The 106,881-nt window shown below is 42.7% G+C and carries 103 protein-coding genes, 1 tRNA gene, 1 other RNA gene and 1 pseudogene; 4 read left to right on the top strand and 102 right to left on the bottom strand.

Translation table 11 applies throughout. The features are described 5' to 3' along the window. Positions 1 to 101 precede the first annotated feature (101 nt). From ssrA to MUF05_06150, 3 genes are all read right to left on the bottom strand, one after another. Positions 102 to 506: a transfer-messenger RNA gene (gene ssrA / locus MUF05_06160) on the bottom strand. Between the two features lie 110 nt (positions 507 to 616). Continuing rightward, positions 617 to 1,072: an SsrA-binding protein SmpB gene (smpB, locus tag MUF05_06155; protein MCU0666657.1), complete on the bottom strand. Its 456-nt coding sequence runs from the start codon at positions 1,070 to 1,072 to the stop codon at positions 617 to 619. Further along, complete coding sequence (locus MUF05_06150; GenBank protein MCU0666656.1) at positions 1,069 to 2,022, bottom strand: AEC family transporter; 954 nt, start codon at positions 2,020 to 2,022, stop codon at positions 1,069 to 1,071. The genes smpB and MUF05_06150 overlap by 4 nt, the downstream gene beginning before the upstream one ends. 307 nt (positions 2,023 to 2,329) lie before the next feature. Here MUF05_06150 and MUF05_06145 point away from each other — a divergent pair. After that, positions 2,330 to 2,410: transfer RNA gene (locus MUF05_06145), tRNA-Leu, on the top strand. Positions 2,411 to 2,556: 146 nt separating this feature from the next. After that, on the top strand, positions 2,557 to 3,096 hold the full coding sequence (locus MUF05_06140; GenBank protein MCU0666655.1) for an ORF6N domain-containing protein: 540 nt from the start codon (positions 2,557 to 2,559) through the stop codon (positions 3,094 to 3,096). Here MUF05_06140 and thiM read toward each other — a convergent pair. From thiM to MUF05_06120, 4 genes are all read right to left on the bottom strand, one after another. Next, a complete protein-coding gene (gene thiM, locus MUF05_06135) occupies positions 3,087 to 3,896 on the bottom strand; it encodes a hydroxyethylthiazole kinase (protein MCU0666654.1) in 810 nt (269 codons plus the stop codon). The genes MUF05_06140 and thiM overlap by 10 nt on opposite strands. A 15-nt stretch (positions 3,897 to 3,911) precedes the next feature. Then, the gene (locus MUF05_06130) at positions 3,912 to 4,334 is read right to left on the bottom strand and encodes an EamA family transporter (protein ID MCU0666653.1); all 423 of its coding nucleotides are present in this window, start codon (positions 4,332 to 4,334) and stop codon (positions 3,912 to 3,914) included. A gap of 15 nt (positions 4,335 to 4,349) precedes the next feature. Then, positions 4,350 to 5,297 carry a PKD domain-containing protein gene (locus MUF05_06125; protein ID MCU0666652.1) on the bottom strand — a complete coding sequence of 316 codons (948 nt, stop codon included), beginning with the start codon at positions 5,295 to 5,297 and terminating at the stop codon, positions 4,350 to 4,352. Between the two features lie 82 nt (positions 5,298 to 5,379). Then, entirely contained in the window at positions 5,380 to 8,289 is a 2,910-nt protein-coding gene (locus tag MUF05_06120; protein ID MCU0666651.1) for an exodeoxyribonuclease V subunit gamma, read from the bottom strand. Between the two features lie 105 nt (positions 8,290 to 8,394). Here MUF05_06120 and rpmB point away from each other — a divergent pair, with 105 nt between their 5' ends. Next, the gene (gene rpmB, locus MUF05_06115; protein ID MCU0666650.1) at positions 8,395 to 8,622 is read left to right on the top strand and encodes a 50S ribosomal protein L28; all 228 of its coding nucleotides are present in this window, start codon (positions 8,395 to 8,397) and stop codon (positions 8,620 to 8,622) included. On the opposite strand, the gene recJ is transcribed toward rpmB, so the two are convergent. The 84 genes from recJ to MUF05_05695 form a co-directional block, all read right to left on the bottom strand. Continuing rightward, a complete protein-coding gene (recJ, locus tag MUF05_06110) occupies positions 8,612 to 10,303 on the bottom strand; it encodes a single-stranded-DNA-specific exonuclease RecJ (GenBank protein MCU0666649.1) in 1,692 nt (563 codons plus the stop codon). The genes rpmB and recJ overlap by 11 nt on opposite strands. A 5-nt stretch (positions 10,304 to 10,308) precedes the next feature. Continuing rightward, positions 10,309 to 11,940, bottom strand: a complete 1,632-nt coding sequence (argS, locus tag MUF05_06105) for an arginine--tRNA ligase (GenBank protein ID MCU0666648.1) — start codon at positions 11,938 to 11,940, stop codon at positions 10,309 to 10,311. Between the two features lie 36 nt (positions 11,941 to 11,976). Further along, positions 11,977 to 12,252 carry a ribosome silencing factor gene (gene rsfS / locus MUF05_06100; GenBank protein ID MCU0666647.1) on the bottom strand — a complete coding sequence of 92 codons (276 nt, stop codon included), beginning with the start codon at positions 12,250 to 12,252 and terminating at the stop codon, positions 11,977 to 11,979. Between the two features lie 103 nt (positions 12,253 to 12,355). Further along, positions 12,356 to 12,505 carry a DUF5679 domain-containing protein gene (locus tag MUF05_06095; GenBank protein MCU0666646.1) on the bottom strand — a complete coding sequence of 50 codons (150 nt, stop codon included), beginning with the start codon at positions 12,503 to 12,505 and terminating at the stop codon, positions 12,356 to 12,358. An 85-nt stretch (positions 12,506 to 12,590) separates the two neighbouring features. Further along, positions 12,591 to 13,634, bottom strand: a complete 1,044-nt coding sequence (locus MUF05_06090) for a CNNM domain-containing protein (protein MCU0666645.1) — start codon at positions 13,632 to 13,634, stop codon at positions 12,591 to 12,593. Then, entirely contained in the window at positions 13,631 to 14,896 is a 1,266-nt protein-coding gene (locus tag MUF05_06085) for an insulinase family protein (protein ID MCU0666644.1), read from the bottom strand. The genes MUF05_06090 and MUF05_06085 overlap by 4 nt, the downstream gene beginning before the upstream one ends. After that, positions 14,897 to 15,685 carry a tryptophan synthase subunit alpha gene (gene trpA, locus MUF05_06080; GenBank protein ID MCU0666643.1) on the bottom strand — a complete coding sequence of 263 codons (789 nt, stop codon included), beginning with the start codon at positions 15,683 to 15,685 and terminating at the stop codon, positions 14,897 to 14,899. Positions 15,686 to 15,760: 75 nt separating this feature from the next. Beyond that, positions 15,761 to 16,951 (bottom strand): tryptophan synthase subunit beta, encoded by a 1,191-nt coding sequence (gene trpB / locus MUF05_06075; GenBank protein ID MCU0666642.1) that lies wholly within the window; start codon positions 16,949 to 16,951, stop codon positions 15,761 to 15,763. Positions 16,952 to 16,953: 2 nt separating this feature from the next. Further along, on the bottom strand, positions 16,954 to 17,589 hold the full coding sequence (locus MUF05_06070; protein MCU0666641.1) for a phosphoribosylanthranilate isomerase: 636 nt from the start codon (positions 17,587 to 17,589) through the stop codon (positions 16,954 to 16,956). Position 17,590: 1 nt separating this feature from the next. Further along, positions 17,591 to 18,430 (bottom strand): indole-3-glycerol phosphate synthase TrpC, encoded by an 840-nt coding sequence (gene trpC / locus MUF05_06065; protein ID MCU0666640.1) that lies wholly within the window; start codon positions 18,428 to 18,430, stop codon positions 17,591 to 17,593. Between the two features lie 3 nt (positions 18,431 to 18,433). Next, positions 18,434 to 19,438 (bottom strand): anthranilate phosphoribosyltransferase, encoded by a 1,005-nt coding sequence (gene trpD, locus MUF05_06060; GenBank protein ID MCU0666639.1) that lies wholly within the window; start codon positions 19,436 to 19,438, stop codon positions 18,434 to 18,436. Then, entirely contained in the window at positions 19,435 to 19,998 is a 564-nt protein-coding gene (locus MUF05_06055) for an aminodeoxychorismate/anthranilate synthase component II (GenBank protein MCU0666638.1), read from the bottom strand. The genes trpD and MUF05_06055 overlap by 4 nt, the downstream gene beginning before the upstream one ends. 4 nt (positions 19,999 to 20,002) lie before the next feature. After that, positions 20,003 to 21,265, bottom strand: a complete 1,263-nt coding sequence (gene murA, locus MUF05_06050; GenBank protein MCU0666637.1) for a UDP-N-acetylglucosamine 1-carboxyvinyltransferase — start codon at positions 21,263 to 21,265, stop codon at positions 20,003 to 20,005. Positions 21,266 to 21,270: 5 nt separating this feature from the next. Then, positions 21,271 to 22,041, bottom strand: a complete 771-nt coding sequence (prmC, locus tag MUF05_06045) for a peptide chain release factor N(5)-glutamine methyltransferase (GenBank protein ID MCU0666636.1) — start codon at positions 22,039 to 22,041, stop codon at positions 21,271 to 21,273. After that, entirely contained in the window at positions 22,034 to 23,104 is a 1,071-nt protein-coding gene (gene prfA / locus MUF05_06040; protein MCU0666635.1) for a peptide chain release factor 1, read from the bottom strand. Before prfA ends, prmC begins: the two co-directional genes overlap by 8 nt. A 154-nt stretch (positions 23,105 to 23,258) precedes the next feature. Then, positions 23,259 to 23,459, bottom strand: a complete 201-nt coding sequence (gene rpmE, locus MUF05_06035; protein ID MCU0666634.1) for a 50S ribosomal protein L31 — start codon at positions 23,457 to 23,459, stop codon at positions 23,259 to 23,261. Positions 23,460 to 23,586: 127 nt separating this feature from the next. After that, entirely contained in the window at positions 23,587 to 24,810 is a 1,224-nt protein-coding gene (rho, locus tag MUF05_06030; protein ID MCU0666633.1) for a transcription termination factor Rho, read from the bottom strand. 20 nt (positions 24,811 to 24,830) lie between these two features. Next, on the bottom strand, positions 24,831 to 25,406 hold the full coding sequence (gene coaE, locus MUF05_06025; GenBank protein ID MCU0666632.1) for a dephospho-CoA kinase: 576 nt from the start codon (positions 25,404 to 25,406) through the stop codon (positions 24,831 to 24,833). Beyond that, positions 25,407 to 26,798: a glycogen synthase GlgA gene (gene glgA, locus MUF05_06020; GenBank protein MCU0666631.1), complete on the bottom strand. Its 1,392-nt coding sequence runs from the start codon at positions 26,796 to 26,798 to the stop codon at positions 25,407 to 25,409. It abuts the gene before it with no gap. Continuing rightward, positions 26,795 to 29,320 (bottom strand): DNA polymerase I, encoded by a 2,526-nt coding sequence (locus tag MUF05_06015; GenBank protein MCU0666630.1) that lies wholly within the window; start codon positions 29,318 to 29,320, stop codon positions 26,795 to 26,797. Before MUF05_06015 ends, glgA begins: the two co-directional genes overlap by 4 nt. Positions 29,321 to 29,437: 117 nt before the next feature. Next, complete coding sequence (acsB, locus tag MUF05_06010) at positions 29,438 to 31,618, bottom strand: acetyl-CoA decarbonylase/synthase complex subunit alpha/beta (GenBank protein ID MCU0666629.1); 2,181 nt, start codon at positions 31,616 to 31,618, stop codon at positions 29,438 to 29,440. Beyond that, positions 31,603 to 32,388, bottom strand: coding sequence for a hypothetical protein (locus MUF05_06005; protein MCU0666628.1), 786 nt, complete (start codon positions 32,386 to 32,388; stop codon positions 31,603 to 31,605). Before MUF05_06005 ends, acsB begins: the two co-directional genes overlap by 16 nt. 143 nt (positions 32,389 to 32,531) lie before the next feature. Then, on the bottom strand, positions 32,532 to 33,401 hold the full coding sequence (locus MUF05_06000) for a methylenetetrahydrofolate reductase (GenBank protein MCU0666627.1): 870 nt from the start codon (positions 33,399 to 33,401) through the stop codon (positions 32,532 to 32,534). Positions 33,402 to 33,934: 533 nt separating this feature from the next. After that, entirely contained in the window at positions 33,935 to 34,264 is a 330-nt protein-coding gene (locus MUF05_05995) for a DMT family protein (GenBank protein MCU0666626.1), read from the bottom strand. Positions 34,265 to 34,345: 81 nt separating this feature from the next. Next, positions 34,346 to 35,176, bottom strand: coding sequence for a bifunctional 5,10-methylenetetrahydrofolate dehydrogenase/5,10-methenyltetrahydrofolate cyclohydrolase (locus MUF05_05990; protein MCU0666625.1), 831 nt, complete (start codon positions 35,174 to 35,176; stop codon positions 34,346 to 34,348). Continuing rightward, positions 35,154 to 35,714 carry a cyclodeaminase/cyclohydrolase family protein gene (locus MUF05_05985; protein MCU0666624.1) on the bottom strand — a complete coding sequence of 187 codons (561 nt, stop codon included), beginning with the start codon at positions 35,712 to 35,714 and terminating at the stop codon, positions 35,154 to 35,156. Before MUF05_05985 ends, MUF05_05990 begins: the two co-directional genes overlap by 23 nt. Positions 35,715 to 35,726: 12 nt before the next feature. Further along, complete coding sequence (locus MUF05_05980; GenBank protein ID MCU0666623.1) at positions 35,727 to 36,107, bottom strand: YraN family protein; 381 nt, start codon at positions 36,105 to 36,107, stop codon at positions 35,727 to 35,729. Then, on the bottom strand, positions 36,094 to 36,720 hold the full coding sequence (locus MUF05_05975; GenBank protein MCU0666622.1) for a ribonuclease HII: 627 nt from the start codon (positions 36,718 to 36,720) through the stop codon (positions 36,094 to 36,096). Before MUF05_05975 ends, MUF05_05980 begins: the two co-directional genes overlap by 14 nt. 7 nt (positions 36,721 to 36,727) lie before the next feature. After that, entirely contained in the window at positions 36,728 to 37,072 is a 345-nt protein-coding gene (rplS, locus tag MUF05_05970) for a 50S ribosomal protein L19 (protein ID MCU0666621.1), read from the bottom strand. Further along, a complete protein-coding gene (trmD, locus tag MUF05_05965) occupies positions 37,065 to 37,808 on the bottom strand; it encodes a tRNA (guanosine(37)-N1)-methyltransferase TrmD (GenBank protein ID MCU0666620.1) in 744 nt (247 codons plus the stop codon). Before trmD ends, rplS begins: the two co-directional genes overlap by 8 nt. Then, positions 37,805 to 38,914 (bottom strand): tRNA guanosine(34) transglycosylase Tgt, encoded by a 1,110-nt coding sequence (gene tgt, locus MUF05_05960; GenBank protein MCU0666619.1) that lies wholly within the window; start codon positions 38,912 to 38,914, stop codon positions 37,805 to 37,807. The genes trmD and tgt overlap by 4 nt, the downstream gene beginning before the upstream one ends. A 47-nt stretch (positions 38,915 to 38,961) precedes the next feature. Continuing rightward, on the bottom strand, positions 38,962 to 39,954 hold the full coding sequence (queA, locus tag MUF05_05955) for a tRNA preQ1(34) S-adenosylmethionine ribosyltransferase-isomerase QueA (GenBank protein MCU0666618.1): 993 nt from the start codon (positions 39,952 to 39,954) through the stop codon (positions 38,962 to 38,964). Positions 39,955 to 40,031: 77 nt separating this feature from the next. Further along, the gene (locus tag MUF05_05950) at positions 40,032 to 41,159 is read right to left on the bottom strand and encodes a SpoIID/LytB domain-containing protein (protein MCU0666617.1); all 1,128 of its coding nucleotides are present in this window, start codon (positions 41,157 to 41,159) and stop codon (positions 40,032 to 40,034) included. After that, positions 41,144 to 41,677, bottom strand: a complete 534-nt coding sequence (locus tag MUF05_05945) for an epoxyqueuosine reductase QueH (protein ID MCU0666616.1) — start codon at positions 41,675 to 41,677, stop codon at positions 41,144 to 41,146. The genes MUF05_05950 and MUF05_05945 overlap by 16 nt, the downstream gene beginning before the upstream one ends. Before the next feature lie 2 nt (positions 41,678 to 41,679). Beyond that, the gene (locus MUF05_05940; GenBank protein MCU0666615.1) at positions 41,680 to 42,279 is read right to left on the bottom strand and encodes a hypothetical protein; all 600 of its coding nucleotides are present in this window, start codon (positions 42,277 to 42,279) and stop codon (positions 41,680 to 41,682) included. A gap of 320 nt (positions 42,280 to 42,599) precedes the next feature. Then, positions 42,600 to 43,676, bottom strand: a complete 1,077-nt coding sequence (ruvB, locus tag MUF05_05935) for a Holliday junction branch migration DNA helicase RuvB (protein ID MCU0666614.1) — start codon at positions 43,674 to 43,676, stop codon at positions 42,600 to 42,602. Beyond that, the gene (locus MUF05_05930) at positions 43,673 to 44,464 is read right to left on the bottom strand and encodes a segregation/condensation protein A (GenBank protein ID MCU0666613.1); all 792 of its coding nucleotides are present in this window, start codon (positions 44,462 to 44,464) and stop codon (positions 43,673 to 43,675) included. The genes ruvB and MUF05_05930 overlap by 4 nt, the downstream gene beginning before the upstream one ends. A gap of 1 nt (position 44,465) precedes the next feature. Beyond that, the gene (trpS, locus tag MUF05_05925) at positions 44,466 to 45,449 is read right to left on the bottom strand and encodes a tryptophan--tRNA ligase (protein ID MCU0666612.1); all 984 of its coding nucleotides are present in this window, start codon (positions 45,447 to 45,449) and stop codon (positions 44,466 to 44,468) included. A 136-nt stretch (positions 45,450 to 45,585) separates the two neighbouring features. Continuing rightward, positions 45,586 to 47,727, bottom strand: a complete 2,142-nt coding sequence (infB, locus tag MUF05_05920) for a translation initiation factor IF-2 (GenBank protein ID MCU0666611.1) — start codon at positions 47,725 to 47,727, stop codon at positions 45,586 to 45,588. Positions 47,728 to 47,738: 11 nt separating this feature from the next. Next, positions 47,739 to 48,935 (bottom strand): transcription termination factor NusA, encoded by a 1,197-nt coding sequence (gene nusA, locus MUF05_05915; GenBank protein MCU0666610.1) that lies wholly within the window; start codon positions 48,933 to 48,935, stop codon positions 47,739 to 47,741. A gap of 183 nt (positions 48,936 to 49,118) precedes the next feature. Then, complete coding sequence (locus tag MUF05_05910; GenBank protein ID MCU0666609.1) at positions 49,119 to 49,580, bottom strand: hypothetical protein; 462 nt, start codon at positions 49,578 to 49,580, stop codon at positions 49,119 to 49,121. Then, a complete protein-coding gene (proS, locus tag MUF05_05905; GenBank protein MCU0666608.1) occupies positions 49,573 to 50,826 on the bottom strand; it encodes a proline--tRNA ligase in 1,254 nt (417 codons plus the stop codon). Before proS ends, MUF05_05910 begins: the two co-directional genes overlap by 8 nt. Before the next feature lie 13 nt (positions 50,827 to 50,839). Continuing rightward, positions 50,840 to 52,096 carry a CpaF family protein gene (locus tag MUF05_05900; protein ID MCU0666607.1) on the bottom strand — a complete coding sequence of 419 codons (1,257 nt, stop codon included), beginning with the start codon at positions 52,094 to 52,096 and terminating at the stop codon, positions 50,840 to 50,842. After that, positions 52,081 to 53,151 carry a flavodoxin-dependent (E)-4-hydroxy-3-methylbut-2-enyl-diphosphate synthase gene (ispG, locus tag MUF05_05895; GenBank protein ID MCU0666606.1) on the bottom strand — a complete coding sequence of 357 codons (1,071 nt, stop codon included), beginning with the start codon at positions 53,149 to 53,151 and terminating at the stop codon, positions 52,081 to 52,083. The genes MUF05_05900 and ispG overlap by 16 nt, the downstream gene beginning before the upstream one ends. A gap of 2 nt (positions 53,152 to 53,153) precedes the next feature. Beyond that, positions 53,154 to 54,230 carry an RIP metalloprotease RseP gene (gene rseP, locus MUF05_05890; protein ID MCU0666605.1) on the bottom strand — a complete coding sequence of 359 codons (1,077 nt, stop codon included), beginning with the start codon at positions 54,228 to 54,230 and terminating at the stop codon, positions 53,154 to 53,156. Then, the gene (gene dxr / locus MUF05_05885; GenBank protein MCU0666604.1) at positions 54,230 to 55,387 is read right to left on the bottom strand and encodes a 1-deoxy-D-xylulose-5-phosphate reductoisomerase; all 1,158 of its coding nucleotides are present in this window, start codon (positions 55,385 to 55,387) and stop codon (positions 54,230 to 54,232) included. The genes rseP and dxr overlap by 1 nt, the downstream gene beginning before the upstream one ends. After that, positions 55,384 to 56,175 (bottom strand): phosphatidate cytidylyltransferase, encoded by a 792-nt coding sequence (locus MUF05_05880; GenBank protein MCU0666603.1) that lies wholly within the window; start codon positions 56,173 to 56,175, stop codon positions 55,384 to 55,386. Before MUF05_05880 ends, dxr begins: the two co-directional genes overlap by 4 nt. Further along, positions 56,165 to 56,884: an isoprenyl transferase gene (locus MUF05_05875; protein MCU0666602.1), complete on the bottom strand. Its 720-nt coding sequence runs from the start codon at positions 56,882 to 56,884 to the stop codon at positions 56,165 to 56,167. The genes MUF05_05880 and MUF05_05875 overlap by 11 nt, the downstream gene beginning before the upstream one ends. Before the next feature lie 12 nt (positions 56,885 to 56,896). Beyond that, complete coding sequence (locus tag MUF05_05870) at positions 56,897 to 58,477, bottom strand: DUF1957 domain-containing protein (protein MCU0666601.1); 1,581 nt, start codon at positions 58,475 to 58,477, stop codon at positions 56,897 to 56,899. Continuing rightward, positions 58,477 to 59,529 carry a DUF4912 domain-containing protein gene (locus MUF05_05865; protein MCU0666600.1) on the bottom strand — a complete coding sequence of 351 codons (1,053 nt, stop codon included), beginning with the start codon at positions 59,527 to 59,529 and terminating at the stop codon, positions 58,477 to 58,479. The genes MUF05_05870 and MUF05_05865 overlap by 1 nt, the downstream gene beginning before the upstream one ends. A gap of 77 nt (positions 59,530 to 59,606) precedes the next feature. Then, positions 59,607 to 60,017 (bottom strand): hypothetical protein, encoded by a 411-nt coding sequence (locus MUF05_05860; protein ID MCU0666599.1) that lies wholly within the window; start codon positions 60,015 to 60,017, stop codon positions 59,607 to 59,609. A gap of 8 nt (positions 60,018 to 60,025) precedes the next feature. Next, a complete protein-coding gene (locus MUF05_05855; protein MCU0666598.1) occupies positions 60,026 to 60,676 on the bottom strand; it encodes an OmpA family protein in 651 nt (216 codons plus the stop codon). A gap of 110 nt (positions 60,677 to 60,786) precedes the next feature. Beyond that, a complete protein-coding gene (locus tag MUF05_05850; protein MCU0666597.1) occupies positions 60,787 to 62,055 on the bottom strand; it encodes an adenylosuccinate synthase in 1,269 nt (422 codons plus the stop codon). Positions 62,056 to 62,071: 16 nt separating this feature from the next. After that, on the bottom strand, positions 62,072 to 63,307 hold the full coding sequence (locus MUF05_05845) for a homocitrate synthase (protein ID MCU0666596.1): 1,236 nt from the start codon (positions 63,305 to 63,307) through the stop codon (positions 62,072 to 62,074). Positions 63,308 to 63,331: 24 nt separating this feature from the next. Further along, positions 63,332 to 65,131 (bottom strand): hypothetical protein, encoded by a 1,800-nt coding sequence (locus MUF05_05840; GenBank protein ID MCU0666595.1) that lies wholly within the window; start codon positions 65,129 to 65,131, stop codon positions 63,332 to 63,334. Next, positions 65,128 to 66,714 carry a phosphoglycerate dehydrogenase gene (gene serA / locus MUF05_05835; GenBank protein MCU0666594.1) on the bottom strand — a complete coding sequence of 529 codons (1,587 nt, stop codon included), beginning with the start codon at positions 66,712 to 66,714 and terminating at the stop codon, positions 65,128 to 65,130. The genes MUF05_05840 and serA overlap by 4 nt, the downstream gene beginning before the upstream one ends. A gap of 72 nt (positions 66,715 to 66,786) precedes the next feature. Next, positions 66,787 to 67,923 (bottom strand): alanine--glyoxylate aminotransferase family protein, encoded by a 1,137-nt coding sequence (locus tag MUF05_05830; protein ID MCU0666593.1) that lies wholly within the window; start codon positions 67,921 to 67,923, stop codon positions 66,787 to 66,789. A gap of 138 nt (positions 67,924 to 68,061) precedes the next feature. After that, positions 68,062 to 68,637: an ATP-dependent Clp endopeptidase proteolytic subunit ClpP gene (gene clpP / locus MUF05_05825; GenBank protein ID MCU0666592.1), complete on the bottom strand. Its 576-nt coding sequence runs from the start codon at positions 68,635 to 68,637 to the stop codon at positions 68,062 to 68,064. A 41-nt stretch (positions 68,638 to 68,678) separates the two neighbouring features. Further along, a complete protein-coding gene (locus MUF05_05820; GenBank protein MCU0666591.1) occupies positions 68,679 to 69,551 on the bottom strand; it encodes a hypothetical protein in 873 nt (290 codons plus the stop codon). 38 nt (positions 69,552 to 69,589) lie between these two features. Further along, positions 69,590 to 70,312: an LPS export ABC transporter ATP-binding protein gene (gene lptB / locus MUF05_05815; GenBank protein MCU0666590.1), complete on the bottom strand. Its 723-nt coding sequence runs from the start codon at positions 70,310 to 70,312 to the stop codon at positions 69,590 to 69,592. Positions 70,313 to 70,323: 11 nt separating this feature from the next. Then, positions 70,324 to 71,250: an LPS export ABC transporter periplasmic protein LptC gene (gene lptC / locus MUF05_05810; protein ID MCU0666589.1), complete on the bottom strand. Its 927-nt coding sequence runs from the start codon at positions 71,248 to 71,250 to the stop codon at positions 70,324 to 70,326. Continuing rightward, positions 71,240 to 71,767, bottom strand: a complete 528-nt coding sequence (locus MUF05_05805; GenBank protein MCU0666588.1) for an HAD-IIIA family hydrolase — start codon at positions 71,765 to 71,767, stop codon at positions 71,240 to 71,242. Before MUF05_05805 ends, lptC begins: the two co-directional genes overlap by 11 nt. A gap of 58 nt (positions 71,768 to 71,825) precedes the next feature. After that, positions 71,826 to 72,794, bottom strand: coding sequence for a KpsF/GutQ family sugar-phosphate isomerase (locus MUF05_05800; GenBank protein MCU0666587.1), 969 nt, complete (start codon positions 72,792 to 72,794; stop codon positions 71,826 to 71,828). Beyond that, entirely contained in the window at positions 72,794 to 73,606 is an 813-nt protein-coding gene (gene kdsA, locus MUF05_05795; protein ID MCU0666586.1) for a 3-deoxy-8-phosphooctulonate synthase, read from the bottom strand. The genes MUF05_05800 and kdsA overlap by 1 nt, the downstream gene beginning before the upstream one ends. 100 nt (positions 73,607 to 73,706) lie before the next feature. Further along, positions 73,707 to 74,447, bottom strand: a complete 741-nt coding sequence (gene kdsB / locus MUF05_05790) for a 3-deoxy-manno-octulosonate cytidylyltransferase (protein ID MCU0666585.1) — start codon at positions 74,445 to 74,447, stop codon at positions 73,707 to 73,709. Positions 74,448 to 74,612: 165 nt separating this feature from the next. Then, positions 74,613 to 75,641 carry a D-glycero-beta-D-manno-heptose-7-phosphate kinase gene (gene rfaE1 / locus MUF05_05785; protein MCU0666584.1) on the bottom strand — a complete coding sequence of 343 codons (1,029 nt, stop codon included), beginning with the start codon at positions 75,639 to 75,641 and terminating at the stop codon, positions 74,613 to 74,615. 76 nt (positions 75,642 to 75,717) lie between these two features. Next, positions 75,718 to 77,733 (bottom strand): lipopolysaccharide heptosyltransferase II, encoded by a 2,016-nt coding sequence (gene waaF, locus MUF05_05780; GenBank protein ID MCU0666583.1) that lies wholly within the window; start codon positions 77,731 to 77,733, stop codon positions 75,718 to 75,720. Next, the gene (gene waaF, locus MUF05_05775; GenBank protein ID MCU0666582.1) at positions 77,715 to 78,728 is read right to left on the bottom strand and encodes a lipopolysaccharide heptosyltransferase II; all 1,014 of its coding nucleotides are present in this window, start codon (positions 78,726 to 78,728) and stop codon (positions 77,715 to 77,717) included. Before waaF (MUF05_05775) ends, waaF (MUF05_05780) begins: the two co-directional genes overlap by 19 nt. Then, positions 78,718 to 79,530, bottom strand: a complete 813-nt coding sequence (locus MUF05_05770) for a polysaccharide deacetylase family protein (GenBank protein ID MCU0666581.1) — start codon at positions 79,528 to 79,530, stop codon at positions 78,718 to 78,720. Before MUF05_05770 ends, waaF (MUF05_05775) begins: the two co-directional genes overlap by 11 nt. Next, positions 79,515 to 80,612 carry a glycosyltransferase family 4 protein gene (locus MUF05_05765; GenBank protein ID MCU0666580.1) on the bottom strand — a complete coding sequence of 366 codons (1,098 nt, stop codon included), beginning with the start codon at positions 80,610 to 80,612 and terminating at the stop codon, positions 79,515 to 79,517. Before MUF05_05765 ends, MUF05_05770 begins: the two co-directional genes overlap by 16 nt. Before the next feature lie 195 nt (positions 80,613 to 80,807). After that, positions 80,808 to 82,895 carry a lipopolysaccharide heptosyltransferase II gene (gene waaF / locus MUF05_05760; GenBank protein ID MCU0666579.1) on the bottom strand — a complete coding sequence of 696 codons (2,088 nt, stop codon included), beginning with the start codon at positions 82,893 to 82,895 and terminating at the stop codon, positions 80,808 to 80,810. After that, complete coding sequence (locus MUF05_05755) at positions 82,892 to 84,832, bottom strand: mitochondrial fission ELM1 family protein (protein MCU0666578.1); 1,941 nt, start codon at positions 84,830 to 84,832, stop codon at positions 82,892 to 82,894. Before MUF05_05755 ends, waaF (MUF05_05760) begins: the two co-directional genes overlap by 4 nt. A 2-nt stretch (positions 84,833 to 84,834) precedes the next feature. Further along, positions 84,835 to 85,860 carry a tetraacyldisaccharide 4'-kinase gene (gene lpxK, locus MUF05_05750; protein ID MCU0666577.1) on the bottom strand — a complete coding sequence of 342 codons (1,026 nt, stop codon included), beginning with the start codon at positions 85,858 to 85,860 and terminating at the stop codon, positions 84,835 to 84,837. A gap of 4 nt (positions 85,861 to 85,864) precedes the next feature. Beyond that, entirely contained in the window at positions 85,865 to 86,278 is a 414-nt protein-coding gene (locus MUF05_05745; protein ID MCU0666576.1) for a hypothetical protein, read from the bottom strand. A gap of 11 nt (positions 86,279 to 86,289) precedes the next feature. Beyond that, entirely contained in the window at positions 86,290 to 87,540 is a 1,251-nt protein-coding gene (locus MUF05_05740; GenBank protein ID MCU0666575.1) for a 3-deoxy-D-manno-octulosonic acid transferase, read from the bottom strand. Positions 87,541 to 87,752: 212 nt separating this feature from the next. Next, positions 87,753 to 88,622, bottom strand: a complete 870-nt coding sequence (xerC, locus tag MUF05_05735; GenBank protein MCU0666574.1) for a tyrosine recombinase XerC — start codon at positions 88,620 to 88,622, stop codon at positions 87,753 to 87,755. Continuing rightward, positions 88,622 to 90,598, bottom strand: coding sequence for a type I DNA topoisomerase (gene topA / locus MUF05_05730; GenBank protein MCU0666573.1), 1,977 nt, complete (start codon positions 90,596 to 90,598; stop codon positions 88,622 to 88,624). Before topA ends, xerC begins: the two co-directional genes overlap by 1 nt. Before the next feature lie 92 nt (positions 90,599 to 90,690). Further along, on the bottom strand, positions 90,691 to 91,056 hold the full coding sequence (locus MUF05_05725; GenBank protein ID MCU0666572.1) for a four helix bundle protein: 366 nt from the start codon (positions 91,054 to 91,056) through the stop codon (positions 90,691 to 90,693). A gap of 28 nt (positions 91,057 to 91,084) precedes the next feature. Further along, positions 91,085 to 92,185, bottom strand: a complete 1,101-nt coding sequence (dprA, locus tag MUF05_05720) for a DNA-processing protein DprA (GenBank protein ID MCU0666571.1) — start codon at positions 92,183 to 92,185, stop codon at positions 91,085 to 91,087. A gap of 88 nt (positions 92,186 to 92,273) precedes the next feature. Further along, positions 92,274 to 92,831: a shikimate kinase gene (locus tag MUF05_05715; protein ID MCU0666570.1), complete on the bottom strand. Its 558-nt coding sequence runs from the start codon at positions 92,829 to 92,831 to the stop codon at positions 92,274 to 92,276. 65 nt (positions 92,832 to 92,896) lie between these two features. Then, on the bottom strand, positions 92,897 to 93,151 hold the full coding sequence (locus MUF05_05710) for a SpoVG family protein (protein ID MCU0666569.1): 255 nt from the start codon (positions 93,149 to 93,151) through the stop codon (positions 92,897 to 92,899). A 45-nt stretch (positions 93,152 to 93,196) separates the two neighbouring features. Beyond that, positions 93,197 to 94,237 (bottom strand): chorismate synthase, encoded by a 1,041-nt coding sequence (locus tag MUF05_05705; protein MCU0666568.1) that lies wholly within the window; start codon positions 94,235 to 94,237, stop codon positions 93,197 to 93,199. Positions 94,238 to 94,369: 132 nt separating this feature from the next. Then, complete coding sequence (locus MUF05_05700) at positions 94,370 to 94,897, bottom strand: thermonuclease family protein (protein MCU0666567.1); 528 nt, start codon at positions 94,895 to 94,897, stop codon at positions 94,370 to 94,372. Positions 94,898 to 94,904: 7 nt separating this feature from the next. Then, on the bottom strand, positions 94,905 to 95,456 hold the full coding sequence (locus tag MUF05_05695; GenBank protein MCU0666566.1) for a DUF3786 domain-containing protein: 552 nt from the start codon (positions 95,454 to 95,456) through the stop codon (positions 94,905 to 94,907). Between the two features lie 144 nt (positions 95,457 to 95,600). Here MUF05_05695 and MUF05_05690 point away from each other — a divergent pair, with 144 nt between their 5' ends. Beyond that, positions 95,601 to 97,481 (top strand): DEAD/DEAH box helicase, encoded by a 1,881-nt coding sequence (locus tag MUF05_05690; GenBank protein MCU0666565.1) that lies wholly within the window; start codon positions 95,601 to 95,603, stop codon positions 97,479 to 97,481. Here the strand turns inward: MUF05_05690 and MUF05_05685 are convergent. The 11 genes and pseudogenes from MUF05_05685 to MUF05_05635 all read right to left on the bottom strand — a co-directional run. Then, positions 97,478 to 97,753: a DUF192 domain-containing protein gene (locus MUF05_05685; protein MCU0666564.1), complete on the bottom strand. Its 276-nt coding sequence runs from the start codon at positions 97,751 to 97,753 to the stop codon at positions 97,478 to 97,480. The two genes, MUF05_05690 and MUF05_05685, sit on opposite strands and share 4 nt — an antisense overlap. Before the next feature lie 145 nt (positions 97,754 to 97,898). Then, entirely contained in the window at positions 97,899 to 98,339 is a 441-nt protein-coding gene (locus MUF05_05680) for an NUDIX hydrolase (GenBank protein ID MCU0666563.1), read from the bottom strand. 165 nt (positions 98,340 to 98,504) lie between these two features. Continuing rightward, positions 98,505 to 98,750: pseudogene (locus MUF05_05675) on the bottom strand (macro domain-containing protein). 92 nt (positions 98,751 to 98,842) lie between these two features. Further along, the gene (locus tag MUF05_05670) at positions 98,843 to 99,589 is read right to left on the bottom strand and encodes a TIGR02281 family clan AA aspartic protease (protein ID MCU0666562.1); all 747 of its coding nucleotides are present in this window, start codon (positions 99,587 to 99,589) and stop codon (positions 98,843 to 98,845) included. Further along, positions 99,586 to 100,356, bottom strand: a complete 771-nt coding sequence (locus tag MUF05_05665) for a fumarylacetoacetate hydrolase family protein (GenBank protein ID MCU0666561.1) — start codon at positions 100,354 to 100,356, stop codon at positions 99,586 to 99,588. Before MUF05_05665 ends, MUF05_05670 begins: the two co-directional genes overlap by 4 nt. Positions 100,357 to 100,365: 9 nt before the next feature. After that, positions 100,366 to 102,342, bottom strand: coding sequence for an ATP-dependent helicase (locus tag MUF05_05660; GenBank protein ID MCU0666560.1), 1,977 nt, complete (start codon positions 102,340 to 102,342; stop codon positions 100,366 to 100,368). Between the two features lie 27 nt (positions 102,343 to 102,369). Further along, positions 102,370 to 102,771 (bottom strand): PilZ domain-containing protein, encoded by a 402-nt coding sequence (locus MUF05_05655; GenBank protein ID MCU0666559.1) that lies wholly within the window; start codon positions 102,769 to 102,771, stop codon positions 102,370 to 102,372. A 204-nt stretch (positions 102,772 to 102,975) separates the two neighbouring features. Further along, on the bottom strand, positions 102,976 to 103,140 hold the full coding sequence (locus MUF05_05650) for a hypothetical protein (protein MCU0666558.1): 165 nt from the start codon (positions 103,138 to 103,140) through the stop codon (positions 102,976 to 102,978). Between the two features lie 29 nt (positions 103,141 to 103,169). Further along, on the bottom strand, positions 103,170 to 103,619 hold the full coding sequence (locus tag MUF05_05645) for a glycine zipper domain-containing protein (protein MCU0666557.1): 450 nt from the start codon (positions 103,617 to 103,619) through the stop codon (positions 103,170 to 103,172). Between the two features lie 89 nt (positions 103,620 to 103,708). After that, a complete protein-coding gene (locus MUF05_05640; protein MCU0666556.1) occupies positions 103,709 to 104,872 on the bottom strand; it encodes an AAA family ATPase in 1,164 nt (387 codons plus the stop codon). A gap of 175 nt (positions 104,873 to 105,047) precedes the next feature. Further along, positions 105,048 to 106,881: dockerin type I repeat-containing protein (locus tag MUF05_05635; GenBank protein ID MCU0666555.1), on the bottom strand; the 1,834-nt coding region annotated here is incomplete at its 5' end.

Genomic DNA, 106,881 nt, shown 5'->3' with positions numbered 1-106,881 from the left:
CGCAAAAAATAATTAGGTGGTGGCGCCGCACTCACTATGCCGCTTGTCGCGGCATCACGTTCGTTGCGGCATCCACCAAATTTTTGCTTGTCGCAAAAATTTGGTGGAGGTGGGCGGAATCGCACCGCCGTCCTTACGCACTCCAATAAAAGCCGCTACATGCTTAGTTTGTCCTTTAATCTTAACCCTTAAAACTTAGGCAAACATAATTTTTAAAGGCGCAGCCTTTGAAAATCTCATTCCGGCACAAAAGGCATACACCGGAACCAGCCTAATTAGTCTCAAATCCGCCCCTTAGGCAAAAACGGTTTGAGGCCTCCCTGTTAGTGAGGGAGGACTGCGTACGCCGGTACGCCGGCTGGGACCATTGCTGGGCTCAGACGATTTACCGAACCAGACGTTAGTCTGTTTGCGTTTAGTTTTTGCAAGGATTGTTGACGCGGCCTTCCTTGCATCCGCGGCATGCTGCTTTTATCCGACTACATAAGTCGAACCTATTCACCCCCTGATTTCCCTACTATTGACTGTCTAAAAATCATCCCGCAGCCTGCGCAGTAAATTTATGGCTTTTTTGCCAGAAATTTACAAGCGTATAGGCAAGGGACAAAGAAACAACTTACCTATTTCTACTCTTCATCACCCGGCGCATCTGACGGTTAATCTCTTTATCCTTAATATCCGCTCTTTTATCGTAGAGCTTCTTTCCTTTACAAAGAGCTATTTCTAACTTGGCAATCCCCCGGGAATTGAAATATATCTTTAAGGGCACCAAGGTCAAACCTTTTTGCGATAAAGCCTGACCCAGACGGATAATTTCTTTCTTGTGCAATAAAAGCCTGCGCGAGCGCACAGGATCCGCATTTAAGTAACTGGCTTGGGCATAAGGAAGAATGTTAATATTATATACTGAAACCTGCCCCTTTTCAACCCGGGCAAAACTATCTTCAAGATGGATGCTTCCCGCGCGCACAGACTTTACCTCGCCGCCTTTTAATTCTATACCTGCCTCCATGGACTCAATAATTTCATAGTCCCGAAAGGCCTTGCGGTTTGTGGCTATGGGCTTAGTCATCTTGGCACCAAAACAAAATAAAGGCTGGTAAATAACGGTATGGTAATAATGCTTATAATGTGAGCGTAAAATATTCCCTGGCTTACCAAAAGGTCATCCTTACCGTAACGACGCACTAAAAGCGACAAGGTCGTTGCCGGCGGCATTGTAAGCTGTAATATTATCAATAACCCGACTAACGGCGTAAGATTAAGCCTCAAAACAAAAGCCATCCCCAATGCCGGCATTAAAACTAGTTTTATAAAAGACATTAACGCGATTTCTTTTATATTTGTATTCTTTAATTTTATCTGGGCGATATTGCCCCCGACTACAAGTAAAGCTAGCGGCAGGGTGCAATCCCCCATCATCTCAATAGGCTTCAAGACAAACCCGGGAATCGCCTTGCCCCAGCCTAAAGCAATTAGGGCCAGGCTAACTAAAGTCGCGATTACCGGGGGATTAAAAAGGCTTTTGGCTTCAAATTTTTTGTTGTGCGCTGTGGAAATGATATAAATTCCCAGAGAAAACATCGCCAGATTAAATCCCAAAAGAAACAAAAATATATAAATGAACATTTCCCCTGCTTTAGCCGGGGACAACATCGCAGCCACAAGCGACAAAGGCAGATATCCGGAATTCTGAAAACCCACCAAACTTAAGAACTGCTGTTTGGCCTGCGGGTCTTTTACCCAGCCTAAACAACCCTTAGCGCAAAAAAGCCCAAAACCGGTGATGGCTATACTGAAAAGCGGAAATACCCACCAATGTGGATAGGCGCTAAAACTAAACTGGCTCAAGAGTTTAGTGAAAATCATAAGTGGTAAAGTAACATCAATCACTAAACCGCTTATGGTATTTAAACAAGCATCCCCCAGAAGGTTGCGCCTGACCAAAAAATAACCTATTGCGGCAAGTAAGAATGTCTGCGCCACCGCAGTACCGGTAATCTTAAAAGCCTCAAAAAACATGATCCTACTCCTTGAGCCCTTTAGGGCGAAATCCCGACCCCCGACACGCTTACTTTACTTACATTTTGGGCGTCGGGATAATAATAATATTGTTATACTGTGCGGGGGATTATATTATAGCAGAAAAGCCACCTCTGACAACCTTTTTCCGGGATTGACAGCTACTTGCGGATAGGTTATACTATCTTACTTTTCGCGGAAGCCCTACTTCGCCCGAATATGTGTAAATAATCTGGTAGGGCTTCGTAGCGGCAACAAAGCTGCTGCGAAGTTCTACCATCTAATAGATATCTTAGAACGAAGTAGAGCGGAGGTGGCGGAATGGCAGACGCGCTGGTCTCAGAAGCCAGTGTCGCAAGACATGAGGGTTCAACTCCCTCCCTCCGCACTAAATTATAGAGTTCCCCGCCACAAAACGTGGCGGGCAGGCCTCCCTCCGCACTTAAAAATAAGGGGACGGTTTAACAACCGTCCCTTATTTTTTGTAAGATTTCCTCTCCTCCTACGTCTAATAAGCCAAAAGGAGGTAGTAAAATGCCTAAAACACAAGTGGTAGAGCTTATTACAACAAAGATATTGGAATTAAGAGATAAAAAAGTAATGCTGGATAAGGATTTAGCTAAACTTTACGGGGTCTCGGCCAAGGTTTTGAATCAATCTGTAAAAAGAAACATTAAACGCTTCCCAGATGATTTTATGTTCCAATTATCATGGGAAGAGGCAGAATCTTTAAGGTCACAAATTGTGACCTTAAACGATACAAAACCACAAGCTTCCAGAAGAGGGAAACACATTAAATACCTACCCTATGCTTTTACCGAACAAGGTGTGGCTATGTTATCAAGCGTATTGAACAGCGAAAGAGCCATACAAGTTAATATTCTTATTATGCGCGCATTTACCAAATTAAGGGAAATTCTCTTAACTCACAAAGAATTGTCTGCAAAGGTTGAAGCGCTGGAAAGAAAATATTCCGCGCATGATGAAACTATAAAAGCTATATTTGAGGCAATCAAACAATTATTGGAGCCGGCGGCGGTTAAACCCAAGCCAACGATCGGGTTTCATCCATGAAGAGAGATTTTTTGCAGCCTCTTGACTGTCTTCTTATCTAAAGCATAAATACAGTCATAAAGCTTTTCTTTGAATGAGCCTGGAAGCTTGGTTTTCTTGGCAGCACACTCGGCGGCAATCCCAAAACAGGCTAAGGCGCAACTTGCTGCGCAAACTAAATCCTTTTCAACAGCGGCGAATGCGCCGATAAGCGATGCCGCCATGCAACCAGTGCCAACGATATTTGCCATCATGGCATGGCCGTTTTTCACAACCACTGCTTCTTTGGAATTAGCAATAATATCTTCTTTTCCGGTAATAACTACCGCGCAATTAAAACGACGAGCCAGGTTCTTAGCAATCACCTTTAAATCTTTATTTACTGCTACCGCGTCAACGCCTTTGGTGCGCACATTTTCCCCGGCAATTCGCGCAATCTCCGAAGAATTACCCTTTATAATATCCACGCGGAACTTATTAATCAAAATATTGCAGCACTCATCTCTGAAAAAACTTGCCCCTGCTCCACAGCAATCCAGAATTACTGGGATGCCACGCTTGTTGGCAAAAGCACATGCTGAACGCATCTGTAAGAAAGTTTCCGCGGTAATAGTACCGATATTTAAGACCAGGCTCGAAGCAATCGCGGTCATTTGCTCTAATTCTTCTTGGGCATAGGCCATGATCGGTGAACCGCCGATAGCCTTAACAATAGCGGCGCAATCATAAATAGTTACCCAATTAGTCAAATGATGCACCACCGGCTTCTGAATTCTTAACTTCTCAAGCAAAGCGTAAGCGTCAAATTTTTGTTTTTTCAAAATCTTATATCCTTTTTAGAAAGCTTTTAGCACCCAGATGCCCAAAGTAATAAGAACTACGCCGGTAAACTTTGCCGGGGTGAATGATTCGCCTAAAATAAAAATCCCCAAAAGAAAACTAATAAGCGGATAACTTCCTGAAATAGGCACCACGCGGGACATCTCGCCAATTTTTAAGCTGTGATAAAATGTAAACTGCGCGGCGAAGCTGGCAATAAATCCTCCGGCTGTCAAAAGAAGCGCCGAGCGCCAATCTACGGATTTTATCTGCTCAGGCTTTAGCATAAAACAACTCAAAATAACAAAACCAATAACCACTCCCAAACAACGATAAAATAATCCCGCCACAGGCTGGGTCTTAGTTAGCCCCACCTTTTCCATTAAGGGGACAACCCCCCAAAGACAAGCAGTTAATATCGCCCAAGATATCCAGTTCATCTTAATATTTTTAGGTTATTTGTTTATTGCGGTAATTTTAACGCTGGCGGTAGCGGTATTGCCTTTATCGTCATAAACTTTAAGCACTGCGGTAAAATCTTTTTCGCCGTATGTGCCGCTATAATAGGTATTAAGCGCGTCTCTTTTAGTTGAGGTGTCGCCATCGCCAAAATCCCATTCATATCCGGTAATCCTGCCGGAAGAACTGCGCGAGCCGGCGGCAGAGAATTTTACGGTAAGAGGCGCTGTGCCTTTTTGCGGACGGGCAGTAATAACCGCGGTCAGCTGTCCAGAAGTTACAACTTGCCTTTTTACCGGCTCTATTTTTACCGGGGCCTTAACTTCTTTTACAGCCTCCTGCGCTGGCAAAGAAACTTTTTCTGTTACAGGCCCTGTCTTAACAACAACTTCCTCTTTTACCGGCTCTGCCGCTTTTTGCGCAGCCTCTTCTGCCTTAGGCGCCTCTTGTTGCTGAAGCTGATCTTTTTCATTACTTAAATCTTCGGTTAGATAAGAGGCCAATTTATCTTTTAGCTCCTTGAGCCGAGCCTCCTCAAAAGAATCCTGCTGCTGTTCTTTCTTATCTATTCTTTCACGATACACAGGGTCATGCTCGTATTTATAATGCGAATAGGCGGCAAAAGGAAGACAAAACGGACTTGCCACCAACTGCAAAAGCAACTTAGGATAATTTATGAAAAACTGCTTTTGGCGGCTATTAATATAGCCCATTTTCTTATAATAATCCTCTACCATCTTATGCCGGCGAGCAAACCTTTCTTTTGCCAGGGCCATATCATCCGGAACGCTATTTTTCTTGCCCAGGGTATATTCTGCTATACCGAATCCGTCGCGATAAACTACAAAACCCTTGTCATAAGGGTCTTTCCCGCGGCGGAATTCATATTTTACGCAACCAGCCAAAAACACAACCAAAAGCAAAAACAAAATTCTTATTTTCATAGGATACCCTCTTTTTTTATGAATGTTACTATTCTAACACTACGCCTTATTATTGCAACACAAAATCTTTTGCCTGCCGGATTCAGTTTTTCATCCGGGCAAACGGGCAGATTTGGTTGTAAGCGCAATAAGAACAGTCAAGAAAGCTGGCCTTTGCCGGAAACTTCTGGTTTCTGATGCCCTGTGAAACTTCCGCTATCTTTTCTTTAACCTCATCTAAGTCGCCATCCGCGATGCCGGATGAGCCGATTAGCCCGGATTCAATAAAATGCAACTCAACTGTCTTGGGCAAAACCCCGAATATAGCCTGATATGCTAACGCGTAAAGCTTAAGCTGCAGGTTATTTTTAACCCTTTTATCCGCGTCTTTCTGGGTTTTTATCCGGGAGGTCTTAAAATCAATAATCACCACGCCTGTGTCCTCTTCGTCCACGCGGTCAAATCTTCCGCTGATTTTAGCATCACCAGAGATAAAGGAAAAACTTTCTTCAAGAAATTTTATCTTTACCTGCTTGCCCTGATGATCATAATAGAATTTCGTCAAAGCCTCTAACCCGCAATTAAGCCTTTGCTGCTGATGCTTCTCTTCCAAAAATCCTTCAGGCATAAAGCTCTTACGAAATACCTCCAACAAATCGCCAAGCGGAATATTTTGTTTTTCCATGCGCGCCTTAAAATAAAAACTTAAAGCATCATGCATGGCCCTTCCATAAATAACCGTATGATGTTCCATGATCGGCACGCGCAGGATATTCACATATTTATATTTTAAGGGACAAGTCAGATAATCATCTATATGGTAATAACTTAAGCCTATATACGGCTTATCTATGGGCAGAGGCTTACGGATAGGGCCTTTTTGAGGGGCAAAACGCTTGATCGTTTCCAGGGAATCGCTTTTTTGCTTTTTATTTACCTTGGATTCTTCCCCTAACGCCTCCGGAATAAACTGGCTTATCTTTCTCATCCGGCTTCCCCCATAATCTGCCGCGCTTGTTAAATACAATTCTTCTTTGGCGCGGGTCAGGCCCACATAAAACAAGCGCCTCTCTTCTTGTATATGCGAATCCCCGCTGGGCAAGGGCTCTTTGATCAGCTCATCCGGAAGATCCGGCTGGCGGCTTCTTCTTGGCCAGGGGAATCTGCCCTGAACTAAGCCCACTAAGAATACTACCCTGAATTCCAAACCCTTTGCTTTATGCACAGTCAGCACATTTACCGCGTCCGTGTCAAAATCCGCCTCTACAGTTGAGGGGTCATCCCCTGCTTCAATTAAAAGATTAAGGTAATTGACAAATCCGACCACGCGGTCTATTTTCGCGGCTGTCTCAAACTCGCGCACAATATTAAAAAACTTAGCCAGATTTTGGATATTTGTTTCATTCTCCAGGCTTTGATTCTGCACAAGCTGTTTTAAATATCCTGAATCGGTTAAGAAAGAATACAAAAGCCTGCCTGTAGATTCATTGCGCGAAAGCAAAAGAAATTTCTCCAGGCTTAGGAGAAAATCTTTTGCCTTCTGGATAAATTCAGCATCTAACTGATCCGGCAATTCGGGGATAGCCTGGATATTCTTTAGGATCCAATACAAGGATCTATTCTTGCGCTTAGCCAAAGAATTGCAAATAGTCAAACCAGCTACGTCCAGAAGATAAATTGAAGAGCTGGCCAAATAATACAGATTAAGCGAATCATTAAGATTGGCAATCACCCTTAAGAAATTGATACACAGCCTTATCTCCTCTCGGGAATACAGCCCCTGATTACCGCTAAACTGCCAGGGGATCCCAAGCATATTCAGTGATTTCAAAAAGCTGTCAGCATCGGAATTAGAGCGCACCAGAATAGCAAAATCACGGTATTTATAACTGCCGGAACAAGCTTTTTCATGGATCATCCGGGCAACCGCGTCAGCTTCACTTGACAATGTATCAAAATGTAAATGCGCAGGCGCCTGCCCTGGATTATTCACGGAAATAAGCTGTTTGTTGATGCCGGCTTTTACTTCAAACCTGTCAGGGTTGTTATTTTGGATTAGGCCGTAAGCGCTGTCTAAGATTTTCTGCCCGGAGCGGTAATTCTTAATCAGGCTTACTTTGGAGGCTTGCGGATATTGTTGCACAAAATTAAGCACATTGCTGTAGGCAGCGCCGCGCCAACGGTAAATGCACTGATCGTCATCCGCAACTACGGTAATATTGCTGTTTTCTCCTCCCAAAAGTTTAATAATTTCAAGCTGGGAAAAGTTTGTATCCTGAAACTCATCCACTAAAATATATTTAAATTGTTCCTGGTATCTTTTTAATACCGAAGGCCTTTCTCTTAACAGGCAAAGCGCAAGATAAAATTGGCTGCTAAAATCCAGAAATCCTTCTTTTAGGAGAAGTTCCTGATATTTCGCGTAACAAGAAGCTATTTCCATTTGCGCCAAGGCCTCTTCTTCCTGCGCGGGGTCAGAAGAAGCTTTTGCCTTTAAAAGAAAATCTTGCGCAAACTTTAAATATTCTCTGGGTGAGATATCTTCGTCTCTGGCGCGGCTAAAAAGAGAGATCAAGGCCTCAATAAAACGCGTGGGGTCAGAAAGCGGGCGGAAAAAAGATAAATTAAATTCAAAAAGATGTTCCCGGAAGAATACCGCTGACTCCGGAAGGGTCATAACCTTAAAATCCGGGCGAAGCCCTGCCAAAAGCGCGTTTTCGCGCAGTAATCTGTCGCCAAAGGCGTGAAATGTAGAAATCCAAATATCAGTATAACCATAGGGCAAGAGAACATCTAAACGTTCCTGCATGCCCTGGGCTGCCTTATCCGTGAAGGTAAGCGCCAAGATCTGGTCCATCTTGGCTAAACCTTGGGCAATAATCCAGGAAATCCTGCGGGTAATAACTGTGGTTTTGCCGGTTCCGGCTCCGGCAATAATCAAAAGCGGCCCCTTTTCATGCTTAACCGCTTGAATCTGCTCTTGATTTAAACCTTCTAAAATGTTATTTTCCATATCACAATTCTACCTTGACAACGCCTGATTTTCAAGTATACTTAATTCCACGCTTGCTACTGGCAAACGCCAACTTACAATCTTTTATTTAAAAGGAGCTCTTCAATGTTCAAAGTCTGTTTATTATGCGGTAAAGGCCCAATGGCCGGAAAAAGATTAGTGCGTAAAGGCTTGGCAAAGAAAAAGGGCGGAACCGGAAGTAAGGTAAGCCGCAGAAATGCCCGAACCTTCATGCCTAACCTGCAGAAACTGCGTATCGTCGTTGATGGCCATCCGCGCAAGGCCTATGTCTGCACCAGATGCATCAAAAAAGGCAAAGTAGTTAAGGCTTAAAGAAAATCTCTTTTACTTCTAAAAGAAGCGAATCTTCTCCCTGCCAACTATCTATCCCAAGACTATAGACTAAATCAATCTGTTGGGAATTTACCAAACTTTCCAAGGAAGAACCCATGCCAAAGGCAATAGCGGTTATGGTGTTCTTCCCGTCTGTAACCCAGAATTTTAGGGTATCGCGGGCTAGAACCTGCGGGGCCCCTTTTAATTTAAGGCCGGTACTGTAAAAAAGCGGCTGCGGGTTACCGCTGCCAAACGGCTCAAGTTTTCTTATTTCCCATGCTAAATCCCGGCTTAAATCTGCCAGAGACAACCGCATGTCAACTTCAATACTTGGCAAAAGATCTTCTATGGATAACCTCTGGTGCGCCAGCTTATTAATTTGGCTGCGGAAATCCTGAATATTGTCTTTATCTACTGATAAGCCTACAGCATGCTCGTGTCCGCCAAAGTTATGCAGAAATTCTTTACAATCCGCCAAGGCGTCAAACAAATGAAAATTCTTAATGGAACGGCCGGACCCCTTGCAAAACTTTTCCCCCAATGAAATAACAATTGTGGGGCGGTAAAACTGATCCGCAAGCTTTGAAGCCACTATCCCTAAGACCCCTTCATGCCACCCATGCTTGGCCACCACAATAACTTTATGCTCTTTAAAATTAACTTCCCGATTAATAATTTCTCTGGCCTCTTCAATGATCTGGGATTCTACTTTCTGACGCGAGCGGTTGGCAGATTCTATTTGGCTGGCTAAAACTTGCGCATTTTCCGGGTTATTGCTTAACAACAAATCCAGAGACAAGTGCGCGCTGTCCATTCTGCCGCTGGCGTTAATGCGGGGGCCCAAAATAAAACTTACATAATGTGAGCTCAAACGTTTGTTATTGAGACGGCTTGACTGCATTAATGCTTTTATTCCAACCCGGCTTGCGGAAAAAAGATTGTTCAAGCCTTCTTTGGCAATAATCCTGTTTTCCCCTGTCAAAGGCACCACATCAGCAATTGTGCCTAAACAAACCAAATCCAATAATTCGGCAAGATTCTCCCCGGTTAATGCCTGGCATAGTTTATAGGCTACCCCCACGCCGGCTAATTCCGGATAGGGATAACCGCTGCCTTCAATTTTAGGGTTGATCATGGCCTGGCACTGAGGCAACATATCTAAAGAGGGCTTATGATGGTCGGTAACCACAACCTCTATGCCATGTTGATTTAAGGCGTTTATCTCTTCATGGCTTGAAGTTCCGCAGTCTGCGGTAACAACAAGAGAAACATTCTTTGCTTTTGCAAGCGTTAAGATATCTTTATTAACCCCGTATCCGTGTTTAACCCGGTGAGGGATAAAAGAGAATGTATTTATCCCTAATTTATCAAAGGTTATCTTAAGCACCGCCAGTGACGTCACCCCGTCGGTATCATAATCACCGTGCAAAAGAACATTCTGCTTCTTGCTTTGGGCTTTTTTAATAAGATCCACGGCCTTATGCATATCCTTAAAAAGAAACGGGTCGTGCATTGATTTTAATTGGGGATTCAGGAAATTAACTGCTTCCTGAGAGGCTGTAATGCCGCGGTTTATCAGCACTTGCGCTAAAACAGAAGAAACGCCAATTTGGCTTTTCAGGGTTTTTTGCAAAAGTGCATCTTCAGGCGGGATATTCAAAATCTTGTGGCTTGGCATAAACCTTACATCTTCTCTGGCACAGACACTCCAGCTAATTCTAATCCTGCGGCAAGCACCACTCGCACTGCTTTTATTAAAGCTAATCTGGCGCAAGATAGTTTTTCATCTTCACAAAGCACGCGATGGCGGTCATAGAATTTATGAAAAGATTCGGCTAATTCCTGCAAATAAACAGTGATTAAATACGGATCCTGCGAATAACAGCAAATATCTAAAATACATAAAAACTGCCACAGCTTTGCCATTAACAAAAGCTCTTCCGGCTCTTTTAAAAGGCTTAAAATATCTGGGCTTATTTCTTGTTTCTCTGCGGCAGAACGCAAGATGCTGGATATGCGCGCGCAGGCATATTGGACATAATACACCGGATTTTCCGGGGTCTGCTTCTTGGCAATTTCAAGGTCAAAATCAAGGTGGCTTGAGACGCGGCGCATGATAAAGAAGAAACGGCTGGCGTCAATTCCCACCTCGTCTAATACCTCGCGCAAAGTAATATATTGCCCCTTACGGGTAGACATCTGCACAGGTTTTCCCGCGCGGAAGATCGTAGCAAGCTGCACGATTATAATAGAAAGAGTTTTAGGGTCATTGCCTAATGCCGCAACTGATGCCTTTAAACGGTTGATATAGCCGTGATGATCCGGCCCCCACAAATTGATCAACAATTTAAAACCCCTGCGGTATTTATCCAGGTGATAGGCGATATCCGGGGCAAGATAGGTCATGCTTTTATCGCTTTTTACTACTACCCTATCCTTATCATCTCCGAAATTTGTGGAAGAAAACCAAAGCGCCCCTTCCTTTTCATAAAGAGAGCCTTTTTCCTTAAGAAGCGCGAAGGCCTCTTCAATCTTGCCGCTTAGGCGCAAAGATTTTTGGCTATACCAGACATCAAACTTAACTCCAAAATCATCCAGTTCTTTTTTGATGATATCAAGGATATAATTCCCGGCGAAATCACCCAGGCCGGCTGTATTGATATTATTTTCTTTAACCTGGCGCGCAATATCAACAATATAATCTCCCTGATAATAATCCTCTGGAAAATCTATTTTCTCGCCGTTTAATTCCTTAAGCCTTAAACCCACTGACGCGCCTAATATATTTATCTGGTTACCTTCGTCATTTAGATAATATTCGCGGGTAACATCAAAACCCGTAAATTCAAGGATATTCGCCAGAACATCCCCCACCACCGCCTGACGCGCGTGCGCCACCGATAAACAGCCTGTGGGATTGGCGCTTACAAATTCAATAAGGACCTTTTGCTTATGCGCGCGATCACGCCTCAAAAAAGCCTTCCCTTGAGAAACTGCACCATAAACAAAAGAAGATAAGAATCCAACGCTAAAATAAAAATTCAAGAACCCCGGAGGGGCAACCTGCACTTTCTCAATTAAGCCGGACAACTCTGAAGAAGGCAATTTTTCCTGGATCTTCCGGGCAAGGCTTGAAGCAATCTCAAGCGGGGATTTCTTAAGCTGTTTGGCCAGCCTTAAACCGACGTTAGAAGACAACTGCCCAAAACGTTCGTCTTGCGGAATATCCAAAATAATCTCAAAGCCTTCGGGACAGATATCTTTTAGGCAATCTTTAATAAGATTACGGATTAAATCTTGTATATCTTTTTTCATAAATATTTAAGAAAGGAATATTTTTCTGCGATGTGTTTAAATTTTCCGCGGGACGCGCAATTTCTTGGCATTTGCCCATAGGCGCTCCAGGGCGTAAAACTCGCGCACAGGCTCATAGAAAACATGCACCACTATACTTGAATAATCAAGCACCAGCCACCCGGATTGGTCGCTTGACAAAACCGGCGCTAAAGGCCTGAGGCCATCTTTCTTTAAGTCTGAAAAGATGGCCTCAGCAATCGCATGCGCCTGGCGCATAGAAGTGGTGCTTGTGATAATAAAATAATCGCCGATACCGCTTGAAGCAGGCATCTGAAGGATGGCTAATTTACGCCCCTTCTTATCCTTAATAATAGACGCGATCCTAAATGCCAGTTTTTTGGTATCTATAATTACTTCCCCTTGAAAAGGAAAATTATTTCTTTCCTAAGATCTTATACATCCCCGTGCCGCAGTCAGGGCATTTGCCTTTCATTGCCAAGCGCTTATTCTTCATAGTAACCTTCTGCTCGTCTTTCATTTCTTTGCTGGCCTTACATTTAACGCAATAACCTTTTTCCGCCATGAAATCCTCCTTTTTGGTAAGAAATATGTATTAACAATAATAGCACAGCTTATCTAACCTGTCAATATCATCAAAACCATCACGCTTAAAGCATCTTCCCCTTAAGGGGCCTTAAGGTCTGCTTCTCTTCTATCTCCCCTACAATCTCCTCGATCAGGTCTTCTAAGGTGACCAAACCTTTAGTGCGCTTCTGATCATCCACAATAACCGCCATCTGGACCTTATCAGACTGAAACTTCTTTAATATTTCGCTTACCCGGGCGCGTTCATTCACAAAATAGGCATCGTGGATAAGGTCATTTATCAGGAACAATCCTCTGTCTCTTAAAATATAGAGCAGGTCCCTGGCATAAATAATCCCCACCACATTATCTAAAGAATCCTTAAACACCGGAAGCCGCGCGTGCCCCTGCTCCACAAAGATATTCAGAAGCTCATCAGGCTTGGCATTAATATTGATCCCGACCATCTTATCTTTGGGGACCATTACGTCGCTGACTTTAGTATCCCCAAACTCAAATATCCTTAAAAGCATCTTACGCTCTTCTTCAGTGACAAATCCTTCTTCGTTAGCCACATGGATCATGAAACGCAGCTCCTCTTCAGTGATAAGAGGCGAACGCTTGCCGGTTTTAAGCCCCAGCATCCTGATAATCAGGTTGCTGGAAAAACTGAAAATAGATATCAAGGGCTTAAAAGCCTTAAGTATGAATTCCCAAATCGGGGCGGTGATCAAAGCGATGCGCTCGCTGAATTTAATAGCGATTACTTTAGGGGTAATTTCACAAACAATAACTATGAATAAAGCGGTGCTGACGGTGGCGATTATTATCCCCCACTTATACCCGAACAAAGATACGCATAAAGCTGTAACCAGCGCCGAGATAGCAATATTCACAAAGTTATTAAATACTAATATCGCTGCCAAAAACCTATCCATTTTCTGGATCAGCCGCTGGACGCTTTCGCTGTTTCTTACCTTCTGGGAGATCATATGGCGCAGGCGGATCTTGCTTAAACTGATAATTGCTGTTTCGGTGGCGGAAATAAGAAAAGACAGGCAGGCAAAAACAAACAAGATTGCCGTTAAAGAGGGAATGGATAGAAATTTCTCTACACCAGATGTCACAATGACAACCTTTCTTTGATTTTAGCTTCTTTCCCTTTAAGGTCTCCAATCAAAGCTAAGTTTATATATTTTTCCTGAAATACGATCCTGGCAACTTCATTAATTTGCCCTAGGCTGACCTTTTTAACCTTGTCTATAACCTGATTAAGCTTATATATCTTGCCGCAGACCGCGCTTGATTCGCCTATCCAAAGCATGCTATCCATGGTTTCTTCAAAGGCCAAAGACAACTGCCCCAGATAAAAATCTTTAGAACGGCGTAATTCATCTTGGGAGACGTAATTATTTTTTATCTTTTTTAGCTCTTTAAAAATAAGCTCTAATGCCGGAAAAAGTTTGTTATTGTCCACTCCGGCATGCACCACAAAGGCGCCGGTATCCTGAAAACGCTTTGCGGTACTTGCGATCTCATAGGCTAAGCCTCTTTTTTCGCGCACCTGCTCAAAAAGGCGGCTTGACATATTGCCGCCCAAAATAATATTTAACAAACCCAGCGCGTATCTTAAGGGGTGTTCCCGCTCTAAACTGTGAAAACCCAAAGCTAAATGCACCTGCGCGGTATCTTTATTTAATATGTTCAACGCCGGCTCTTTTTGAGCGGGCTTAAAAACAATATAACCATTCGGCTCTGATCTTTTAAGCCCGGAGAAAATAGTTTTAAATTTTCGCGCTAATTTCTCATGCCCTACTTTCCCGCAGGCGCTAATTACAATATTTGAGGCGTTGTAATGCGTTTTCTTGAAATCTAGAATATCACTTCTTTTCATCGCGGAAATAGTTTCAACAGAGCCTAAGATACTTTCGCCTAAAGGATGACGCGGCCACAAAATATTATCCAACAACTCATGCACATAACTTTGCGGCAGGTCCTGATACATCTTTATTTCTTCTAAGATAACCGTTCTTTCTTTCTCAATTTCAGAAGCCAAGAAAAGCGGGTTTAAGACCATATCCGAAAGAACATCCAAAGAAGTATCCAAGTGTTCCGCAGGGGTCTTGACCAGATAACAGGTAACCTCCTCGGAAGTAAAGCCGTTTAACGTTCCTCCCACGCCTTCAATGGCTTCTTTAAGCCTGCGGCAGGAATATTTTTTACTGCCCTTAAAAAGCAGATGCTCTATAAAATGCGCTGCCCCTTTAATCTTACCCTCTTCATTGCGGCCGCCGACTTTTATAAATATCCCCAATGATGCCGAGCGCATTCTAGGCATCGCAGCTGTTACAAGCCTTAGGCCATTATCAAAAGTTGTTTTTTGATACATCTATTTTCCTTTCAGTTCCCTTACAAACAAAGACACTTTTTTAACAAGAGAAGTATGTCCTGAATTCTCCTTTATCTTCTTAACAATAGCGCTTCCGATAATTACTCCGTCGGAGAAACTGGATACCTGCTTGACCTGTTTTGGAGTAGATATGCCAAACCCCACGCACACAGGCAAAGACACAAGCCTTTTTAGCCTTAAGGCGTCTTTCTTTAAACTGCCGGAAATATCCTTTCTTGCTCCAGTAACTCCGGTTGTGGAAACATAATAAATAAAACCTCTTGAAGAAGAGGATATCTTTTGAATCCGCGCTTCTTTGGTTGTGGGAGAAGCAAAGAATATAGTATCGATTGCGTATTTGCGGCAGGCTTTAATAAGGCTGCCTGCTTCCTCGCAAGGCAAATCCGGCACGATCAACCCATCAACGCCAACCGCATGAGCGTTTCTAACAAATCTTTCTTCTTGATAAGAAAATACGGGATTATAATAAGTCATCAAGCAAATAGGGACCTGGCTTTTAGCGCGCACTTTCTTTACAAGGGCAAAGATATCATCTAAATTAACCCTTCCCTCTAAAGCCTTTTGCGACGCCTCTTGTATTACTGGACCGTCGGCAATCGGGTCAGAGAAAGGAACCCCGATCTCAATAATATCAACACCGGATTTTTCAAACGCCAGAATCAAATCACCTGTTATTTTTAAATCCGGATATCCCGCGGTCAAAAACGCGATAAACGCTTTTTTACCTTCCTTGCGCAATTGTTTAAATTTTCTATCAATCCTATTCATGTTTAATCCTTAAAATCAGCTGTAAGCTGTAAGCTGTAAGCTGTAAGTTATAAGCTAAAAACAATAAAATAAATACTAACTGCTATACTGTTTCAACTCTTCAGTAACAATGCCCATATCCTTGTCGCCTCGGCCAGACAGACAAACAATTACCGAGGCGCCGCGGAATTTACGCGCGTGTTTTTGTAAATAGGCTATTGCATGGCTTGATTCTAAAGCCGGGATAATTCCTTCAGTCTGGGAAAGAAGCTGAAAACCTGATAAGGCCTCTTTATCAGTAACCGCGTAATATTGGGCTCTTTTAATATCCTTATAATAGGAGTGCTCTGGCCCGACACCGGGATAATCTAACCCTGCGGAAACAGAGTGCGTTAAGCTTACCTGGCCATCTTTATCCTGTAAAAGATAGGATTTAGAGCCATGCAGTACCCCTGGTTTAGCGCTTACTAAAGTAGCCGCGTGTTTTCCAGTAGACAAACCATAACCGGCCGCTTCAACCCCGATAAACTTTACTTTTCTATCATTGAAAAATGGATAAAACAAGCCCATGGCGTTACTGCCGCCTCCCACACAAGCTACTAAATAATCGGGAAGAGATTTTTCTTTGAGCAGAAACTGCGCGCGCGCCTCCCTGCCGATCACTGCCTGAAAATCCCTGACCATCTCAGGATACGGATGCGGGCCGGCAACAGTGCCGATAACATAATGGGTATCGCGCACATTAGTCACCCAATCACGAAGCGCTTCGGTCATGGCGTCTTTTAAAGTTTTAGAACCGCTTGCAACAGGAACAACCCTGGAGCCCAACAGGCGCATGCGAAAAACATTTAATTTCTGCCGCTCCATGTCCTCTTCGCCCATATAAACCGCGCATTGCAAACCAAATAATGCCGCAACTGTCGCGGTTGCCACCCCATGCTGCCCGGCGCCAGTTTCCGCAATTATGCGCTTCTTTTTCATCCCTACCGCGATAAGCCCCTGGCCTAAGGTATTATTTATTTTATGCGCTCCCGTATGCAAGAGGTCTTCTCTTTTAAGATAAATTCTCTTTATCCCTAATGCACGGCTTAAGTTGCCTGCCAAATATAAAGGCGTAGGCCTGCCAGCGTATTCTTTAAGATAATATTTAAGCTTATCTTTAAATTGCTTATCTTTTTTTATTTTACGGTAGAATTCATCAAGTTCATCCAGGGCATAAACAAGCGTCTCCGGGACGAACCTGCCGCCGAATAAACCAAAATGCCCTTTTTTATCTGGTAAAGCCATTTTTACCTGTTCCTATTTATAATTTTCATCTGACGCATGAATTTTGTTATCTTAACGCGGTCTTTTTCTCCGGCAGACTTCTCTAAACTTGTTGAAACATCAACCCAATCTGGCTTGACCTTCTTAAAGGCCTTAGTAAGATTGCCCGCGTTAATCCCGCCAGAAAGAAAAACTTTCTTGCCCGGAAATTTCTTTTCTTTTAAAAGCTCCCAGTTAAAAACCTTCCCTGTGCCGCCGTATTTACCAGACAATTTATCGAATAAACATCCCCACACCGGATATTTATTCACCAGACCAAAATTAAAATCTCTGCCTACGCGAAATGCCTTAATTATTTTATAGCCTTTGAATTTCTTGCAAAATTCTAAAGATTCATTGCCGTGAAACTGCAATATGCCTAATCCGCAGAGCTTCGCGGCCTTTTTAACCTGTTCTTCTTTCGCGTTTACAAATACCCCGACGGCCTTAACCTTTTTAGGCAGACTGGAAATAATGAAAGCCGCCCTTTCGGCTGTTATATAGCGCGGGCTTTTTTTGTAGAATATAAAGCCTACTGCGTCTGCTCCGGAAGATACAGCAGAAAGCGCGTCTTTTAAATTAGTAATCCCGCAGATCTTGGCTTTTAATCGTGGGCTCATATTACCAGCTCATCAACTCTTCAATCTGTGCCCTAATATTAGGCGCGCGCATAATAGCTTCCCCGATTAAAACCGCTTGAGCCCCTAATATCTTCAAAAACATGATATCCTGCCTGGATTTTATCCCGCTTTCTACTACCACAACTCTGTCTTTAGGGATAAGGGGGAAAAGTTTTTCTGTAGTCTTAAAATCAACTTCCAGGCTATGCAGATTGCGGTTATTTATTCCGATAGCAAAATTAACTAATTTTGGGGCATTTTTTACCTTAATAGCTTGCTGCGGATAAGGGACTTTTAAGTTCAATATTTTCTTAAGCTCTTTTTCATCGTGCACCTCAACCAAACAAGACATTCCTAATTGACAAGCAACCTGCACAAGTTGGATTAAGATATCTTTAGTTAATAGATCCGCGATTAAAAGCACTGCGTCAGCCCCCCAGGCGCGCGACTCATATACTTGGTAGGGATCAAAAATAAAATCTTTGCGCAACACCGCCACCTGCACGGTATTTTTTACTTCTTCCAGATACACTAGGCTTCCCTGAAAGAAATCCTCTTCAGTTAAAACAGAGACCGCCTGGACGCCTGTTTCCTGATAAACGCGCGCGATATCCAGATGATTAAAATCTTCGCGGATAACCCCTGCTGAAGGAGAGGCTTTTTTAATCTCAGCGATCAAAGAAATCTGCTTAGGTTTATTGATTGCTTCTAAGAAATTACGCGCTGGGGGGATTTGCGCGATTTTTTCATTAAGCGCTTCAAGGGTAACCTGTTGTTTTGATAACTCCAGGCGCTGTTTCTTTTGCGCGACAATATTCTTTAAAGTATCCGGCTTGGCCATATATTAATGAAACCTCTTAAGAGCGTTAAATTTATCCATTGCCTGGCCGCTATCTATTGAGCTTTTAGCCAACTCTACGCCATCTTTTATAGAAGATACTTTATTAGCAGCATAAAGCCCGCAGGCAGCGTTTAATACCACAATATCCCTCTTAGGCGAATGCTTTCCCTGTAATATCTCTAAAATAATAACCGCGTTGTCCAGCGCATCGCGGCCTAAGATATCTTCTCTCTTAGCCGCAGGCATCCCAAAATCTTGCGCGCAGACCTGGTATGTCTTTATTTGACCATCTATTAATTCCGCGATAAAAGTCTTACCGCAAATGCTTGCTTCATCAAGCCCGTCTTCGCTATACATAACCAGGGCATGAACGCTTCCTAGCTTCTTCAAGACATCTGCCACTGGGATAAGCCACTTTTTATCATAGACCCCGATTATCTGATGCCGGGCAAACGCGGGGTTACTTAAAGGCCCCATCAGGTTAAAGATCGTCTTTGTGCCGATAGCTTTTCTTGCCGGCATAGCGTGTTTCATTGCCGGATGGAAATTAGGGGCAAAAAGAAAAACAATGCCTATCTGTTCCAAACAACGGCAGGCATCAATGGCAGAAATATTGATATTTATCCCCAGCGCCTCTAAGACATCGGCGCTTCCGGATTTGCTGGATACCGAACGGTTGCCATGTTTAGCCACTTTTACTCCACAGGCGCTTACCACAATAGATGCCGCGGTAGAAATATTAAAAGTCCCAGAGGCATCGCCTCCGGTGCCGCAGGTATCTAAAATAATATCATCGCCGGTCTTAACCCGGCACACATAAGAACGCATCACATCTACCGCGGCAGAGAGCTCTTCCACAGTTTCTCCCTTATCGCGCAAACTTGATAGAAACAAAACAATATCTTCTGTCTTAACTTGCCCCGACATAATCTGGCGCATCGCTTCAAGCATTTGCTTGAAATCCAAATCTTTCTTGCTTTTAAGCAATTCAATCGCCTGATCAATCATATCTTTAAAAAATTCTCCAAAAGTTTCTTGCCCTGCTTGGTTAAAATAGACTCGGGATGGAATTGCACCCCAAAAACCGGATATTTATTATGCGCCAAACCCATGATCTCTTTATCTTTAGTCCAAGCTGTGATACTTAAGCATTCGGGCATCGTATCTTTACAGGCAACAAGGGAATGATAACGGGTTGCCTCAAACGGATTAGAAAGTTTCTTAAAAATATCCTTGCCATTATGATAAATCATGGAAGTTTTTCCGTGCATAAGATTCTTGGCGGCTGTTATTTTAGCGCCATAAGAATAAGCGATTGCCTGATGCCCTAAACAAACCCCTAAAATAGGGATCTTCCCGGCGAGATTGCGGATAACTTCAACAGAAATTCCGGCATTTTCCGGCCTTCCGGGCCCGGGAGAGATAACAATCTTCGCGGGCTTTAGTTTATTTATCTCTTCAAGAGTTATTTTATCATTGCGGTAAACCAAAACATTGGCCCCCAACTCTGCTAAATACTGCACTAAGTTATAGGTAAAAGAATCATAATTATCGATCATTAAGATCATACCGCTATTCCCTCTCCCGGCTTATTCTGGCCCCTAAACTCTGCAACTTAGCCTCCATTTTTTCATAACCGCGCTCCAGGTGATAGATACGCGATACAGAAGTTTTTCCTGATGCCACCAGCCCCGCTAAAACCAAACAGGCGCTAGCTCGCAAATCCGATGCCATAACCGGAGCCCCGGAAAGTTTTTTCACTCCGGAGATTATCGCGTAGGGGCCCTCTCTCTGGATCTGCGCACCCATACGGTTAAGTTCGGCAACATGCATAAATCGGTCAGGGTATATTTTCTCAGTAACTACGCTTATCCCCGGAATAACCGACATCAAGCTCATCATCTGCGCCTGCATGTCCGTCGGAAAACCCGGATGAGGCAAGGTAGTAATATTCATCGGTTTTAGTTTCTTGCGGCAAGAAACGCGCAGGCTATTGTTGTGCGCCGAAATACCGGCTCCTGATTCCTGCAATTTGTCGATCAACGCTCCCAAATGAGACGGGATCACATTATGAATTTTAATATCGCCGCGCGTAATTAACGAGGCCAATATGAATGTCCCGGCTTCAATCCTGTCGGGAATAACTTTATGTTCAGCCCCATGCAAATGCTTTACCCCTTCTATTTCAATTGTTGGAGTGCCGTGGCCCTTGATCTTAGCTCCCATCTTGATCAAAAACTCTGCCAGATCCGATACTTCCGGCTCGCAGGCAGCGCATTCAATAATGGTCTTTCCTTGCGCCAGGCAGGCGGCCATCATCACATTATCTGTGGCAAGTACCGACGATCCATAAACTCCGCCCAGATAGACATGGGCGCCCTTAAGCCTGGGGGCATTAGCTATAACATAACCGGATTCAATGGTTATTTCCGCGTTTAGGCTCTTTAAACCTTTAATATGCAGGTCTACGGGCCTGACCCCAATAATACATCCCCCGGGAAGCGATACTTTGGCTTTTTTTAATTTACCGACCAAAGGCCCCAAAACACAAAAAGACGCGCGCATGGTTGAAACAAGTTTGTAATCGGCAATGTAGCTGGTGGATTTGGCCTGGGAAATAATCGCTGTCCCTTTTTCATACTCCACGTTCTTGCCTAAAGCGCGCAAGATCTTAAACATGGTATTTGTGTCACGCAGGTCCGGAACGCTTCTTATGATACAGGCATCGTCAGTTAATAGTGTGGCAGCTAATATCGGCAGGCTTGAATTCTTGGCCCCCGATACAGTAACTTCTCCGGTTAATCTAACTCCGCCCTCAATTGTTACTTTATCCATAACTTTTATCCTTGCGCTATGACGAAGCGGTTATACTGCTGGTAATCCTTGACTTTTTTTACTATTTTAAGTTTATTTTGCTTCTTAAAAATATCCTCTATTTGGGATAACTGATCAAACCCGATCTCCAAGACAAGAAAACCTCCGCTTTCTAAGAATTCGCCGGCAGAAGGAATAATCTTCTTATAGAAATAAAGCCCGTCTTCACAGCCGTCTAAAGCTAATCTCGGCTGGCATTTTACTTCCGGCTCTAAACGCTTAATATCGCCTGTTCTTATATACGGGGGATTACTCACAATTATATCATATTTACCAGATTCGCAAGATAAACAGGAAAAAATATCGCTTTCTATAAAATCAATTTCTACATTATGCATCTTAGCGTTTTCACTTGCTTGTTTCAAGCAGACAGGCGAAATATCTACCGCGGAAATCTTAGCCAACGGCAACATTTTCGCTAAAGATACTGCGATACATCCGGAGCCGGTGCCAATATCAAGGATCTTTGGATTCTTTGAGGCAAGCTTCAAAGTTTCTTCAACTAAAATTTCGGTTTCTGGACGCGGGATCAAAACATCGGGTGAAACCTTAAATTCTAAGCCCATAAATTCGGTTTTCCCTAAAATATATTCTATAGGCTGGCCGTTTATCCTGCGTTTAATGACAGAAGAAAGATACTCTGCCTGCTGGGCAGTGATCGGCTTGTCCCAATTAAGATATAATTTTTCCCTGGAAAGATTGGTTATTTCAGAAAATAAAACTTCTGCCTCATTCATTTTTAGCTTCTCTTTGCTTTTCCTGCGATGCCTTGATTATTGCGTCGGATAATTCTTCAAGGTCCCCATTTAAGATCGCCTCAAGCCGGTAAAGAGTCAAATTAATCCTATGATCTGTGACCCGGCGGTCCGGATAATTATAGGTGCGGATTTTCTCGCTTCTGTCGCCTGTGCCTACTTGCGAACGCCTCTCGTCAGCTACTTTCTTGCTATCCGCCTGCTGTTTCATATCCAGAATTTTTGCCCCTAACACGCGCATAGCTTTAGCTTTGTTCTTGATTTGCGAGCGCTCGTCCTGACAAGCCACGACCACGCCCGTAGGAATATGGGTAATGCGCACAGCAGAATCGGTTTTTTGCATATGCTGTCCGCCCGGTCCAGAAGAACGATAGGTGTCAATTTTTAGATCCTTAGGCTCAATCACCAGATCCACTTCTTCGGGTTCAACTAAAACCGCCACCGTCGCGGTTGAAGTATGCACTCTTCCCTGGGATTCAGTCTCCGGAACCCGCTGCACTCGGTGCACCCCGCTTTCAAAACGAAGCCGCTTATAACAATGGTCTCCCTGCACGCTAAAAACAACTTCTTTAAAACCTCCCAATTCCGTGGGATGCGAAGACAATAGCTCAACCACCCATCCTTTTTGAGCAGCGTATTGAGAATACATGCGGTAAAGGTCAGCGGCAAAAAGCGCCGCTTCCATGCCTCCTGTGCCCTGACGGATTTCCATGATAATGCCGCGGTTTAAGTCTTTATCTTCTTCAACAAGCTGTTTCTCAAGCTGCTGAACAATCATATTCTTTTTCTCAACAAGAACAGGTAGCTCCTTCTTCACCAGGTCAATAAAATCCTTGTCGTGCTGTTTGGCAAGTTCGCTTTCCAAATCACGGATTTCCTGATCTGCCTGTTTATATTGACGGAACAGTTCTACCTGCGGCCTTATAGAAGCAAGCTCCTTGGCAAGCTTCTGGTATTGAGACTGATTATTGGCAACATCATTCTGCCCCAGAAGCGCTTCTATTTCCTGATAGCGTTTATCCGCTTTTTCCAGCTGTTTAAACATAGTAAAGTAAATGTAAAATTAAGAATTAAAAATGAAAAATTAAAACAAAAACTAAAAATATTAAATATCTAACAAAAACTTGTTTATGGACTAAAAACTGCATTGTTTTGGCCTTTGTTTTGATCTTAAATTTTTAACTTTGAATTTTTAATTTTTATTTTTTACTGTATTTCTTCAAAAACTTATCCACTCTTCCTGCGGAATCCACAAATTTCTGCTTGCCGGTAAAAAATGGATGGCAGCTTGAGCAAACCTCTACTCTGATATTGGGCTTAGTGGAACGGGTGTGGATAGTATTCCCGCAAGCACAAATAATAACCGCGTCTTGATATTTGGGATGAATTTTGTCTTTCATGGTAAAACCTCCTTGTTGTTTAGCGCAAAACTAAAAGCGCAAAGCGTAAAATTAAAGTGTAAAATTCAAAACGTTTTTAATTTTTAATTATGGTTTTACGTTTTTCGTTTTACTTTTTACGCTTTTATTATTGGTTCATACTGTTTAGAAACTCTTCGTTGTTCTTTGTTTTAGACAGCTTCCCGATCAAAAGCTCCATTGCCTCAACATTGTTTAATTCATTTAAAACTTTGCGCAAGATCCACGCCCTCTGCAAAACCTCCGGCTTTAATAAAAGCTCCTCGTGCCGGGTATTTGAACGCTTAATATCAATCGCCGGATAGATGCGCCGCTGGAACAAATTACGGTCAAGCTGGATTTCCATGTTACCGGTGCCTTTGAATTCTTCAAAGATGACTTCATCCATGCGGCTGCCGGTATCTACGAGGGCGGTTGCGATAATCGTCAATGATCCGCCTTCTTCAATTGCGCGCGCGGCTCCAAAGAAGCGTTTCGGTTTCTGCAAGGCATTAGAATCAATCCCGCCTGATAAAACCTTGCCGCTGTGCGGGACAACCGAGTTGTAGGCGCGGGCCAAACGGGTAATACTGTCCAAAAGGATCACTACGTCTTTTTTATGCTCCACCAGCCTCTTGGCCTTTTCCAAAACAATTTCCGCTACCTGCACGTGCCTTTCCGGCGGCTCATCAAAGGTAGAAGAAATTACTTCTCCTTTTACATGCCGCTGCATATCGGTGACTTCTTCCGGGCGTTCGTCAATCAAAAGGACAATCAGCGCCACATCGGGATTATTTCCGGTAATAGCATTAGCGATTTTCTGCAGTAACACTGTTTTCCCGCTGTATGGCTGGGCGACAATTAAGCCGCGCTGCCCCTTGCCAATAGGAGTCAACAGGTCCATAATGCGCATGGATACTTCAGAGGGGGCAGTTTCCAGATTAAAACGTTCTTGCGGGTATACAGGAGTTAAGTTATCAAAAAGCGTCTTGTCTTTTGCCACCTCTGGATTCTCAAAATTCACCGCCTCTACTTTAAGAAGGGCAAAATATTTCTCGCCCTCTTTGGGCGGGCGGATTTCACCACTTACCGTATCTCCGGTCCTTAAATCAAATTTCCTTATCTGCGAGGGAGATATATAAATATCGTCGGGACAGGGCAGATAATTATAGTTAGACGATCTTAAGAAACCAAAACCTTCGGGCAGTATTTCCAAGGTGCCTTCCCCGAACATCAAGCCCTCTTTTTCCGCCTGGCCCTGCAGGATCTTAAAGATCAATTCCTGTTTTCTTAAACTGCCGAAACCGTTAACATTAAGCTCTTTGGCTAATTTGTTAAGCTCCGGTATTTTCATTTCCTTTAACTTCCTTATATCTAACTTCTCCACAAACTCCTCCTTATTTGCATAACTTGTTGCTTTGTTTTCTTTAATGTCGCGTTATTATCTATAATCAAATCAGCAAAGCGCATTTTTGTTTTCGGCGCAAGCTGCATTTTATTCCTTGATCCTATCTGGGCCTTATTTAATCCATCTCTTTTCTTAAGCCGCAGAAATATTTTATCCTTGGAGGCTTTGACAAAGATTATTTTATCTGCCAATCTTGATAATCCCGCCTCAATAAGTAGCGGCGCGTCTAAAATAACCGTCTTGGATCTTGCCTTTTTGATTTTTTTCTTTACCGCGCCAATTATCCAAGGATGGGTGATGCGGTTTAAGGCCTCTGTTCTTTTCTTATTTGTAAAAACAATCTCGGACAATTCTTTACGGGCAAATGTGCCAAATTCTTTTAACAAGAGCTTCTTTATAACCGGATCTTTTAAGGCCTGGTGCGCGATTTTATCCGCGTTAACTAATTCCAGCGGCCTTCCAGCCAAAAGCTTGGCTACGGTGGTCTTTCCGCTTCCAAAACACCCCACCACTGCTATTATTTTCTTATCCCCAAAACCCATCTAATTTTTCTTCTTGGCGGTTTTATATAATTTAATATATTCCCCGGCTGACTGCTCCCAGGAAAAATCTTCACTCATCGCCTTTTTAACCAAAGCGCTCCATGATTTCTTATTGTTAAACGCTTTTATAGCGCAAGACACAGTTGAAAGAAGCGCGTCTTTTGAATAAATATCAAAAACAAAACCATTCTTGCTGTTTACGGTATCGGCCAAACCGCCGGTCTTAAAAACTACCGGGATAGTGCCGTATTTTAAACTAATCAACTGCCCTAAGCCGCATGGCTCATAACGCGAAGGCATCAAAAATAGATCCGAGCCGGCATAAATCTTATGGGCTAAGACATCATCAAATTTAAGGTTCAAAGAAATTACCTTTGGGTATTTCTTTGCCATGTCCAAAAGTAACTTATGATATTTTTCCTCTCCGGTGCCCAGGATCACAAGCTGCAGGCCCATCTTGCAGATATTCTCAATGCCTTGGGCTAAAATATCAAAACCTTTTTGCCCGGCTAAGCGCGAAACAATGCCAAAAAGCGGCGTATCTTTATTAACCGGGAAACCGCAGGCCTTTTGCAGATCATTTTTACAATCCGCTTTCCCTGTTAGATTAGCAATACTGAATTTCTTTGCCAAGGCTTTATCTTTTGCCGGATCCCAAATCTGATAATCCAAGCCATTGACTATCCCGAAAAGCGAATCCTTTCTTTTCGTCAAAACTCCTTCTAATCCAAAACCAAATTCCTTGGTCTGTATTTCCTGGCTGTAGGTGCGGCTTACGGTATTGACCTTATCGGCGAATTCTATCCCGCCTTTTAAAAGGTTTATTTTATCGTAGTATTCCAGCTGCTCAATATTAAAATACCCCCAGTCCAGTCCTAACTTTGGATATTCATCTTTGGCGAAAAGGCCCTGGTATCCGATATTATGAATGGTTAAAACACTTGATGTGGATTTATAAAACGGATCATCACGGTAAATCGTCTTTAGGTAAACAGCTGCCAGACATGCCTGCCAATCATGCACATGGATTATATCAGGGCGAAAATCAATTTCTTTCAATAGCTCAAGCGCTTTCTTGGAATAAAAACTAAAACGTTCAAGATTATCTTTGTAATCGCCAGTTTTATCCATATATAAGGCGTCGCGGTTAAAATAAAGGTCGTTTTCCAGGAAATAAACCTTAACATTCTTGCCGATTACCGAACACCAGAGGCCGTCTTTTATTTTCTTTAAATTAAACTTGCCCTCGCGGGTGATCTTATAAAAAGGCGTAATAATTACAACTTCCTGCTGGGCTTCTTCAAGGGCAATTGGCAATGCTCCGGCAACATCCGCTAACCCGCCTGTTTTAGCAAAAGGCACAACTTCTGAAGCGCATACAGCTATCTTCATTTTGCCGCCTCCATTTCTAACCAGTTGTTTCCGCTTTTGACACTGACCACTAACGGGACATCTAATTTTAACGCAGCTTCCATCTTCTGGCGGATTAAATCCACAAAATTCCGCTTTAAATCTTCTTTTGCCGTATTAAATACAAGTTCATCGTGGATCTGCAAGATCATCTTGGAATTAAAATTCCTGGATGAGATTTCTTTGTGAATATCTATCATGGCGAGTTTCATTAAATCGCTTGCTGTGCCCTGCACAGGGGTATTTACCGCCTGCCGCTGGGCAAAAAAACGCAACCCCTGGTTCTTATCGTTTATCTGCGGCAGGTATCTGCGCCGCCCTAAAAGCGTAGTTACAAAGCCCTGGGTCTGGGCCAAAGCTATCTGTTTATCAATGTAATCTTTTACCCCGGGGTAACGCGAAAAATAAGCGTCAATAAAATTTTGCGCCTTTTCAACCGGAATATGCAGGTCTTTAGACAACCCCCAAGAGCTTAACCCGTAGATAATCCCAAAGTTTATCCTCTTGGCCACATCACGCATAGAAGAATCTACTTTCTCTTCGAGGGTATCATATATCAAAGAAGCGGTTATCTTATGCACGTCTTTGCCGCTTAAAAAAGCATCGGTTAGTGTTTTATCGGCGCATAAATGCGCCAAGACGCGCAATTCTATCTGTGAATAATCAAAGGAAACCAAAACGCTTTCCTTATCAAAACAAACAATTGCCTTTCTAACTTGGCTGCCTAATTCCGTTTTAATGGGGATATTCTGCAGATTAGGCGAACTTGAGCTTAATCTTCCGGTTTCAGTACCGGTCTGATTAAAAGAAGTGTGCACAAAATCATTAGCATCCGCCAGCTCAGGCAAAACATCCACATAGGTATTCTTTAATTTAACAAGCTGCCGGTATTCTAAAAGCATCTTGGGTAATTCATGCTCTAAGGCCAAGCGGGTTAAGACTTCTTCGTCAGTAGACGGGCCGGTCTTGGTTTTCTTTACTATCGGAAGCTTCAACTCTTGGAATAAAACCTCGCCCAACTGTTTGGGAGAATTAATATTAAATTCCCTTCCGCTAACCTTATAAATTCCAGCGATAAGTTTTTCTAACTTGCCGTCTATTTTGCCGGAAAGTATTTTTAGGAATCTTTTATCTATTTTAATGCCGGTTATTTCCATGCTGGATAAAACTTCTACAAGCGGCATTTCAATCTTATAAAAAAGGTCAAGCAGCGACTTTTCTTCTAAATCCCGCCTTAATCTATCTTTCAATAAGAAAACAGTTTCCACGCCTTGCGGATTACTGCCCAAGTATTCTAAGGATAAATCCTCTAAACTATAACCGGACTCCGCAGGATTTAAGACATAGCAAGCCAGCATAGTATCAAAATTTATGCCTTGCAGAAAAATCCCCTCTTTAGAAAGAGCTAATTTTAGATTTTTTAGATCATGCCCGGACTTTTTGATCTTGCTGTCTTCTAGGGCATTTTTTATTTGCGCGATATCCGAAACAACAAAGGCCTGGCCAGCGCAAAGAAATGAAAACTTGCTATCCGGGGCAACACTTAAGATCAATTCCGGATCCTTGCGCAGTAATTTTGCAATTTCTTCACAAGATAATACGGGTAAATCTTTTAGCGCCTGGCCTTCAGCAACCTGGCCTTCAGCAGCAAGCAGGCCTTTAAGGAATTTCTTAAACTCTAACTTGCGGAAAATCTCGGCAAGCTCTTTTTTATCCTCTTTGCCCAAAGATAAATCATCAAAATCAAACTCCAGCTCTACAGGTTGATTCAAAAAGGATAATTCCCTAACCAATAGGATAGTCTGGGTATTGTGCTTGATAGATTCTTTTAATTTCTCTTTTTTTAAAGAGTCCACTTTCTCAATAAGCTTCTGGGCACTTCCAAACTGCTTGATCAAATCTACCGCGGTTTTCTCTCCCACGCCCGGAACCCCGGGAAGATTATCCGCGGCGTCTCCCATTAAACTTAAAACATCGGGGATCTGCTCTGGGGCAATCCCATAACGCTCCAAGACTTTTGCTTTATCATAAAGCGTGCCGCTATCTTTATAGGGACTAAAAACAAAGGTGTCCTCATCAACCAACTGCAGCATATCTTTGTCAGAGCTAACGATTGTAGAAACAATGCCTTTTTTCTTGGCAAGTTTTGCGATATGGGCGATAAGGTCATCTGCCTCAAGCCCCTCTTTTTCAAAGATCTTTACTCCCATCGCTTTAACAATATCCTTAATAAAGGGGATTTGGCTTTTTAAAGGGTCCGGCATCTCCGGCCGCTGAATCTTGTATTCCTTAAACTTATCCTGACGAAAGGTTTTGCGTGAAATATCAAAACACGCTGCCAAGTAATCCGGCTGATGATCTTCTATGATCTTCTTTAAAATATTGGTAAAGCCGTAAATCGCGTTTGTCGGCTGGCCGGAAGAAGTGCTCAAGCCGGGCAAGGCATAGAAAGCTCTATAACAAAAAGCCGTAGCATCAATTAGGTATAATCGTTTTGGGACCATATTATGGCAGGGCCATTAACTATGCTATTTATCTTGGGGAAACCTCTGCAAGGTTAAGGTGAGATACTTTTACTATATCTTATTATAAGCCCTAACCTTACATGCGTCAAGCCAAAATTATATCAAAGCATCCATGCTTAAAGCAGGGTGTTTTACCTTTTCTAAAAACACAAGCAATTCTTCGGATGAAACAGCGACTGTTTCATCGGCTATTTTCTCTAAAAAATCAGGTTCGCCTATTTCTTCGCTTCTCTTTTTTAATTTATCCGCTAGTAATTCCTTTAGCTCTTTGGGCATCCAGACTAAACGCTTCAAGCCGCCTTCAGCAGAAATAAATTTTTTGCTGGCGATATAAAGCTTGCCTACGCCTAAGAATCCCGGAGTCTGCACCCCTCCTCCAACCGAACCGGCTAAGGTGGTAAAAGTCATCCCGCTTGGGGTCATCCCGGAGAAATCACGATTCACTACCATTACCCCGTTTGCCTCCGGGACGATAGCCACAATACACTCAAAACATCCGCAGGAAGACTGCGGAGAATCCATCAAAGAATACATACTTACCTTATCAATAGTCTTGTTAGATTTGTTATACATAAACTTATTGGTATTTTCCCATTGGCCAAGGCGCGCGTCTAACAATTGCCCTTTTAAAATCGGCTGATTGGGCCCGGTAGGCGTAATCTCATAGGATGCTTTGCCGTCTAACCACGAATAAGCTCCGCATAGGCCCAAACGCTCTGGGGTAATAATGCATAAGTGATTAGGAGCAAATGACTGGCACAATAAACATGAATAAAAAGTATCCACGCTTTCATCAGTCATGCCGCGTAAACGTTCGTCGCGGGCATCATAAGATTTTTTTGCTTCCGGCAACAACTGCCCTACGTCTTCTATTTTAGTATATAGCTTGACCTGCACTTTATCTACAATTGCGCTATATTCCTGATGCAACATCGCATGCAGGATAACCCCGATATGCTTCAGGCGAAAACCTTTAACAAAAGCATCCTTAGAAATACGGATCCAGTTCATTTCCCGCTGGCCCACGTGCATTAAGCCCATGGCGTAATTCACAAAACGGTGGATTTGCCGCTCTAAGATCGGCTCAAAATCTTTTTGCATCTTTCTTCCGGCAACTTCTACAATAATAGCAAGCGGTAAAGACTTCTTTCCTGCCGGCAGATTATCCACATCCGGCCCAATAAGTTCAATCTTCCCGTCTTCCACTTCATTTAAATTGCGCATAAACAAGAATTCAAAGGCAGTGCTTGCCTTGCCGCCAAATTCAGCATGCAGGTTTTCTTTGCGCACCCGCTCACCCTCAAAGGCTGCCGCGTAAGAAACCGGAATGGGAATATTGGTAACTTTGACTTTCAATCCCCTGGCCTCCACGCATTTTGCGGCTAATTTGCTATAATCCTTTTCAACCACAAGCGCTTCATAAAGAGTAGTATCGATCTTGCCCACCTGCGGCACATCAAGGTCGCTTATAATCGGAAAACCCATGGCCAAAGCACCAAGGCCGGTAGCCACAATTACTTCATCCACATGATTTAACAAAACTACAAAAGCCGGGACCTTTTCCTTGGTGTAATTAAGGATTTCCTTCCACTGCCCGCTTTTTTGCCCGCCGTACATTAAGGCCGCGCGCACCGCCCAGTTCACCGCGTAAATTACTGAGAGATAGTCATCGCCTAAAGAAACCACATAATTGTCTAAACCGATTTCCACTTTCTGGCTTTCAAGCTGCTTTTGAAAAGTGTTACCGCTAACATTTCCAACCAAAAGGCTGACGATGCTTCTACTTTGAAAATCGCGCACTAACTTGACCGCTGATTCAGCATCTTTCGCCGGGCCCAAAATAACCGCGATGCCGGCAATTCTTCCGTCTACAAGCTGAATGCCTAAAGCGCGCAAAAGCGTATCTGATAAGAATCCCGCTCCCTGCTTGGGGTGCCTGCCGTATAGATATTCTAAACTAGCTAAAACTTCTTCACATAAAAGCGTGCCTAAACCTTTATGCAAAACTCCTCCTAAGGCTTCTAATTTCATGCCGTTAGAAGCAGGTAAATTTTTATGTATTGCCTCTACCTGTTTTAAAACAAGGCGGCAATCCGCTAAAGTCTTAACTTCCATTTTAAGTAATGCATTGGCAAGGGGGAAAAAATAATTGGTTTCCGGAAAACTAATAGCGGTGGTTTCGCCTTTTTCTTTGATTGTCTTTTCAAGAGAATCTTTGGTCAAACCAAACACCGCTTGATTTCCTTTTTCACCTAACTGGATTAAGACGTCTGACATGTTACCCCCTGTTTTTGACCTCCGGCGCTAGCCTCATCAGTCTGTGGCGTCGGGACATTCTCCTGTATTTTATTTAGACCTTCTTGTTTTAATTCTTCGTCAGTTTTAAGATTATCTTGAAAGAAAATAGCAATATCTACGGCTATGACTTTTTTGCTGTTAAGTTTTATGGCCTGAAGCTCTCCGTCGCCGATAAATTCAAGCGGATTTTCATCGTGAATCCATTCCAAATTATCATGCGCCTCTATCTGGGGATCCTCAAGCGTCATGATCTTGACTTCCCTTTTTCTCTCCAATAGATGCGCGGCGATTGTTTTTATTTTCTGGCTTGTTCCGATAATGCAGGCAACGTCAGATATAGCCATACGCTGTTTGATTTCTTTGGCTGACTCTAAATTAGAGAAAAGAAACACGCCTTTTTTATGCTTGCCGGCTATTTCTGGTAAATTTACTTTGGGAAGAGAAAAATTAAACACTTGATCATAATCCAATACCGGGCCATCTTTCAGGAAGACTTTCTTTTTTCTTTCATCAATGCGGTTTAATTGCTTGTCGCGGATAATCTGCACCTGATTACTTTTATAAAAATCCTCGTTGGCAAAATAAAGCTCTTTCTCCTTTATTTTGTCGGTTGTGTACTCAAGAAGCTTATCCCGGCTATAAGGAAGAAAAGCATTTTGCGTAACTATGGTAACTTCACATTTCTTGCCTAAGAAAAACTCGCAGGCAGAAAAAGCAGCCAAGGTATCTCCAATGATAATTATCTTCATAATATATTCGTTTTAATAACCAATGACCAATTTTCCCAATAACCAAATAATAATCAAACACCAATTATCAATAACCAAACCTGTTTGGTAAATTGAGTATTGATTATTGGAACTTATTTGGTGTTTGGTTATTAATTATTATTTTATAGGCCGCTTGCATCTAAAACTCTCGGAACGACTTTATCCCATCCGATAGACATAATATGTATTCCTTGGCACATGGGTTTTAGTTCTTTGATCAGGCGCGCGGCAATTTCCACGCAAGTAGCTTGTTTATCTTTAGTAGCTTCCATCTCCTTAATTAAATCCTCCGGCACAAAGACCCCAGGGACATTTTTATTCATATAGCGCGCCATCCCAGCAGACTTTAATAAAACAATCCCGGCCATAACTGGAGTCTTCAAATGCTTGGTTTTATTTAAGAAATTCTCAAAAAGTTTAACATCATAAACTGCCTGGGTCTGAAGAAATTCTGCTCCCGCTTCAATTTTCTTTTCCATCTTCATGACCTGCGGTTCCAGAGGGTCAGCACCGGGATTAACTACCGCGCCAAGACAAAAGCTTGGGGGTTTTCCAATAAGCTTATTTCCCTTCATATCCTCACCCTGCTGTAGCTTTTTGGCGGCCTGCAACAACTGCACCGAATCAAGGTCAAACACTGGTTTGGCATCAGGATGATCCCCAAGCGACGGATGATCACCGGTTAAGATTAAAACATTTTCTATACCTAAGCTTGCGGCAGACAATAATTCTGATTGCAGCGCCAAACGATTCTTATCACGGCAAGTTACCTGTAAGATCGGCTCAAAGCCTTTTTGCTTTAAGGCGACACACATACCAAAGGAACTTAAGCGCATCACTGAACTCTGCAAATCCGTAACATTGTAGGCATCAACTCTGTTACGAATAAGTTCAGCATCTTCTAAAATTTGCGCGGTTTCAATCCCCTTTGGCGGCCCAATCTCCGAGGTCACCAAAAACTTTCCTGCCTGCAATTTTTCTTTAAAGGTCATTTTAATCTTTCCTTTTTAAATATATGCCATAGCGCCAACAGAATAAAAAGAATCCCTACAGCGTAATGCCATATTGATTCCCCTTTAAGATAAAACACAAAAGGCAAACCACTAATTCTTTTTATCCCTCTATTAAACATCTATCACCTTTGCGCAGGGTTTGGGAGCGCGCATCAAAAACCATCCGTCTCCTCAACCCTTTTGATTTTTTGCAAAAGACTTGGCTATGGTTTCGAGGGACGTGGAGGCAAGGAGCGGGCTTGGTTTGTGCATCCGACTCCAAATTATAAAAACGGATTTATCTAGGGCTCGGATGCACAAGAGCGACGCAGCCGACCCGAGCGAAGTTTTGCCACGCTGGGTCAAAACGAGCGCTCCCGAGAAACTATAGACAAGGCATACGCAAAAAATCAAAGAACACTACTACCACTTCTTAAATATCACCACCACCGCTAAGATTATTAAAAAGAACCCTACCGCGTAATTAGCCGCAGAAGGCGGCGCACTTTGCCTTCAAATAGGCAAAGGTGCCATTACCATTTCTTAAATATGAACACTACTGCCAAGATAATAAATAAAAACCCTACCAAGTAGTTCCATTTAAAATCTTCCTTAAGATACAGAATTGAAAAGACTGCAAAAACTACCAAAGTAATAATTTCCTGTATCGTCTTTAGCTGGGCGGTCGAGAATTGATACGAACCAATCCGGTTTGCCGGCACCTGAAAGCAATACTCCACAAATGCAATGCCCCAACTAACCAAAATCACAATCCAAAGTGGCGATTGCTTATATTTCAAATGCCCATACCAGGCAAAAGTCATAAAAATATTAGAAATTGTCAAAAGAACTATTGTCTTCATCTATAATATCACTCTTGCTGTAGAAGTCTTACCCGGATTTGTTTCATAAACTACTGTGCAGCATACGCTTAGCTAAAGCGTCTACGATGTATTGACGAGGTTGCGCATGAGCATGGTTACTGTCAATGGCCCAACTCCACCGGGGACCGGAGTAATCCAAGAGGCTTTCTTTTCAGCTGCCTCAAACTCCACATCGCCCACAATCTTACCTTCAATTCTATTTATCCCCACATCAATTACAATTGCGCCATCTTTAACCCACTCACCCTTGATCAATCCTGCTTTGCCCACTGCCACAATCAGGATTTCCGCTTTTTTCACATGCTCTTCTAACTTTCCCGCCTTACTTGTTCCGATATGACATACTGTAACCGTAGCAAACTTCTCAAGTAACAATAGCGTTAATGGCTTCCCTACAATCTCACTATGCCCTACAATCACAACTTCCTTGCCGTATAAGTCCACACCAGTAGAATTTAATAATTCCATACAGCTTGCCGCAGTACAAGGGACAATCTTTGCTTTGCCAAACAAAATCTTTCCGATATTTGCCGGGTGCATACCCTCAACATCTTTAGAGGGATCAATAAAACCAGATATTTTCTTGTAATCTATATGCGCGGGTAGCGGCATCTGAATAATAATGCCATTTACCTTTTTATCGCTATTTAATTTTTGGATAAATTCGATTAAAGCGGCTTCTTGTGTATCCGCAGGCAATTTCTGGAACTGATAAACAATGCCCAAATTCTGTGCCGCCTTTTCCTGTGACTTAACATAAGCCTCTGCCCCGGGATTCTCGCCCACTAAGACGCTAGCCAACACCGGCTTGACACTCATTGATCCAACCTGAAGCTTAATTTCTTCTTTGATCTTCTCCGCTAGTGGCTTACCCTCTAATAATTTTGCCAATTTGCTCCTCCGTCTTAAGCCTTATTTTCTGGACGATTTTCTTATTGCGCGCAAGTTCCTTCCTGATAGAGTTTACTAATTTCTTATCACTTAAGAACCTCAAATTTATTTCTACATTAAAACAAGCTGACATAAAACCTGACTCAAGCATAATTGCGGCAACTGCCACGTCACTTATTAAATTCTGATTTGATTTCTTAACAAGCACGGGGCAGACTTTGATCAACTCGCAACAAAGACGCGACAACATAAACGGCACATTAAGCGAGTCGCGCAGATTCTTACTGCTATAGGCAATTACATCCAGATCCACCAAGCGCAGAAATTCTTGCCTTGCCTTCTCCGAATGCGCAAATATTTTCTTTAATTCAGATTCGTATTTAGCGTATTTTGGCTTGCCTAAGGTAAAATTAATTACCATACTAATTAGGCTTGCGCCCAGTGCTGCGTTCATGGCTGCCGCAGAACCGCCCCCCGGAGCAGGAAGCTTGGCTGATAAATCATCAAGATATTTCACAAGCGAAGCGTCTTTATACATATTCTTTTCCTTCTAGTAAGAAAATCTGCCGTCCATTTCAAAGGCATCCGTAATTACATCTATCACGTTTTTGCCGCCTTCTTTATCTATGCACACTACATCAAAACGGGCACTCTTATCCAATAAATCTTTCTCTTTTAAGAAATAAACTGCGGTCTTGGTAAGCCTGCGCTGTTTATCTTGGGTTACAGCCTCGCTTGCTGTCCCAAAATCAGTACTGGTGCGGGACTTTACTTCCACAAAGCAAATTGTCCCTTTGCATTGCGCGATAATATCTATTTGGCCAAAACTACAACGGTAATTTTCCTGAATAATCTTATATCCGTGTTTCTTAAGGTACTTTACCGCCTCCTGCTCGGATTCTTTGCCAAGCTTGACATTATGGCCTGACATCTTTAAAATTTACACCTTTTAAGAAACTCTTCCTATGGATCAAGCAAACTCCTAGTTTCTTCAAAGCGTTTCTGTGTGAGAGCGTGCCATATCCCTTGTGCTTGGCAAAACCATAACCCGGATAAGAATCTTCATAAGCATGCATTATCTTATCCCGCACCACTTTTGCTAAAATTGAGCCGCAGGCAATACTTTTACAGAGACTGTCGCCTTTAACAAGAGTGCTTGTAGAAACCGGTAAAGATAAAGGCATGTTACCATCTACAATAACATGCACTTTCTTTTTATCTAGAACGCCTACTTTATCAAGTACCCCAATAACCGCCTGCTCCATGGCAAGCTTTGCTGCCTGAAGGATATTTATCCTGTCAATTGCATGGTGGTCAACCAAACCAAGAGAAAAAAAAGAGTTTTGGACAATCTCTTGATAAGCATTTTCACGTTGTTGGGGGGTAAGTTTTTTAGAATCATCTATCCGGTTCTTAAATTGGTGGTTTTTAAGAAGAACTGCTGCGGCAACTACCGGCCCGGCTAATGGCCCGCGGCCGGCTTCATCCACGCCGATGACAAAATCAAAACCTTTAATCTTAAAGTGGTTCTCGTAATCAAACACCTAATTATTAGGCTTCGTCGATTTTTGTAGCGCGTTTACCGACTTTATCCCGCAAGTAATATAATTTCGCCCTTTTAACTTTTCCCCCACGCACCATCTCAATGCGCTCAATATTGGGAGAATGCAAATTAAAGGCGCGTTCAATGCCTTCACCAAAAGAAACCTTACGCACGGTGAAACTAGTCTTAAGACCAGTCCCCTGACGGGCGATAACTACGCCCTCAAAAGGATGCAAACGCACCTTATCCGGGCCTTCCGGGATCTTAGTTAAGACTTTAATTGTATCGCCAACCTTGAAATCCGGGATATCTTTCTTAAGATATTCTTGCTCAATAAGTTTGATCTTATCCATTTTTTCTTTTCTTCCTTTCTTTCTTACTTAACAAATCTGGACGCTTAAGCTTGGTCCTTTTTATTGCTTCTTGTTTTCTCCACTCTTCTATTTTCTGGTGATCCCCGCAAAGAAGAACTGGCGGAGTTTTTAAGCCCCGGAAATCTGCGGGCCTGGTGTAGTGCGGATATTCTAATAGATTACCCTCAAATGACTCAAAATTCAAGGAATTTTTATCCCCCAAAACCCCGGGAACAAGCCTGACCAAGGCATCAATTAAGACCATAGCCGGAAGCTCCCCACCGGTTAAAACATAATCACCTATGGAAATCTCTTCATCTACCAGATTTTGCCTTACTCTCTCATCAACCCCCTCATAATGCCCGCAGATCAGGATAAGATGCTCTTCTTTGGCTAATCTTTTGGCATTTTCCTGATTTAAGGTCTTTCCTTGAGGACAGAGCAATATAGTTTTAGGCCTTTTATTTTTGCATTTTGAATTATGATTTTTAATTTTGCATTTTGAATTTTTAATTATTCCCTCTACCGCGTCAAATATCGGCTGCGCACACATCACCATACCGCTACCGCCGCCAAAAGGGCGGTCATCAACTTTGTGATGCTTATCCAAAGTGTAATCGCGCAGATCATGCACATTGATTTCTACTTTTCCTTTTTCCTGTGCGCGCTTGACCATAGATTCACCCAAAACTGCGTCAAACATCTTGGGAAAAATAGTTAAAATATCAATTCTCATACCTTATATTTCTCCAGAAAATTCTTCTTAAATTGCGCAAACCTGTCTTCGGAAATTGCCTGACGCGCCTTTTGCATCAAATCCAAAAAGAAATAGATATTATGCGCGGATAAAAGCATTAACCCCAGCGTCTCTTCGGCATTAAAAAGATGCCGAATATAAGAACGGCTAAAATTCTTGCAAGTATAACAACCGCATTCCGGGTCAAGCGGGCCAAAATCCTGAATGTACGGTGAATTACGCGCAACAATTTTCCCCTGCGAAGTAAAAGCTGTGCCATTTCTACCATAACGCGTAGGGATAACGCAATCAAACATATCTACCCCTCTTTCCACCGCCTCCAGAAGATCTTGGGGATAGCCTATGCCCATAGTATAGCGAGGTTTATCTTTGGGTAAAAGCTCTTCTACCACTTCTATAGTTTCATAGATTAAATTACTTGGCTCACCCACGGAAACTCCTCCAATAGCAAACCCGTCAAAGCCAATATCCAAAATTGCCTTGGCGCAATCCCGACGCAAATCCATATAAGTTGCCCCTTGGATAATCCCGAATAATGCCTGATTGGCTTGGCCATTTTTATCTTTAAATTCCTTGGCGCGTTTCTCCCAAACAATTGTGCGGTCCATCGCCGCTTGAGCGTGGTCCTTAGTGCAAGGATAATGCGCACATTCATCAAGCGGCATCATAATGTCCGAGCCTAAAACCTGCTGGATTTCCATTACCTTTTCAGGAGTAAAAAAATACTTTGTCCCGTCAATATGCGACTGAAATTCTACTCCCTCATCAGTAACTTTTCTTAATAAAGGAAGGCTAAACACCTGATACCCACCGCTATCAGTTAATATCGGAAGCTCCCAAGACATAAATTTATGTAAGCCTCCAGCTTTTTTAATTACCTCTAGGCCGGGGCGTAAAAATACGTGATAAGCATTAGAAAGAATGATCTTTGCCCCTGATTCTTTAAGATGCGAAGGGAATACGCCTTTAACTGTGGCGTGCGTGCCCACAGGCATAAAACAGGGGGTTTGGATTTCTCCGTGAGAAGTAACCAACTTTCCCAACCGCGCTTTAGTATTTTTGTCTTGGTGCAAGAGATCAAACATAACGCTCTTATTCCTTACTTTTGACTTTTTACTTTTAACTTTTGACTTTATATTATCAACATCGCGTCGCCGTAACTGTAGAAACGGTATTTTTGCTCAATTGCCTCTTTATAGGCTTTTTTGGCTAATTCTGTTCCGGCAAACGCGCAAACCAGCATAAAAAGCGTAGTGCGCGGCAGGTGAAAATTAGTCAAAAGACAATCGGTTAATTTAAATTTATACCCGGGATAGATAAAAAGATTAGTTTTGCCTTCTTGGGATTTAGTTTTAGCAAAGGTCTCTAAGGTGCGCAGAGAAGTTGTGCCCACAGCAAAAATCTTTTTACCTTGCGAACGGGTTTCCTGTATAAGTTTAACAGTGTTATCGCTTATATTAAAAGATTCATAATCCATCTTGTGCTCGGTTATATTATCAACTGTTACAGATTTGAAAGTCGCCTGGCCCACGTGCAAGGTTAGATAACCTATCTGGGCCCCTTTTAATTCAAGGGCATGAATAAGCTGTTTTGTAAAATGTAACCCTGCGGTGGGAGAAGCAATTGCCCCTTCTTCTTTGGCGTAAATAGTCTGATAATAATCCCAGTCAAATTTCTCCGGTTCGCGTTTAATATAAGGAGGTAATGGAATAAGGCCAAAACGATAGATTTCACTGGGATTAGCTAAAGAGAAACTTAACCTTCCGTGGCCAGTAATTCTCGCAGTCAACGCACCGTTATGAAAAGAAATCACATCCCCGTCTTTTCCTCTTGCGGGACTTATCATCGCCTTAAATTCGCCAGCGCCTAAATGCTCTAAAAGAAATACCTCTACCTTGCCACCAGTAATTCTTGTACCCATTAAGCGGCAGGAAACAACCTTGGTGTCGTTTAAAACCAATAAGTCATCTTTATTGATATATTCAACAATATCAGAGAAAATACGATGCTGGATAGTTCCATCAGCCCTATCCACAACAATAAGGCGCGCCCTGTCACGCTGTTTAAGCGGGAATTGCGCGATAAGTTCCTTTGGCAAATAATAATCAAAATCTTTTAGATGCATAAGTCAGCTTTCAGCTGTCAGCTATCAGCTTTCAGCTAAATACATAAGAATAACTCACATCCCACATCTCACTCTAATTATAACTTACCCGCGTTACTAATTTCTACGCCCGGATAATAATATCTTAAGATCTCATTATACTTATAACCCTGTTTAGCCATAAAATACGCGCCCCACTGACACATCCCTACTCCATGGCCCCAACCAGAACCTTGAAATAAAATACCTTTATCAGATAACTTAAGCTTAAAATCAGTGCTTCTGATAAGATTTGGGCCCAACGCCTGACGGAGATCTTTTGCCGGTACAATTACATCTTTGGGAGAAATTATAAATTTAAGGGTTTTTACTCTTCCGGATTTAGTGCGGCTTGCGATAACAACCCCTTGAATATCTTTTACTGCGCCTAAACTTGGGAATTTACTGACAAGCTCTTCTTTTGAAACTAAGGCATCCCAATAAAAATGCGGAGAACCTTTACAAAAAGAACAAACGCGCCCCCTTAAGGCCGGGTCATTAGTATTCCAGAGCACAGAAGCATCCTCGGTGTGCCCGGCGCAGACAGCGTGAAAATAAGCCGGGAAGATTTTCCCCGCGGATAAGATAATTTCCCCTTTGGTCTGGTCAACTGCCTGATTAGTGCGATAACGTTCAGAACCCTTACCTCCGTAAACTTGCGAGTAGATATCAGAAGTAAGATCAAAATCCTTCAGCGTGTTTTGGGATATCTGATAAAGGGCGTAACTTCTACAGACAACAGCTTGCGCCTTTAAGGCCTCTTGCGGCCAGTAATGTGATACCTCGTGGTATAAAATACCCTTGACATAATCCTCAAGGTTCAAGTGATTAACTACTAACAGGCCGCCGCTGTTGTTTCTTATTATCTCTATCTCTCCACGGAAAGATTTAGGCCCCACCTTAACTACAGCTTCCTGATCAGGCCTAATCAGCAAAGCCCTGCTATCCGTCTTTATTTCGCCAATAAAGATATTGCCACCGGATAATTCTGCCCGGCCGCTCAAGGATGCGCCTTGAGAAAGGATGCTGCCGGTTTTTTTATCCACAACTTCATAGTGCCCGTTGATCTTAATAGGAACGGATTGAGCGTCTTTTAAAATAAGAACCCGCACATAAGGATTCGTAGCCGCGAATAAATTCCCGGCACAAATAAATATGGATATAAATATGGCTAAACTTCTGAACATCTTTCCTCCAGCGAATAAAGGCATCCGCAGTATTTCTGCCGATACAAACCGCTTGCCCGGGCCTGGTTTTGCGCGAGCCTAAAACCTTTTCGGAAATCCTGATAATAAAAATTTACATTTTCCTGTTTTGCAACATCGTTGCCGATTTGCCTAAGCGCGTCATGGTCCTGATAGGGGCTGACAAGAAGTGTGGTAGTAAAAAAATCAAACCCTTTGGCCTTGGCCTCTTTAGCGGTCTTTTCCATGCGCTTCTTCCAGCACAAAAAACACCTCTCTGGCTTCTTATCTTTGCCTTGGATAAGAGCCATGAATTCAGAAATAAGATACTCCGGATAAGAAACAACCAGATTCTTTATAGCGCTAAAATCCACCATGGCGTTTCGCCTCTTATTGTATTCATCAAGGGGGTGGATATTGGGATTATAAAAAATCCCCTCCACCTCCAAGCCTTCAGCCTTAATTTGCTCCAAAGGATAGATCGAACACGGCGCGCAACAAGAGTGTAATAATAATTTCATTTTCAATGTTGTAATCTTCTAATAAAATATACTGCCACTTGCATTATAATGCCCGAACCTAAGAAAACAAATAAGGCATTCTTTAATTTTAAATCATAGACCCTTGTAATAGCCAAGATAGTTAATCCCGATCTCCAGATGATCAAGCTAAAGTAAAATAAATAATAAAAAATAAGAAAACTAGCTAAATTAGTAAACAGTAAACTTATCAAACCAGATATAACTATCCCTAAAAACATGGCTATATACATAATGAAGTAAATAGAAATCACGCAAATAAAGATTTCCTTGGCCTTATTCTTAGTATTAAACATCAATTTGCTAATGGAATTAATAAGAATAATAAATAGTAATACACTCGCTAAAGCAATAATATCCGCTTTATAGCCAACCTTAAGAAAATCATTATAATCAAAGGTATTAATACCCTTGACTATCGAGGTTGCAAATAATATTGCGAACGGCAAGAGTAAAGCTAAAATACTAAAAAGAATAAGAAATAAAACTGCTAAACTTATTGGCTTTTGTTCTATTATATAACTTAGCGCTTCATTTGGACACCTAATCAATTGAAACAGAAATTTAGGGCTTTTATTATCCATTATTACTCCTTTTTTTTAGGAATCATTTCTTGCGTTTTTCCTTTCGGCATAAGCAAAAAACTATGAAAATCAGTGACAAAAAATAAATTTGTCGTGTTTTTGAGCGAATGTCGATTTTAGTCAATGCAGCTTGAGCATTTTAGGGAATCCGAACGCGAAAGCATTCGGACGCCGAGGATGTCCGAGCCCGTCCTGGCGCGGTAGCGCCGACGGGCGAGTTCCGCAGGCGCCTAAAATGCGAAAGACCATTGACGGCACGCCGAAGTTCCTTGCGGCGGGCAAAATCGACCTGAGCGAAAAAATACGACAAATTAATAAAACTACTTTTCAAACAACTCTTCCTGCTGTTCTTTGTTATATTTTAACCCGAAATGTTCAAAGGCAAGCTTTGTGGCGATTCTGCCGCGGGAAGTGCGCTTAAGGTAACCTGCTTTTAAAAGAAACGGCTCAATAGTATCAACGATGGTATCGGTTTCTTCATTCATCGTCGCTGCCAGTGAATCTACCCCCACTGGCCCGCCATTGTACACATCAATAATAATCTTCAAGACCTTGCGGTCAATCTCGTCAAGCCCGGCTTTATCCACCCTTAATTCATCTAAGACGGAATTTGCGGTTTGAGAATCTATAACTTTGACCTGACGTACCTGCGCGTAATCCCTGACCCTGCGCAATAACCTATTAGCGATACGCGGGGTGCCGCGGGCACGCCGCGCAATATCTAATGCCGCGTCAGAGGCTATTTCGATATTAAGAAGCTTTGCCGAATGCGTGATGATCTTTGAAAGGTCCTCATCCTTATAGAAATCCAGGTGATGAAAGATCCCGAACCTGCCGCGCAAAGGCGCCGCCAAAAGCCCGCTTCTTGTGGTGGCGCCAATTAAGGTAAAAGGCTTCAAGTTGAATTTAATAGTGCGGGCAAACTGCCCCTTATCCACCACAAAATCTATCTGGAAATTCTCCATTGCCGGATACAAGAATTCTTCAACTACCTTGGAAAGACGGTGTATCTCGTCTATAAAAAGGATATCACCCTTTTCAAGGTTAGTAAGAATCCCGATTAAGTCTCCGGCGCGCTCAATGGCCGGGCCGGAAGTAGCAGTAATCTTAGTGCCCATTTCATGGGCGATAATATGCGCCAGGGAAGTCTTGCCTAAACCCGGAGGCCCGGATAAAAGAACATGCTCTAAGGGCTCTTTTCTTTGCTTGGCGGCAGTCAAACAGATCTTTATATTATCTACAATCTGTTTTTGCCCGATAAATTCAGAAAGCTTACTTGGCCGCAAAGAAATATTTAATACTATATCTTCTTCAGTGTCATGAGCAGGGCTTAAAAGTTCCGGAACGGGAAAATCAACGCCTGCCTTGATAAGCTTTTTTCTAGTTTCCTGTTTCATTCTGTTTTTGGCTGTTCAGGTTGTTCAGATTCTTCAGCATCAATTCCTCTTGGACAAGGAGTAATGTTATTTTTATTGCGGCAGATCATTATTTCATCAAAGGCTTGGGTCTGTTGCGCGATAATTTCTTTCATGCGGATCAATTCCAGAATTGCCAAGAATGTGACAATGACTTCAAATTTATTTTTGGATTCCCGAAAAAGATCTGACGCGGATACCTGATCTTTGACTAACAACAGATGCATTAAATTATGCACTTTATTCTCAATAGTAAATTCATCTTTTATGACTTCATAGAACACATCCTTAGGTATCTCGGACAAGGCCTTAGAAAAGGCGTTAATTAGGTCAAATATACTTGCCTCAAAATAAGCCTCTTCCGGGACTCCCGGGACAAGGCTGTCAATAACAACCGGCTTTTCTCTTTTAAAGATCTCCTGCTGGGCAAGCTCTTTTTTCTTTAGGTCCTCGGCAACCTGCTTGAATTTCTCATACTCAAGAAGCCTTCTGACTAATTCCGCTCTTGGGTCTTCTTCAATTTCTTCCTGCGGCTGCTCCGCAGCAGGAAGAAGCATCTTGGATTTTATCTGCATTAACGTTGCTGCCATGACCAGGAATTCTCCGGCGATATTCAAATCCAACAACTGCATCAATTCAATGTATTTTATGTACTGTTCGGTAATAGTAGTAATGGGAATATCATAAATATTTAAGTGATCCTTCTTTACTAAATATAAAAGAAGGTCAAGCGGCCCCTCAAAAACCTCTAATTTTATTTTATAAGACATACTATTCAAGCCCCATGGCTTTTTTCGCTTCTTTAAGAACCTCTGAAGTAATTTCGCGCGCCTTATCTGTGCCCTCTTTTAAGATGTCCGCCACGTAAGATTTATCCTCTTCAAGCTTTCTTCTTTTTTTCTGCAAGGCCCCAAGCTTCTCAATAAGAGCGCAGGCAAATTCTTTTTTGCATTGCACGCAGCCCTTTTGTGCGCCCGTGCACCAATTATAGGCTTCTTCTTTCTTATCAGGGGCAAACACGCAATAATAATCATAAACATTACAAACCTTAGGATGCCCCGGATCAGACATCTTGATCCGGCCTGGATCAGTAACCATGGAGGTTACTTTTTTGGCGATTTCATCAACAGAATCCGAAAGATTAATAGTATTATTGTAACTTTTGCTCATTTTTCTTTTATCCAAGCCTAAAAGCCTTGGCACAGGGGTTAATATCGCGTCCGGCTGGGGAAAGATTTCTTTTTTGTAGAGGTTATTGAATTTGCGCGCTATTTCACGGGTAAGCTCAAGATGCGCAAGCTGGTCCTCGCCAACAGGGACTTTATTGGCTTTGTAAATAAGGATATCCGCCGCCTGCAATACCGGATAGCCCAGGAAACCATAGGTATTTAAATCGCGGGTAGTAACTTCTCTTAACTGCTCTTTATACGTTGGGCAGCGCTCCAATAATCCCAAAGGCGTAATACAAGAAAAGATCATAAACAATTCTAAATGCGCAGGAACCTGTGATTGGACAAAGACCGTTGATTTCTTCGGGTCAATGCCTGCGCACAACCAATCCAAAACATTGTCATATCCGCATTCAATAATGGTCTTAGGGCTGGCGTATTCACCCATTAAAGCATGCCAATCCGCGACCATAAAAAAACATTCATACTCTTCCTGCAGCTTCACCCAATTATCAAGCGCGCCCACCAAATGCCCAAGGTGCAGCTTACCCGTGGGGCGCATGCCGCTTAAAATACGTTTCTTCATAATCGTAATTGGTTATCTTAAAACGCAAAACTGAAAGCGAAAAACTATAACGTAAAATTAAAAATTTTTAATTTTGAATTATGGTTTTTCCTGCCTGCCCGCAGGCAGGAGCTTTGCGCTTTACACTTTACGCTTTTCAAAGTTTGCGCGCTATCTTTTCAGTAATATAGGATTCTAAAACATCGCCTTCCTGAAGCTTATCAAATCCATTAAGCGTGATCCCGCATTCAAAACCTTCGGCAACTTCACGCACATCATCCTTAAAACGTTTTAAAGCCGAAATTGTGCCGTCAAAAAGCTGTTCACCATTACGCATAACCGTAATGGAGCTGGAGCGGGAGATCTTGCCTTTAGAGACCACGCATCCTGCGACATTACCAGAGCGGGAAAGCTTAAACATCTTCTTAACTTGCGCTTTTCCCATGAACACCTTCTTTAATTTTGGCTCCAGCATCCCTTCAATGGCAAGCTTTATATCATTGGCTAATTCATAAATAATGTTGTAGATCCTCACATCAATTTCTTCGTGTGAAGATAATTCTTTGGCCCGGTCATCCTGCACCACGTTAAAGCCTAAAACTAAGGCATTAGAGGCTACTGCCAGAATTATATCTGAATAATTAATATTGCCTACATCGGCATGGATTACTTCAAGTTTTATTTCCGCGGTATCTATCTTTGCAACAAGATCTTTTATCGCTTCCAAAGAGCCTTGCATATCAGCCTTGAGTACGACCTTTAACTCTTTTATCTTGCCTTCTTTTATTTGGGTGTGTAAATCTTCAAGACTTATTCTTCTTATCTGCTTAACCTGCGATTGCTTTCTTTCTTCATTGCGATTGCCCACTAATTCCTTGGCCTGACGCTCATCAGGCATAACATAAAATATCTCTCCGGCCTCGGGAACTGAATCAAGGCCCAAAACCTCAACTGGGTGCGCCGGGCTTGCCTCTTGAATCGGACGGCCCAAATGATCAGACATTGCCCTTATCTTGCCGTAAGAATTACCCACTACTATGTTATCATTCAGGCGTAAAGTCCCATTCTGCACAAGCAAGGTAGCAACGGGGCCTCTTCCTTTGGACATTTTAGCTTCAACCACAGCGCCCTTGGCAAGCCGGTTAGGATTAGCTTTTAACTGCAATAATTCCGCTTCCAAAAGAACCATTTCCAATAACTGGTCTATGCCCTGACCGGTCTTGGCGGATACAGGCACAACAATGGTTTTTCCGCCCCAGTCTTCAGACATAAGCCCTAATTCCGCAAGCTGTTTCTTTACTCTCTCAGGCTCAGCTTGAGCTTTATCAATCTTATTAAGCGCAACTACTATGCAAACTCCGGCTGCTTTAGCATGATCAATGGCTTCTTTTGTCTGCGGCATGATCCCGTCATCCGCGGCCACAACCAAAATAACAATATCAGTCAAGCCGGCGCCTCTGGCGCGCATCGCGGTAAAAGCTTCATGCCCCGGAGTATCTAAAAATGTGACCTCTCCTTTGCCGGTTTTAACCAAGTAAGCTCCTATATGCTGTGTAATGCCTCCATGCTCGGATTCCACAACCCTGGTTTTTCTAATCGCATCCAGCAAGGAAGTTTTACCATGATCTACATGGCCCATCATAGTAACAATGGGGGCCCTGGGGAGAAGGTCTCCCGCAGCATCCTCTTTCTGCTGAAAGAATAACGCCTTTTCTTCTTTGGCTAAACCCGCTTTGACCACAAATCCTAACTTCTGACAAATTTGGCTGACTACATTATCAGGCAGGTTCTGATTTATCCCTGCCATAATACGCATATCCATTAACATCTTGATCAATACTGAAGGCTTTATCTGAAGCCTCACAGATAGGTCTTTGACATTAACCGGCAGATCTATTTCAATTTCTTTAAGCTCTGGCACCACCGCTTCAGAGACAACTGGCTTTTGTTCAACGGGTTCAACCTTAGGAACCGGAACTTGTGTTTTAAGCGCTGGCACCGGCACCGGTTTAGGGGCTATCTCGGGCTTAGGAGCGCTTATAGTTTTATGCGCGGAGGGCTTAACTTCAGCCTTAGGATGGGCCTGAACAACTGTAACAGGTTTGACTTCAGCGACAGAGGCTACAACAGGATTAATAGTTTCTATCTTAGATTTCTTTTTTACTATTTTCTTAACCGCCGGCTTTTCTTGCTTTGGCTTAACCGCCTTGGGCTTAGCTACCTTAATAATCGGCGGCTTCTTTTTCTTTTCCTTAACAACAGCCTTGACAGGGGTTTTGAGTTTCTTAGCAATAGTCATAGTCTATACCTCTATTTCTTGGATAGTTTTTTAGCCTGTTCAATTAGTTTTTCCGCCTTCTTTTCTCCAATGCCTTTTAACTTTGTCAAATCTTCTGCTTTAGCTTTGGCTAAATCTAAAATAGTTTTAAAACCATTCTCGGCTAAAATAGCCAATGTTTTGTCCCCCACGCCTTCTAATTGCCCTAAAGGACTCTTCTCTTCGCTTACAGCCGCAGGCTGTTGCTGAACAGGCTCAACTTTTGGTTTAGTAAATAGGCTTTCCGCTATCTGGGTTTTACTGCGCACGTCAAATTCCCATCCCACCAAACGCGATGCAAGACGCACATTCTGCCCGTGTTTTCCGATGCAAAGAGAAAGCTGGTCGTCATCCACAATAACCTGCGCCCTCTGCTGTTGTTTGTCCAGCTTAATCTCGGAAACCTGCGCCGGAGAAAGAGCAGCGCGGATATATTCCTTAATATCCTCATTAAAAGGAACGATCTCCACTCTTTCGCCCTGCACTTCATTGATAATATTCTTTACCCTGTTGCCGCGCATGCCCACGCATGCCCCCACAGAATCAACTTTCTCATTCTTAGAGCAAACTGCGATCTTAGTGCGCTCTCCTGCCTGACGGGCAACTGCCTTTATCTCGACTATCCCTTCATATATCTCCGGGACCTCAAGCTCAAAAAGTTTTTTCACGAAATTAGGATGCGCTCTTGAGAGAAATATCTGCGCGCCTTTAGGCTCTTTTCTTACCTCTAAGATATACGCCCGGATACGCTGGCCCTGGCGGAATTCTTCCTTACCAGACTGCTCCCTTTTAAGAAGTATGCCCTCTGCCTTGCCCAAAAGATCAACGATAATATTGCCCTTGTCAAAGCGATAGACTGTCCCGGAAACTATCTCTCCGATCTTAGCGTTAAATTCAGTAAAAACTATTTCCTTCTCTGCCTCGCGGATCTTTTGAATGATCACCTGACGCGCGGTAGAAGCGGCAATACGGCCAAAATCCACGGAATCCACTTCTTTGCCGTTTTTAAAGACTTTGACTTTGCCGGTTACCCCGTCAAGCTGCACTTGAAGCTGGTCTTCCTGCGCCACATCTATGACTTTGCGCGCCGCGCTTAAAAGAGCGCTTTCCACCGCCTCAACGAGTATCTCTTTTTTGATCCCTTTTTCCCTGCCCATTTGCTCTAATATCGCAATTAATTCCTGACTCATTTTTTCTCCTTCATATTGAATGAACACCGGCCCATCCGATAGGGCCGGGTGTTAGCAGTAGCGAACACCGGCCCATCCGATAGGGCCGGGTGTTAGCAGTAGCGAACACCGGCCCAATTCAGCCCAGAAAGGGCGTACTTGGCAAACATTTTTGCCAAGGTACGATAAGCGCCGGGTGTCTGCCTACTCGATTATCCGTTTTGCCTTGTTTACTTTTTCCAGGGGAATTACTATATACCCCTGTTTTGCTTTTACTATTAGATCATTATCCTTAACTTGCTCTAAAACCCCATCCCATTCTATTTTTCCATCAACCTGCTCTTTTAAGAAAAATTTTATTTTGCAATTCAGAGAGCGCATAAAATCTTTTTTCTTGGAGAATTCCCTGTCCACTCCCGGAGAAGAAACCTCTAAAATATAACTTCCGGGGATAAGGTCTTCTTTTTCAAGAAACTCTCCTATTAAAGAATTTAAAGAAACGCATTCATCCAGGGTGATCCCGCCTTCCCGGCGGTCTACAAGGGCGGTTATGGTAAAGCTGCCTTGATTTTGCCTGCACAAAAGCTCCACCAGTTCAAACCCCTGTTCAGACACTGATTTGCCGATTTTCTCTTCTAATAAAACAGCCAAATGCGCGTTATCCACGGATATACTCTTTTAATTTGCATAATATTTCATAATCAGTAAGGAAGAATTTCTCATTACCCCTGCGCAGCTTCAACTCAAGGTTGCCGGTTTTTAGGTATTCTTTGCCGATAATAACCTGCGCGGTGACTCCGATAAGGTCGGCGTCCTTGAATTTCACCCCTGCGCGTTCATCGCGGTCATCAAGAAGAACTTCTAAATCATGCCCCTGGATTTTCTTGTAAAAAGACAAAGCCTGATCCATGATCTTAGAATCATTTATATCAAGCGGAATAATCAGGACATCATAGGGGCTTACTTGACGCGGCCAGACAATACCGTTTGCGTCATGATTATGCTCAATAATCGCCGGAAGCAATCGCGACACCCCGATACCATAACAACCCATAATGAAAGGCACGGGATTATCTTTCTCATCGGCAAAATTAGCGCCTAAACTTTCGGAATATTTGGTGCCCAGCTGAAACACATGCCCCAGCTCCAAAGCGCTTATTTTCTCCATAGCAGTATTACAGGCCTGGCATACAGGGGCAATCTGGCCGTCTTTAAAGGGTTTTGCTAAATTACACTGGGCGCAGGAATATACCGAATCTTCGCCCTCTCTTGCCCCAGCCATGAACTCATGGGAAATCTTTCCTCCCATCACCCCGGAATCCGCCTCAACCACAAGGATATTAATGCCGCATCTTTTAAATATTCTTTTATACGCTTCATACATAACATGGTAATTTTTTTCCAGGCCTGCTGTATCTTTATCAAAGCTATAGGCGTCTTTCATGACAAATTCACAACCCCTGACCAAGCCAAAGCGCGGGCGTATCTCATCGCGGAATTTAGTCTGGATCTGATAAACTACCAACGGTAACTGGCGGTAACTGAACACATACGACTTTACCAAGTCAGTAACCACTTCTTCATGAGTGGGACCTAAACATAAATTCCTGCCCCGGCGGTCCACAAACCGGATCATCACGTCGCCTAAAACAGCGTCTCTCCCGGTTTTCTCCCACAGCTCCTTGGGCTGTAACGCCGGAAGCAATAATTCAGCTGCTCCGGCTGTATCCATCTCTTCACGAATGATCTTCTCAATATTTTTTAATACCCTTAAGCCTAAAGGCAGGTATGAATACACCCCTGAGATAAGCATGCGGATTAGGCCTGCCCTTAGCATCATCTGATGCGTAAAAGATTCTGCCTCTTGGGCAGCCTCTTTGAGCGTAGGTATAAGCGACTTTGACCAAAACATGAATCGTTCTCCTTTATCCTTTATTAAAAATACCCTGGTCCAGGGCAATGCCTTTTTTGACTAATTGCGGATAAAATTTCGGGACTACTCCGGTTGCCTTCCATTTGCCTTTAACTTTACCGTCTGCTGTTATGCCTTCCAGGTCATAGATAAAAATATCTTCCAGGCAAACTTGCCCATCTTTGGTGCCATTGGCTTGAGTAATATGGGTTATTTTTCTTGAGCCATCCAAAAGCTGTTCCTGTTGAACGATTAGATCCAAAGAAGCGGACATCTGCCTTTGAATAGCCTCAAGCGAAATAGAAATCCCGCTGGTTAAGATCATCGTTTCAAGCCGGTATATCACATCTTGGGGAGAACTGGCATGCAGGACAGATAATGACCCCCTGTGCCCGGAACAAATCGCCTGCAGCATCTCCAAGGCTTCCGCGCCGCGGATCTCGCCTAAGATAATTCTATCCGGGCGCATCCTTAAGGAATTCTTAAAAAGTTCACGGATAGTGATCTCGCCTTTTCCGTCCATGTTTGGATTGCGGGATTCCAAGCGCACCACATGATCCTGGGTCAACCTTAATTCCGCGGTATCTTCAATAGTGATTATCCTTTCTTTCTCCGAAATGTAAGAAGAAAGAACGTTTAAGGTCGTAGTCTTGCCAACTCCGGTAGGCCCGCTAAAAATAACATTTGCCTGCGCCTGAATTGAGGCTTTTAAAAACTGGCTCATCCGATTGTCCATAGTCCCCAAATTCACCAGATCTTCGATAGTCTTTATTTCCTTAAGAAATTTCCTGATCGTAACTACCGGGCCATTTAAGGCAAGAGGCGCGATAACAATATTAACCCTAGCGCCTGAATCCAGGGCAATTTCCGTGTAGGGCAGGCTTTCATCAACCCGGCGGCGGGTGGGAAGAAGCATTTTATTCAAGAAATACATCAAATGCGCTTCATTGTCAAAGGCAACATTTGTCAGTTTGGTTTTTCCGCCTATTTCCGCGTACACCTTACGCGGGCCGTTTATCATCACCTCAGTAACCTGAGGGTCAAGCATAAGTTTTTCTATGGGGCCTAATCCGGTCAACTCGTCTGTTAGTTCTTCTTTTAATTTAGCCTTCACCTCATCTTCTAACTTCGGGAAATCTTCTGTAATTAAAATATCAACGGCATCTGCTACTTTCTGGCGCATTAACTGTTTATCAGCGTTATTAAGTAAAAGCCCGCTGTACTGGCTAATGATCTTATTTTTTATTTTTTCTTTTATTTCCCGCGACATGAAAAACTCCTTAGCTGTTTAATAAGCGTTTCCACGCAACTATCTGTGGAGACCTTGGATACAGGCTTTCCTTTCTTAAACAAAAGCCCATCTTTTTTACCAAAGGCAACTCCTATATCAGCGTGCTTTGCTTCACCAGGGCCATTGACCACGCAGCCCATGAGTGCCACTTTAATCGGTTTAGCTGAAAGCTGACAGCTGATAGCTGATAGCTGATTCTCAAAATCACGCACAATATTAACTAAATCTACTTCACATCTGCCGCAAGTAGGACAGCTTATTACCTCAAAACCAAAATTACGCAAGCCCAAAGCCTGTAATATCCAACGCGCGGCTCTGGCTTCCTCTTCGGGCTTATCGGTTAAGGATATCCTTATTGTATCACCGATACCGTCTAAAAGCAAAGCCCCTATTGCGATGGAAGAGCTGACCATCCCCTGCTTAGGAAGCCCAGTAGCAGTTAGGCCCAAATGCAGCGGATAATCGCAAACAGAACTCATCTTACGATAGGCCTCTACGGTGTCTAAAATATTGGAGGCTTTTAAGGAAACTACAATATCATGAAAATTTCTTTTCTCTAATACTTTGATATAGCCTAAAGCTGACTTTACCATCCCTAAGGCAATGCCTTTATAATCAGAACGCAACGACCCGGAATTAAGCCCTACCCTTATCGGGATATGATGCGCCTTAGCTGAATCCACAACCGCATTTACTTCTTTAGTTTTATAAATATTCCCCGGATTAAGCCTTATCTTATCAATCCCGTTTTCAATGGCGGCAATAGCAAACTTATAATTAAAATGTATATCCGCCACAAGCGGAATTCTAACAGAAGACTTAATCCTTTTCACGGCAAGCGCGTCGTCGGTATCTTTTATTGCCAAACGCACAATCTCGCAGCCGCAAGAAGAAAGCTTATTTATCTGACGGATAACCGCCTCGCAGTCCGAGGTCTTGTATTTTGCCATGGACTGCACCGCAACAGGATAGTTGCCGCCTAAAAAAACATTCCCAACCTTAATGATCCTTGTTTTTCTTCTTTTAATCCGCATTTTTATTTAATAAAAAAACCGAATAACTTGTCTTTGAATTTTAAAATATCATTATAAGTAACAAAAATAGCTAAGGCGATAATCGCAGTCATGCCAAAATTAGCCACTATCTGATCTGCCTTAGGGCTTAAACCTTTGCCGCGTATTTTCTCAACCAAGAGAAAGAAAAGATGTCCACCGTCTAAGACCGGGAAAGGTAAAATATTAAAAAGCGCTAAACTAATGCTTAAAATCCCCACCAAATGCACCAATGCCAATATGCCTAAACCAGCGGTTTTATTGGTAATATAAAAAATCCCTAATGGTCCGGTTACTGAATCGCGGAAAGAAAGTCTCCCTGAAACCATAAACCAAAGCGCCCTGTAAGTCATAACCGTCAAGTCTACACTTTTTAAACTAGCGTAATAAAGCGCCTTAAAAGGATTGTATCTAACCGTAACGAATTCTTCCGCAGGAATTACCCCCAAAAGGCCAACGCGCTTTTTTTGGCCGATCAAGTCCTCAACCTGTTTATCTTTAAGGGGAATGGTAAAATTTATTTCTTTTTCCCCCCTTAAAACTACTACCTCCAGGGAACTTTTGTCCGAAGCATCCTGAACCTGCCTTTGCAATTCTTCCCAAAATAAGATTCGCTTGCCATTAATGTTTACAATCTTATCGCCCGCTTGGATACCGGCAGTTTTTGCTCCATAGCCGTCAAGAAGCCCTCCGACTTTATTGGTAAGCGCCGGGTAGCCGACTACGAATATCAACCAAAAACAAAAAATCCCCAAGAGGTAATTCAAAAGCGGTCCGGCAAAAACCACCGCGGCTCTGCGCGATGGCTTTTGCGCTAAATACTCATCGGCTTTACCGGTATAATCCTCAAGGCTGTCTCCGGCTAACTTGACATACCCGCCCAAAGCAACAGCGTTTAAAGTATATTCCGTTTGCTTAGTCTTTTTCCTTAAGATCGCCGGGCCGAACCCTAAAGAAAATTTCTCAACCCTTATCCCCGCCTTTCGGGCAATAATAAAATGGCCAAACTCATGCACAATAATCAAAATCCCCAAGATCAAGAAAAAAGCTAAAACGCCCATTAATGCCCTATCCTTTCAATTTTTGCCAATGCTGTTTCTTTTGCCCAGGCGTCTTCTCTAAGAAGAACGCCTAAATCTATTGTTTTAATATAACAGCTTTTGCTAAGAACATATTCTATAACTTTTGGTATGTCTAAAAATCCGATTCTTTTTTCTAAAAACGCTTCGGTGGCCTTTTCGCTTGCGGCACTAAAAATGCACGGGGCATTGCCCATTTTCTTAGCTACTTCTAAAGCAAAACCTAAACAAGGAAATTTCTTAAGATCAGGCTTATCAAAATTTAATTCTTTTAATTTATAAAAATCAAGGAACAAACTGCTTTTTGCCGGAAGCCTTTCTGGATAAGAAAGCGCGTATTGTATGGGAATACGCATATCAGTTACGGAAGCCTGCGCCTTAAGCGATCCGTCAACAAATTCCACCATAGAGTGAACGATCGCCTGGGGATGAATAAGCACCTTTATTTGATTTACATCAAGGCCGAATAAATGCATCGCCTCAATCACCTCTAAGCCTTTATTCACTAAAGTGGCTGAATCCACGCTTATTTTCCTGCCCATATTCCAGCGCGGATGGGCAAGCACTTTTTCAACTGAAATATTCTTTAAATTTCTTAAAGGCGCTTCCAAAAACGGCCCGCCAGAAGCAGTCAAATAAACTTTTTTTAAGAAATTCCTATCCTCACCTTCCAGGCACTGCCAGATCGCCGATTGCTCGCTATCAACGGGGAGGATTTTAATCTTCTTGCTTCTGGCGCGCGCCATGATTATTTCTCCCGCGCAAACAAGCGCCTCCTTATTGGCCATAGCCACGTCACATCCGGCGTTTATAGAACAAAGCAGCGGCCGAAGCGCGGCTGAACCGCTTATGGCTAAAACCACTAAGTCTGCCCGGCAAGAAGAAAGCATCTCTTCTATGGCATCTTCAGAAACAAGCCTTATGGATCCTTTTATTTTACCTTTCAATTTTAAAAGAGCGTCTTTATCGCAAACACTAATGCATTCTGGAGAAAATCTAAGCGCCTGTTCTTCAAGAAGCTTGACATTGGAATTAGCGCTTAAAAAAACCACCTTGAACCTATCCGGAAAAAGGTTGATTACCTCTAAAGCATTCTTCCCGATTGAACCGGTAGAGCCTAAAATAGCGATGCGTTTCATAGGGTTACGCTTAAATAAAAATAAAATACCGGAGCGGTAAAAAGCAGGCTGTCTATTTCATCCAATACGCCTCCCATGCCCGGGATAATATTGCCTGAATCTTTTACCTGACAATCGCGCTTCATCAGGGATTCCGACAAATCCCCCAACTGCCCCAACACTGAAAGAGAAGCCCCTAACAACGCAAGATGTATATAATCAAACCCCAAAAAAGGCCTGCTGACCAAAGCTCCAATTATACTGAAAACCAAGCTTGCAACAGCCCCCTCTACTGATTTCTTGGGGCTTACCCGCGGCATAAGCGGGGTTTTTCCAAAACGGCTTCCTATTAAATATGCCCCGATATCCCCAAGCTTAGTAATCAACAACAAGGCGGCTAAGAACCCCATCCCCCCGTCAAGATAACGGATCTTAATCATAAATGAAAAGAACCATGCCACATAAATAATCCCGAATATAGTAGTGGATATGCCTACGATTACCCCTTGATTCTGCCTGCGCCTGAATTGCATTACGATTAAAAGCAGCAAGGCAAGCACGATAAAAAGAAGTTCCCATTTCTTAGTAAGCTCAAAATGTATAGCAATTGACACCGGGATAATAAGCCCCATACCAATGCCAAAATATTTATAGATATTAATGCCTTTTTTCTCAAGCATGGTAAAGAATTCATAAAGCCCTACCGCAATAAATCCGCAAACCGCAAACGCGCAAAGCCAGTCTATGCGCACAGCCACAACAATAATGGACACCAGAATAATAGTGCTCAAAAGCCTTTTAATAAACATCTACTTTACCGAAACGCCTTTCTCTTTTAGCGTAAACAGATATTGCCTTCTTAAAATCCTCTTGCCTAAAATCCGGCCAGTATTTCTTAGGAAAATAGAGTTCCGCGTAAGAAAGCTGCCAGAGAAGAAAATTACTTATGCGCATCTCACCGCTTGTTCTTATTAACAGATCCGGATCCGGGATGCCATCTGTAAAAAGCGCTTTTGAGAAAACCTTTTCATCTATTTGTTTCAAAAAAAGCTTCCCCTCTGAAACAGAAGCAGATATCTTACGGCATGCCTCTATTATTTCCTGACGCGAGCCGTAATTAAGCGCTAATACCAAAACAAGCCCGGTATTATCACAAGTTTGCTCTTTAACGCGCTCTATTTCTTGCAAAACAAAATCCGGCAAGGGATGCTTTTCCCCGATAGTCAAAAACCGGATGTTATTCTTTTTAAGTTCTTTGGATTGGCCTTTCAAGAATTGGGTCAAGAAGCGCATCAGCATGTTCACTTCGTTCTTGGGCCGGTTCCAGTTCTCCGTGGAGAACGCGAACAAAGTCAAAAATCTTACCCCCTGCTCTGCGGCAAAACGCGTTATCTCACGCACGCGCAAAGCGCCTTCCCGATGGCCAGCAGAGCGCGGCAGGCCTTTAAGTTTGGCCCACCTGCCGTTACCGTCCATAATAATGGCCACGTGCCTTGGAACGATATTTTTATCTGCCATTTCTATTTATATTTATTGGTGGACCCGATAATCTATCGCGGGGAATATATTATCCTTATATTCTATATCCGCTAAATACGCCTCATCAATACAGCTGGACTTGATCTGCTCATACAGCGTATTGAAACGCAGGAGATGCTCCTTTGTCCGGTTAATAGCGTAAGAAGTGTGCGTGCCTGTGCCAAGGATAAAAGCCCAGTCAGAACTCTGAGCCAAAAGAAGCTCTCTTAAAGCTTGATTGAGGCTGCGGCGCAAAGTACCGTTTGGATTAGAAGAAGAATATTCTTTGGCTAATTCTGTCATCCTGTTTGATGCCGCGTGCAGATGCCGGTAGACCCAGTCATTAGAGCCCTGAAGCCACATCTCACTATAACCTTTCCAACCCCAGCTTGACATAGAAGGAGTAACTACCTGATTGCGCGGATTTTCCATAAGATACTCTGTGGGGGTGGTCATCTTTATAGTTTTCTGGTCAAAATGAATCTTGCGGATCAAGAAGTCAAGCCACATCGGCCCCTCATACCACCAATGCCCGTAGAGTTCCGCGTCATACGGAGAAACGATCATCGGCTTTTTTTGCATAAAATCATAAAGATATTCCACCTGCTTTTCACGGTTAAACATGAAATTTCCGGCATGCTGGGCGGCCTTTTCTCTGGCAGCAAGCGGATTGTACGGCTTTTTATCATCGCTTCCGGTAATACGATAATATTTTATACCGGTATTGATGCGTATCCCGTCGGGATGGATATAGGGCTTGATATAGTCGTGCTCCAGATCAAAACCTATATCACGATAGAATTCGCGGTAATCATAATCACCGGGATAGCCCTCAATTGAAGACCAAACCTGCTTTGAGGATTCAAGGTCTCTGGCAAAACAGGCAATGCCGGACTTGCAATAGACAGGCGCAAAAACCCCATACTTAGGACGAGGGCTGCCATGCAAAACGCCATGCGCGTCGGAAAAGAAATATTTGATCCCTGCCTCTTTTAATATCTCGTCGTGCCCGGGCATAAAACCGCATTCCGGAAGCCAAATCCCGTTTGGCCGCCGGCCAAGGGCGTTTTCATAATGCGCAACCGCTACTTTAATCTGCGCCCTGACAGATTCCCGGCATGGTTCCATAAGCGGAAAATAACCGTGGGTGGCGCCGCAGGTAATGATCTCAAGCTTGCCTAAATCCTGAAAACGCTTAAAGGCATTTACTAAATTCTTTCCATAGCGGTTGAAAGTATCCCGGGAATTACAAAATGTGTTTAAATACATGGTAGCCAAACTCTGAAATTCCGGCTGCCAACGCGTGCGCTCAACTTCTTTATGCGCCAGCTCAATTAATCTATTTATGTGTTTAAGATACCTGTCCTGTAAAAGTGAGTCCGAAAGCATGGAGATCAGCGTCGGAGTAAGCGACATGGTCAAACGGAAATCCACGCCATCCCTGTCCAGGCCTTCAAACATATGAATAAGCGGAGTATATGTTTCAGTAATTGCCTCGTACAGCCAATCTTCCTCTAAGAAATCCTCATGTTCAGGATGCCTGACAAAAGGCAAATGGCTATGCAGCACTATGCATAGATATCCCTTATTCATTAAGCCCCCGTTGTCTGTCGTGTCACAGAGTTATGTTTTGTGTCTTTTTCCACAATCGGCGTAATGGTAATAGTATCAATTTCATCGGAAGAAGTTGCTTCTACCGGTATTACCTGTTTACCGTCGGGCAGAGCAAACCTCAAGCTAAAAGTCCCGTCGGGACGCAAGGTAATCGTTTTCCCCTGCACAGTAACCTTGGCATCCGGCTCTGTAGCGCCATAGACAATTAATTCAGTATTCACCCACATCCAGAATTTTCTCTGTTTAGGGGCCTGTTTCTTAACCGGGCTTGCCATAGAAGCCATGCCCGGAGAAGCCAGGATTCCAGAAAAAAGGGCCCTTCGCATTCTTTCCTGCCAGGCTTTTCCAAGTGGGGAGCTTCTTCCAAAACCAAAACCCATGCCATAAAGCCGGGCAAACATTTCTTCAGGGATCATCCATTCTTCATCAGTGATCCATGACGGCCCGTCAAGAGGGGTAGAAACAACATTGGAGCGCGCGATAAGGATAAACTCTCCATTAGCCAGCCTTAATCCAATATCCACGCACCAAGCCCTTCCCGGGCCACCGGTATCTATATACCAGCTATTAGCCCCGTAACCTAATTCCACGTCAAAGAATCTATGGGCATTTCTGCCGTTAAACATGACATTGGTCACATCATAGACCCGTAAGACTAATTTAGCCGAGGAAAAATTCTCTTTTAAACGCGACTTAAGGTTATCCCAAGTATCCTGGGTAATCTCCCAGTATGTATGTATCCACCAAGGATCACGCACCATAGCCACAATGCGCACATTGCCGTAACCTGCGGGCAGATCTTTCACGAAACGCGCAGTTTGAGCTTTTGCTTGAGGGCTGTAAAACTTAGCCTGGCCGACTAAAGTCTCATGAGAGCCCATCACCTCTCTCTTGGGATCCTGCACGGGTTCTTTTTTCTTCAATAAAGATTTTGCTTTAAACCTGGCGGGAATACTCTTTATTAACTTGCTATCCCTGGTCTTGGTGATTACTCCTTTAATCTTATCCCGGATCTTTTTAAGAATCGCCATAACAACCCTCCTTAGGGAATAAAAAAGGGGATTTCTATCCCCTTGATGAAAAGGCCTTACTCCCTCTATTGTTTACTTCATTTAGTGCTCTTTTGCTCAACAGCCTTACTTGCTTGGGTAAGCGCATCTTTAAGCTCCTGCTCCAAGGCTTCCTTGACCCTGGTAACCTTAGCCAGCTCTTCCTTAAGGCTTTGATTGATCAACTGTTCTTGCACCAAGGCTTTTTTATTTGATTCAAAGGCGCTTTTTTGCTCTTCTAGCTGCTTGCTAATTTCAGATGCCTTAAGCTGACAGGCTGTTTTATCTTTAGTAATCTTGTTTAGATTTTCTTCCGCGTCTAAACGCACTGCCATTTCCTGCTGACGGGCATTTCTATGCTTAGATACTTCCAGGCATGAATTAACCGTAATAACAACAAGGATACAGCATATCAAACCTAAAATAACCGCTATGCGATTCTTAAAAATAGAGGGAAGATTACCTGCCATTTTATCTTTTATTTAATTTTCCCGGACGGCACATAAGCTTTTTCTTCGGGATTTTGTTCACCGCGCACCTTGGTCACTTTAGGATAAATAACCACTTCCACCCTGCGGTTAAGTTTTCTTCCTTCAGCGCTTGAATTAGAGCTTACCGGGCTGTGTTCGCCGTAGCCTATCGCGGAAATGCGTTCCGGAGAAACGCCCTTTTCATCAACCAGATAATGCAAAACACTTAAGCCCCTGGCTGTTGAAAGCTCCCAATTTGATTTCCAGCCCGAAAACTTAATCGGCACATTATCGGTATGGCCTTCAATGCCCACTTTAAGGTCCGGCACATTTTCCTGTAAAATCCGCGCTACTTTATTAAGAATAGGATAGGCATCGGTTTTAATCTGATTTTTACCAGAATCAAAGAGTATATCCGCCAGGAAAGTAATCACAAGGCCGCGTTCACTCATCTTTAAGCTAACCTGCTTATCCTGTATTTCCTGAGCCAATCTCTGCTCCAAAAGGCTTTTAACCTTGCTTAGCTGATCAACCTGCTTTGACAATTTATCAATTTTCTCGCTGTCAGAACGCCTGCCCACCTGAAAAATAAAAGTACATCCGGAAATAAAAGACGCAGACAGCAATATAACTAATAATTTAGTGATTGTTTTTTTCATTTTAACCTACCCTCCTATTTACTTTTTTAGGAATTTTGAATGGAATTTAACTATAACACGCCCAGGGGTTTTAGTCAAGGTTTTTTCAAGTAACAACTGCCTGTTTTATTCTAAACAAAGATAGTTTGATCGCGTGATGAGCCTACCGAAATAATAGAAACCTTGACCCCTAAAATATCCTCCAATACCTTAATATAACATCGCGCGTTAACCGGCAAGGCCTTAAATTGGCGCAAAGCCGATAACTGCTTATCCCAGCCGGGAAGCGTCCTATAGAGCGGTTTGGCCTTAGTTATTACGTCCATATCATAAGGATACTCTTTAAAAATTTTGCCTTTATATTTATATCCGGTACATATTTTTATTTCTTTTAAGCCATCCAAAATATCCATCTTCATGATCGCCATTTCAGAGATCCCGTTTAAAAGGATCGCCTCTTTAACCATCAGGCAATCAAACCAACCGCATCTTCTGGGCCTGCCGGTTGTGGCGCCGAATTCGCAGCCTTTTTTCCGGATGAAATCTCCGAATTTACCCGTTAACTCCGTCGGAAAAGGACCTTCCCCAACCCGCGTGCAATAAGCCTTGGCAGCGCCTAAAACACGGTCAATTTTATCTGGAGAAACCCCTGTCCCAATACAAGATCCCCCGGAAATAGTCGAAGATGAAGTAACAAAAGGATATGTACCAAAATCTATATCCAAGAATGTCCCCTGCGCGCCTTCAAAGAGGATGTCTTTCTTGGCAAAGACCACATTATTTAAAAGCTTAGCCAAATCGCATAAGTACGGCTTAATGCGGCTGGCTAATTTAAGATAATCCCGGTACATTTGATCAGCATTAAAAGGCGCGTGAGCGTAGACTTTTTCCAAAATCTCATTTTTCTCGCGCAGGTTATCCTCAAGTTTCTCTTTAAAGGATTTGGCAGATAAAAGATCAATCATTCTTATCCCGCAACGGTTGATCTTATCGGAATAACAAGGGCCTATGCCGCGCCCGGTAGTGCCGATTTTATTCTTAATCCGGGTTTCCCGCAATTTATCCAAGACGCGGTGATAGGGCATGATTACGTGCGTTAAATGCGAAATCTTTAAACGCCCTTTAATATTTAAACCGGATTTTTCTATGCCTTCTATCTCTTTTACTAACATCTGGAGGTCAAGCACTACTCCATTTCCGATACAGCAGATCTTATCTTCATGCAATATCCCCGACGGGATAAGGTGAAATATATATTCCTTGCCATCCACAACTACGGTGTGGCCGGCGTTACTGCCGCCCTGATAGCGCACAATATAATCCACCTTGGCAGAAAGAATATCAATGATCTTGCCCTTGCCTTCATCTCCCCACTGCGCGCCGACTAATACGGTATTCATTTTCTATCCACTTTCTTCACGGATTCATAGTAAAAATCTTACGTGCGATATCCGGATATTTGGCAATAAACTGCAGCTCTGAGTCAACTAAAGGTTTCTGATTATGCACATTAGCGTAACGGACTAACTCCAAAATCTTTGTCGCCTCGGCATCATCCTTAAACTCAACTTCAAGCTTTTCATAAACATTGCGGAATCCTTTTATCCCGGAATATTCACCGGCGGTAATTTTCCTGCCGGTTTCAATGATTTCCGGTTCGCCTCTTCCTAACTCTTCAAAATCATACAGCTCATAATTGCGCCTGTCTTTTAAAGCTCCGTCGGCGTGAATACCAGACTCATGGGCAAAGGCATTCGCTCCTATGCCGGGCTGATTTATGGGTATAGCAACGCCAAAAGCATAAGAAGCATAGGTGCAGGTCTTCCATGCCATCTTCAGGTTTATTCTTTCATCCAAACAATAATCCTGCATGCCATGGCCATACTTAACCGCCAAAATTACCGATACCAGATCTGCGTTACCCGCGCGCTCGCCCATGCCATTCACGCAAGTATTGATATACGCGTCACATCCGGCATCATTGGCTGCCTTTGCTCCGGCAATGGAATTTGCTACCACCAAACCCAAATCATTATGGCAATGCACTTCTATAGGAAGCTTTACCGCTTCAGCTAAATCCTTAATCCTATCATAGATGGAAAATGGCGTATCGCATCCAAGGGTATCGCAATAACGAATGCGGTCCGCGCCGGATTTCTTTGCGGCAAGTGAAAATTCCTTCAGATACTCAATGCGCGTGCGCGAGGCATCTTCCGCGTTAACTCCAATGCTTTCTGCGCCGGCTTGGCGCGCCAAATGCACAGCCTCAGTCATTTCATTGATTATAGAGGCGTGATCCAACTTGCCTTTAAATTTATGCACGATCATCTGGTCAGAAGTTGAAATTGAAAGATTCAGGTGTTTGATCTTAGGCAAAAGTTTAAAAGCCGTTGAGACATCTTCGCGCGTGGCCCGGATCCAGCCCCCAAGCCTGATGGGAGACAATTCACCTGCCTGCGCCAATTCTAAATTAGCGTTTAAGTAATTTGTTTCATGGCGGGTCATGGGGAACCCGAATTCCGACTGAAAAACCCCCATCTGATTTAAATAAATATTGATCATTGTCTTCTGTAATTTAGATAAACAAATCCTTGAAGTCTGCACCCCGTCACGATTTGTCACATCCACAAGATATATTTTTCTTTTTTCCATAACGATACCCCCTTTTGCTAAAAACTAGCGGCCCTGAATGATTTCCTTCAACTGCTTATTGGTTAAAGGCTGTTTTAAAGAAAAGATTTGCTGATTATTTAAAAGATACGCTGGGCCCATCATAATCCTAAGCTGTTGACTCAAGCTTATATTCTGGGAAAGAAGGTCTTTGCCTTCGCCGGTTGTGGCGCAAGAATGTATTTTCTCTTGGTCCGCCCCGGTCAGGCAATCCTGCCACCAGCTTGAATTCAGGTTCTTGCTGCGGCATAAGACATAATCCCAATATTGATCAGGGTAATATTTCTCTACGCACACAGCGCGCAAATATTCTTCAACTTCAAGATTCCCTTGCATCGCGTCAAAGCCCGCCTGGTTCTGTATTGCCAAAAAATGCAACCTTGCGCCAGTACCAATAGAATTTTCTAATACCTGCGCAGAAGCCTTATCGTAAATACTTAAAAATAGATCCAGGCCATCCTTTTTGGGCCGGTCAAGGTACATAGCCACTCCAGAAAACTCCGGCTTGATAAGATATAAACTTCCCTTATCTTCCAACTTACCGCTTATGCCGGAGAAACCAGGCTGTTTATCAATATCTTTAGGCAAGACATAAGCGGGCAGGAAATTAATTTTCAGATCCTTGATTAATTTCTTTGCTCTATCTTCAGGGTAATACACATATGCCGGCTGCGCCCCGGGCAAATCTCTCTTGATAAGATTCAGCAAATGCTCATAATCACATCCTAAGCAATCTTTATGGGTAATAACGGTTAATTTTATTTTTCTTGCCTGAGGGAATTGACAAGAAGCCTTCATTTCTGATGGATTTTGGCAGACGCCAATCGCGCTTTTATTGCGGCAATTAATATCCATGAAGCAACGCGGCATAATCTTGGTGATTTCCGGGTCATCACCTACCTTATCCGAAAGGCGGATTAAATCCGCTTGATAATTTTGTATCTTGGCGCCTTCAAGTTTCAAAGATAAAACCCCCAGCTTCCTGCCCTGCCACGAGGGATAGACTATTACCGTATTATTAACCTTCTCGGAAACCTTATCCCGAGCGGATTCGTTGGCGACTAAAACATCCACCCCGTCAACCTGCGAAAGAAAAGAAACATTTTGATTGTGCGCAAGATTGCTTAAAACAACTATAAAATTTGCGCCTTCCTGCTTCGCCTTAAAAATCGCATGCCTCAAAGCTAAATCCGGACGGATAAAATTAATGCTTCCGGCGGATTTTATGGCGGCCTGCTCAGCGGTTAATCCGATAATCGCCGCCTTAATGCCGCTTACCTGCTTAATGATATAAGCCGGTATTTCAGGCGCTGCGGACTTTAATGATATATTGCTTGAAACAAAATTAAACTTGCCACCCTGGATCTTTTCCTTAAGATAATCCGCGCCAAAATTGAACTCATCATCCCCCAAACACAGCGCGTCATAACCTATCGCAAGAAGCGCTTTCAGGTTATATTCGTTGCGCAAGCTATTAAGAGCGGTGTCCTGCGAGAACTCATCCAATATGCCTGCGGCAAAGAAATTGCCCGAATCTACCACAAGAACACTTCCCGCGGGCTTCTCTTTCTTTATTTGCTTTATCAAAGACGCCCTGCGGGCAACTCCTCCGTCTGTCTCAACGGGGCAAGTACAGGTATAGAGCATGGCGTGGGTTTGCCCGGTATAGATAATAGTAATTTCCTGGGCGAATAGTAGAGAATAACCAATAACCAAATTACAAATTACAAATAATAACCAATTCCGAAACACCAATTTACAAAACGGCCGCTTGGTGTTTGGTGGTTGGAATTTGGAATCCATCATAGTCTTATCAGTTTTACTGAAAGTATATTCTCAATCTTTCTGATCTCATCTTGCAGCGCCGCCGAGATAGGGCTGTCCACATTTAAAAGCGACACAGCTTTTCCTCCGGGCTTTTCCCTGCCGAAAGTCATCGCCGCGATATTAATTTTGTGTTTTCCCATAAGCGTGCCTAAATTACCGATGATCCCCGGAACGTCATTATTCTGGATCATCACTACTTCCCCCACAGGCGCAAGCTCAAGATAATACTCATCAATCTTAACGATCCTTGGTTTTTTATTCGGAGATAGCGTTCCGCAAACCTTACGCGTTTCTTTATCAGTCTTGATTTCAATCTTAACCAAATTAATAAACTCATCTTCTGCCGGAGACTTTCCTTCTTTAACCTTAATACCTCTTTCTTTGGCAAGGCTAATGGCATTTATAAAATTAACCGTCTCCTGCATGATCGGAGACAAAATCCCCTTAACCAACGCCATGGTTAAAGGCTTAAGGTCATACTGCGCGATCTCTCCGACATAAGTAATATTTAATTCCTGATACCTTCCCTCTACTATCTGGCCCGAGAACATCCCTATCTTCTCGCATAAATTAATATAGGGATCAAGGAATTTACAAACCTCTGCCTCAAGGCAAGGATAATTAGCAGCGTTTCTTATGCCTCTTCCCAAGAGGGCATCTCTTACGATCTGGGCAACCTCTATGGCAACGTTTACTTGAGCTTCTTCGGTATTGGCCCCTAAGTGCGGAGTAACTACCACATTATCTAACTTTAAAAGCTCATGGTCTTGTGCAACCGGCTCTTTTTCAAAAACATCTAAGGCTGCGGCGGCAACCTTGCCTTCCTTTAAGGCAGCCACAAGCGCGTTCTCATCTATAATCCCGCCTCTTGCGCAGTTAACCACCCTTACGCCTTTTTTCATCAAGGCGAATTGGGCTGTGGAGATCATATGCTTTGTATCTTCGGTCAAAGGCGTATGCACAGTAATAAAATCCGCTCTCGCTAAACAATCATTAAGATCCGCTATTTCAACACCTAAGCTTTCGGCAACTTCTTTAGAAAGAAATGGATCAAAGGCCACAACCTTCATCCCAAAAGACAAACATCTCTTGGCAACTGCCGAACCAATGCGGCCAAACCCGACCACGCCTAAGACTTTGCCGTAAAGTTCCGCCCCTATAAATTTAGAACGCTTCCATTCTCCTTTTTTTACTGAAGAATTGGCCTGCGGGATATTACGCGACAAAGCTAAAATCATGCTTACGCTAAGCTCTGCGGTAGAAATAGTGTTTCCTTCGGGAGTATTCATTACAATCACGCCCTTGCTAGTGGCAGCTTCAAGGTCCACATTATCCAACCCTACTCCGGCGCGGCCGACTACCTTAAGTTTACCGGCATTGGATAATACATCTTTTGTTACTTTTGTGGCGCTGCGCACAATAAGCGCGTCGTAATCCTTAATCGCCTCTTTAAGCTCTTCGGGCTTAAGCTGGGTATTAACATCAACAGTAAAATCTTTAACCTCTTTTAATATTTTTAACCCTTCTTCAGATAATGCATCGCTTACTAAGATCTTAAACATAATAACCCCCTATTTAATAAATCCCAATAATACCAAATCCCAATATTCAATAAATAAAAGAGAAACAAGGAATTATTTTAGAAACACCTCTTGAGCGGCTTTTAAACCAGCGCCCAGATTAAACTTATAGCCCATCTGCGCTAAAACTTTTTCAAGGCAGGCTACGCAAAGTATAATATCAAATTCCGTAATATACCCCATATGCGCGATTCTAAAAACTTTGCCTTTTAACTCCGCCTGGCCTCCGGCAATAGTAACTCCATGAACATCACGCATAGTCTTGACTAATTTCTCTCCATCTATGCCTTGCGGGACTTTCACTGCCGTGACTACATCGCTAGCGGCTGTTGGAGAAAAAAGTTCCAAACCCAAACCCTGCATGGCATTTCTTGTGGCATCGGCCATTTTCTTATGACGGGAGAAAATATTCTCAATCCCATCCTGACGCATGATCTTTAAGGCCTCATTTAAAGCAATGACAACCGGTATCCCGGGAGTAAACGGTGTATCGGTAGACGCCCAGGCCTTTTTAGCCTGTTTCAAATTAAAATAATACTTGGGCAGTTTCGCGGCTTCTATTTTCTCCCAGGCTTTTTTGCTTACGGAAATAAACGCTAATCCCGGAGGAAGCATTAAGCCTTTTTGAGAACCTGAAACAACTACGTCACAGCCCCAGGCATCAGTTTTTAAATCAATCGCGCCCAGCCCGCTTATGGCATCAACCACCAACACCGCGTTAGAATTCTTTACTACCTTGCCTATGGCTTCAATATCGTTTGTGACACCGGTTGATGTTTCGCAAAGAGTGGTAAATACCGCTTTTATATTCGGGTTTGCTTTTAGTTTATCCTGTATAACTTTTGGGTCAACTGCTTTACCCCATTCCACGCTTATAACTTCCGGGTTCACGCCGTAGGCCTTGCATAATTCTGTCCAGCGCTCGCCGAATTTACCTGTTTCCACGCAAATAACAGCGTCTTGCGCGGACAAAAGATTAACCACTGCTGATTCCATGGCTCCTGTCCCAGAAGAAGTAAGAATGAAAACATCTTCGGTAGTCTGGAAAATATACTTTAGCCCCTCGCCAGCTTCTTTTAGAATCTCTTGGAACTGAGGAGTGCGATGATGAATGATCGGACGCGCCATTGCTTCACAAACTTCTGGCGGTAAAGGTGTCGGACCGGGAGTCAATAAATAATTCTTCTTCATAAAAATACCTCCTTAAGAAATATGGGTGGGTTTTGGGTTGTGGGATGTGAGTTTAGAATGAGGCTGCGTTGTGAGGAAAAATATTCTTTCCATCCACACCCTCACCCCATACTCATTACTCATACCCCACTACTAATCCTATTTCTTATTGCTTACAATAACCTCATCCACTAAACCGTAGTTTTTAGCTTCTTCTGCGGACATAAAATAATCGCGGTCAGTATCTTTTTCTATCTTTTCAAGCGGCTGCGAAGTATGGAAACTTAAAATCTGATTTATTTTCTCGCGCATATGCAGAATTTCTTTAGCGTGGATAGAAATATCGCTTGCGGCACCTTGCACGCCTCCCCAAGGCTGATGGATCATTACCCTTGAATGCGGCAGAGAAAAACGCTTACCCTTTGTGCCCGCAGCCAAAAGAAGCGCCCCCATACTGGCAGCTTGCCCCACGCAATAAGTAGCCACATCGCACTTGACAAAACGCATAGTATCATAGATGGCAAGCCCTGCGGTGACCGATCCTCCGGGAGAATTAACGTAAATATTTATATCCTTTGAAGAATCTTCCATCTGCAAGAAAAGCATCTGGGCGATAATTAAATTTGCCACGGTATCATCAATGGGCGTTCCAATAAAAAGAACACGGTCTTTTAAAAGACGGGAGTAAATATCATAGGCTCTCTCATAGCCGCGAGCAGTCTGCTCTATGACCATGGGAACTAACACTTGATTCTGACTCATAATGGCCTCCTATATTAGTTGCTCCACTGCGCGTTTTTAAACAAAAACTCCATCACTTTCTGCGGCATGTGTTGCTTAGGGTCAATCTTTTCTTCCTTTGCTATCGCAGATAAAACCAGATAATTCTTCACTTCTTCCGCAGCCTTTGGCTTTAAAGATTCAATCATTTCTTTTTCATGGGAATTAATCTGGTCTTTAGGCATGCCCCGAAGCGCTAAATCCACTTTGGCCTGCTTCAACATTTCCTCCAGCTGGCGGTCTATCATCACCTGCGGGACCTTAAAATCAAGCTGCTTGGTAATATCCTCTATGACCTGGGCCTCTATTTTTTGGCGCTGCTGGTTTTCTTTATTGACAAAAATCTGCCTCTCGAGGGCTTTCTCTAACGCCTTAAGGTCAGGATAACATAAGCCTTTGGCAAAATCGTCATCCACAACATCTGCCTTACGCTGCTCTTTTAGCGAATCTATCTGGCGTTTTAACTCATCTGCGGTTACTTCTATCGCGGGGTATTTTACGGATAACCCCTTGTATTTATTTAATTTTATTTCCGGCACCACTTCAACAACAGCCTTAAAAGAAATATTTTCTCTGTCCAGATTAACTTCGCTTATCTGCGGCAGATCCACAACCGCGATAGATTCTTTTTCTACCGCCTGGTCATAAAGCTCTGGTATAAGCTCCTGAATCACCTGCTGATGAGCATAAGCGGAGAAATCCTTTTCTAACATATCACGCGGCACATGCCCCTGCCTAAAACCGGGGACCTTGGCTTCCTGCCCGATCTTCTTAAACACATCCTCAAACTTATTTTTAACAACTTCACCGGTTACTTTAATGCCTATTTCAACTTTGTTATCCTGCATCTTCTTAACTTCCGTATTCATTTCCAATACACTCAACCTTTCTTTTTTGTTTTTAATTCTTACATCCTGAATTTCTCGCCTAAATAGATCTGACGCGCTTGGGGGTTGTTGATCAACTCGCTGGCTGATCCAGAAATAAGAATTTTCCCCTCGGCAATCAAATACGCGCGGTCGGTAATAGAAAGCGTCTCGCGCACGTTATGATCCGTAAGAAGGATCCCTAATCCCATGTCTCTTAACTCTCTTATAATGCCCTGCGCCTCATTGACCACTATCGGGTCTATGCCGGAAAAAGGCTCATCCAAAAGAATAAACGATGGGTTAGTGACAAGCGCCCTTGTGATCTCAAGCCTTCTTCTCTCGCCTCCGGATAATGTAAAAGCCTTGCTTTTGCGCAAATGGGCGATATTTAATTCATCCAATAATCTGTTAAGCCTGTTTCTTCTGTCCTGCCTGCTCAAAGGCAGGGTCTCTAAAATAGCCATAATATTATCTTCCACGGTCAGCTTGCGGAATATGGAAGCCTCTTGAGCCAGATACGCTATGCCATAATGTGAACGCACGTGTATGGGAAGAGAGGTAATATCATAATTATCAAAGATGATCTTGCCCTTGTCCGGATTGATAATGCCCACCACCATATAAAAAGTAGTGGTCTTCCCGGCGCCATTGGGGCCCAAAAGCCCGACTATCTCTCCGCGCTTGACTACCAAGTCTACGCCCTTGACTACTTCTCTTGCGTCATAGGACTTGCTTAAACCTTTTACCTCAAGAAGGCGCACGATAAAACTCCTTATTTTCCAGAAGGCATACTTAAATCATCAGTAGAAGAAAGCACCAATTGGGGCCTGCCGATTAAAACGATCTTTTTATCTCTCGCGTTGTAAACAGCCTGATCGCTGTAAGAAACATTTTCTCCGCGCACAATGCGCACATTGCCCTTACAGATTAAACTGTCTATTTTAGAATTATTCACCATCATCGCATCCTCGGGAGCAGGCTCATCGGATTTGACTTGAACAGCGGCTTTATCAGATGATGATTTCAAGAAATATATCTCCATCTTATCGCAGTATATCTGGGTATCATCTCTTATGACATGGACCTTATTTTCAAAGACCGCGACGTTCTTTTCATAGTTTATCTCTAAAGGGCCATCACAATTCACAACCACCTGTCCGGCCTTGCCTGAACCTGTAGACTGGTCCAATTTCACGGTCACATCTTTATTCAGATTAACTGTATTTAAATTCGGCTGGCCACTGGCACCCATAGCGGTAGCCATGATCCCGTCACGCTCTATATTGACTTTATCTTCGGTAGAAACAAGCTGTTTTTTTCTGTCCCACTCCAGGGAATCCGTGGTTAATTTCGCTCCGGAGCCAGTAGTAATCACCACATCCTTTTCCAGCTTTACCTTGCCCTCTTTCTTATCGAAATTTCCCTCTTTGGAAGTAATAGTGATATTATCTTCTTCGCCGTAAAGATTGCCCTTAACATCCTGAAGCGCAACTTCGTTTTCCAATAGGTCTGCGGATTTACCGGAAATCTCCCATGTTTTCTTGCCTTGATCGCCGTAACCGGATAAAGAAAAATCCCCGATCTGCTGGCCAGAACTATTCTGACTTTGGGCAAAAGAAGCTGATAGCTGAAAGCTGATAGCTGAAAGCTGAAAACTTAAAACACAGATTATTCTCCAGTAATGCTTATTATTTGTCATATATTTTAAGGATTTCTTCCCACTTACCTTGAGATTTTAAGATAAGTTCCGCTATTTCTCTGACCGCGCCTCTGCCGCCTTTTTTACTGGTCACAAAAACAGCCACATCTTTTATTTCCTGGCAGGCATTGGCAACAGCAACCGGAAAGCCGACTTTCTTCATAACCCCTAAATCCACCAGATCATCGCCGACAAAACAGATTTCTTCAGCGCAAACGTCATATTTCTTTAAAACTTTATCCAAAACTTTTGTCTTAGGGACTGTCCCGGCAAAAACCTCTGTTGCCTGCATGTCTTTGGCGCGGTGAAGAATAGTGCGCGAGGCCTTGGCAGAAACAAGGATGACCTTGATGCCTAACCTGTTCAAACAATACGCCCCAAGCCCGTCATGCACATCAAAGAACTTAGAATCCCTGCCCTTTGAATCATAAATGATCCGGCCGTCAGTAAGAACTCCGTCCACATCCAAAAGAAGAAACTTTACCTTGCTTGCCTTTTTAACAATGAATTCTTCCATTTGAAACCTCTGAATTTTACCACACCGATAATTAAAAGCAAGCGGTTTTTACCTTTGATCAAACCATGCCGGCTTTTATAATATCCTGAACATCTAAAAGCCCGATCGGCTTGCCGTGTTTGTCTACAACCGGCAGCTCATCAATCTTCTTTTCTTCAATAATGCGCATGGCTTCGGCCACAAGCATTTCTTGGGGGACTGTCTTGGGATTAGCGGTCATAACCTCTTTGACTTTACGGCTTGAAAGGTCTGAATCGGTTTCAAGGTGCCGGCGCAGGTCTCCATCAGTAAAAATACCGATCAGCCTGCCATTTTTCCCCACAACCGAAGCGCTTCCTGCGCGGGATTGGGTTATCTTCACTAAAACCCGGGCGACTTTCTCATTACCATCCACAACCGGATTATTTTTTCCTGTGCGCATAAGATCCGCCACTTTCAATAATAGCCTTCTGCCTAAAGATCCTCCCGGATGATAAAAAGCAAAATCTTTGGCCTTAAAACCTCTTAGCTCCAATAAACAAACTGCCAAGGCATCAGTCATGGCTAAAGTCGCGGTTGTAGAAGCGGTAGGAGCCAACCCTAAAGGACAGGCCTCTTTCTTGACAAAAACATCCAAAACCACGTCACTGTATTTTGCCAGGTCTGATTTTATATTTCCGGTAACAGCGATTATCTTAACCCCAATCTTCTTTAATAAAGGCAAAAGCTGTTTTATTTCACTGCTCTGCCCGCTGTAAGAAATAATTACTATGGTATCAAAACTTGCCACCTTCCCCAAATCACCGTGCGAGGCCTCAGCCAGGTGCAAAAATAAACTCGGGGTCCCGGTAGAGGCTAAAGTAGCGGAGAATTTCTGGGCGATAATGCCGGTTTTTCCCATGCCGCTTACTACTACTCTGCCTCTTGTCTTAAATAATATATCCAGCGCCTTTTGAAAACTTTTATTTACCTGCGGCCTTAAAGCAAGAATAGCCTTAGCCTCAATATCCAAAACTTCTTTGGCGCGTTTAATTTTATTTGCAATCATCATAATGCCTTTTCTATTTTTCTTGTTTGTTTAAGTATGAATTCTAAATTTTGCAGGCTAATCATGCTTGAAGCGTCACACAAAGCCTTATCCGGGTTAGGATGCACTTCCAGGAAGAGCCCATCGCAGCCAAAGGCGACTGCCGCGCGGCAAAGCCCGGGGACAAATTCCCGCTCTCCCCCAGAACAAGTGCCTTTCCCCGCGGGAAGCTGAATACTGTGAGTAGCGTCATAAATCACCGGATACCCTAAATCGCGCATGACTTTTAAACTTCTAAAATCCATCACTAAATTGTTATAGCCGAAACAAACGCCTCTTTCGGTTAAAATAATCTTTTTATTGCCAGTTGACTCGGCTTTCTTGATTATTGCCGCGATATCCCAGGGAGCGAGAAACTGCCCCTTTTTAATATTGACTATTTTTCCGGTAGAAGCGGCCGCCACAACCATATCGGTCTGACGGCATAAAAACGCCGGTATCTGAATAATATCAAGCACTCTTGAGGCTTTTTGCATGTCCTTGACGCAATGCACATCGCTTAAAACCGGAATCTTTAATTTACTTTTTACCTGCGCAAGAACCTCCAAGCCTTTATCTATCCCCGGCCCCCTAAAAGAATCCACCGACATGCGGTTGGCTTTGTCGTAGCTGGATTTGAAAATATAAGGGACATTATATTTAGCGGTAATATCCTTTATCCTTTTGGCGGTATCAAGGCACAGTTTCGCGGATTCAATGACACATGGCCCCGCGATTAAGACCATTTTTCCGCTGCCAATATTAATATTACCTACTTTTATCTGCCGCATCAGTTTACCCCCATAGTAAAAATCCCAATGTCAAGATCCCAATACTACCAATTAAATCCCAATTTCCAAATCCGGAAGATTTATTTGGATTTGGGATTTTTCATTAGTTCTTTTGCTCATTTAAGTAATGCTTTACTTTCTCCAAATCCTCTTGCGTGTCCACCCCGATAGTCTCAAACTTTGTCTCAAGGACTTTGATCTTGATGCCTTCTTCAAGCACCCTTAATTGCTCAAGCTTTTCAATGGCCTCCAAATTTGACACCGGAAGATTCTTATAGGTAAAAAGAAAATCCTTGGTATAACCGTAAAGCCCGATATGCTTGTAATAAAACGGCTCCTTGATCTTAGAGCTGGCAGCATGAAACGGTATAGGGCTTCTGGAGAAATATAAAGCAAAATCATTCTTGTCAGTGACCACTTTTACTACATGAGGGTCATTTATTTCTTCGGGATCCTCAATTTTCTTCTTCAGAGTTGCCATAGAGACATTTTTATTCTCTAACAAAGTGCGCGCCACTGTTTCTATCATCATCGGGTGGATCATCGGTTCATCACCCTGAATGTTTATCACGATTTTTACGTCTAAGAAATTTATTACTTCGCAAATCCTGTCAGAGCCGCTTGCGTGGTCTTTGGAGGTCATTACTGCCTTGGCGCCAAAACTCTCCGCGGCAATAAGGATCTTTTCATCATCGCAGGCAATAATAAGATCATCCAATATCTTGGCCTGTTTGGCGCGCTCCCAGACATACTGCAGCATCGGCTTGCCGTTTATATCCGCTAATACCTTGCCCTCTAAACGCGTGGAAGAAAACCTCGCCGGGATCACTCCTACAACATCCATTGTATTCTCACTTCCTCTTATAGAAGATTAATAACCAAACATCAAATCACAATAACCAAACACCGATAATTGTAAATAACCAAACATCAAATTCCAAACACCAAATAATACCCAATAATCAATAACCAATTACCCAAACAAGTTTGGTTATTGATTATTGAAAAACTATTCATGTTTCAATATTTTTTTTGTTAATTCTTTTCTATTTGTTACCGCTGTGCCTAATTTCCCAACCACAATGCCGGCGGCGAAATTAGAAATATAGGCGGCTTCTTCTTTATTCGCCCCGCAAGCAAGAGACAAAGTAAAAGTTCCAATTACCGTGTCCCCGGCGCCTGAAACATCAAAAACTTCTTGGGCTACCGTTGGTATATGTTTTCGGGATTTCCCTTTTTCAAATAAAAACATCCCGTCCTCGCCCAAAGTAACTAACAGCGATTCAAGGTTAAGATATTGCAGGATCATTCTCGCGGCCTGGTCAATATCCCCATGGGTAGCAAGCTTATCGTTATAAACTTTAAATTTATTTTCCTGATCTTTGATCTTAAGATACCTGACCGCGTTCTGGGTTTCTTTTCTGTTGGGAGTGATACAAGTAGCCCCTTTATAATATTCAAAATTGTCTTCTTTGGGGTCAACGGTCACGATCTTTTTATTTTTACGCGCTTCTTGCGTGATAAGCCGCAAAAGAAAGGGATCCAACAACCCCTTGCCATAATCTTCAATGATAACCGCGTCAAAATCCTTGATATTTTTCTGAATGAAGGCCTGCAATTTATCGCGCGTCTTCACCTTGATATTATGCGCATCTTCCCAATCCACGCGCACCACCTGCTGATGCCCGGCAATGATCCGGGTCTTTAAAATAGTGCGCCTGCCATCTTCAATAAAAATACCTCTTGTATTAATGTTTCTTTCTTTTAGCTTGGAAATAAGCGTTTTGGCCTGCAAATCGCTTCCCACAACCCCAAGCAAGGAAACTTTCCCCTCCAAAGCGCGCACGTTATTAGCCACATTGGCCGCGCCTCCGGGGACATAATTGCGCTTGTTCGCCCAGACTATCGGGACCGGAGCCTCTGGAGAAACCCTGTCCACATTTCCCCAGATATACTGGTCAAGGATCAAATCCCCGACAACCAGGATATTGGCCTTAGGGAATCTGGAAATAATCTTATTTAAGGTAGAAATATTCATCTTATTTGTATTATATTATTATGGCGACCTATAATTGTAACACAAATACTAGAAGGCGTAAAACAAAAAATAGCCCTTATTGCAAATTTATCAGCTTCTCTGCCAAAGCTACAACATCTCTTACAGTAATCGCCTTTAAGCAGGCAAAGCCTTTCTTGCAGTTATGCGCCAGGCAAACAGCACAATCATCAGGAGGATTATGCAGATAGGCGTTTTTTTCTCCCAAGGGTCCCCAGCGTTTGGGGCCCAGGCCAGGCTGATTCCTGCCAAAAATAGAAATTACCGGCGTGCCAACCGCGCAGGCAATATGCACCGGGCCGGAATCATTAGAGATAAACAGGCTTGCTCTTTTTAATAAACTTGCCAATTCCAGAAGATTAAGCCTGCCGCAGAGATTAATCGCTCTTAACTGCATCATATCTTTTATTTCTCTTCCTAAAGAAGCGTCTTTTTCTCCGGAAACAATCACTACTTTAAATTTATGTTTGGCGGCTAATTCTTCTGCTACAGAAGCAAAATTCTCTACTGGCCATATCTTAGAAGGACAGCTTGCTCCGGGATGAACCACAATATATCTTTCGCCTTTGTATATACCTTCGTTAACAATCAACCGCTCTATTTTTGCCTCTGACTCTTCTGACAAGGGCATAAAAAGCTTTTTATCTAAATCTTCCATCCCCAGATAACGCAACAGATCAAGATTGTATTCCAGCTCGTGTTTTTCGCCTAATTGCTTAGTATGTTTTAATTTATCCGTCAACAAAAATCCCAACTTGCGATTATAGCCTAAACGTTTTTTGATCCCTGCCAAGAAAAGCGCTATATGCACGCGGTTTACCGGATGCAGCACGATTGCCAAATCAAAATTCTTTTGGCGCAACTGCTTAGCAAGTTCCCGGGTGCCTTTGAAATCTTTATGCTTTTTATCTTTGTCATAAATAATCACTTCATCAAGACACGGATTAAGCTCTAATACCTGCTTAAGCGGCTCGCAGGCTAACATCGCGATATAACTTTGCGCAAACGCAGCTCGTAAATTCATGATTACTGGCGTAGAAAGCAAAACATCCCCAATCCTATCCGTCCTGCAAACCAATATTCTTTTGTATTGGCATCGTTGTTGCGTTTGTTCAGAATTCTGAATTCTGAATTCTGAATTCAAGATTTCCCTGACCTGCCTTAACACGTCTTCCGGCTGGATTATTTTCATGCATTGTATCGTGCCGAATTGACACTGCGCTTTTTCACAGGGCCGGCAGAAAACATCTTTTTTAACTGTTCTTGATAAACTTGACCATGCCCCGTATTTATTTTCATCGGTCGGCCCGAAGATTGCTACTGTAGGAGCGTCTAAATAACTTGCAAAATGCAAACAAGCGCTGTCATTAGTAATTACAAAAGCGGCTTGACGCATTAAAGATGCCAATTGATTAAAATCGGTTTTCCCGATAAGATTAGTGATCTCGCATTTACAGCAAGAAACAATCTTCTCGCCTATCGGGATATCCTGCTTATCTCCGACTAAAACAATGCGCATCTTAAATTCTTTGGCTAAATCCCCGATAAGAACGCTAAATTTATCTTCACTCCAACGCTTAATATGGCTTCGTGCTCCCGGGCAGATAACAATCACCTTATCCTCTGAAGATGCCTTAGCCAAAGGCATAGAACAGGCTGGCGCGTTATAATCCAACTGCGGCATTAATTTCTTCAAAAGCCCAAGATGCTTTTCCCTGCGGTGCAGATTTTTACTGGCAAAAAGCGTTAAAAAAGGCGACACGCTGTAGCGCGCCGGCAAGAATAATCCAAAGACGCTGTTTCTTAAGTCTACGACAAGATCAAAACGCGCCCGGCTTAAGGTAAAAAATAATTTTATCTTTTCTTTTAACTTGGCATGCTTATTATAGGGAATAAATTCATCTACCGCGGGGCTTTTCGATAAAATCTCTCCCGGACGAGGCGAGCAGATAGCGGTAATCTTGGCACTTGGAAAATTATGGCGCAGGACATCCAAAACCGGAAGTGTTAAAACCACATCTCCGATATTGCTTAAACTTATAAATAAAATTTTCTTTATAGTATCTTTTTGCATTCTCTTAAAACATCCTCCGGGGTTATTGCGCGCATACAGCGGTTATCGCTACAATCCAAATCATAACAGGGAATTTTGCACCCAGAATCTTTCTGAAGAACAACTACATTGTTTAACGGAAACGGGCCGGTAATATTAATATCAGTCGGCCCAAAAAGCGCGATAATTTTCTTGGCGCCTACGGCGTTAGCAATGTGCAAGGGGCCGCTATCAGCAGAAATAAATAAATTTAATTTCTTAAAAAGCGCGGCGGATTGTTTTAAATTCATCCCGCAAGACACAACAGGCCTGCCTATCATAAGTTTGCCTATTTCGCCAGCAAGCTTAAGGTCATCAGGGCTGCCGGTAATAACTACTTTAGCGTTATAATCATTGATTAACCTGTCGGCTAAGCCTGCCCAATATTGCTTAGGCCAGCGCTTTAAAAGCCAGTTGCCTGCGGGGTTAAGCCCCACTATAAGGTCATCCGAGTTTAGAGAATTGCGCTTGAGAAAATCTGCAACAAAAATTTCGTCTTCATCGTTTATAAAAAATTCCAGAAACCTATCCTCTACCCTTAAGCCTGACTTTTCAAGAATATTCAGGTAATAATCAATCCGGTGCAATGAATCTTTCTTAGGCAAGGGAATCTTTTTATCAAGAAGAAACCCGCGGTGTTTGGTATTATAGCCGATTATTTGCTTAATTCCGGCTAACCTTAAGATCAAAGCCCTTGTTAATGAGCCGTGCAAAAGAATACCCATATCAAATCTCTTGCCGGCAAGCGTTTTTATAAAGGAAATCTTGGCAAGCAAACTTTTATGCCGGTCTTGCTCGTCATAGATAATAATCTGGTCTAAATTTGGGTTACCCTTTAACACCGGATAACAGCGGCTTGGGATAACGCAAGCGATAAAACTTTTGGGGTAATTACGCCTTAAATTACGGATAGAGGCAGTAGAAAAAAGCACATCCCCCAGCCAATTTACGTTAAATACCAATATTCTATCTGGCATGCTTTCTTTGTTTTTTGTCTTTGCGCGATTCCACGATATAGTTATATAATCCGGTAAGCTTAATGGCAAAAGATAAATCCCTGAACTTAACCTCTGAAACCCGGACGCGTTTTATGGCGAAGATATCATCATTAGGATAATTTACTCCCGGGGTAGTGGCAACTGCTGCGGCGTAACCGGCGTCAATTACCATTTGTCGGATAGGCGCAGTAAACTTTCCTTCGGGATAACTGAAGAATTTCACCTGTGCGCCTAATCTATTCTCCAATATTCTCTTGGATTCAACGATCTGCCTTTTTTGCTCAAAAGGCTGAAGGTTTGTCAAAGGCTCTGTGCCGAGGCAGTGGCTGCCAAAAGTAACAAGCCCTGAATCTTGCATAAGCTTAATCTGCCTCCAGTTAAGCTTTTGCGGATTTACCCCCGCCTCATCCACAATAATAAATATAGTTACCGGAAAATTGTATTTCTTCAAGATGGGAAACGCGTAATGCAGATTATCATTATATCCGTCGTCAAAAGTAATAGCTATTGTCTTAGCTGGTATTTTCTCTTTACGCTTAATTAACTCTGTCAAAGCCTGAAGGGTTACAACTTTATATTGATGCTTATGCAAAAAACGCATCTGGGCGGCAAAGGTAACATCTCTGATCGCTGCCTTATAGCGGCTTTCCGCTTGAGGATAGACCATATGATACATAAGCACAACCGGCGCGTATTTATCCTTAAAGAACATCCCTAAACCAAGAATTAACCCGCCGATAAAAATAAATAAAACACAAATCGTAATCAGGAATTTACGCATTCTTTATAAACCCTTTCTGTTTGAAGCGCCATTTTACTCTGCGAAAAGTTAGCGCAGATGAATTCGCGCGCGTTTACCCCCAGCAATTCTCTTTCTCTTTTGTCCTCGAGAAGGCGAATAATCGCAGCCGACAAGCCGCTGACGTCTGCCGCAGCCACCAATAAACCGTTTTCCCCATGGCAGATCAGGGTCTTAATGCCTCCTACGGAAGAACCAATAACCGCCTTGCCCATACACATCGCCTCCATCAGGCTTAGGCCTAATCCCTCCTGCAAAGAAGAAAGCACAAATATATCCATCACCGATAAGACATCTCTTGTGTCTTTAACATTGGGAACAAAAAATACGCTTTTAGCTATTCCCAGCTGTTGAACCAGCCTCTCAAGGCTTGTTTTTATCTTTCCCTCTCCTGCGATAAGCAGCTTCGCCTGGGGGAATTTCTCTACAACCCTCTGCATCGCCCGGATAAGATAGACATGGCCCTTAACTTCAGATAATCTTGCCACAATCCCTACTACCGGGCCTTCCCCAAGTCCGAATTTTATTTTTTGCTGACAGTTAACAGTTGACAGCTGAAAGCTAAACTTAGCTATATCGATACCGTTGGCGATAAGTTCAATATTGTCCTCGGGAACATTAAAATCTTGCACAAGATGATCTTTTACTTGACTGCTTACAGCAATAACACAAACACCCCAGCAAGGGAATATCCGGCGCAACAATCTCTTCTTGAAAAACCCGTGGCAGGTAGAAACAAATGGCTTTCCTGAAAACCGGCTTAATAAACACGCCAAGACTTGTGTTACCCGCGTATTGGCATGAATAATCTGGATATTTTTCTTTTTTATTTCCGGAAAAAGCTTAAAAAAACTAACCAAAACATTAATGCTTAATTCGGCTTTAGTCTTAAGCGGAACACGGATATAACCGAATCTTTCTTGCTCAAGAGCCGAAACAAGCTCTCCGCTACCGGAAGCAACATAAATATTATGGCCTAATTTCTTTAAACCCTTGGCAAGTGTCAAGATGTAGCTTGAAATGCCTCCGGTATTAAAGTGATTGGCTAAAAGTAAGATATTCATAGCCCTCTTCTATCCACGAGTTACCAAAAAAATAGTTATAAACTAAAAGCGTAAAACGTAAAGCGAAAAACGAAAACTTAAAATTAAAAACTAAAAACAAATACATTACATTTTGCACTTTACGCTTTAACCTTTTCGTTTTTAAGGTTTTGAATTTTTAATTATGGTTTTTAGCTTTTAGCTTTGAATTTTTAGCTAAAGTAACTCCTCCACCGCTTCCACTATTTCTTCAGCAGTTATCATCTTCATGCATCGCGCCTTAGCGCAATGCGGTTTATAACAAGGCGAGCAACTTAAATCTTTTCTGATAAGCTTATATTTGCCCGAAGCATGCATATGGCGCTTAGGGTCAGTTGGCCCGAACAAAGCCACGAAAGAAGTTTCCGCCGCAGAAGCAATATGCAAAGGCGCCGAATCCGGCGAAATAAATACCGCGCACTTCTTGATCAAAGAAGCTAATTGATTAATACTGGTCTTGCCGCAGGCGTTAATGACTTTGGCGTTCTTGGCTATACTGATCAGGTTTTCCGCAAGCATCTTATCCTTTTCTTCACCGCAAACTACAACCCTTATTTTCTTCTGCTCCAACTGCTCACAAACCTTAGCAATGGTAGCAAGCGGAAGATTCTTACTCTGCCATCTGGTGCTGGCGCTTAAATTAATCCCGACAAGTTTTTGATGGTAACTTAACCATTGAGAACCTAAAAACTGCTCTATATATTCCCTGTCTTTCTGGTCTGGCCAGACCTGAAGGCGCGGGTTTTCTAATTTTATTCCCAACGGCTCAAGTATCTTGAATTGATGCTCAAGCGCAGGATAATGGCCTTTATTTTGTTTTACCCCCCGGTTTAAAAGAAAACCAAATTTCCTATCAGAATAACCATAACGATACAAGCTTAAAGTCAAATATGAAAGCAGGTGGCTGGTGCGGTTATTCTGCAGGTCGATAACCATATCAAACTGGCTTTTCCTTAATCTTTTACCCAAACGCCACAGGCCTTTTAAGCCTTTGTCGCGGTTTTTAAAATCACAAACTAAAAGTTCTTCTATGTAAGGGCAGTGAAAAAGCAGGTCCCTGCATTTCTCGCCCACTAAGAAACTTATCTTATAATTTGCAGGCAATTTACTGCGGATCTGATTTATGGCATAAGTAGAAAGAATAACGTCTCCTATGGAGCCGATCTTAATAATAAGCGCCCTTTTCTCTGAAAGCGCCTCTTTGTACACTTCCAGAGTTTTCTCTACCATAAGTTCCAATGTATATTTTTCTTTTAATTTATCGTAAGCAGCTTTTGCCAGCGAAGAGGCGAAATCTTTGTCCTTATAAATCTTAAGAAGCGCCTCTGATATGGCCTGGGGGCTGGATACAGGCACTAATACCCCGGTCTTTTGATCATCGATCACATCTACCACGCCTCCGACTTTGGTAGCTACAACCGGCACGCCACAAGCTTGCGCCTCAATGATCGCCCTGCCAAAGGCCTCTTGGGTAACAGTAGGCAGCACAACCGCGTCAAGCCCTTTGAGCACTCCCGGAATATCCCTCTGCACGCCTAAGAAATCCGTGCAATGCCAAAGCCCAAGCCTTCGCACTAAAACCTGCAGCTGTTCTTTATAAGCTAACTTTGATTCCGGGGCATCGCCTACTATCCATATCTTTAAATGCGGCACATGCTTGCTTAGTTTATGCATTGCCTTTATAAAATCCATATGCCCCTTGATCGGAGTTATGCGCGCGATGATCCCGACGTTAAAGACCTTTTTGCGCTTGGGCCCTGGGTCGGCATATTGAAATTTGTCCAAAGAAACACTTCGCGCGATAAGGCGCACGCGCTCGTGAGGGACATTAAAATCATGGATCATCCTATGGGCAATGGCGTTACTTAAAACTATTACGCGCTTGCCCCAGCCCATAACATAACTAAAGGGATGCTTGCTATAAAAACCATGACAGGTAGTTACAAACACTGCTGCTGTCATGCGGCAGGCAAAAAAAGCGCTCCATGCCGGAGCCCTAGAGCGCGCATGCACAATATCAATTTCTTCCTTGCGGATAATTTCTGCTAAGGCGCGGGTTGACTTAAATATCGCCCAAAGAGATTTCTCATGCACCGGCAGAAAATAGTGTTTTACGCCACAGGCTTCTAATTCTTTGACTAATTCTCCCCCGGCTGAAACAACTATTGCCTTGTGCCCCAACTTAACAAGTTCCCGGGCCAAATCTACGGTGCCGGTCTCAACACCCCCTACACGAAGCTGTGGTAAAACTTGAAGTACGTTCATAATGTGCGCTCCAGAATTTCAGTGATTTTCTTTTTATCATCTAACACAGGATTGTCCTTTTTAACAAATAAATTTTCTATTTCCTCTTTTACCTTGTCCGGCTCAACATAAGAAATAAAACCTTTCTTTTTTAAATTAGCAAGAAATCTATTATGCTTATCGCTTAAGCCCGGGCTTTGGAAAACTATTACCTTTTTTCCAGAACTGGCTGCCTCGGAAACCATAGAAATACTTTCCGCAGAGCAAATAACCACACTAGATAAACCTAAAATCCCTCCCAAAGCAAAAGAAAAATTATTTTGATTGGCAATGATCAAAATAGCATCCGGCGAATCTTTTAATTTTTCACGGATGGCCTCTTCTATTTTTGAACTTGTGCGCCGGGAAGTAGTAAGTAAGATCCGCGCGCCCAAAACTTTGGCTTGTTCTTTTACCTTTTCAAGGACAAAAGAAACTTTATCTGCATCAAGAAAGAATCCCTTTGAATCTCCGCCGATTAAAACTCCTAAGAAATTATCATTAGAGCCTTCAAGCTTAAATTCCTTTCGGAATTTCTCCGCCTGCTCTTTCAGGTATTTTGCATTTACTAAGTTTAACGCGCCTTCAGTAATTGCCACGTTCTTTCTTTCTGCTAAACGGTCATGGCGGGGGGCAATCACCAGATTAAAACGCGACAAACTTAAGAAACCGGGGCGCATGATCGCTACTGATTTAGAAAGGTTTTGGCGGGCAACAAGAAAATTTATCCCTGCCAGAGAAGAACCCGCGGAAATAACCACATCGGGCTTTTCTTTCCAAAGATCAAGATAATTTTCATCTTTTAAAAAAGCCCTTAGGCACCAAAGGCAACCCTGACAACTAAATGGCCCGGAGAACAACAACCCTATTTTAAAAAGAAGCTCTTTAAATTTGCTCTTAAACTCTACAGGGATAATTTTGACACTGGCGGTAATACCTTTTTTCAGGAAAACCTCCTGCACAAGTTCTGCCGCAGCGCGCGATTGGTTTAAATGGCCGGCCTTGGCGTCGCTTAAGACAAGGATATTCTTCTTGTTAGAATATTTCCAGATCTTATTCAGCCAAAGATAATCATAGGGATACTGATAAACAATCTTTTCTAAGATCCTAACTATGTGCTCCAAGTTATCGCGCATATCCCTGTCTTCATCTTGAGAATGCTTAGGTTCAATGGGGGGCCGGACAATCACTTTCTGATACGGACCCTTAATACGCGTAAAATAAACCGGCACGATCAACGCCCCATATTTACGGGCAAATTTCACCGCTCCAATTCCCATAGACGAAGGCTTGCCTAAAAAATCTATCAATACGCCGTTTTTCCCGCCCTGGTCCACCGTCATGCCTACAGATTCCTTATCTTTTAAGATTTGAATAAATTGGCGTAATTGATTTTCCCGATGGATGATCCTGCAGGATTTTGACTGCCGATGTTGATTTAAAAGATTATCCAAATGCGGCAGGCTTTGGTCCCTGACAAAAACACTAAAATTAATCCCTAAATTAGCGCAGATAATATTAGAAAGTTCCCAGTTACCGGCATGCACTGCCAGAAATATAACCGGCCTGTCGCTTTTGGCTGCCGTATCCACATTTTCCCACCCCTCAAAACTTATATATTTATCTATGTATTTCCTGTCCACCTTGGGGATAAGAAAAAGCTCAATCACGGTCTGCCCCAGATGCGCGTAAAACCTAGCTGTTATCTTCTTTACCTGACAGGGCGCCATGTTTTCACCCATAGCGGTTTTTATATTTGCAAAAACCAAACAGCGGTGCCTATGGTCAAAGGTATAAACAATGCCCCCGAGTATCCGGCCCAAGAAAAGCGCTAAAGGCACAGGGATGGCCCTTAAAACAGGGCCAAAGAACCTTAAAATAATATAAGCGCTGTAGTCTATAATAGAATTTTTTTTCATTATTAACTATTTTCCAACTTTAAGTTAAACTTATCCTGGCCAGATAGAACCACAGGTTCAATAGCTAAAACATATACCGGCAGATTCATATCGTCATGTTTTAAAAAAGAAAGCCGCGCGGCATCTTTTTCCGTGGTCAGAATAAACTCTGCGCCAGCTTCTTTTGCCTTCCCGGATATCTGCGCAATATCTTTTAAGCAATACTGATAGTGATCCGCAAAAATAAGTTCATCCAATATCTGCGCCTGGCATTCTAAGAGGCTTTTACGAAAAGATTCTGGCCGGGCGATACCGCAAAAAGAGACTATTTTTCTTGCTCTTAAGATACCGATGTCATTTATTTTCTTAGGCAGCCAAACCGGAAACACATAAACAGGCTTATATTGTATATCTAAAACAATCCCGGAAGGATTTAAGGCAAGAAGTTTACGCTTTAGATCTTGAGTATCAAAGTCTTCGATTTTATTCAACACCAAAACATCCGCTCTTTCAAGAGACCCTAACGGCTCACGTAAAATTCCTGCTGGTAAAACTTTTTTGTTTCCAAAAGGAAATCCGGCATCCAAAGTAACAATCTCCAAATCTTTTTTAATCCCCCACTGTTGAAATCCATCATCCAATATTACTGTATCCGCGCCAAGGCTTATTGCCTTTTTTATTGCGCGCGCGCGATTTTTATCCAAGATTACCGCCAGGATAAGATCACCCAACTTCTCCTGAAGCATGCGCGGCTCATCCGAAATATCATTTTTATTCAAACGATACCCTCGTGAAACTACCGCCACTTTTTTCCCTAGGCTTGATAATCTGCGGCAAAGAAATTGCACAAAAACAGTTTTTCCCGTGCCGCCTAAAGTAATATTGCCCACGCTTATAACCTTACAGGCAAATTCCTGCTGATTAGCTCGGCGTAACCGGCTAATAAGAAGAATAAACACTGTATAAACTAAAGAGAATACCCAAAGAACAGCCTCGAGAAAAAGGTTTCTTCTTTTACCGGTAATTATTTCATAAAGATACTTACGCATATTCTTATTTTAAGAAATTATCCAGTTTCCAATAAACTAACTTTACGCTTGCGTTTTCCGTAATTTTTATCTCTGATTCCTTGCCTAAAGTAACTACCGCATGCCAAATACCTTTCTTAAGTATAACCGGCCTGTCCAAAAGAAAACATTCTATACGGCTTTTGTTCTTGGAAGTAGCTAAATAAATAAGGCTTTTGCCTTTTACCGGCTCAAAGGTTTCATAGGTATCCGGATGCGCCTCCATGGTATCAATTTTCTTATCCCGAAGCACTAAATACGCCACCCTCCAGCCAACAGGCCTGTTTTCGCTTAAGACAATACAGAAAAGATTCTTCTTGGCCTGATTGCGGCTTAAAGAATAATCAATAATTTTGCCAAAACCTTGGAAATTACTAGCGGTGATTTTCTTTACTTTCATAATTTTCCCTTCTAAAGATAGTCTTTAATGACTCTTAAGTTGTTTTCTGCGGCCCCCCGGCCGGCTAAAACAAGTTGTTTGGCTTTTTCACCCAAGCTTAAGGCTTTCTGCGGATAAGATAACAGATCTTTCAAAGATGCAACTAGTTGATCTTCATTTGCCACGCCGATTACCGCTTCTTTATCTAAAAATAATTTAGCGATACCGCGGAAATTAAACATAAAGGGGCCAAACAATACCGGTTTTCCTAAAATTGCCGGCTCTAAAATATTATGCCCGCCGTTTTTAGTTAAACTTCCTCCCATAAAAACAACATCAGAAATAGCATAATAATCCATGAGCTTGCCGATAGTATCCAAGATCAAAATTTCTTTCGCGCCTTTTGGCTTATCCATTTTAGAGATAAGCTGCGCGCTTAATCCTTTTTTCTCCACGATACGTTTAACCTCTGATGACCTCTCCGGATGACGGGGGGCAATGACCAAGCGCAAGGAAGAAAAATCCGGGAGCAATTTTTGATAAACTCTCAACAATTGCTCCTCTTCCCCGGGGTGCGTGGAAGCCGCAACCAAAACAGGAACACCGCTCTTTATCCCAAGGGCTTGCCGCAAATAAACCTCTTGCCCTGAAGACTGTTTTATCTCTACGTCAAACTTAAGGTTACCAGTAACCTTAATCTTATCTTTGCCCACTCCTATTTGCTCAAGACGCCAAGCATCAAGATCCGTCTGCGCGCAGAAAATACTGATTTTTCTTAGTATCGCCTTAAAGAAAAATCTCATAATCTGATACCTGCCGAAAGATCGGTCAGATATGCGGGCATTGACTACGGCTACCGGTATTTTGTGCCGCCAAAACCCCTGAATAAGATTGGGCCAAAGTTCAGTTTCAGCAACAACTAAAAGTGCTGGTTTGATCCTTTGGATGAACCTTTCCACAGAGAAACTAAAATCCAAAGGAAGATAAATCACCTTATCCACAGAAACAATCTGTCGGGCAACCTTATTGCCGGTAGCAGTAACCGTAGAAATAATGATTTCTTTATTTGGATAGGCGGATTTAAGCTTAAGAATAAACGCGCGCATAGCCATAACCTCGCCCACGCTTACCGCGTGTATCCAAATGGGGTTATTGAATTTAAGTTCCTGCGCTAAAAAGCCAAGGCGCATCCATAAACCCCGATGCAGCTTGCCTTTTACAGCTAAAACCGGCAAAGAAACAAGCGCGTATAATAAGAATATAATATTATATATCACAGCCATAGGGAGTTAATTATACCACTAAAATGGCCGGAGGGGGACAAAAAATTGGCAATAACCCATATCCAAATCCAAATCACCAAACAAATTCCAATTACCAATTTTACAATAACCAAACCTGTTTGATAAATTGGTACTTGGTTATTGGTGTTTATTTGGTTATTGGTGCTTGATAATTGGCTATTTAATTACTCAGCGATTCTTTGAAAGGCGCATTAAGCCCGGGGATGGGCTTTGTCGTAGACGCTTTTTAAGCGTTCTGTGGTAAGATGGGTGTAGATTTGAGTAGTAGACAGATTAGCGTGCCCCAAAAGCTCCTGCACGCTTCTTAGGTCTGCGCCGCGGTTTAAAAGGTGCGTGGCAAAAGAATGCCTTAAGGTATGCGGGCTAATCCCTTTTTTAGCTGCTGTTAGGCGCAGGTATTTACCCACTATATCACGCACTCCTCTGTCAGTAATGCGCCTGCCGTTTTTATTTAAGAAGACCGCTGCCACCATACTTGCTCGATGCACCAGATAATTACGAATAGCAGAAATAGCATGGTCTCCGATAGGGACAATGCGCTCTTTCTTGCCCTTACCGCGCACCTTAATCACGCAACCGATAAAGTCAACATCCTCTTGGTTAAGCCCCACTAATTCCGAAATACGCATACCGGTGCTGTAAAAAGTTTCAATAATCGCCAAGTCCCGATATGATAATTTATCATCTTGATCCTTAGGAATAACCGAAGAAATCAATCTTGTCACTTCCTCTTCAGTCATAAATTGCGGCAGATGCTTATCAAGTTTAGGGCTTGATATACTTAATGCCGGGTTAGTCTTGATATGCCCTTCGCGGGTTAGGAATTTAAAAAATGAGCGCAAAGTGGAAAGATGCCTGCCCATGGTGCGGCTTTGCATGCTTTTCTCTTTTAGGGTGGCTAAGTATTTACGCAAAGTAAGATAATCCACGCTTTCAAGGCTTTTCTCGCCTAAGAATTTCATGAAATCGTTTAAATCCAGGGAATAATTAAGAAGCGTATGGCGGGAGTAGTTTCTTTCAATTTCCAGATAACGCAGGAATTTATCAACGTAACGATCCATTACTCTTTACTTTCCTCTTCCTCGCCCGGCAAATCTTTAGAAACAAACCGGCATTTAGGAAAATTGGAACAGCCGTAAAACAGGCCCCGCCTTGAGTGCCGCTCGATCAACTCTCCCCCGCAATCTTTTTCCGGACATTTTACTTTGGTAGTAATAGATTTAGAAAAGGTACATTCCGGATAAGCGCAACAACTCAAAAACTTACCGCGCCTGCCCCATTTAATTACCATAGGCTTGCCGCATTTTTCACAAGTTTCCTCGGTCTTAACCACTTCCTTCTTAATATTATTCTGGGCAAAATCAAGCGACTCTTTGAATGGCTTATAAAAATCATTTAAGACTTTTTCTTTTTCAAACTGCCCCTCTTCAATTTCATCAAGCTCCTCTTCCATAAGAGCGGTAAAATTTAAATCCATGATCTTGGGAAAATACTCCACCAGCATATCGGAAACCTTCATCCCTAATTCCGTGGGGAAAAAATATCCTCTGATGCGGCGCATATAATCACGCAAGATAAGCGTCTGAATGATCGGGGCGTAAGTAGAAGGCCTGCCAATGCCGTCTTCTTCAAGCGCCTTAACTAAAGAGCTATCCGAAAAACGCGCCGGAGGCTTGGTAAAATGCTGGGAAGGATCAAGCTTTAACAGGTCAAGCGCTTCTTCTTTCACAAAAGAAGGCATCTGTTTTTCTTTGTCCTCATCTTCGTCTTTCTTGTCATACATCGCCAAGAATCCGTCAAAGGTAATCTTTGACCCGGAAGCCGAAAACAAATATTTCCCGGCTTGGATATCAACGCTGGTGGTAAGATAAACTGCCGGGTTCATTTGGCTGGAAACAAAACGCCGGTAAATCAATTCATATAATTTATACTGCTCTGGGGTAAGGTAATCCTTTAATTCTTCGGGGGTTTTGGAAATCAATGTCGGGCGGATTGCTTCATGCGCTTCCTGCGCGTGTTTTTTTACTTTATAAATATTGGGCTCTTGCGGAAGATACTGTTGCCCAAATTTCTCCTGTATAAATTTACGTACCGCGGTAATTGCCTCTGGGGCTACCCGCGGAGAATCTGTACGCATATAGGTAATTAGCCCCACGACCTCTTCATGGCCGATATCCACGCCTTCATAAAGCTGCTGGGCAATTAACATAGTCTTAGCGCCGTTAAATTTCAAACGGTTAAACGAATCCTGCTGAAGGGTACTTGTGATAAAAGGCGGCAAGGGATTGCGCCTTTTTTCTTTTTGCTCTACGTCACTTACAATGAATTTCTGATTTTTGATATCTGAAACTAGAGCATCAGCCTCTTCTTTATTTACTATTTTTACTTTTTTATCATCTGCCTTATCTAACTTAGCAATAAAGACTTCGCCGGAATCTTTCTTTTTAAGTTCTGCCTCAACATCCCAATATTCCTGCGGGACAAATTTCTGGATCTCTCTTTCTCTCTCTACGATAATCCTTAAGGCCACAGACTGCACGCGTCCGGCGCTTAAGCCGCGGGTAATCTTTTTCCAAAGTAGCGGGCTTAAAAAATACCCCACGATCCTATCCAGTACGCGCCGTCCAGCCTGCGCCTCAACCATATTTTTGTCAAATTCCCGGGCATGAGAAAAAGCTTCTTTTACTGCCGATGAGGTGATCTCATGGAAAACTACACGCATGACTTTCTTGACTTTGCCTAAGCGCTCTTTAATATGAAAACCTATCGCCTCTCCTTCGCGGTCAGGGTCGGTAGCGATATACACGCAATCTTTTTCCTTGGCCTGCTTCTTAAGATCGGTTAAAACTTTTTTGCGCGAAGGAATCACCACATATTCAGCTTCAAAATTTTTCTCAATATCCACCCCTAAACTTTTCTGCGGCAGGTCAATCACATGCCCCATAGTAGAAACTACTTCAAAATCACCGCCTAAAATCTTGGTGATAGTGCGCGCTTTGGTGGGAGACTCAACAATAACTAGATTCTTTTTAGGCATTTATATCTCCTTCAAGTAATAAATTAAATAACCAATTACCAAATTCCAAACATCAAATAATCACCAATTAACAAAAAAAGCAAATAACCAAACTAAGAAACCTTACCAGCTATAGCAGAAAAAATCTTCTTTAGCTGCATTGCTTCTTGTAAAGCTTTATCAATATCACAAGCCAAAGAAGAATTTTCTTCTTTTAAAAGTTGAAGCCAATAATACGCTTCTTTGGCTTCCCTTCTCGTAATTAAAATACGATGAGTAAAATCTTTTTTACTCAAAGCATCGTTTGCTTCACGATAATTTGCCCCTACAGAGCCACTAGAACGTACTAACTGACTTATAAGTTCAATATTTGTAGCATTGCGAGGAACCTTCTTGCAAAGCTGTATTACCGTCTTGCTAAATTCTAACGTTCTATCTTCTAAATCAAACGTATGTTTGGTTATTGGAGCTTGCAACATTGGTTATTATTTGGTTATTGGCATTTGGTTATTGATTATTTTTAATGAATTGTTTTCCCGGAAGCTCTTTAATAAGTTTCTTTACTTGCAATGTTAAGAGTATCTCACAGGCGCGCGAGATATTCAAGTTTGTTTTTTCCAAGATATCATCCAAAACAACCGGCTGATCTGAAATTAAATCATATAAACCCGCGTCCTGCGGGTCAGGCGCAGGGATTTTAAGCCTGTTTTTGATTTCCTTTCTGGGCATGTTTCTTAATAAAGGAAGCTTTAACTCTTCCAAGATATCTTCTTTGCTGCAAACTAATTTTGCTCCCTGCTGGATTAATTTATTTGGGCCCAAAGATAAAGACGAATCAATTTTTCCGGGCAGGCAAAACACATCTCTTCCTTGCTCAAGGGCAAAATCCGCGGTAATTAACGCTCCGCTATTTTGCGCGGCTTCTATAACTAGTGTTCCAAGAGACAAGCCGCTTATCACACGGTTTCTGCGCGGAAAGTTTCCCCTTAGCGGCTGTGCCGCTAAGGGGAATTCAGAAATAACTGCGCCATTTTGAGCTATTTTTTCCGCCAATTCTTTATTTTCCGCTGGATAAATATGATTAAACCCGCTTCCGATAACTGCAATAGTGCGTCCATGGGCTTTTAACGCCCCTTGATGCGCAGAAGTATCAACTCCGCGTGCCATTCCAGAAACAATAGTTACGCCGTCTTTGGCTAAATCAAAAGAAAACTTTTCTGCTTGAGATAATCCGTAAAAGGAAGCCCTGCGGCTTCCTACTACACCTATGGCGGATTTATCTTCCTCTTCTAGATTGCCTTTTACGTAAAGCACAATCGGGGGGCTGGGAATATTTTTTAGATTTTCCGGATAATCCGCGTCATCTAAGGTAATAATTTCTAAACCCAACTTCTCTGCAGCTTCTAATTCTTTATCTAAATCTTCTTTTTTAAATGCGTGAATTCTATCAGCAATCTTTTGACTAACTCCAGCAATACGCATCAATTGGCCAGGGCTGGCAGTAAAAATATCCTCAAGGCGATCAAAATAATCCAAGAGCCGGCCCAAGCGCACGCTCCCAATCTCGCCAATCATGTTCAAACTTACTAAAACTTCGAGTTTAGTCATTCCATCAGCTTTCAGTCGTCAGCTATCAGCTTTCAGATAAATAAAGTAAAAAAGTGAGACCATAATTCAAAACGCAAAATTCTTAATTTTACGCTATAGCTTTGCGCTTTACGTTTTTAATTCTACGCTTATGTTTTTTCACCTGTGACTTTGTGGCTTTGATGATTTTTTGTGCCACTTGCTCCACCGATAATTTTGAGGTATCAACTGTTTTATGCGCCAAAGCATAATATTTAGCGCGAGACGCTAATAATTCCTTAATCCGTGCCTTGGGATCAGGGACATTTAGTAACGGACGGTCTTTATTTCCAGAGACTCTCTTTAAAATTACGCTTGGCGAGGCGCAAAGACAAATAACTTTACCGGTTTCTTTCATAATCGCAATATTAGCTTTATCAAGGACGATCCCACCCCCACAGGAAACCACGAAATTCTTTTCCTTGGCCACTTCCTTAAGCGCTTCTTTTTCTATCCTGCGAAAATAAACCTCTCCCTCTTTAGCAAAAATATCCGCAATCAACCTCTTCTGACGAAGTTGAATAAAATCATCCAAATCTAAAAACTTCCAGCGTTTGGACTTTGCTAAAAGATTTCCTACTGTAGTTTTGCCTGTACCCATGAAGCCGACTAAATAAATATTATTCATATTATGCTATAGGTTACGGCAAAGGCTACGAAGCTTACCGCCTCGTAGCCCTAACCGAATCACCATTATTCCTGATACGCTTTTAACACTAAGTCACTCAATTCCTGCTTAATCTCTTTTGTGGTCGGATAAACGGTATCATACCACTTACCGTCTTTTCCCTGATGCCGCGGCATACCCACAAACAACCCCTTACTACCGTCAACTACCCTTAGGCCTTTTACCACCACCCCGCTTAATGCCACGTCCACAAAGGCCTTGGTCTTGGTTTCGCCGTCGATCTTATAGATCCGGCTCACTGCAATCGCGCTCTCTGACATAGCAATCACCCCCTTTGTTTTATTAGACGAAGGAGATGATGTTTTCTAACAGATTTTTTTTCGGTATGCCAAAAAAGCCTGTTTTATATCTTTAAGGTTATCTGCGCCAAACTTTTCCAAGAAGGCCCCTGCCAACACAAAAGCACAGGCGGCTTCGGCAACTACTGCCGCCGCATGCACCGCGCAAGTATCAGAGCGCTGGACATTGGCCTTGCAAGGCTTTTTAGTGCGCACATCAACCGAAGCTAATGGATGCGCCAAAGTAGCAATCGGCTTCATGCAGGCGGAGAAAACAATATCTTCGCCATTTGAAATACCGCCTTCAATTCCTCCGGCATTATTGGTGCAACGGTAATATCCGTTACAATTAGAATAAAGAATCGGATCGTGGCACTCTGAACCAAAACAATGCCCATAAGCAAATCCTAAACCAAAACCTATGGCCTTGATCCCGGGGATGGACATAACTTGCGCGCAAATCCGGGCATCAAGCTTACGGTCAGGCTGGACGTGGCTGCCTAATCCGGGGATAACGCCAGATACCTGCACCTGAAATATCCCGCCCACAGTATCACCCTTATCGTAAGCCTCTTTGATCCTCTGGGGGATTTCTTTAGGACGGCTTTCACCGCCAACAATTGCCACATTGCTTTTAATCTTCACCCCAAATTCTTCCAGTAATGTTGCGCAAACCGCTCCCACAGCTACCCGAGAAGCAGTTTCCCGCGCCGAAGCCCGCTCTAAAATATCACGCATATCATGCGTGCCGTATTTTAAGAATCCGGCTAGATCCGCGTGCGCTGGACGAGGCGCAAAAACATCAGGAAGCTTATTAATAGAAAAGTCTTTATTCTTGATCATCATGCCAATGGGACTGCCGATGGTTAAGCCCTTTCTTGTCCCGGAAAGAATATTTACTGTATCTTTCTCAATTTTCATGCGCGCGCCCCGGCCCGGCCCCTCTTGGCGGCGCTTAAGCCAAAGGTTAATTTCTGAAGCATCAAGCTTTAGCCCCGCAGGAATACCTTCAAGTATAGCCATAAGCGCTTCACCATGCGATTCACCACAAGTCAAATATCTAAGCATAATAAACCCCCTTGGTGAGCCCGCCACGCTTCATCAGCGGGCGAGCCAGTCCCGAAGCCTGCGCAGTAAATTTCTCGCCTGCCGTAGGCAGGCAGGAAATTTACAAGCGTTTAGGCAAGGGACAATAAATTGTTATTTCCACAAACCTCTATGATTTACCCTTGCTTCATCAAACGCCTCTTTGAATAAACTGGCATATTTAACATCCGGAGGAATAGTCAAAAGATAAGCATATCCTTCCCGAATAATCTTCTCATTCACAAATGTCCCATCCTCTAAATAAACATAAGCCAAAAGCCGGTTGTATTGGTCGCGCTTCTGAACATCAAATTCAAGGCGCACACGCTTTCCTTCAACTAAGTCTCTGGTAAAACTATAAGCCTTCTCTCCCATAGCCTTAATCAAACGCACGCTCATCTTGTTCCTTTTGGAATCGCGGTAAAGTTTTGGCGAATCGTGGGTCTCTGGTGTATCAATGCCTATAAGCCTTACTCTTTGGCCGGACGCAAGAAGCAATGTATCGCCATCCACAGCGCGTTTAACAATAGTTGTACCTTGAGCATCTACTGGATTTAAAGCGCCTTGTTTATTTAATTGGTATAGGCCTAAGCTAATAACAATTATAAAACCAAGAATGATCCAAATATAACTTTTACGCATATTCCTCCTAAACGTTTGCGCAAACTAATCCTGCCAAAACAATCATATCCTCAATGCAAAAAATATCTTTGGCGCTTTTATCCAAGAAAATATTCGCCTCGGGAGCAAATTCCTCGTCTTTCTCCCAAAGCGCCAATAATACCGGAACCCTGTCAAAAGCTTCTATGGCAACTGCATAATCGCCATAAGGTTCTTTTTTACCGGGGAAACGTCCTAAGACATCTAAGATTTTTTCCGGAGAAGCGCCGTATTTCCTGATTAAAGGGTCAATGGCGCGTTTCTTAAATGCTGCCCAATAACCCTCCACACCTGACAGCTGGCGGAAATCCAACCACTGGCCAGTAACCTGCGGCAGGCCAGAAAGGCTCTTCACCAGATAATGCAATATAATTACCGAAGGAAAATCCTTTGCCGGAACATTGCAGGACAAAGAAAAAACCTTTCTTCGCGTAATATCAACCTGGTAATTATCCGCTAAAAAGCGCACAGACAGGCTTTTTTGCTTTGTTGCCGCCTGTAATTCCTCCCAAGCCTTATCTAAAGCTGCCGCATATCCCATTCTATCAAATCCCCAATTCCAATAATACCAAATCCCAAACAAATCCAAAATCCCAAAACCCAAAACAAACCTAAAGCCTTAATACAGAGCTATTTTATGCTTTTTTATTAGATAAATCAACTTATTTACACTATAATAGCCCCTATGATTTACGACCCCTTTCAACAAACCGCCATTGACTACATCAATCAGGGCTTTTCAGTTATTGTTTCCGCTCCCACCGGAGCAGGCAAAACCGCAATAGCAGAACATGTAATTGAATCCTGCCTAAAAGAAAAATCAGGCGGAGTAATCTATACCGCTCCGATTAAAGCCCTGTCTAACCAGAAGTTCCGCGATTTCCAGAAAAATTACCGCGATGACATCGGGATACTAACCGGAGACGTTTCGCTTAATCCATTCGCGCCTGTGTTAATCATGACTACCGAGATCTTCCGCAACAAAATCTTAGACCAGCCGGAAACCCTGAAAAAATATAAATGGGTTATTTTTGACGAAATACATTACCTTGATAATCAAGAGCGCGGCACAGTCTGGGAAGAAGCGCTGATGTTTATGCCGGAACACATGCGCATACTGGGGCTATCTGCCACTATCCCCAATATTAAAGAATTGTGCCTTTGGATTGAATCCATACACCGGAAACCCATAAAATCTGTTATAGAAAACAACCGGCCTGTTCCATTGCACTTCTTCTACCAATACAATAACGAGGTTTCAGCAAATTTAAATCCCATAAAAAATCCCAGAAACTCCAAACCGAATAAAACCTTGCGCCTTATTGAATATATCCAACAGCACGAAGGCCTGCCCTGCATTTATTTTGTCTTTGGCAGGCGGCGCGCCGAAGAATTAGCCCATGATTTATCCGGATTTAATTTTTTATCCCATCAAGAAAGAACAACTATCACCCAGATGTATAAAGGCCTCTGCCGGATGTTTGATTTGGAACAGGAACCAAGCGCGGTTGACATGTATCCTTTAATTGAAAAAGGCGTGGCCTTTCACCACGCCGGGATGCTGCCCACACTAAAAGAAGCAATTGAGCGGCTTTTTACCAGTAAACTTATTAAAGTTATTTTTACTACCGAGACTTTCGCCTTAGGCATCAATATGCCCAGTAAAAGCGTTGCCTTTGATGAATTAAGGAAATTCTATGGCCGCTATGTCAGAAGCCTGAAGACGCGCGACTTCTATCAAATGGCCGGGCGCGCCGGCAGGCGCGGCATAGACAAAGAAGGATTTGTTTATTCCCGGGTTAACCCTTTTCGCATACAGCCGCACGAAGTAAAAAAAATTATCTATTCTCCCCCGGAAGAAGTGATCAGCCAATTCAACACTTCTTATGCTACTATTCTTAACCTTTATGAAAAACACCGGGACAAGGTCTTAGAAATTTATCCGCGCACCTTGCATTATTTCCAATCCCGTAAGAACCGGCAGAAAGAAGCCTTGAGGCTAATGGATGCCAAATTAAAACTTTTAAAAAAAGACGGCCATATCCAAAACGATATGCTCACCCAAAAAGGCGCCTTTGCTAAGACAGTTTACAGCTACGAGCTTTTGATGGCGGAACTTTTTGTTATCGGGGCATTAGAGCAAATGGATGAGGTCCAACTTGCCCTAACCTGCCTTGCCGCGGTCTTTGAGCCGCGCAAAGGGCAAGAAATATTAGATATTTCTCACCGCGCGCGCAAGGTAAGAAGGTATTGCGAAGAGATCTTTGCCCACATTAAAGAGAAGGAAGAATCGTTTCGTATCTACCCCTCAAGTAAAATGCCTTATTTTAACCTTTCTACAGCTATGGAGGCATGGTTAAACGGCACGCAATTCAATAAAATATTAAAATACACTGATACTGATGAAGGGGAAATTATTCGTTATTTCAGGATGAGCGTGCAGATATTGCGGGAAATAAACGATAATAAAGTATCCTCCGCCGCACTGCACAAGCGCCTGGGAGAAACCATCCGAGTGATCAATCGTGATATTGTCAACGCCGAGAACCAGCTGAGAAAAGGTTAAAAGTCTACTGCCATACCTATCTGGATGCCATTCTTAACGCAAAACCCAGCATTAACTTCCAAAACATAAAGCACTGCCGATACCGGGCTTAAGGCGGGGCAATTATTTTCACAAATTGGCACATCTGTATCAATATCTATTATCTTCTTGTGCTTATCAATCCAGATTATATCCAAGGGAAACCGCATATTCTTCATCCAAAAACCTGGGGTACGCTCTTCAGGGAAAATAAAAAGCATGGCCTGATCCATGGGCAAGCTCGCCCTGTACATAAGGCCTTTTTGCCACTCTCGCGGATTAGTTGCCAGTGTTGCGTTTAAGGTAGTTTTATTTAAGCAAACCTGAACAGCTTGCTGTTGAGAAAAAATTTGTAGGGGCAAAAAGAAAACAAATAAAAGCAAGATTACTGCTTTAAAATTAAAAAGGATTCTTGCCTTTTTTGAAAACAAGGTAATCCTCCAGTATTTTCTTGTGGTCAAAAGCGAAATCTTCTTTTTCAATCTCTTCAATAGGCAAGACGCGCAAGTCTGCCGCATCATCGCCGGCTTTAGGATTACCCTTAGCTTGAGCAATAAAAACTGTGCCAATAGTATGAAAACGCGCGTCGCGATTAGCGGCAGAATAGGTATGGAATTGCTGCAGATTAAATATATCAAGCCCGGTTTCTTCTTTCATCTCTCTTGTTACTGCCTCTTCAAGGGCTTCGCCATAATCTACAAATCCTCCGGGAAGCGCCCAGCCAAAAGGCGGATTAGATCTTTTGATGATCACTATGCCTTGGGGTGTTTCAATAATCGCGTCCACCGTAACAAAAGGCCCCCAGCCTAGGTTATTAACGATATATTCCAAATAGCCAATGGCATTCTTATTAAAGACATCCAGGGCCTTTTGGTCATTCAAACAAAAAATAATTTCCTTAAGATGCGTTTTTTCTTCGCGCAGACACTTAAAAACACACTGCGCCATAATCTTAGCGCAGGCAACCAAAGGGAATCCCCCAGTGCCGCATCCCAATGCCGGCAAGGCCAGGGAATTTATCTTTAACTGTCCAGCTAAACGTAAGGCGCTCGCGCAAGAAGCGCGTATCTTATGTTCATCGGTTTTAAAAGTCATCCCCATAGTCGCGGCATGGATCACATATTTGCAAGGCAAGTTCCCTGCGCAAGTCACTACAGACTGACCGATATCAATAGGGCCTTTTTTAACTGCCTCTTCTTCAATAATGCCCCCGCCTTTTCTTTTGATTGCCCCTGCCACGCCGCCTCCCATGACTAATTTATTATTGGCAGCGTTAACAATAGCATCAACCTTCAAACTTGTGATATCCGACAAAACAGCCCTTACTTCTGTTTCTTTTAGCCTCATCTTATCCTCTCCAAAACAAGCTTATTGCCTTTAGCGTCATACTGGAAATTAAACCTTTTTAAGAAAGACATGCCCAAAAGTCCGTCCTGAATATTCAGGTCTTTATGCTCTTCGGTAAAAAACGCTGCCTCCACATCGGATGCCTCCACATTTTCTACCCGCACATTGCTTAAAATAATATAACGCGCGGGCAATTTCCTGCCATCAGCTACCTGTATCTCAACCGGCGTGCCGTCCTTATAAATATTAACCCCTATCCTTCTAGCCATATCATTAGTCAACAAAATAAGAGATGCCCCGGTATCTATGATCAACCTTGCCCTTAATTTTTTATTTAAAGTGGCATCTACCAAAAGATGCCCTTCGGATTTTTCTACGCTTACTTCTTTAGGCCTATACTGCTGTTTTATTTCCTCTATGGCCTTTTTTTCTTTCCACTGCTGCATTTCCTGCTTCCATTGTTCTTCAGCTTTTGCCTGCATCTCTTGTGATTTCTTGCGCTCAATCTCCCAGTTCTTTAAAATAACCGCTATTTCATCCGGGCTTGACCTCTCTACTTTCTCTACCGCGGCCCTCTCAAAGGTAACTGTGCCAAAACCTACATCTAACTCAACACTCTTATCGTTTTCAAACTTAACCAACCCCTCCAAGGTCCTTCCGTTTTTTAAATATAAAGTGTCCGCGCAGGCAATGCCAATAATTGTAAATACGCCAAGCGCGAAAATGCACATTCCTATTTTCATGCAGTTCTCCTTATTTTTTTAACCCGGTTCACCAAGCGGCCAATACCCTGAATTTCTATTTCTATTAAATCTCCCGGGCGCATTGACCCCACCCCAAAAGGTGTTCCGGTAGAAATAATATCTCCCGGGTACAAAGTCATAATACTGGATATAAAAGAAACCAGATAATTAACCGGAAATATGAAATTGCTGGTGTTAGAATCCTGCTTTATTTTACCGTTAAGATATGATTTTACAAAAAGATTTTTCGGATTAATATCAGTTTCAAGATACGGCCCTACCGGGCAGAAGGTATCAAAAGATTTCGCTCTTGTCCATTGCCTGTCTTTTTTCTGGATATCGCGGGCAGTCACATCATTTAAACAAGTAAAACCCAAAATATAAGAAACAGCTTTCTGGGGAGAAATATTTTTAGCCTTTTTCTTAATCACCAATGCCAGCTCCGCCTCGTAATCAAGCCGCTTAACCTGCGCAGGATAGATTATTTCTTCCTGATGCGCGATTAGAGAGGTAACCGGCTTGATAAATATAACCGGCTCTTTGGGGACAGGCATATTTAATTCTTTGGCGTGGTCTTTATAATTTAAACCTACCAGAATAATTTTTTGCGGCACAGCCGGAACTAAAAATTTTATTTTTGATAAGGAAATTTGGATATTGCTTTTGCGGATGCCTGAATAAGGCTGTTCTTTTAAAAGCTGGACATGATTGCCGGAAATAACTCCCCAGAATTGTTTATCGCGATAAGAAAATCTGGCTATGCGCATAAATTTATTTTACCCTAAGATATCCTCAAATTCAACATCATCAATACCCAGAGATTCCCCGGAAGAATTCTCAATATTGGCATATTTCTCAATCAAGGAATCCTGAATAATAAAACGCGATGGCTGATTGAACATGGTATTACTGGAGCCGAAATAGCTTCTCCCTGAGCGGTTAAGCTGCGGCTTGATCATAAACAGCCGCTGTTTAGCGCGGGTAAGCGCCACATAAAGAAGCCTGCGCTCTTCCTCCACGGCCTGGGGCTTCTCAACCGATAGATAAGAAGGCAAATGCCCTTCGGCAAGATAGATCAAGAAAACATTTTCCCATTCCAAACCCTTGGCAGAATGAATAGTAGACAGTGTTAACACGTCATCTTTTTTATGCGGGTCTCTTCCGGCAAGGGACTTTTCCGGAGGCTCAAGCGCCATGTCAGTTAAGAAACGTTCCAACGACTTGTAACGCGCGGCAATACGCATTAAAGAATCCAGATCATTGACCCTTTTATTATGGTCGTCATATTTGTCTTTTAATAACGGCTCATAGTGTTTTAAGAAACCCTCAATTAGATCAACCGGCAGGATATTTTTACCTTGTATATCTTTGAGCATAACGCACAAACTGCGTAAAACAGAAGTTTTATCAAGAATCTTATGTTTTAAATTAAATACGTCACCCTTAGCCACTACTTCCTGAATAAAACGCCCCGCAGTCTTAACCCCAATAGAAGGCATTAAAAGAAGAAGCCTCATCCAACTTGCCGTATCAAGCAGATTATAACTTATACGCAAATAAGAAAGAATATCTTTTATGTGCGCGGCCTCCACGAATTTCTGCCCTCCGTATTTTACAAAAGGGATACTGCGCGAGGCCAATTCTACTTCCAAGTCATTGGAATGCCAGCCAGAACGGAATAAAACTGCCACCTCGGAAAGAGAAGTTCCATTCTCTAACAATTGTACAATCTTATCCGCGACATATTTGGACTGGGCGTGTTCATCCAAAACTTCAGAATATACCGGGACACTGCCGCCTTTTTTACTGGTAAAAAGCTCTTTGTCAAATTTCTCCTCCGAGAAACGGATGATCTGATTGGTCAGGTCAAGAATAGGCTTTACTGAACGGTAATTCTCCTCTAATTTAATCACATTGGTGCCTTTAAACAGTAAAGGGAAATCCATAATATTCCTGAAATTCGCCCCGCGGAAAGAATAAATACTCTGGGCATCATCGCCTACGACCATAACATTGGAATGCTTCTTGGCTAAAAGGCAAACTATTTCTGCCTGTATTTTATTTGTATCCTGATACTCATCTACCATAATATACCTATACTTATCTGACAGCCTATCACGGATCTCTTCGTGGGTAGAAAGAAGTTGTTTTAAATATACAAGGAGATCATCGTAATCAAGCATAGAATGTTTTTGTTTATAGCTTGAATATTCATTTTTTATCTTTTCCAGCTCCTCCACCCACTGCATGAATTGCGGATATTCATCATAGGCAATACTCTCAATAGAATCAGACTTATTCACAGCTTTAGAAATAATGTCTTGAATGGTCTGCTTCTTGGGAAAATGATCCTTAAATTTCTGCATCCCCAATTCCACGCGCGCTAAATTGATGATATCCGCGGAATCAGCATCATCAAGTATGGTGAAATTAGAGGATAGATTGACCAGTGACGCGTATTGGCGCAAAATATAATTGGCAAAAGAATGAAATGTGCCTCCGGATACATTATGGCAGCGGCTGTCTAAAAGTATGGAAGCGCGCCTAAGCATTTCTTCAGCAGCTTTACGGGTAAAGGTAAGAAGAAGTATTTGTTCGGGATTTACTCCTGCAGAAACTAAATGCGCCACCCGGTGCACTAAAACACGGGTCTTGCCGCTACCGGCTCCGGCAATAACAAGGTATGGGCCTTCTGTAGAGGTAACGGCTTGAATTTGTGCGGGATTAAGTTGATTTTGCAAGTCTTGGGACATGCTGGAATTATACCACAAAACCCAAGATTATAAAGACTTCAGAGACAATTTACCGGATATACTTTCGTCTTCTTGAGAGTTGGTATTTATTTCGTTAAAAGACACCCCCACGCGATAATCGCCTCCGGCATAAGATACGCAAGAGCGCACTTGAGCGGTCATTTCAACCGGGTCATTAAAATCCACCATCCCGTCTCTACGCACTTGGAATAAAACCAACTTCATGCTTAAGCAGGATTTTTCCGGAAGATTGTATTTACTTAAAAAAGCCATCCCCGCTGGGCTTATATCTAAAGTCGTAGCCTCAAATTCCCTATCACCTGTTCCTATTTTTAGATCAAGGGGAGATTGGACACGGTAGAAAACGCTCAAATTCATATTCAAACGCTGGAAACGCCTGCGATCAGAAGAGTGCGAGTGCATATACATAATCTGCCACCTTTCTTGAAAAGCCGCGGGCTTTTCTAAAAAAATACCACGGCGATTGCTCTCTTCCGTGGCAGATTATTTTTTAATGGCAAGGGGAAATCTACTATGTTTGGTTCCATAAGGCATTGCCTGCCTGCTGGTATTTCCCCCTCGCCATCAAAGAAAATTTAGCATAAAATTGACCCTTTTTCAAGGGTAAATTTTTTATTGCTCTTGGGACTGGTTCTCTTTAACGAATTTCTTTATCTCGTCGATGTTTTCAATGATAAGCCTGGCTTTTCCTACGCCAAAGGAAAACGGATACCTGTCCTCTGTATTGCGCTTCAAGATCAACACCGGCTTGCCTTTGTATTCAGTCTTCTCGATCATATTTTCCTCCTGTAGTGTGAAATTATCTATTAATTCTGGGCCATCGCATCAATAACCGCCTGCGACACGCCTTGAGCTTGTAAATAAGTAACATCTTCGGGTTTCAAATTAAACTTGGAACCAGTCTTTTTAATTTTATCAATAATAATATCATCCGGAGTTTTAGATTTAGCAAGGTCAATAACTTCTAAAATTGACATCTGACCTACGGAAACTGCTGGTGCCGAAGCCATTGCATCCTTGGCTGCAGGTTTTTCAATTTGACTTCCTACCGCGCCTCCTGCTGCCGCGCCTACTGCCGCTCCGATCAATGCGCCGCCTGCGTCATGTCCGCTCTGATGCCCGATTATGCCCCCTGCTGCCGCGCCTAAAAGGCCTCCAATACCAGCGCCTTCTGCAACACGGGTTTTATTGCCTTCACAACCAGTTAAAACTAGAACAAATATGCCTACAGATAAAACCGATAATACTTTGCGCATCTTCCCCTCCTATTAATATAAGAATAATTATAATTAATAATATTATATTTATTATATATAATGGCAGGAAAGATGCAAGAAATATTTGATCAGATTATTTTCCCTGACCACAATTCCTGCAAAAATACCTCCCATGGCCATATCATTATTTTCCCATGCGCCCTTTTCTCTTTCTCATTGCACACTACTATGGCTTTCTTGGGAGGACATGCCTGGATAAAAGCCTCTAATCCACTCATATCTCTTGTATCTATACGGCTGGCCCCCTTTATTTCTATAGCAACCTCTCTATCTCCAAGCACAAAATCTACTTCAAGGCCGGTTTTTGTCCTCCAGAAATTTATACCAAAATCCTTACTGGTATATGACCTGAAAGCAATTATTTCCATAAGTATGAAATGCTCAAACGCCTTCCCAAATTCAGAGCCCTTTTGTTCCCATATATTCCTTTTGGTCAAATGTCCAGCTACCCCTACATCGAACATATAATACTTAGAGGCTTTCATTATCACTTGCCGTGATTGCCTTTTCTTAAAAGGTTCGATCCTCACAGCCAACAAGGTATCCACAAGAATTTGATAATATTCTTTAACTGTTTTGGCGTCAATGCCGCAATCACGCGCGATATTGGCATAATTAGTTATTTCGCCATGAGAATATCCGAAGGCGTCAAAAAATCTTGAAAACGCAGGGATGTTGCGCGTCAAACCTTCTGCAAAAACCTCTTCGCGTAAATAATCCTGCACATAAGCTTCTAAGGATTTTTTACAGTCTTCTCTATGTTGCAAATAATGAAGCGGTATTAGGCCCTGATTTAAAGCACGCAGCAAGTTTATCTGGCCTATTTCTAGGCTAGTAAGCGGAAACAGTTCATAGCGCCACGCCCTGCCTCCGAGCAGGTTCGCATGCCCTCTTTTTAACTTTCTTGCGCTTGAACCGCAAAGCATAAAACGTAAGCCCTTATTTTCTATTAGCCAATGCACCTCATCTAATACCTGGGGCACCTTTTGCACCTCGTCAAGTATTATAGGTTCTTTAAGTAGCGTTCCTTCTTTTGCAAGCAGCCGCTCCCGCAAAAGCGATGGATTCTTTGATATCTCAAAGAATAAATCTGTCTTCAAAAAATCATAAACAATACTATCCGGGAAGTTTTCCTTTAAATATGTGGTTTTACCCGTTTTTCTGGCACCCCATAAAAACGCAGACTGATTCTTAGGCAGCTTAATCTTCAAAATCCGCTTAATATTTTTCATCTGGATAATCCTCCATATTAGTATTACTATTATGGAGTATACTCCATTCTATTTATTATGTCAAGTATTTAACTCTTGAATAAAAAGTTTGAGGCAGAGATGCGAAAGATGGGACCTACAAACATAGGGAAGATTTAAAGTAATCTTTGAGAAAATCTAGACTTCGAAGGAACTGCTATGATTCTACTGGAAATTTACTTATAAAGCCGACTGCTTTTTGAGCGATCAACGCTGCATCGTAAGCTGTTATAAAACCATCCCCTGACACATCGGCAATTGTTAATTTATCACCCAACGCATCAAGCCCAACGGCAATACGCGCTGCAAGGGCCGCATCATAAGCACTAAGCGCGTAATCACCAGAAACATCGCCATACATAACAACGCCTTTATCCGGCCAGATCGGGCCGTAGTTTGCGCGATAAGTATCCCACATATTACGCGTAAAACTTCCTACATTACTCCAATAACCATAATTTTCTCCGCCTACCTTAGTGGCTGCCATATACCTGTCTGTGTAATCAAAATACGCGTTATGGTTCCATATTTCTTTTGCGTTCATCATTAAAGCGGCTAAAGCTGGCCCATGGAATGGCGGAGAAGCTATATTTCTATAACCTGCAGACCAAAGATTGTTGGTTGCGTGAGGCCGTTCGGAATGATTAATTCCCCACTCCGGCATCCCGATATCCTTATTAACATATGGTAAATTAGGATCATAACCGGGTTTCCAATATGCGCTATTAGTTAAATCCACATCCAATTGTGTAACATAAAAACTCTGGTCATCTTCTCCAAAATGCACATAATCAGCAGGTGGACCGTTGGTCACAGGACAATCCCACCCGCCTCCGGGTTCATAATATTTAACAGGGCTTGTGTTGGGCATTGCGCTATAAAGATAATCCCCACTTTTCATCCCTACATTTTTCATTTCGCTATTGTTAAGCATGATTCCCGCAAAAAGAATTGGCCATTTACGGCCACCAGCGTGTCCGCCGTCATTTAGCCAATTCCGCGTGCCTCCATCTGCTACGATGCCATAAAGATCAATCCCAAGCTGGACATAATAAATAAGTAGTTTCTCTTTTTCTGTAAGCGAGAAATCCAAATGAAGCATTAACGCCCCTATACCGATAACATCATGCATAACGGCACCATAGTTAATATTAATGCTATCCACCGGGAATATATACTTCCCGCTCCATCCTGCAATATGCCCTAACCATGGCTTCTGAAATTTGGCCTCTACAGAAGCAATAGCCGGCGTACCTGTCACTTTTGGGAGAGACAAAAGCATATCCCGAAGTAAATTTTCAGTAGAGTAAATTGTTTTTGTCAAACCGCAATATGTTGGCCTAAAACTGTTTGCAGAAGGAGCTTGCAAAAGCACTGTCAGGATAGATGCCGTTTTAACATCAGAATCGCTGGTGTTTGGTCCATCAATAGTCCTAGATCTGCTCCTTGTAGAAATAAGAGAACTGCTAGCAGTAACCGTAAGTGGGTTTTGCGCATTTACGCCAAGAGCAACGTTTAGGCCGTTTGAATATTCAATACGAAAATCCTCAAGATTACTGTTATAGCCTTGCCGCGATTCATTTGCGCGTGGATTTATCATTGACCCATTGATCGTTATGCCATTTGGAACTGTCCATCCATCTTGTTGAAATGTACCGTCGCTAGTGATAGATCGGGGGAAAATCTCAATTATCTTCACCGGCCCCACTACCCAATAATCCCCATTTACAAATTTTCCATACAAATATTTATTCCCGCTTAAAACTTCTGGGTCACTCTTATCATCTGTAATAGGCTTATCAAATGTCCAAGTAATCCCCCACTGCTCAATATAATTAGGGCCCACTGCCGCCTGCGCCGCGGGAGAGGCAAAAAGACACAGAGTTATAAAGAACAATAACCAATAACCAAATCCCAAGCTCCAAATAAATCCCAAATTCCAATAACCAATACCCAAACCTGTTTGGTTGATTGGTTTTTGATTATTGGTT

This window comes from Candidatus Omnitrophota bacterium (assembly GCA_025453395.1).
In the GTDB taxonomy this organism is placed as follows: domain Bacteria; phylum Omnitrophota; class Gorgyraeia; order Gygaellales; family Profunditerraquicolaceae; genus JAlOQK01.
This window is presented reverse-complemented; position numbering and strand designations above follow the sequence as displayed.

What these genes read in the sequence shown, in the direction of transcription:
- MUF05_06015 (MCU0666630.1), bottom strand. Translation starts at nt 29,320, where the DNA reads ATGGTCCCAAAACGATTATACCTAATTGATGCTACGGCTTTTTGTTAT.
- topA (MCU0666573.1), bottom strand. Translation starts at nt 90,598, where the DNA reads ATGCCTAAAAAGAATCTAGTTATTGTTGAGTCTCCCACCAAAGCGCGC.
- MUF05_05845 (MCU0666596.1), bottom strand. Translation starts at nt 63,307, where the DNA reads ATGGAAAAAAGAAAAATATATCTTGTGGATGTGACAAATCGTGACGGG.
- MUF05_05640 (MCU0666556.1), bottom strand. Translation starts at nt 104,872, where the DNA reads ATGAAAAATATTAAGCGGATTTTGAAGATTAAGCTGCCTAAGAATCAG.
- MUF05_05945 (MCU0666616.1), bottom strand. Translation starts at nt 41,677, where the DNA reads ATGAAATTATTATTACACTCTTGTTGCGCGCCGTGTTCGATCTATCCT.
- proS (MCU0666608.1), bottom strand. Translation starts at nt 50,826, where the DNA reads ATGTTTTGGTCAAAGTCGCTTATACCTACGCTCAAAGAGGCTGCCCAA.
- MUF05_05940 (MCU0666615.1), bottom strand. Translation starts at nt 42,279, where the DNA reads ATGGATAATAAAAGCCCTAAATTTCTGTTTCAATTGATTAGGTGTCCA.
- MUF05_05690 (MCU0666565.1), top strand. Translation starts at nt 95,601, where the DNA reads ATGATTTACGACCCCTTTCAACAAACCGCCATTGACTACATCAATCAG.
- MUF05_05985 (MCU0666624.1), bottom strand. Translation starts at nt 35,714, where the DNA reads ATGTATAAAGACGCTTCGCTTGTGAAATATCTTGATGATTTATCAGCC.
- MUF05_05685 (MCU0666564.1), bottom strand. Translation starts at nt 97,753, where the DNA reads ATGTACAGGGCGAGCTTGCCCATGGATCAGGCCATGCTTTTTATTTTC.
- MUF05_05745 (MCU0666576.1), bottom strand. Translation starts at nt 86,278, where the DNA reads ATGAAAGTAAAGAAAATCACCGCTAGTAATTTCCAAGGTTTTGGCAAA.
- MUF05_05705 (MCU0666568.1), bottom strand. Translation starts at nt 94,237, where the DNA reads ATGCTTAGATATTTGACTTGTGGTGAATCGCATGGTGAAGCGCTTATG.
- rpmB (MCU0666650.1), top strand. Translation starts at nt 8,395, where the DNA reads ATGTTCAAAGTCTGTTTATTATGCGGTAAAGGCCCAATGGCCGGAAAA.
- MUF05_05765 (MCU0666580.1), bottom strand. Translation starts at nt 80,612, where the DNA reads ATGAATATCTTACTTTTAGCCAATCACTTTAATACCGGAGGCATTTCA.
- MUF05_05930 (MCU0666613.1), bottom strand. Translation starts at nt 44,464, where the DNA reads ATGTCTTATAAAATAAAATTAGAGGTTTTTGAGGGGCCGCTTGACCTT.
- MUF05_05770 (MCU0666581.1), bottom strand. Translation starts at nt 79,530, where the DNA reads ATGCGTAAATTCCTGATTACGATTTGTGTTTTATTTATTTTTATCGGC.
- clpP (MCU0666592.1), bottom strand. Translation starts at nt 68,637, where the DNA reads ATGGTCATAGAGCAGACTGCTCGCGGCTATGAGAGAGCCTATGATATT.
- MUF05_06085 (MCU0666644.1), bottom strand. Translation starts at nt 14,896, where the DNA reads ATGTATCAAAAAACAACTTTTGATAATGGCCTAAGGCTTGTAACAGCT.
- rpmE (MCU0666634.1), bottom strand. Translation starts at nt 23,459, where the DNA reads ATGAAAGACAAAATTCATCCCAAATATCAAGACGCGGTTATTATTTGT.
- MUF05_05645 (MCU0666557.1), bottom strand. Translation starts at nt 103,619, where the DNA reads ATGCGCAAAGTATTATCGGTTTTATCTGTAGGCATATTTGTTCTAGTT.
- MUF05_05855 (MCU0666598.1), bottom strand. Translation starts at nt 60,676, where the DNA reads ATGAAAAAAACAATCACTAAATTATTAGTTATATTGCTGTCTGCGTCT.
- MUF05_05715 (MCU0666570.1), bottom strand. Translation starts at nt 92,831, where the DNA reads ATGAATAATATTTATTTAGTCGGCTTCATGGGTACAGGCAAAACTACA.
- coaE (MCU0666632.1), bottom strand. Translation starts at nt 25,406, where the DNA reads ATGGGTTTTGGGGATAAGAAAATAATAGCAGTGGTGGGGTGTTTTGGA.
- murA (MCU0666637.1), bottom strand. Translation starts at nt 21,265, where the DNA reads ATGGATAAAGTAACAATTGAGGGCGGAGTTAGATTAACCGGAGAAGTT.
- MUF05_05950 (MCU0666617.1), bottom strand. Translation starts at nt 41,159, where the DNA reads ATGTTCAGAAGTTTAGCCATATTTATATCCATATTTATTTGTGCCGGG.
- MUF05_06130 (MCU0666653.1), bottom strand. Translation starts at nt 4,334, where the DNA reads ATGAACTGGATATCTTGGGCGATATTAACTGCTTGTCTTTGGGGGGTT.
- MUF05_05740 (MCU0666575.1), bottom strand. Translation starts at nt 87,540, where the DNA reads ATGGCTGTGATATATAATATTATATTCTTATTATACGCGCTTGTTTCT.
- rseP (MCU0666605.1), bottom strand. Translation starts at nt 54,230, where the DNA reads ATGGGCGTTTTAGCTTTTTTCTTGATCTTGGGGATTTTGATTATTGTG.
- MUF05_06140 (MCU0666655.1), top strand. Translation starts at nt 2,557, where the DNA reads ATGCCTAAAACACAAGTGGTAGAGCTTATTACAACAAAGATATTGGAA.
- MUF05_05725 (MCU0666572.1), bottom strand. Translation starts at nt 91,056, where the DNA reads ATGTTGCAAGCTCCAATAACCAAACATACGTTTGATTTAGAAGATAGA.
- MUF05_05655 (MCU0666559.1), bottom strand. Translation starts at nt 102,771, where the DNA reads ATGTATATGCACTCGCACTCTTCTGATCGCAGGCGTTTCCAGCGTTTG.
- waaF (MCU0666582.1), bottom strand. Translation starts at nt 78,728, where the DNA reads ATGCCAGATAGAATATTGGTATTTAACGTAAATTGGCTGGGGGATGTG.
- MUF05_05875 (MCU0666602.1), bottom strand. Translation starts at nt 56,884, where the DNA reads ATGGCAGATAAAAATATCGTTCCAAGGCACGTGGCCATTATTATGGAC.
- MUF05_06150 (MCU0666656.1), bottom strand. Translation starts at nt 2,022, where the DNA reads ATGTTTTTTGAGGCTTTTAAGATTACCGGTACTGCGGTGGCGCAGACA.
- smpB (MCU0666657.1), bottom strand. Translation starts at nt 1,072, where the DNA reads ATGACTAAGCCCATAGCCACAAACCGCAAGGCCTTTCGGGACTATGAA.
- MUF05_05755 (MCU0666578.1), bottom strand. Translation starts at nt 84,832, where the DNA reads ATGAAAAAAAATTCTATTATAGACTACAGCGCTTATATTATTTTAAGG.
- MUF05_06000 (MCU0666627.1), bottom strand. Translation starts at nt 33,401, where the DNA reads ATGACCTTTAAAGAAAAATTGCAGGCAGGAAAGTTTTTGGTGACCTCG.
- MUF05_05670 (MCU0666562.1), bottom strand. Translation starts at nt 99,589, where the DNA reads ATGAAAATAGGAATGTGCATTTTCGCGCTTGGCGTATTTACAATTATT.
- ruvB (MCU0666614.1), bottom strand. Translation starts at nt 43,676, where the DNA reads ATGAAACAGGAAACTAGAAAAAAGCTTATCAAGGCAGGCGTTGATTTT.
- MUF05_05850 (MCU0666597.1), bottom strand. Translation starts at nt 62,055, where the DNA reads ATGAATACCGTATTAGTCGGCGCGCAGTGGGGAGATGAAGGCAAGGGC.
- MUF05_06055 (MCU0666638.1), bottom strand. Translation starts at nt 19,998, where the DNA reads ATGATCTTAATGATCGATAATTATGATTCTTTTACCTATAACTTAGTG.
- rho (MCU0666633.1), bottom strand. Translation starts at nt 24,810, where the DNA reads ATGAAAATACCGGAGCTTAACAAATTAGCCAAAGAGCTTAATGTTAAC.
- glgA (MCU0666631.1), bottom strand. Translation starts at nt 26,798, where the DNA reads ATGAAGATAGCTGTATGCGCTTCAGAAGTTGTGCCTTTTGCTAAAACA.
- MUF05_05695 (MCU0666566.1), bottom strand. Translation starts at nt 95,456, where the DNA reads ATGGGATATGCGGCAGCTTTAGATAAGGCTTGGGAGGAATTACAGGCG.
- MUF05_05860 (MCU0666599.1), bottom strand. Translation starts at nt 60,017, where the DNA reads ATGGCAGGTAATCTTCCCTCTATTTTTAAGAATCGCATAGCGGTTATT.
- MUF05_05820 (MCU0666591.1), bottom strand. Translation starts at nt 69,551, where the DNA reads ATGAATACGGAAGTTAAGAAGATGCAGGATAACAAAGTTGAAATAGGC.
- lpxK (MCU0666577.1), bottom strand. Translation starts at nt 85,860, where the DNA reads ATGCGTAAGTATCTTTATGAAATAATTACCGGTAAAAGAAGAAACCTT.
- infB (MCU0666611.1), bottom strand. Translation starts at nt 47,727, where the DNA reads ATGACTATTGCTAAGAAACTCAAAACCCCTGTCAAGGCTGTTGTTAAG.
- trpA (MCU0666643.1), bottom strand. Translation starts at nt 15,685, where the DNA reads ATGAATAGGATTGATAGAAAATTTAAACAATTGCGCAAGGAAGGTAAA.
- MUF05_06125 (MCU0666652.1), bottom strand. Translation starts at nt 5,297, where the DNA reads ATGAAAATAAGAATTTTGTTTTTGCTTTTGGTTGTGTTTTTGGCTGGT.
- waaF (MCU0666583.1), bottom strand. Translation starts at nt 77,733, where the DNA reads ATGCAAAAAGATACTATAAAGAAAATTTTATTTATAAGTTTAAGCAAT.
- trpD (MCU0666639.1), bottom strand. Translation starts at nt 19,438, where the DNA reads ATGATTGATCAGGCGATTGAATTGCTTAAAAGCAAGAAAGATTTGGAT.
- MUF05_06070 (MCU0666641.1), bottom strand. Translation starts at nt 17,589, where the DNA reads ATGAGCCCACGATTAAAAGCCAAGATCTGCGGGATTACTAATTTAAAA.
- serA (MCU0666594.1), bottom strand. Translation starts at nt 66,714, where the DNA reads ATGTTTAAGATCTTAGTAAGCGATGCATTATCTGAAGAAGGGTTAAAA.
- MUF05_05980 (MCU0666623.1), bottom strand. Translation starts at nt 36,107, where the DNA reads ATGTCAGGCCATAATGTCAAGCTTGGCAAAGAATCCGAGCAGGAGGCG.
- trmD (MCU0666620.1), bottom strand. Translation starts at nt 37,808, where the DNA reads ATGAGAATTGATATTTTAACTATTTTTCCCAAGATGTTTGACGCAGTT.
- tgt (MCU0666619.1), bottom strand. Translation starts at nt 38,914, where the DNA reads ATGTTTGATCTCTTGCACCAAGACAAAAATACTAAAGCGCGGTTGGGA.
- MUF05_06095 (MCU0666646.1), bottom strand. Translation starts at nt 12,505, where the DNA reads ATGGCGGAAAAAGGTTATTGCGTTAAATGTAAGGCCAGCAAAGAAATG.
- rplS (MCU0666621.1), bottom strand. Translation starts at nt 37,072, where the DNA reads ATGGATAAGATCAAACTTATTGAGCAAGAATATCTTAAGAAAGATATC.
- nusA (MCU0666610.1), bottom strand. Translation starts at nt 48,935, where the DNA reads ATGAGTCAGGAATTAATTGCGATATTAGAGCAAATGGGCAGGGAAAAA.
- MUF05_06120 (MCU0666651.1), bottom strand. Translation starts at nt 8,289, where the DNA reads ATGGAAAATAACATTTTAGAAGGTTTAAATCAAGAGCAGATTCAAGCG.
- dprA (MCU0666571.1), bottom strand. Translation starts at nt 92,185, where the DNA reads ATGACTAAACTCGAAGTTTTAGTAAGTTTGAACATGATTGGCGAGATT.
- MUF05_05660 (MCU0666560.1), bottom strand. Translation starts at nt 102,342, where the DNA reads ATGTCCCAAGACTTGCAAAATCAACTTAATCCCGCACAAATTCAAGCC.
- recJ (MCU0666649.1), bottom strand. Translation starts at nt 10,303, where the DNA reads ATGCCAAGCCACAAGATTTTGAATATCCCGCCTGAAGATGCACTTTTG.
- MUF05_05880 (MCU0666603.1), bottom strand. Translation starts at nt 56,175, where the DNA reads ATGTTTATTAAAAGGCTTTTGAGCACTATTATTCTGGTGTCCATTATT.
- acsB (MCU0666629.1), bottom strand. Translation starts at nt 31,618, where the DNA reads ATGTCAGACGTCTTAATCCAGTTAGGTGAAAAAGGAAATCAAGCGGTG.
- trpS (MCU0666612.1), bottom strand. Translation starts at nt 45,449, where the DNA reads ATGAAGAAACGTATTTTAAGCGGCATGCGCCCCACGGGTAAGCTGCAC.
- MUF05_05865 (MCU0666600.1), bottom strand. Translation starts at nt 59,529, where the DNA reads ATGGCGATTCTTAAAAAGATCCGGGATAAGATTAAAGGAGTAATCACC.
- MUF05_05995 (MCU0666626.1), bottom strand. Translation starts at nt 34,264, where the DNA reads ATGAAGACAATAGTTCTTTTGACAATTTCTAATATTTTTATGACTTTT.
- MUF05_06005 (MCU0666628.1), bottom strand. Translation starts at nt 32,388, where the DNA reads ATGAAGATAATTATCATTGGAGATACCTTGGCTGCTTTTTCTGCCTGC.
- MUF05_05840 (MCU0666595.1), bottom strand. Translation starts at nt 65,131, where the DNA reads ATGATGGATTCCAAATTCCAACCACCAAACACCAAGCGGCCGTTTTGT.
- MUF05_05800 (MCU0666587.1), bottom strand. Translation starts at nt 72,794, where the DNA reads ATGATTGCAAATAAAATTAAACGCGCCAAAGAAGTTTTGGATATTGAG.
- kdsB (MCU0666585.1), bottom strand. Translation starts at nt 74,447, where the DNA reads ATGGATGTTGTAGGAGTGATCCCGGCGAGGTTTTCTTCCACGCGTTTA.
- MUF05_05870 (MCU0666601.1), bottom strand. Translation starts at nt 58,477, where the DNA reads ATGAATAAGGGATATCTATGCATAGTGCTGCATAGCCATTTGCCTTTT.
- MUF05_05900 (MCU0666607.1), bottom strand. Translation starts at nt 52,096, where the DNA reads ATGTCGCGGGAAATAAAAGAAAAAATAAAAAATAAGATCATTAGCCAG.
- xerC (MCU0666574.1), bottom strand. Translation starts at nt 88,622, where the DNA reads ATGGATCGTTACGTTGATAAATTCCTGCGTTATCTGGAAATTGAAAGA.
- MUF05_05665 (MCU0666561.1), bottom strand. Translation starts at nt 100,356, where the DNA reads ATGCGCATAGCCAGATTTTCTTATCGCGATAAACAATTCTGGGGAGTT.
- MUF05_05830 (MCU0666593.1), bottom strand. Translation starts at nt 67,923, where the DNA reads ATGAAGAAGAATTATTTATTGACTCCCGGTCCGACACCTTTACCGCCA.
- MUF05_05650 (MCU0666558.1), bottom strand. Translation starts at nt 103,140, where the DNA reads ATGATCGAGAAGACTGAATACAAAGGCAAGCCGGTGTTGATCTTGAAG.
- queA (MCU0666618.1), bottom strand. Translation starts at nt 39,954, where the DNA reads ATGCATCTAAAAGATTTTGATTATTATTTGCCAAAGGAACTTATCGCG.
- prmC (MCU0666636.1), bottom strand. Translation starts at nt 22,041, where the DNA reads ATGAATGAGGCAGAAGTTTTATTTTCTGAAATAACCAATCTTTCCAGG.
- argS (MCU0666648.1), bottom strand. Translation starts at nt 11,940, where the DNA reads ATGAAAAAAGATATACAAGATTTAATCCGTAATCTTATTAAAGATTGC.
- rfaE1 (MCU0666584.1), bottom strand. Translation starts at nt 75,641, where the DNA reads ATGAATATTTCTACCTTAAATAAGATTATTTCCAGATTCCCTAAGGCC.
- rsfS (MCU0666647.1), bottom strand. Translation starts at nt 12,252, where the DNA reads ATGCCTGCTTCAAGCGGTATCGGCGATTATTTTATTATCACAAGCACC.
- lptC (MCU0666589.1), bottom strand. Translation starts at nt 71,250, where the DNA reads ATGACAAATAATAAGCATTACTGGAGAATAATCTGTGTTTTAAGTTTT.
- MUF05_05700 (MCU0666567.1), bottom strand. Translation starts at nt 94,897, where the DNA reads ATGCGTAAAAGTTATATTTGGATCATTCTTGGTTTTATAATTGTTATT.
- ispG (MCU0666606.1), bottom strand. Translation starts at nt 53,151, where the DNA reads ATGCGGATTAAAAGAAGAAAAACAAGGATCATTAAGGTTGGGAATGTT.
- trpB (MCU0666642.1), bottom strand. Translation starts at nt 16,951, where the DNA reads ATGGCTTTACCAGATAAAAAAGGGCATTTTGGTTTATTCGGCGGCAGG.
- waaF (MCU0666579.1), bottom strand. Translation starts at nt 82,895, where the DNA reads ATGAACGTACTTCAAGTTTTACCACAGCTTCGTGTAGGGGGTGTTGAG.
- MUF05_05710 (MCU0666569.1), bottom strand. Translation starts at nt 93,151, where the DNA reads ATGTCAGAGAGCGCGATTGCAGTGAGCCGGATCTATAAGATCGACGGC.
- MUF05_05805 (MCU0666588.1), bottom strand. Translation starts at nt 71,767, where the DNA reads ATGGAAGAATTCATTGTTAAAAAGGCAAGCAAGGTAAAGTTTCTTCTT.
- dxr (MCU0666604.1), bottom strand. Translation starts at nt 55,387, where the DNA reads ATGAAACGCATCGCTATTTTAGGCTCTACCGGTTCAATCGGGAAGAAT.
- prfA (MCU0666635.1), bottom strand. Translation starts at nt 23,104, where the DNA reads ATGTTTAAACAGCTGGAAAAAGCGGATAAACGCTATCAGGAAATAGAA.
- trpC (MCU0666640.1), bottom strand. Translation starts at nt 18,430, where the DNA reads ATGGCCAAGCCGGATACTTTAAAGAATATTGTCGCGCAAAAGAAACAG.